At 28.8% G+C, this 115,343-nt stretch carries 105 protein-coding genes, 3 pseudogenes and 1 riboswitch (1 of these 109 only partly in view); of the genes and pseudogenes, 14 read left to right on the forward strand and 94 right to left on the reverse strand.

The features are described 5' to 3' along the window. The 18 genes from CSPA_RS21550 to CSPA_RS21635 all read right to left on the reverse strand — a co-directional run. Nucleotides 1–1,237 carry the 5' portion of an HlyD family secretion protein gene (locus CSPA_RS21550; protein WP_015394502.1) on the reverse strand. It extends 182 nt beyond the left edge of the window, so only the first 1,237 of its 1,419 coding nucleotides appear in the window; it begins with the start codon at nucleotides 1,235–1,237; its stop codon lies off the left edge, out of view. 681 nt (nucleotides 1,238–1,918) lie between these two features. After that, nucleotides 1,919–2,551: a DedA family protein gene (locus CSPA_RS21555; protein WP_015394503.1), complete on the reverse strand. Its 633-nt coding sequence runs from the start codon at nucleotides 2,549–2,551 to the stop codon at nucleotides 1,919–1,921. A gap of 118 nt (nucleotides 2,552–2,669) precedes the next feature. After that, a complete protein-coding gene (locus CSPA_RS21560; protein WP_015394504.1) occupies nucleotides 2,670–3,419 on the reverse strand; it encodes a GGDEF domain-containing protein in 750 nt (249 codons plus the stop codon). 124 nt (nucleotides 3,420–3,543) lie between these two features. Then, a complete protein-coding gene (locus CSPA_RS21565; protein WP_015394505.1) occupies nucleotides 3,544–7,512 on the reverse strand; it encodes a vWA domain-containing protein in 3,969 nt (1,322 codons plus the stop codon). 46 nt (nucleotides 7,513–7,558) lie between these two features. Further along, nucleotides 7,559–8,062, reverse strand: a complete 504-nt coding sequence (locus tag CSPA_RS21570; protein ID WP_015394506.1) for a type II secretion system protein — start codon at nucleotides 8,060–8,062, stop codon at nucleotides 7,559–7,561. A gap of 16 nt (nucleotides 8,063–8,078) precedes the next feature. Next, entirely contained in the window at nucleotides 8,079–10,568 is a 2,490-nt protein-coding gene (locus CSPA_RS21575) for a hypothetical protein (protein WP_015394507.1), read from the reverse strand. Nucleotides 10,569–10,612: 44 nt separating this feature from the next. Further along, the gene (locus CSPA_RS21580; RefSeq protein ID WP_015394508.1) at nucleotides 10,613–11,575 is read right to left on the reverse strand and encodes a prepilin-type N-terminal cleavage/methylation domain-containing protein; all 963 of its coding nucleotides are present in this window, start codon (nucleotides 11,573–11,575) and stop codon (nucleotides 10,613–10,615) included. A 9-nt stretch (nucleotides 11,576–11,584) separates the two neighbouring features. Then, nucleotides 11,585–12,874, reverse strand: coding sequence for a hypothetical protein (locus CSPA_RS21585; protein ID WP_015394509.1), 1,290 nt, complete (start codon nucleotides 12,872–12,874; stop codon nucleotides 11,585–11,587). Between the two features lies 1 nt (nucleotide 12,875). Further along, nucleotides 12,876–13,433 carry a PilN domain-containing protein gene (locus CSPA_RS21590; RefSeq protein WP_015394510.1) on the reverse strand — a complete coding sequence of 186 codons (558 nt, stop codon included), beginning with the start codon at nucleotides 13,431–13,433 and terminating at the stop codon, nucleotides 12,876–12,878. Between the two features lie 11 nt (nucleotides 13,434–13,444). After that, nucleotides 13,445–14,626: a type IV pilus assembly protein PilM gene (pilM, locus tag CSPA_RS21595; RefSeq protein ID WP_015394511.1), complete on the reverse strand. Its 1,182-nt coding sequence runs from the start codon at nucleotides 14,624–14,626 to the stop codon at nucleotides 13,445–13,447. A 233-nt stretch (nucleotides 14,627–14,859) separates the two neighbouring features. Continuing rightward, nucleotides 14,860–15,318: a prepilin-type N-terminal cleavage/methylation domain-containing protein gene (locus tag CSPA_RS21600; RefSeq protein ID WP_015394512.1), complete on the reverse strand. Its 459-nt coding sequence runs from the start codon at nucleotides 15,316–15,318 to the stop codon at nucleotides 14,860–14,862. A gap of 77 nt (nucleotides 15,319–15,395) precedes the next feature. Beyond that, nucleotides 15,396–16,598 carry a type II secretion system F family protein gene (locus tag CSPA_RS21605; RefSeq protein ID WP_015394513.1) on the reverse strand — a complete coding sequence of 401 codons (1,203 nt, stop codon included), beginning with the start codon at nucleotides 16,596–16,598 and terminating at the stop codon, nucleotides 15,396–15,398. A gap of 19 nt (nucleotides 16,599–16,617) precedes the next feature. Next, the gene (locus CSPA_RS21610; protein ID WP_015394514.1) at nucleotides 16,618–18,312 is read right to left on the reverse strand and encodes a GspE/PulE family protein; all 1,695 of its coding nucleotides are present in this window, start codon (nucleotides 18,310–18,312) and stop codon (nucleotides 16,618–16,620) included. Between the two features lie 116 nt (nucleotides 18,313–18,428). Next, nucleotides 18,429–19,181: a prepilin peptidase gene (locus CSPA_RS21615; protein ID WP_015394515.1), complete on the reverse strand. Its 753-nt coding sequence runs from the start codon at nucleotides 19,179–19,181 to the stop codon at nucleotides 18,429–18,431. Nucleotides 19,182–19,276: 95 nt separating this feature from the next. Further along, nucleotides 19,277–19,360, reverse strand: a riboswitch (cyclic di-GMP riboswitch). Nucleotides 19,361–19,466: 106 nt separating this feature from the next. Continuing rightward, nucleotides 19,467–20,504, reverse strand: coding sequence for a type IV pilus twitching motility protein PilT (locus CSPA_RS21620; RefSeq protein ID WP_015394516.1), 1,038 nt, complete (start codon nucleotides 20,502–20,504; stop codon nucleotides 19,467–19,469). A 240-nt stretch (nucleotides 20,505–20,744) separates the two neighbouring features. Next, nucleotides 20,745–21,317: a bacteriohemerythrin gene (locus CSPA_RS21625; protein ID WP_015394517.1), complete on the reverse strand. Its 573-nt coding sequence runs from the start codon at nucleotides 21,315–21,317 to the stop codon at nucleotides 20,745–20,747. Between the two features lie 93 nt (nucleotides 21,318–21,410). Further along, entirely contained in the window at nucleotides 21,411–21,824 is a 414-nt protein-coding gene (locus CSPA_RS21630; protein WP_015394518.1) for a hypothetical protein, read from the reverse strand. 69 nt (nucleotides 21,825–21,893) lie between these two features. Then, nucleotides 21,894–22,310: a bacteriohemerythrin gene (locus CSPA_RS21635; protein WP_015394519.1), complete on the reverse strand. Its 417-nt coding sequence runs from the start codon at nucleotides 22,308–22,310 to the stop codon at nucleotides 21,894–21,896. Between the two features lie 831 nt (nucleotides 22,311–23,141). Between CSPA_RS21635 and CSPA_RS21640 the strand changes: the two genes are divergently transcribed. Continuing rightward, nucleotides 23,142–24,770: a hypothetical protein gene (locus CSPA_RS21640; protein ID WP_015394520.1), complete on the forward strand. Its 1,629-nt coding sequence runs from the start codon at nucleotides 23,142–23,144 to the stop codon at nucleotides 24,768–24,770. Nucleotides 24,771–25,826: 1,056 nt separating this feature from the next. On the opposite strand, the gene CSPA_RS21645 is transcribed toward CSPA_RS21640, so the two are convergent. From CSPA_RS21645 to CSPA_RS30330, 5 genes and pseudogenes are all read right to left on the reverse strand, one after another. After that, on the reverse strand, nucleotides 25,827–26,048 hold the full coding sequence (locus CSPA_RS21645) for a hypothetical protein (RefSeq protein ID WP_015394521.1): 222 nt from the start codon (nucleotides 26,046–26,048) through the stop codon (nucleotides 25,827–25,829). Between the two features lie 280 nt (nucleotides 26,049–26,328). Beyond that, nucleotides 26,329–26,409 (reverse strand): annotated as a pseudogene (locus CSPA_RS29595) (YebC/PmpR family DNA-binding transcriptional regulator); the annotation flags it as partial. A gap of 69 nt (nucleotides 26,410–26,478) precedes the next feature. Beyond that, complete coding sequence (locus tag CSPA_RS21650; protein WP_015394522.1) at nucleotides 26,479–27,378, reverse strand: hypothetical protein; 900 nt, start codon at nucleotides 27,376–27,378, stop codon at nucleotides 26,479–26,481. A 275-nt stretch (nucleotides 27,379–27,653) separates the two neighbouring features. After that, a complete protein-coding gene (locus tag CSPA_RS21655; protein WP_015394523.1) occupies nucleotides 27,654–28,124 on the reverse strand; it encodes a sunset domain-containing protein in 471 nt (156 codons plus the stop codon). A gap of 222 nt (nucleotides 28,125–28,346) precedes the next feature. Further along, nucleotides 28,347–28,487: a hypothetical protein gene (locus tag CSPA_RS30330; protein WP_015394524.1), complete on the reverse strand. Its 141-nt coding sequence runs from the start codon at nucleotides 28,485–28,487 to the stop codon at nucleotides 28,347–28,349. A 303-nt stretch (nucleotides 28,488–28,790) separates the two neighbouring features. Between CSPA_RS30330 and CSPA_RS21660 the strand changes: the two genes are divergently transcribed. From CSPA_RS21660 to CSPA_RS21670, 3 genes are all read left to right on the forward strand, one after another. Continuing rightward, nucleotides 28,791–29,399: a matrixin family metalloprotease gene (locus CSPA_RS21660; protein ID WP_015394525.1), complete on the forward strand. Its 609-nt coding sequence runs from the start codon at nucleotides 28,791–28,793 to the stop codon at nucleotides 29,397–29,399. 13 nt (nucleotides 29,400–29,412) lie between these two features. After that, nucleotides 29,413–30,150, forward strand: a complete 738-nt coding sequence (locus CSPA_RS21665) for a hypothetical protein (protein ID WP_015394526.1) — start codon at nucleotides 29,413–29,415, stop codon at nucleotides 30,148–30,150. Between the two features lie 259 nt (nucleotides 30,151–30,409). Further along, on the forward strand, nucleotides 30,410–31,027 hold the full coding sequence (locus CSPA_RS21670; RefSeq protein WP_015394527.1) for a hypothetical protein: 618 nt from the start codon (nucleotides 30,410–30,412) through the stop codon (nucleotides 31,025–31,027). Nucleotides 31,028–31,477: 450 nt separating this feature from the next. Here the strand turns inward: CSPA_RS21670 and CSPA_RS29830 are convergent, their stop codons facing one another. The 13 genes from CSPA_RS29830 to hflX form a co-directional block, all read right to left on the reverse strand. Then, on the reverse strand, nucleotides 31,478–31,615 hold the full coding sequence (locus CSPA_RS29830) for a hypothetical protein (RefSeq protein ID WP_017810419.1): 138 nt from the start codon (nucleotides 31,613–31,615) through the stop codon (nucleotides 31,478–31,480). Nucleotides 31,616–31,639: 24 nt separating this feature from the next. Next, a complete protein-coding gene (locus CSPA_RS29835) occupies nucleotides 31,640–31,786 on the reverse strand; it encodes a hypothetical protein (RefSeq protein WP_017810418.1) in 147 nt (48 codons plus the stop codon). Nucleotides 31,787–32,117: 331 nt separating this feature from the next. Next, a complete protein-coding gene (locus tag CSPA_RS21675) occupies nucleotides 32,118–33,047 on the reverse strand; it encodes an IS3 family transposase (RefSeq protein WP_200864805.1) in 930 nt (309 codons plus the stop codon). Next, nucleotides 32,969–33,346, reverse strand: a complete 378-nt coding sequence (locus tag CSPA_RS21680) for a transposase (RefSeq protein WP_015394529.1) — start codon at nucleotides 33,344–33,346, stop codon at nucleotides 32,969–32,971. The genes CSPA_RS21675 and CSPA_RS21680 overlap by 79 nt, the downstream gene beginning before the upstream one ends. 566 nt (nucleotides 33,347–33,912) lie before the next feature. Beyond that, complete coding sequence (locus tag CSPA_RS21685) at nucleotides 33,913–34,722, reverse strand: hypothetical protein (RefSeq protein ID WP_015394530.1); 810 nt, start codon at nucleotides 34,720–34,722, stop codon at nucleotides 33,913–33,915. A 953-nt stretch (nucleotides 34,723–35,675) separates the two neighbouring features. After that, a complete protein-coding gene (locus CSPA_RS21690; RefSeq protein WP_015394531.1) occupies nucleotides 35,676–36,593 on the reverse strand; it encodes a tyrosine-type recombinase/integrase in 918 nt (305 codons plus the stop codon). Between the two features lie 156 nt (nucleotides 36,594–36,749). Then, nucleotides 36,750–37,490: a YebC/PmpR family DNA-binding transcriptional regulator gene (locus tag CSPA_RS21695; protein ID WP_015394532.1), complete on the reverse strand. Its 741-nt coding sequence runs from the start codon at nucleotides 37,488–37,490 to the stop codon at nucleotides 36,750–36,752. A gap of 176 nt (nucleotides 37,491–37,666) precedes the next feature. After that, a complete protein-coding gene (locus CSPA_RS21700; protein WP_015394533.1) occupies nucleotides 37,667–39,784 on the reverse strand; it encodes a sensor domain-containing diguanylate cyclase in 2,118 nt (705 codons plus the stop codon). 35 nt (nucleotides 39,785–39,819) lie between these two features. Further along, nucleotides 39,820–40,467: a YigZ family protein gene (locus CSPA_RS21705; protein ID WP_015394534.1), complete on the reverse strand. Its 648-nt coding sequence runs from the start codon at nucleotides 40,465–40,467 to the stop codon at nucleotides 39,820–39,822. 92 nt (nucleotides 40,468–40,559) lie between these two features. Further along, a complete protein-coding gene (locus tag CSPA_RS21710) occupies nucleotides 40,560–41,990 on the reverse strand; it encodes an aminotransferase-like domain-containing protein (RefSeq protein WP_015394535.1) in 1,431 nt (476 codons plus the stop codon). A 116-nt stretch (nucleotides 41,991–42,106) separates the two neighbouring features. Beyond that, entirely contained in the window at nucleotides 42,107–43,012 is a 906-nt protein-coding gene (locus tag CSPA_RS21715; protein WP_015394536.1) for a nucleotidyltransferase domain-containing protein, read from the reverse strand. A gap of 130 nt (nucleotides 43,013–43,142) precedes the next feature. Further along, nucleotides 43,143–43,838 carry a hypothetical protein gene (locus tag CSPA_RS21720; RefSeq protein ID WP_015394537.1) on the reverse strand — a complete coding sequence of 232 codons (696 nt, stop codon included), beginning with the start codon at nucleotides 43,836–43,838 and terminating at the stop codon, nucleotides 43,143–43,145. A 55-nt stretch (nucleotides 43,839–43,893) separates the two neighbouring features. Next, nucleotides 43,894–45,684: a GTPase HflX gene (gene hflX, locus CSPA_RS21725; protein ID WP_015394538.1), complete on the reverse strand. Its 1,791-nt coding sequence runs from the start codon at nucleotides 45,682–45,684 to the stop codon at nucleotides 43,894–43,896. Between the two features lie 391 nt (nucleotides 45,685–46,075). On the opposite strand from hflX, the gene hpt reads away from it, so the two are divergent. After that, nucleotides 46,076–46,597 (forward strand): hypoxanthine phosphoribosyltransferase, encoded by a 522-nt coding sequence (gene hpt, locus CSPA_RS21730; protein ID WP_015394539.1) that lies wholly within the window; start codon nucleotides 46,076–46,078, stop codon nucleotides 46,595–46,597. Between the two features lie 48 nt (nucleotides 46,598–46,645). Here the strand turns inward: hpt and yunB are convergent, their stop codons facing one another. Further along, complete coding sequence (gene yunB / locus CSPA_RS21735; protein WP_015394540.1) at nucleotides 46,646–47,305, reverse strand: sporulation protein YunB; 660 nt, start codon at nucleotides 47,303–47,305, stop codon at nucleotides 46,646–46,648. A 105-nt stretch (nucleotides 47,306–47,410) separates the two neighbouring features. Between yunB and CSPA_RS21740 the strand changes: the two genes are divergently transcribed. Continuing rightward, a complete protein-coding gene (locus tag CSPA_RS21740; RefSeq protein ID WP_015394541.1) occupies nucleotides 47,411–50,002 on the forward strand; it encodes a transglycosylase domain-containing protein in 2,592 nt (863 codons plus the stop codon). A 61-nt stretch (nucleotides 50,003–50,063) separates the two neighbouring features. Here the strand turns inward: CSPA_RS21740 and CSPA_RS21745 are convergent, their stop codons facing one another. Next, the gene (locus CSPA_RS21745) at nucleotides 50,064–50,921 is read right to left on the reverse strand and encodes a PepSY domain-containing protein (protein ID WP_015394542.1); all 858 of its coding nucleotides are present in this window, start codon (nucleotides 50,919–50,921) and stop codon (nucleotides 50,064–50,066) included. Between the two features lie 208 nt (nucleotides 50,922–51,129). Here CSPA_RS21745 and CSPA_RS21750 point away from each other — a divergent pair, with 208 nt between their 5' ends. Next, nucleotides 51,130–51,489 carry a NifB/NifX family molybdenum-iron cluster-binding protein gene (locus CSPA_RS21750; RefSeq protein WP_015394543.1) on the forward strand — a complete coding sequence of 120 codons (360 nt, stop codon included), beginning with the start codon at nucleotides 51,130–51,132 and terminating at the stop codon, nucleotides 51,487–51,489. A 61-nt stretch (nucleotides 51,490–51,550) separates the two neighbouring features. Here CSPA_RS21750 and CSPA_RS21755 read toward each other — a convergent pair whose 3' ends face one another. From CSPA_RS21755 to CSPA_RS21765, 3 genes are all read right to left on the reverse strand, one after another. Further along, entirely contained in the window at nucleotides 51,551–51,994 is a 444-nt protein-coding gene (locus CSPA_RS21755; protein ID WP_015394544.1) for a DUF134 domain-containing protein, read from the reverse strand. A 489-nt stretch (nucleotides 51,995–52,483) separates the two neighbouring features. Further along, nucleotides 52,484–53,344, reverse strand: coding sequence for a 4Fe-4S binding protein (locus CSPA_RS21760; RefSeq protein WP_015394545.1), 861 nt, complete (start codon nucleotides 53,342–53,344; stop codon nucleotides 52,484–52,486). 181 nt (nucleotides 53,345–53,525) lie between these two features. Beyond that, entirely contained in the window at nucleotides 53,526–54,401 is an 876-nt protein-coding gene (locus tag CSPA_RS21765) for a LysR family transcriptional regulator (RefSeq protein WP_015394546.1), read from the reverse strand. A gap of 127 nt (nucleotides 54,402–54,528) precedes the next feature. On the opposite strand from CSPA_RS21765, the gene CSPA_RS21770 reads away from it, so the two are divergent. Continuing rightward, nucleotides 54,529–55,527: a YeiH family protein gene (locus CSPA_RS21770; protein ID WP_015394547.1), complete on the forward strand. Its 999-nt coding sequence runs from the start codon at nucleotides 54,529–54,531 to the stop codon at nucleotides 55,525–55,527. Nucleotides 55,528–56,141: 614 nt separating this feature from the next. On the opposite strand, the gene CSPA_RS21775 is transcribed toward CSPA_RS21770, so the two are convergent. Together CSPA_RS21775 and CSPA_RS21780 are read right to left on the reverse strand one after the other, a co-directional pair. Beyond that, nucleotides 56,142–56,729 (reverse strand): cupin domain-containing protein, encoded by a 588-nt coding sequence (locus CSPA_RS21775; RefSeq protein WP_015394548.1) that lies wholly within the window; start codon nucleotides 56,727–56,729, stop codon nucleotides 56,142–56,144. Between the two features lie 144 nt (nucleotides 56,730–56,873). Continuing rightward, nucleotides 56,874–57,566 carry a L,D-transpeptidase family protein gene (locus CSPA_RS21780; protein ID WP_015394549.1) on the reverse strand — a complete coding sequence of 231 codons (693 nt, stop codon included), beginning with the start codon at nucleotides 57,564–57,566 and terminating at the stop codon, nucleotides 56,874–56,876. Nucleotides 57,567–57,828: 262 nt separating this feature from the next. Here CSPA_RS21780 and CSPA_RS21785 point away from each other — a divergent pair, with 262 nt between their 5' ends. Beyond that, nucleotides 57,829–58,725 carry a cation diffusion facilitator family transporter gene (locus CSPA_RS21785; RefSeq protein ID WP_015394550.1) on the forward strand — a complete coding sequence of 299 codons (897 nt, stop codon included), beginning with the start codon at nucleotides 57,829–57,831 and terminating at the stop codon, nucleotides 58,723–58,725. 432 nt (nucleotides 58,726–59,157) lie between these two features. Next, entirely contained in the window at nucleotides 59,158–59,730 is a 573-nt protein-coding gene (locus tag CSPA_RS21790; RefSeq protein WP_015394551.1) for a class I SAM-dependent methyltransferase, read from the forward strand. Between the two features lie 157 nt (nucleotides 59,731–59,887). Here CSPA_RS21790 and ndk read toward each other — a convergent pair whose 3' ends face one another. Then, the gene (gene ndk / locus CSPA_RS21795; RefSeq protein ID WP_015394552.1) at nucleotides 59,888–60,301 is read right to left on the reverse strand and encodes a nucleoside-diphosphate kinase; all 414 of its coding nucleotides are present in this window, start codon (nucleotides 60,299–60,301) and stop codon (nucleotides 59,888–59,890) included. A gap of 293 nt (nucleotides 60,302–60,594) precedes the next feature. Here ndk and CSPA_RS21800 point away from each other — a divergent pair, with 293 nt between their 5' ends. Next, a complete protein-coding gene (locus CSPA_RS21800) occupies nucleotides 60,595–60,867 on the forward strand; it encodes an acylphosphatase (protein ID WP_015394553.1) in 273 nt (90 codons plus the stop codon). A gap of 79 nt (nucleotides 60,868–60,946) precedes the next feature. Here the strand turns inward: CSPA_RS21800 and CSPA_RS21805 are convergent, their stop codons facing one another. Beyond that, complete coding sequence (locus tag CSPA_RS21805) at nucleotides 60,947–61,678, reverse strand: phosphatase (protein ID WP_015394554.1); 732 nt, start codon at nucleotides 61,676–61,678, stop codon at nucleotides 60,947–60,949. Nucleotides 61,679–61,978: 300 nt separating this feature from the next. On the opposite strand from CSPA_RS21805, the gene CSPA_RS21810 reads away from it, so the two are divergent. After that, entirely contained in the window at nucleotides 61,979–62,767 is a 789-nt protein-coding gene (locus tag CSPA_RS21810; protein ID WP_015394555.1) for a Cof-type HAD-IIB family hydrolase, read from the forward strand. A gap of 55 nt (nucleotides 62,768–62,822) precedes the next feature. Here CSPA_RS21810 and CSPA_RS21815 read toward each other — a convergent pair whose 3' ends face one another. Then, the gene (locus CSPA_RS21815; protein ID WP_015394556.1) at nucleotides 62,823–64,895 is read right to left on the reverse strand and encodes a bifunctional glycosyltransferase/class I SAM-dependent methyltransferase; all 2,073 of its coding nucleotides are present in this window, start codon (nucleotides 64,893–64,895) and stop codon (nucleotides 62,823–62,825) included. 177 nt (nucleotides 64,896–65,072) lie between these two features. Here CSPA_RS21815 and CSPA_RS21820 point away from each other — a divergent pair, with 177 nt between their 5' ends. Then, nucleotides 65,073–66,053, forward strand: coding sequence for a glycosyltransferase family 2 protein (locus tag CSPA_RS21820; RefSeq protein ID WP_015394557.1), 981 nt, complete (start codon nucleotides 65,073–65,075; stop codon nucleotides 66,051–66,053). A 56-nt stretch (nucleotides 66,054–66,109) separates the two neighbouring features. Here the strand turns inward: CSPA_RS21820 and CSPA_RS21825 are convergent, their stop codons facing one another. Further along, a complete protein-coding gene (locus tag CSPA_RS21825; RefSeq protein ID WP_015394558.1) occupies nucleotides 66,110–67,156 on the reverse strand; it encodes a DNA polymerase IV in 1,047 nt (348 codons plus the stop codon). Nucleotides 67,157–67,316: 160 nt separating this feature from the next. Here CSPA_RS21825 and CSPA_RS21830 point away from each other — a divergent pair, with 160 nt between their 5' ends. Further along, complete coding sequence (locus CSPA_RS21830) at nucleotides 67,317–67,748, forward strand: hypothetical protein (RefSeq protein ID WP_015394559.1); 432 nt, start codon at nucleotides 67,317–67,319, stop codon at nucleotides 67,746–67,748. A gap of 80 nt (nucleotides 67,749–67,828) precedes the next feature. On the opposite strand, the gene CSPA_RS21835 is transcribed toward CSPA_RS21830, so the two are convergent. From CSPA_RS21835 to CSPA_RS30340, 47 genes and pseudogenes are all read right to left on the reverse strand, one after another. Continuing rightward, entirely contained in the window at nucleotides 67,829–69,562 is a 1,734-nt protein-coding gene (locus tag CSPA_RS21835) for a flagellinolysin (RefSeq protein WP_015394560.1), read from the reverse strand. Nucleotides 69,563–69,655: 93 nt separating this feature from the next. Next, entirely contained in the window at nucleotides 69,656–72,280 is a 2,625-nt protein-coding gene (locus CSPA_RS21840; RefSeq protein ID WP_015394561.1) for a cation-translocating P-type ATPase, read from the reverse strand. 285 nt (nucleotides 72,281–72,565) lie between these two features. Then, nucleotides 72,566–74,212, reverse strand: coding sequence for a putative manganese-dependent inorganic diphosphatase (locus tag CSPA_RS21845; RefSeq protein ID WP_015394562.1), 1,647 nt, complete (start codon nucleotides 74,210–74,212; stop codon nucleotides 72,566–72,568). 236 nt (nucleotides 74,213–74,448) lie between these two features. Further along, nucleotides 74,449–75,216 (reverse strand): flagellar hook-basal body complex protein, encoded by a 768-nt coding sequence (locus CSPA_RS21850; RefSeq protein WP_015394563.1) that lies wholly within the window; start codon nucleotides 75,214–75,216, stop codon nucleotides 74,449–74,451. 26 nt (nucleotides 75,217–75,242) lie between these two features. After that, nucleotides 75,243–76,013: a flagellar hook-basal body complex protein gene (locus CSPA_RS21855; protein ID WP_015394564.1), complete on the reverse strand. Its 771-nt coding sequence runs from the start codon at nucleotides 76,011–76,013 to the stop codon at nucleotides 75,243–75,245. 1 nt (nucleotide 76,014) lies between these two features. Beyond that, on the reverse strand, nucleotides 76,015–76,188 hold the full coding sequence (locus CSPA_RS30335; RefSeq protein ID WP_015394565.1) for a hypothetical protein: 174 nt from the start codon (nucleotides 76,186–76,188) through the stop codon (nucleotides 76,015–76,017). 20 nt (nucleotides 76,189–76,208) lie between these two features. Further along, the gene (locus CSPA_RS21860; RefSeq protein WP_015394566.1) at nucleotides 76,209–76,763 is read right to left on the reverse strand and encodes a hypothetical protein; all 555 of its coding nucleotides are present in this window, start codon (nucleotides 76,761–76,763) and stop codon (nucleotides 76,209–76,211) included. Between the two features lie 60 nt (nucleotides 76,764–76,823). Beyond that, nucleotides 76,824–77,555: a FliA/WhiG family RNA polymerase sigma factor gene (locus CSPA_RS21865; RefSeq protein WP_015394567.1), complete on the reverse strand. Its 732-nt coding sequence runs from the start codon at nucleotides 77,553–77,555 to the stop codon at nucleotides 76,824–76,826. 50 nt (nucleotides 77,556–77,605) lie between these two features. Next, nucleotides 77,606–78,247: a flagellar brake protein gene (locus CSPA_RS21870; protein ID WP_015394568.1), complete on the reverse strand. Its 642-nt coding sequence runs from the start codon at nucleotides 78,245–78,247 to the stop codon at nucleotides 77,606–77,608. Between the two features lie 12 nt (nucleotides 78,248–78,259). Next, complete coding sequence (locus CSPA_RS21875) at nucleotides 78,260–79,114, reverse strand: MinD/ParA family protein (RefSeq protein WP_015394569.1); 855 nt, start codon at nucleotides 79,112–79,114, stop codon at nucleotides 78,260–78,262. Continuing rightward, nucleotides 79,108–80,433: a flagellar biosynthesis GTPase FlhF gene (gene flhF, locus CSPA_RS21880; protein ID WP_015394570.1), complete on the reverse strand. Its 1,326-nt coding sequence runs from the start codon at nucleotides 80,431–80,433 to the stop codon at nucleotides 79,108–79,110. Before flhF ends, CSPA_RS21875 begins: the two co-directional genes overlap by 7 nt. Beyond that, the gene (gene flhA / locus CSPA_RS21885) at nucleotides 80,434–82,500 is read right to left on the reverse strand and encodes a flagellar biosynthesis protein FlhA (protein ID WP_015394571.1); all 2,067 of its coding nucleotides are present in this window, start codon (nucleotides 82,498–82,500) and stop codon (nucleotides 80,434–80,436) included. Nucleotides 82,501–82,708: 208 nt separating this feature from the next. Further along, on the reverse strand, nucleotides 82,709–84,547 hold the full coding sequence (locus CSPA_RS21890) for a fused FliR family export protein/FlhB family type III secretion system protein (RefSeq protein WP_015394572.1): 1,839 nt from the start codon (nucleotides 84,545–84,547) through the stop codon (nucleotides 82,709–82,711). Between the two features lie 13 nt (nucleotides 84,548–84,560). Further along, the gene (locus CSPA_RS21895; RefSeq protein ID WP_015394573.1) at nucleotides 84,561–84,830 is read right to left on the reverse strand and encodes a flagellar biosynthetic protein FliQ; all 270 of its coding nucleotides are present in this window, start codon (nucleotides 84,828–84,830) and stop codon (nucleotides 84,561–84,563) included. A 10-nt stretch (nucleotides 84,831–84,840) separates the two neighbouring features. Continuing rightward, nucleotides 84,841–85,620 carry a flagellar type III secretion system pore protein FliP gene (gene fliP, locus CSPA_RS21900; protein WP_015394574.1) on the reverse strand — a complete coding sequence of 260 codons (780 nt, stop codon included), beginning with the start codon at nucleotides 85,618–85,620 and terminating at the stop codon, nucleotides 84,841–84,843. After that, the gene (locus CSPA_RS21905; protein ID WP_015394575.1) at nucleotides 85,610–86,008 is read right to left on the reverse strand and encodes a flagellar biosynthetic protein FliO; all 399 of its coding nucleotides are present in this window, start codon (nucleotides 86,006–86,008) and stop codon (nucleotides 85,610–85,612) included. Before CSPA_RS21905 ends, fliP begins: the two co-directional genes overlap by 11 nt. 9 nt (nucleotides 86,009–86,017) lie before the next feature. After that, a complete protein-coding gene (locus tag CSPA_RS21910; RefSeq protein ID WP_015394576.1) occupies nucleotides 86,018–86,515 on the reverse strand; it encodes a flagellar basal body-associated FliL family protein in 498 nt (165 codons plus the stop codon). Nucleotides 86,516–86,576: 61 nt separating this feature from the next. Continuing rightward, entirely contained in the window at nucleotides 86,577–86,768 is a 192-nt protein-coding gene (locus tag CSPA_RS21915; protein ID WP_015394577.1) for a flagellar FlbD family protein, read from the reverse strand. A gap of 223 nt (nucleotides 86,769–86,991) precedes the next feature. Next, complete coding sequence (locus CSPA_RS21920; protein ID WP_015394578.1) at nucleotides 86,992–88,056, reverse strand: flagellar hook-basal body complex protein; 1,065 nt, start codon at nucleotides 88,054–88,056, stop codon at nucleotides 86,992–86,994. Nucleotides 88,057–88,206: 150 nt separating this feature from the next. Beyond that, nucleotides 88,207–88,605, reverse strand: a complete 399-nt coding sequence (locus CSPA_RS21925; RefSeq protein WP_015394579.1) for a flagellar operon protein Flg — start codon at nucleotides 88,603–88,605, stop codon at nucleotides 88,207–88,209. 9 nt (nucleotides 88,606–88,614) lie between these two features. Then, nucleotides 88,615–89,823, reverse strand: a complete 1,209-nt coding sequence (locus CSPA_RS21930) for a flagellar hook capping FlgD N-terminal domain-containing protein (RefSeq protein ID WP_015394580.1) — start codon at nucleotides 89,821–89,823, stop codon at nucleotides 88,615–88,617. A gap of 12 nt (nucleotides 89,824–89,835) precedes the next feature. Next, entirely contained in the window at nucleotides 89,836–91,224 is a 1,389-nt protein-coding gene (locus CSPA_RS21935; RefSeq protein ID WP_015394581.1) for a flagellar hook-length control protein FliK, read from the reverse strand. 89 nt (nucleotides 91,225–91,313) lie between these two features. Further along, nucleotides 91,314–91,757 (reverse strand): flagellar export protein FliJ, encoded by a 444-nt coding sequence (gene fliJ / locus CSPA_RS21940; RefSeq protein WP_015394582.1) that lies wholly within the window; start codon nucleotides 91,755–91,757, stop codon nucleotides 91,314–91,316. Nucleotides 91,758–91,903: 146 nt separating this feature from the next. Beyond that, complete coding sequence (fliI, locus tag CSPA_RS21945; RefSeq protein WP_015394583.1) at nucleotides 91,904–93,220, reverse strand: flagellar protein export ATPase FliI; 1,317 nt, start codon at nucleotides 93,218–93,220, stop codon at nucleotides 91,904–91,906. A 176-nt stretch (nucleotides 93,221–93,396) separates the two neighbouring features. Continuing rightward, nucleotides 93,397–94,182, reverse strand: coding sequence for a FliH/SctL family protein (locus CSPA_RS21950; protein ID WP_015394584.1), 786 nt, complete (start codon nucleotides 94,180–94,182; stop codon nucleotides 93,397–93,399). Then, the gene (fliG, locus tag CSPA_RS21955) at nucleotides 94,166–95,182 is read right to left on the reverse strand and encodes a flagellar motor switch protein FliG (RefSeq protein WP_015394585.1); all 1,017 of its coding nucleotides are present in this window, start codon (nucleotides 95,180–95,182) and stop codon (nucleotides 94,166–94,168) included. Before fliG ends, CSPA_RS21950 begins: the two co-directional genes overlap by 17 nt. Nucleotides 95,183–95,187: 5 nt before the next feature. After that, complete coding sequence (gene fliF, locus CSPA_RS21960; RefSeq protein ID WP_015394586.1) at nucleotides 95,188–96,759, reverse strand: flagellar basal-body MS-ring/collar protein FliF; 1,572 nt, start codon at nucleotides 96,757–96,759, stop codon at nucleotides 95,188–95,190. A 20-nt stretch (nucleotides 96,760–96,779) separates the two neighbouring features. Beyond that, nucleotides 96,780–97,097: a flagellar hook-basal body complex protein FliE gene (fliE, locus tag CSPA_RS21965; RefSeq protein WP_015394587.1), complete on the reverse strand. Its 318-nt coding sequence runs from the start codon at nucleotides 97,095–97,097 to the stop codon at nucleotides 96,780–96,782. 13 nt (nucleotides 97,098–97,110) lie between these two features. Further along, nucleotides 97,111–97,518, reverse strand: a complete 408-nt coding sequence (gene flgC, locus CSPA_RS21970; RefSeq protein ID WP_015394588.1) for a flagellar basal body rod protein FlgC — start codon at nucleotides 97,516–97,518, stop codon at nucleotides 97,111–97,113. A gap of 75 nt (nucleotides 97,519–97,593) precedes the next feature. Further along, nucleotides 97,594–97,992 carry a flagellar basal body rod protein FlgB gene (gene flgB, locus CSPA_RS21975; protein WP_015394589.1) on the reverse strand — a complete coding sequence of 133 codons (399 nt, stop codon included), beginning with the start codon at nucleotides 97,990–97,992 and terminating at the stop codon, nucleotides 97,594–97,596. A gap of 421 nt (nucleotides 97,993–98,413) precedes the next feature. Further along, on the reverse strand, nucleotides 98,414–99,313 hold the full coding sequence (locus tag CSPA_RS21980; RefSeq protein WP_015394590.1) for a flagellin: 900 nt from the start codon (nucleotides 99,311–99,313) through the stop codon (nucleotides 98,414–98,416). Nucleotides 99,314–99,524: 211 nt separating this feature from the next. Then, nucleotides 99,525–100,505, reverse strand: a complete 981-nt coding sequence (locus CSPA_RS21985) for an SGNH/GDSL hydrolase family protein (protein WP_015394592.1) — start codon at nucleotides 100,503–100,505, stop codon at nucleotides 99,525–99,527. A 34-nt stretch (nucleotides 100,506–100,539) separates the two neighbouring features. Next, the gene (locus tag CSPA_RS21990) at nucleotides 100,540–101,769 is read right to left on the reverse strand and encodes a motility associated factor glycosyltransferase family protein (protein WP_015394593.1); all 1,230 of its coding nucleotides are present in this window, start codon (nucleotides 101,767–101,769) and stop codon (nucleotides 100,540–100,542) included. Beyond that, complete coding sequence (gene pseG, locus CSPA_RS21995) at nucleotides 101,756–102,799, reverse strand: UDP-2,4-diacetamido-2,4,6-trideoxy-beta-L-altropyranose hydrolase (protein WP_015394594.1); 1,044 nt, start codon at nucleotides 102,797–102,799, stop codon at nucleotides 101,756–101,758. Before pseG ends, CSPA_RS21990 begins: the two co-directional genes overlap by 14 nt. 33 nt (nucleotides 102,800–102,832) lie before the next feature. Next, nucleotides 102,833–104,809 (reverse strand): glycosyltransferase family protein, encoded by a 1,977-nt coding sequence (locus CSPA_RS22000; protein ID WP_015394595.1) that lies wholly within the window; start codon nucleotides 104,807–104,809, stop codon nucleotides 102,833–102,835. Between the two features lie 35 nt (nucleotides 104,810–104,844). Then, on the reverse strand, nucleotides 104,845–105,897 hold the full coding sequence (gene pseI, locus CSPA_RS22005) for a pseudaminic acid synthase (RefSeq protein ID WP_015394596.1): 1,053 nt from the start codon (nucleotides 105,895–105,897) through the stop codon (nucleotides 104,845–104,847). Between the two features lie 253 nt (nucleotides 105,898–106,150). Beyond that, a pseudogene (locus CSPA_RS22010) lies at nucleotides 106,151–106,537 on the reverse strand (AAA family ATPase); the annotation flags it as partial. A gap of 191 nt (nucleotides 106,538–106,728) precedes the next feature. After that, a complete protein-coding gene (locus CSPA_RS22015) occupies nucleotides 106,729–106,977 on the reverse strand; it encodes a UDP-galactopyranose mutase (protein ID WP_081603997.1) in 249 nt (82 codons plus the stop codon). A gap of 150 nt (nucleotides 106,978–107,127) precedes the next feature. After that, the gene (locus CSPA_RS22020) at nucleotides 107,128–108,054 is read right to left on the reverse strand and encodes a DUF1919 domain-containing protein (protein ID WP_015394599.1); all 927 of its coding nucleotides are present in this window, start codon (nucleotides 108,052–108,054) and stop codon (nucleotides 107,128–107,130) included. A 141-nt stretch (nucleotides 108,055–108,195) separates the two neighbouring features. Further along, the gene (locus tag CSPA_RS22025; protein ID WP_015394600.1) at nucleotides 108,196–108,852 is read right to left on the reverse strand and encodes a cytidylyltransferase domain-containing protein; all 657 of its coding nucleotides are present in this window, start codon (nucleotides 108,850–108,852) and stop codon (nucleotides 108,196–108,198) included. A gap of 79 nt (nucleotides 108,853–108,931) precedes the next feature. Then, entirely contained in the window at nucleotides 108,932–109,606 is a 675-nt protein-coding gene (locus CSPA_RS22030) for an HAD family hydrolase (protein WP_015394601.1), read from the reverse strand. Nucleotides 109,607–109,636: 30 nt separating this feature from the next. Next, entirely contained in the window at nucleotides 109,637–110,251 is a 615-nt protein-coding gene (locus CSPA_RS22035) for an NUDIX hydrolase N-terminal domain-containing protein (RefSeq protein ID WP_015394602.1), read from the reverse strand. Nucleotides 110,252–110,305: 54 nt separating this feature from the next. Next, entirely contained in the window at nucleotides 110,306–111,523 is a 1,218-nt protein-coding gene (locus CSPA_RS22040; RefSeq protein WP_015394603.1) for a class I SAM-dependent methyltransferase, read from the reverse strand. A gap of 146 nt (nucleotides 111,524–111,669) precedes the next feature. Next, the gene (locus CSPA_RS22045) at nucleotides 111,670–112,815 is read right to left on the reverse strand and encodes a class I SAM-dependent methyltransferase (protein WP_015394604.1); all 1,146 of its coding nucleotides are present in this window, start codon (nucleotides 112,813–112,815) and stop codon (nucleotides 111,670–111,672) included. Nucleotides 112,816–112,959: 144 nt separating this feature from the next. Then, nucleotides 112,960–114,093 carry a class I SAM-dependent methyltransferase gene (locus CSPA_RS22050; RefSeq protein WP_015394605.1) on the reverse strand — a complete coding sequence of 378 codons (1,134 nt, stop codon included), beginning with the start codon at nucleotides 114,091–114,093 and terminating at the stop codon, nucleotides 112,960–112,962. 153 nt (nucleotides 114,094–114,246) lie between these two features. Continuing rightward, nucleotides 114,247–114,603 (reverse strand): annotated as a pseudogene (locus CSPA_RS22055) (class I SAM-dependent methyltransferase); the annotation flags it as partial. A gap of 166 nt (nucleotides 114,604–114,769) precedes the next feature. Continuing rightward, complete coding sequence (locus tag CSPA_RS30340) at nucleotides 114,770–114,922, reverse strand: class I SAM-dependent methyltransferase (RefSeq protein WP_015394608.1); 153 nt, start codon at nucleotides 114,920–114,922, stop codon at nucleotides 114,770–114,772. Nucleotides 114,923–115,343 lie beyond the last annotated feature (421 nt).

Here is a 115,343-nt window from a genome sequence, read left to right on the forward strand (position 1 = left end):
AATAATTATTGTCTTTATTTTTTATCATACTTTCAGTAGGCACTTTGTAAACATTATCCTTTTCATCAACAATAATATCGGCTTGTGCTTTCATTCCAATTTTAAGCTTAGAATCTGTATCCTTAGCTCTAATCTTAACTTCAAAGGTAGCTTCCTTATCATTAGAGTCATTATTAAGATTTAATGAACTATTATTTTCAGCCTTTGCAATTGAATTAATACTAACAACCTCACCAGCTATACTCTTATCATACGAAGAATCAGCTTTGATTTGAGCTCTTTGTCCTTCTTTAATTTTTTCAATATCAACATCTTTAACATCAACAGTAATAGTTACATTATTTTCATCTTTTATTTCAAATAATTCGCCACTAACCGGATTACCTACAGAAGCATTTTTTAAACTTACAACTCCATCAACTGGTGAAGTTATTGTAGCATTCTGTAAATCTTTTTTATAATTTTCAAGTGTAATTTTCTTACTATTATCGCTAACTTTAGCTTTAGCTTGATCATAATTATTTTTAGCAACTGTTAGATCCAACTTTACCTTAGCCTTTACATTGTTTAAACTTACAGTGACTTTATCATAAGTGTCTTTTGCATTTTCATAAGAAATTTCATATTGCTTAAATTCTTGATCTGTAATTGCACCGCTATCATGTAAAATTTTATTCTTTTCATATAAATCTTTTTTATTATCATAATCTAACTTTGCTGCATTTACGTCAGTAGCTGCATTTTTAATATTTTCATTATTTTTATCACTACTTAAGGCTAATGCATTATCATAGGTTGCTTTTGCACTTTTTAATTCGGATGCATTAGCAGCATCTGTTGTTGCAATAGTTGTTTCTAATACTTTTATATCACTCTCTAATTTATTAGTATCTAAAGTTGCCAACGTATCTCCAACTTTAACTTTATCACCAATTTCTACCTTAACTTCCTTAATTATTGGATTTGCATCAGAATAAGTACTTGCGTATACACCAGTTGCTTTTTCACTTTTTACTTCACCCTTAACATTAATTTTACTTATATTGACCCCTGCTTCAAGAATTGTATATTTATCTTTATCTAATCCCTGATTAAACACTCCTGATTTAGCAAGTCCGATTCCACCTGCAACTAATAATATAACTATTAATAAAAAGAATATTTTTTTATTAAATTTAATAGACCATTTATTTCTTTTATCAATATCATTAGATGTTTTCCATATCCATTTTCTCATTAAAATTCCTCCAAATATTCTATTGAACAAACTTCTACAATTCATTAATCTACTCAATATTAATTTTTAATATCCCTTGTAATATTTTAAAAATTCATTATTTTTTATATTTAATATATTCGACATCTCTCCCTAATTTCAAGCTTTTTCCTTATATTTAAACATATCCCACGGTATATTATAACCTAAAATTCCTTTCATGTCATTATTTGGAATGTTTGCGTTTTATTTCACATAAGTTTAAATACTTTTCACACCTTCTATACTAGTTAATCCTTAGAAGTAATTTTAGATTTTTTAATATTAGAAAATCGTCGATTCTGGACGAATAAAAAAATCGCAGGCGACTGTGGAGCCGGAGATTTTTAATATTAAGTTCCGTATTGTGCTTCGCACTCTTTTTATAGGTGCGCATCTGCCTTTTCGAACGCATGTGAGAAAAATGTGCACCTTAGAAAAGGCAGCTATGCTGCATATAAAAACATTTTATGCAGGCGAATATGATTTGTTTTTTATTCTTTTCTTATGCATAACTCAGTTAAATAGTCTTTTTCATATATTATCCATAGATTTTACTGTATTATAAATTCTAAAGAATAAAAAAAACTCTACCAAACCTAAGTTTAGTAGAGTTTCTTTATCTACATTTTATATCACTTAAAACTAATAATATATGTTTTCCTATTTTTGAGTTCTACTTCTTAAAACTTCAATTACTGCTGGCATTATTGAAATAAGAACTATTGCAATAACAACTAAAGAAAAATTATTCTTTACAACAGATATGTTGCCAAAGAAATATCCACAAACAGACACTAATACAACCCAAAGAATTCCTCCAACTGCATTAAATGAAATAAACTTTTTATAATTCATTTCTCCTATTCCTGCTACGAATGGAGCTAAGGTTCTTACTATAGGTACAAATCTAGCAAAAATAATTGTCTTTCCACCGTATTTTTCATAAAACTTATGAGTCTTATCAAGATGCTCTTTCTTTATAAACTTACCACTTTTAATCAGCTTATTTCCTAATAGTCTTCCAATCTCATAATTTGATGTATCTCCAAGAATTGCTGCAACCATTAGTACTGTTACCAACACATATATATTAAGCATTCCCATTGCTGCAAAAGCTGCTGCTGCAAATATTAAAGAATCCCCTGGCAAAAATGGTGTTACTACTAAACCTGTTTCCAAAAAAATTATAATAAATAATATTATATATGTTTCAACTCCATAATTATTTATTACAGTTCCTAAATATTTATCAAGATGTAAAAATACATCAATAAAATAAGTAAGTGTATCCATGTGTTTCCTCCCATATGTTAAATCATTAATTTATCGCATATGGTTATTATACATTATTAACTGACTAAGTAAAATTAATATTTCATTAAAATTTCTCTTATCTAAATAAATCTTAATATTATATTTTTCTATTATTCTTATCCATATACATTCTTTTATCAGCAACTTCCAAAAGATCTTTTAAGTTATTTCCTTCTCTTTCACCAAATGAATATCCTATGCTAATTTGAGTTCCTTCCATATTTTTAATATTTGCTACACGTTTTTTTATTAATGTCTTAATTTCATTAATTCCTTCTTCACCTATATTCTTAACGAAGGCTACAAATTCATCTCCACCAGTTCTTCCTACAAAACCATTTATACCTATTTCTTCATTTATTATATTTGCAGCATTAATAATATACTCATCTCCCTTAGAATGTCCCAAAGTATCATTTATCCTCTTAGTCTTATCTAAATCAAAGACCATAATATAAAAAGAATTGTCTTCCATACTCTTCTCTCTAAAGATCAATTCAAATCCAACTCTATTATAAACTCCTGTCATAGAATCATTATGGGCTTTTTTATGAAGTTTAGTAATAATATTTATAATATACCTACTCCATAAAATAATATATGTACCAAATATTATTGCTCCTGCTGTAAAACAAATTGAAATTATATCATTCAATCTAATATCTATTAAAAATGCAATCACATCAAAAAAGGTTCCTGCTGATATCAATCCCAAACCTAAAATTAGTAATGCAGACAATCTTTTTTTATGACCATATTTAGTTAATAAACTAAAATTTATTTTTATCATATAAATAAATATTAACGTTACTACTAAAAAAACAATAATTTTTCTAAGTTCACTCACAATAAAAACTCTCCCACTAAATATTCATACTAACTTAATGATTAATCCATTTAAAATTCACTTTTTTGAAGCAACTCCATTAAAGTTAAATTTAACGAAGTTGCTTTACCTTCAACTAATGTTTCTAAAACAAATCTGGTAGTCCCTTATCTGATATGTTTAATGTAAAATCAGCTTCTGTTCCGTTTATAGTTGCCATATTTTTAAAAGGTCCTGTTGCATTATTTTCTGGAATTTTACATTGATAAATTATAACCAATTTGGTTTCACTATTAATTCCTGCTGGCAAATTAATGCTGTAATTATCATAATCACCACTTTTTCCTTGCAATGTATAGCTAGCACCACTAATTTCTACTAATTGTCCATTTACAATTTTATAAACCTTTATAGGATTACTATCACTTATGGCATCAATCTTACTATTTATCTGTAATTTTATATCCACATTACTTGATGCTATATCACAGCCTACAGCTAACTTAGCTGTTGCTCCTCTAGCTAATTCAGCTTGACCTGAAACAACTGACAATTCACCATCATCAACATTTTGATACAAGCCATGCTTAACATCTTGGTTTATCCCAATACTAAGTGGCGATATTCTATTAAATATTTGTTGCTCTGAGAAATTTTCATAAAATACAGCTCCAGCAAATTTATTATCATATGAATTTTCTCCATCTGAATCTCCAAATTTTAAAGTTCCAGTTACACTTGCTTTTACAGAAAACTTTATATTTGGAACCTTTTCAGGAATATAATCACCATTACCATCCAAATTATAGTTCACTTGAAATACTGGAGTTTCAACATCATACCATGAATCAGATGTCTTATTTAATCCTGATATAGCACTAAATTTTCCATTAGTATGAAACTTTAATTTTGTTGGTATCGAATAAGAGGTTTCTGATTTTGCACTGCTTATTTGATTGAAAATATATTGAATATCTGGTCCAATTTCATTTATACTTTTAATTCGACTTAAATCCAAAATAATTTTATTATATTCTCCAATTGTTTCATTATTTACTGTTGAAGTAGTAAACAAGCCTGTAGTTTCCTTCCAGGAATTTGAAAGCCCTGAAGATATAATAACAACATATTTCTGACTAAAATCATTCTTAAACTCTTGAATAGCAGCATTTTCTCCAACACTTATATGATCAGCAGCATCATTTGTCGTTGCAGTAAGCTTAGTACTAATTGGATATAAACCATTGGTCAACCCATATTTTTCAAAAATTGCATTTCTAGAGTATGTTAATATCCCATAACTAGCATTATTAATTTGAGAATTTTTTAAATTAGCATCTAATGCTTTTTTAACTTCTGCTATCTTTTGTGGTTCATCTTTTGGATTGCCATTTCCTGTTGTTTTTGATATATCTAATGCAAACATAATATTCTTAGCAACAGAACTTTGATTAAACTTTTCAGGTTTAACTTCATACTCAAGAGGTATTTCATTAAGCAACTTTGCCTGACTTGGCGGATTAACTACATTTGCATTAATCATAGGCACTGCTTGGTCAATTATATTTACAACAGGAGTTTCTATATGCCTTTTTATTAAATTATTGCTTAATCCATTATAAGATATATAGTTTTTTAAATTTGCAACAGAATCTCCTTGGCTATCACTTGCAAATTCTAATTTTCCCATTTTTCCAGCTACAGGTTTTATGGTAAATGTAATTTCACAGGATTGTGGATCCTGCTGCCATAAATCTTTTCCACTTTCATCATCATGCTTTAAGGTATACTTAATTTCTGGAATCGTTACGGTTCTTACCTTGCCAGAACCGTCTAATCCACTTACTGCCTCAAAATTTTCTCCCAAATCAAAATTTAATTTAGCTCCAAAAATACTTAAGGTTTTTGTACTCATACCAGCTTTTAACCTATCTGCAACACTTTGCATGTCATTTTGAGTGAAATTGAAATTTCCCCCATCATTTCTGCTTTTAAAATAGTCATCATCGCTTCCTTGTAAAGCTGAATGTATGCTTTTTAAATTTGAACTAGTATTTTGATCCTTATCAGCACTCAAATCAACGCTGATTATTTTATATCCCCTGCTTTTTATCAAATCAATATCCGCTTGTTCATAATTAACATTTCCTGAATTTATTAATACAATTGCTTTATTTTTATTAGGTTGTCCTTTATTTTGTAATAAATTATCAGCTTTTTTCAATGCTAATCCAATATTTCTAGTATCAATATTTTCATTTGGATAAATCGACTCATGGGATGTGCTGTTTGGCTCTTGAAGAAAGGTTCTTAAGGCTTCTCTATCAGTCACCCTGTCAAAAAGCTTATCATAATTCCCATTTTCAATTGGATGCTTAACTGAATCATTATATCCTACTACTCCAAACTTAATATTTTGACCGCTCAAGGTGCTGCCATCAAGAAATATGTTTGTAAACCAATTTTGCATAATCTGCCACTTATTATTATTGTTTCCATCAGGATTTTTCAACATCCCTTTTGATAAATCTACAACAAATACTGCTTCATCAATTGGTCCAGCGCTCAAATTATATTCAAAAGGCTCTGTAGTAATTTGATATTTTACTTCAATAGGCTGTGATGGATAAGATACACTATTAGGTATCGGACTAATTAAACTTGCATTTATATAAGGTAATTGATTATTTACTATACTTACCCTAGTTATAGGCATTATAGCATTTGTTATATTACCATTTATATTTTTATAGGATATAGTACTTGTGTCTCCAACATTTACAACTCCTGGACTTTTTGCTTTTACCTTAAAAGATACATAAAAAGGGTCAGCTATATAAGTAGTTTTATCACTATTCAATTTATATTTTATATTATCAAGAGGTGCAACTTGATAATTTCCATCAAATTTAAATTTTACTTCATCACTTGTGAATTCTAAAAGGTCTGGAAGCTTTAAATTTAAATTAACACTATCAATTGTATATTCTTGCAAGATTTCATCTGCTAAACTATTAAATATATTATCAATTGTATTACTATCCTTTGCTGAATATAACGTTCCACCCATACTGTCATTAACTTGTTTTAAGGAACTTGTTTTTCCTGATACTACTGATGATCCATAAGCAATAGTCGCTTCGTGGAAATTTGGCACTTCATTTTTTAATTTTTGTCCTACAATTTTTCCGTATACTGTTGGTATATCAGCTATTACTGAATTATTAAAATCAATATATTTTAAGTTTGTATCTTCATCAAAGTCAGTTACGCAGTTCACTTCGTAGTTTCCAAGATAACTATTGTAACGCCAAGCATCTATTGTATCTTCTTCACTATTATGGTTATATTGTAAATAATAGTTATTTCTGTTGACTACTCCATTTCTAAAAGTATACACATTAGATGCATACTCATTTAACCCATAGCTTGGTAAACTATCATTTTTAAAAGTAGTTGCAGTTGGCTCCCCATCTGTTAAAAATATTAAATATTTTTGAGCTGCTGCATTTGAATTTCCATCAGATAACATCCTGCCTGCAACTCTTAACCCATCACCTTGGTTTGTAGCCCCATCTGGTTTTATATTATCAATATATGAATTCAACTCATTTACATCATTTTGAGTTGCAACATTCATTAATTCTTTAATTTCATTATTATATCCAGCATAATAAGAATAAGGAACAATTCCTATCTTAATATTATTTTTACCAGTGCATTTAGCAATGAAAGACTTAGCAGCATTTTTTAAAGATGTTATTTTTCTATTTTTATCGCTACTAGTAGAATTTCCATTAAAATCAGCGTTCATGCTTCCTGAAGTATCTAGAACTAATACTACTTCCTTTTGAGTAGGAACATTAACATCTTTAACTGCGATATTTGATGGTGTTACTTTATAATTAAATTGAAGCTCATCATTAACATTCACAGTTACAGCATTATTATTTGCCGCAGGCTGACCATTAACTGTTACTTGATTAATTTCAACATTTAGATCTGGTGTATTTTCACTTACTGTTGCATTAACCTTTATTAACATTCCAGATATCAATCCAACAACAATGAACAAAGTTAAAATAATGCTTGTAGTACTTTTTGTTTTTCTCAAAATTACCCCTCCTTTACAATTATTATTCTTATTGCTCACATTTATATTAACTAACTTTATTTCTCAAATATATTGTAAATTTGATTTCATGATCAACATTACTAAAACCTTGTTTCCTTGTTAATACAATATTAAAGTTTATTGACTTTCCATTATCACTGACTATTGTCTGTAATGTTTTAAGATTCCTTGAAATGATTTGATCATTAGCTTCATCTGAACAGCTTGAATCTATGTCTTGATTTATTATCAAATTACCATTTTTATTTTTTCCTATTTTAAAATACCTTGGAGTCGTATCATTTCCTTTCAGATATGATTTTACTATCAATGGTTCTTCCGAAGTAATTTCTATCCCTTGCATTCCTATATCACTTAATTTCTCTTGGATATCCTGCCCTTCAATTTGTAAAGTAGATTTAACATCTGAATCAGAAAACACTTTATTGCCTGTCATAAGCATACTTCCTGCAATACTTATTATTATCACTGTAATTGCTAAGGTAATTATCATTTCCAATAAAGTAAATGCACTTTTTTTCTTTTTCATAGTTAAACCCACCTCCTTATTTAATAATTTTCCAAAGAGTATTTTCTAAAAACTTCTTGATATCATAACTAAAATTTGAATCTACTGAAAGTCCATTTGTTGCTTCAGATGTATCCGAAGCATTGTCTAACATACCTTCTCCAAATACTTCTTTAAATGTATTATAATTTTCTGCTTGAATTCTATCTATTACGTCCTTATTGTATTCTATATTTATGTTGTTTCCTGAAATATTTAGATTTCCTTTTGCAATAATGCTACCAACCAAATTAATATCATCCTCAATATTAACATTCCCATCTGTTGCAATCACTGCATTAAGCTTGTATCCATCAGAACCCTTAGAGGCTACCTTTATTTCTATGGTATTTCCAGAGTCATCAATTTCATCCTGTGACCCATTGTATTTTGTAATATTAATTGCTTTTGCTTTACCTGTAGTTGAATCTTTAGGATTAAAAATAGCATATTCACCCTTTGCAGCTTGGTTATCTATACCTTCATAATCACTTGGTATCTTAGAAAGGTCCATTATTGAACTAAAACTAATCATATTCGAATTATTATAATCTTCAATTTTAGGAGCTTGACCAAATCTATAAACCTTTCCTGCAAATTCTGCTCTTTTATTATAAATCTCGCCATTAGGAGCTTCTAATTCTGGTTTATAATTAGATCTAAGAACTTTAGTATCATTTCCATTCTTATACACAATAGCACCAATAGACCATACATTAACACTTCCATCTGACTTTGCCGGCCATATAATCCCACCAGTATCAGGTTTTTCAGTTGTCTTCTTTGCTTCTCCATTAGATTGATTAGGATCCCAGTACTTCCCAAAGTGTTCTGCTTTATTAAACACATTAGAATCATCTAATAGTTGAAGAGGTTCGTAGTAATCTAGCTTCTCTGCTTCATTTAATGGTACTGAATAAGCCATGTAATTTTTCTTAACGCCATTATTAACTGCCCCTGACTCGCCTGTTTGATATCCATCTTTATCTCCTATAGTATCAATATGTGCAGTTCCCATAATATAGGCAGACTTTGTAATATTTACACTAGTTGAATCATCTACTCCATTAACTATTATGCTGCTAGAATTTTTCACTTTACTTAAGGAATCTTCTGCTATAAAATTTCCTCCATTAGAATTTATGTTTTTATCATTTATTCCATAAAAATCGCTAATAGTTATATTAGATTCATTTTTTGCCTTAACTGCCAAGTCATTATCTATTATCACACTATTACTTACAGTTAATTTTGATTCCCTTGCAAATCCATTGTCTCCTTCAGCAATGTTTCCCATATATACATTGCCACCGTATAGGTTGTTTTTAACTATAACCTCTGCATTATCAGCCATATTAAAGGTGTTTCTAGTAATAACATCCTTACTTAAAATTACATTACTGCTGTCATTTATACTTATACCGCCACGATATTTTTCATAAGTTCTATTATCTAAATTCAAAGTAGCATGAATTCCATTTTGATCAACTGCTGGATCTACTCCATTTACAAATATATTTCCGTCAACCTTTAAGTTGTTTGAACCATTTACAATCATATTCCCACCAATAGTTAATGCTCTTTCATCATTAATAGCTAAATACTCATGCAAATCCCCACTTTTTTGATTATAAAATATATCTCCATATTCAGGAACTTTCATCATATAATTAGTTTGTATAATTCTTGAATTTTCTCCAACGACACTTGAATTTTCTGTAGATGTCTTAAAATTTGATTTTACTGTTATCTTATATTTTTCATTGCTGGAATCATATACTAATCCATCTGTAGCCTCCTTACTTCCATCTGAATTTTCAGGGTTTGCAGTTCCTGGCTTTGGAATCCACAACTCTGGATGAGTATTGTCATTTAAAAATTTAACAGCAGCTATCTCGTAATCATAATCTCCATTATCATTTTTAGTAACTTTATTCACATATTCACGATTTCCTATGTAATCTCTAAGTGAATTTTCTAGAGGCTTTTCCTTATTAATTTCTTTTGGATCATTGTCAGGTAAAATAAAATTCTTAAATGCCCTTTTAAATTCACTATTAACCAAATCCTCGCATTTTTTGTTGTCTTCTTCTATATTCTTATTAATTTCTTTTTGTGAAACTTTAGAATCTGTATCACTTTTACCATCATTAATATGCTGCCAATGATAAATATCTTGTTTAGCTTGAATATAGGCTGCATTGTTTGGACTTGTTCCATCATCATTACTGTCTTTTGTCAAACTTTTAAGCTTTTCTACTTTTAAATTCCCATACTTCGCTGCTGCATCAAAGGTTTTTCCTATAATGTTATAAGCTACATCTAACCCTGAATCCGTTGCATAAAGATTTTCTACACGTTTGCTTTCTGCAACTCTAGCCTTATAATTTCCAGCTACCATAGACAACATAGCTGCAGAAATAGCTGTTACAAACATACAAGTAATAACAACCATGATTAAACTATTTCCACGCTTTTTTCTTTTCATAACTTCACCTCCAAATATAATTTATTTGAAACCTTGTGAAAAAGCTATTTATCAAAATTTTGATTATAATCTGTTGTAAACAAATTATTTCTATCATCATGAGTCTTATTTTTCTGATCTTCTAGGTACTGTGTATATTCCATCAGCTCAACTTTAATATTATATAAAGTTCCAAGATTTGCTTCCTGCTGATTATCAGCCCTATTATCATATAAATTCATTGTTCCCTTAAAAATTCTTATATTACTTTCTACTTCTTTTGATTTTTGTACATAGACATTTAAGGTTCCACTGGTTATTTTATTATAAACATTAATATTTACTCCCTTTAAAGGTACATTGCCTCTTTTCTTATATTCACTAAAGTTAATTACAACATTAAGCTTTCCGTCATCAACCTTTGCTATTTCTACCGGTAAATCTACAGAACTACCTTTATAATCCTTAATGCTTATCTTTCCTCCATCTTCAACATACAAAGACAATAATATTTCCTTTTGGCTATCTAATTCAGGGATTACTTCTCCATTAATAGAACTTATCACTGAAGTATTTTGAAGTTCATTACTTATGTTAATTTCATAAGGATTCTTAATTTCATCATATTGATAATTTATATTTCCTTCATTATTATTAATTGATGCTTTAGTTGGAACTATAGTAAGTTTTTCAATATATTTTGCTGAATTTTCATTAGTAGCTTCAAAGCTACTATTTAAGAATCTTAAATAAACTCCATCTGTTTCCTGCTTAGTCAAACTTATATCCCCATTTATACTGAAATTGGAACTACTAGCACTAGGCATTTCTACATCTGAAGACTTTATTTCTTCAATAATTTTCTTGCCTTCCAAAGTTGCAGCCTGCTTTACTTGTCCACTCTTAGTATTTTTTATAGCTAAAATATAACCTGTATAAATACTTGCAGAAATTATAGCGATTATTGCCATACTTATTATTACTTCAACTAGTCCAAAGCCTTTACTTTTTTTAGAATTACTTTTCATAATCCTCACCTACTTTTGATTAACACTTATGTTACTTCCATCACCATCTATTTTTACTCTTGGATTTGCAGCATCATCACCAATTGTATTAACTTCAACTAGCTTATCTGTTTTATTAACTAATTGTAATTTAGCACTTGCCTTATCATCACTGCCTTGTCTTGTTTCACTTAAGATATTTATAACAATATTTTTTGAGACTGGTACAAATTCCATTCCTAGCCCATCATATTTAGCTGGAAATGTCAATTTCGAAGTTTTATATTTACAGTAATATTTACCGCCTTCTTCTGTTAGAACCATTTCCACCATTTCCTCCGAATTACTCTTACCGTAAACATAGCTTGTTCTCATCGGATCATTTGCTTTCCCAAGTATAATTGAAGGTAAATCTGAGTTAGTTGGCTTTATGCTTGCTATAAAATCACTATTATCCGTATTTGTGATTCCAGTTGCTGAACTGGCACTAAAAGGTACATCTTTGCCATAAGTATTATTGTAATTCCATTCTAAGTACTTTTCTAATTCATCTGTAACTTTAGGAATTGCATAGAATTCTAAATCAATAGTTCCTTTGCAGGCTTCTAGGGTATCTTGGCTTATTTTTATAGAATTTACTACTATTTTCTTATCCCTCTCGTCAATTTTTTTCAATAGTTTATCTATTCCATCATAATTTCCTTCAAATTTAACTTCACACTTTAAATAATAAAGAGTATTTTTCTTTTCCTTTGTATCATTTGTTTTAGAATTGTTTTGACTGGAATTATTGGTAGGAGACTTATTGCTATTATTTGCGCTGCTTGTACTAGAATTATTTTGATCACCATTAGCTGCATTATTATCAGCATCTTTATTTTTGTCATCTGTTGAAATAACAGTTTTATATTTATTCACAATATCTTGAAAGGAGCTTTCAGCTAAAGTATTTTCATCCTTTTTTGAACTTTCCACACCATCTGAAACTATAGGTTTAAAGGTTATGCCACCTTTTAATCCACTTTCTTTTAATAATCCATCCAATTCAGCTATTATGTGTTCTTCACTGATTGTTGGATAAAAAGGACTTGATTTATCTACTATTTCGGCTTTCAACAATTTAGCATCATTTTTTTTATCTTCCAGAGAATTTATTGTTGTCATTGTAACTTCATATTCTTGTCTTTTTTCATTTTCTTTCTGAATTTTTTCTTCAAGCTGACTTGTTTGCTTTAAATAAATAAAATTATAATATCCAAAACCGACTAAAATGATTCCTAATATCCATAGCATTATCTTTTCTCTATTACTTACTTTCATATTATCCAACATCCTTTAACACGCATTTTATATCAAAGGAGTAGCTTCCTTCTACTGCCCCATTAGTATCTATTGAGTTTACATAAACATCTTTCATTACTTGCAATTTACTCAAATTATGTTTTAATTCAGCAACTGCTGTCCTATCTGTAGAGGTGCCTTTTATTGCTATGGTATTATCAACTATGTCTAAATTTTTAAAAGAAACTTGACTTGGTACTGTTGAACTGATTTCCTTTAATAATTTTTCTGAAACATTATCTCTATTTTTAACAGAAACTGCTACATCTGTTAAAGACGTATCATATTTTTTCAATATCTCTATTTGCTTATTCACATCTTGAGCTTCTTTTAATTGAGTTTGAATTTCTGAAGCAGCCAATTTATTCGTATAATCAGTAATGCCTCTATCTAATAAATATATTCTCACTGTATTAGATACCAAACTAATTAAGATGATGATCCCAACTATTGCAGCTGCTCCATATATATATATTTGTGAATTAATTTTTTCTTTTTGCTTACCTAAATATGGTTTAAAAAAATTTACATCTTTCACTTTATGGCCTCCTATTCATGCCTTATGACTGACCCTATAGCATTTATATAGTCATCAATAGGTTTTCCATCATCATTTGACTTAAAGGCTATCTTAGAAAGTCCTTTTATCTCTGTCATTATTCCAAGCCTATCTGTCATATATTTTTCCATACCTTTTATTTTTGAACTACCGCCAAAAATAATTATGTTATTTATTTCATTGCCTTTATTTCTATTTTTATAGAATTGAATAATTTTTTCTATTTTTTCAATCCATTCATCTACTATTGCTCTTGTTTTAATATTTATTGGTTCAAATTCTTCACTTAAATCTATATTGCTATTTTTAAATTTTTCTACTTCATTACTTTTAAGACCATTTGATTCTCTTAACATTTCATCAATTTCATTACCACAATCTTTGATTATTCTAGTAAAATCCAATTGATTATTTTTATATATATTAACATCGATTGTACTTGCTCCCAAATCAATAAAAGCAACTGCTTCGTTTGTATTATTTTCATATTCTTTAGTTATACCTATTAAATTAATAAATTTATTTACAGCATTATAATTTACATCTAAGGCATAAGGCTTTAACTCTAATTTTAACAACAGATTATAATATCCTCTTGCCACCTTTTCAGGGTAAGCAATAACACGAACATTAAGCTTTTTAACACCATCTACCTCTAATTCTTCTAAAATTGTTCCCTGCAATATATAATCTTCTAAATTTATAGGTAGATATTGTTGAATCTCATATCTAACTACAGTTTCCATTTCTTCTTCTTCAACCTTTGGAATCATTATTTCTCTATTTATTATTAAAGATGAATTAGTTGTACAAATAGCATCCTTAGTTTTGATTCCATTTTCTTTTAATACTTGACTTAATTTTTTATGTAATTCTACTTCTTTTTTGATTTCTCCATCTACAATTGCATCTTTAGGTGTAGGAATTTTAATATATTTATCAATAGTTAAACTATTTTTATAATATAAACCTTCAACTATTTTAATTGTTGAACTCCCCATATCAAAAGCAATGACTTTTCTCTTTTTCAAGGAAAGATTTGTTTGTTTTGTGTTTTTTAAATTTTTAAGTAGTTTTTGCTTTACTATACCCAAATCCATATTCATTATGGCTTTTATATCAATTTTCCTTTTGTTCTTCTTAGGATTTAATTCCTTATTTTTATTCTCCATAATTCCCCCATGTACCCTGCCCTAAATTTGCAGATATAATTTAATTATAACTATATAGATGTGACATCATTTTTTAATATATATACATCAAAAAATATATAACTTGAACTAAAATAATTGTTTAGGATAAAATCAATTTCCATCTTATTACATAAACAGATCATATAATCATAAACATTATCTTAAAATGGAGAATCACAATACAATTCTCCATTTTAATACATTAGCATTTTTTAGTTTGCAGCACTATATGGATTTCCAGCTACATGTGCTACTTGCGGAAGTACTTGTAAAGTTGTAGCTCCATTCACTACATTAACTACTACTTCCCCATTTCCATCAACAATAGCTTGAAATGTGTCTGCTGTATGCCCATCAGCTTTTGGTCTTGGCACAACTCCTCCTGAAAGTACATCTGTAAGATCATTTCCAGCAGCTACTGCTGCGTTTAATGTACTATTAACCGGAATAGTTCCATTAGCTACCCCTGTAGCTACAGCTGTTTGAATGGTTTTAGCTGTTGCTATATCAGCACTTACATTTGAATTTTCTCTTATTTGACCAAATCTAGGCAATGCTATTGCTGCTAACACTCCAATAATTGCAATAACAATAATTAATTCAATTAATGTAAATCCTTTCTTTTTTTTCTTTGTTTGTAGATTGTTTTTTCTTATAGATAATTGGTTCATTCTAAACCCCTCCTGTAATTATTTTTTTATATATTAATGCACTCTGGCTCGCACATTGTGCACTAATTCCTCTTTAATTAAATTTGATTATAACTATCAAACATAGGTATCATTATCGATGCCACCATAAAGCCTATTAAGAGTCCCATTATTACTATTAATAATGGTTCAAGCATAGCCACCGAAGCTTGGATTATTGCTTCTAATTCATCATCATAAAAGTCTGCTGTCTTATTTAAAATATCATCTAAAGAACCTGTTTCTTCACCTATTTTTATCATTGAATAAAGCATTGGAGGAAACATATTACTTTCAACCATTGAAGCATATAAGCTTTCGCCTCTCATCACATTATCTCTTATTCTTAATAGAGCCTTCTCTGCAACTTTATTTCCTGTAACGGTTGAAACTATATTTAAAGCTTCTACAAGAGGTAGGCCACTTGCTATCAAAGTAGATAAAGTTCTTGTAAATCTTGATACAATAAGCATTTGATTAAGCTTTTTAAGAATTGGCAGCTTTAATCTTAGCTTACTAAAAAATAGAATTCCTTCATCAGTTTTTCTAAATATATTTAAGAAAAAGCTAATTATAAATATTACTGCTATTATAATAAACCAATAATTTTGAATTCCTTCACTAATCCCCATAATAAATTTAGTAGTCCAAGGCAGCTCCGTTCCACTTTGTTTAAATATATCTATAAAGGTAGGCATTACATAAACTAAAATAAAGGCAACAGCTGCAATTGAAACAAAACCTAATACTATTGGATAAATTAATGCGCTTGTGACTTTATTATTAATTTTATTTTCCTTTTCATAATGAGTTGACATTCTTAGCATTATGGCTTCCAAACTACCACTTGCTTCCCCTGAAGCTACTAAGGAAACTAAAAGCTCTGGAAATACTTCCTTATGCTTTCTCATGGCTTCCGACAGCACTCCACCTTTTTCAACTTCCTCATTAACTGCTTTTGTTGCTTCTCTTAATTTTTGATTTTCAATTTGATTTGCTAATATATCTAAACACGTTAAAATTGGAACTCCCGCATTTAACATAGTATAAAACTGTCTACAAAAAACTGATAAATCTTTTAGTTTAACTTTCTTACTTAACTTTAGTTCAATATTAGCGCTTTGTACTACTTCTTCCACCATTAAAGGGTAATATCCATTGCTAGAAATAAAGGCTATAACCTCATCTTTAGAGTTAGCTTCATATTGTCCTTCTATTTTTTCTCCTTCTGAATTCATAACTCTATATTTAAACTTTCCCATATGTTATCCCCCCTTTAAATTATGCTTTTTTTATCATAGCAATAGTTGAAAGTTCTTCCATTGTAGTGACTCCACTTAATACTAAGTCTTTACATTCACTTTCTAAGGTTTTCATTCCATTTGCTACTGATATATCTCTAATAACATCTGAATTTCCACCTTTATTTATTGCTTCTCTATGTTCTCTTGTCATTTCCATAATCTCATAAACACCAATTCTACCTATATATCCTGTTTCATTGCAATATCCACAGCCCTTTGCTTTATAAAGCATAAGATGCTTGTCTGCATCTTGTTCTAATATTTCCTTTTCATATAAACTTGCTTCATAGGCTTCTTTGCATTTATTGCAGGTTCTTCTAACCAGCCTTTGTGCCATTACTCCCATAACGGAAGTTGACACTAAATATGGTTTAATTCCCATATCTACAAGTCGAATTATAGATGAAGGTGCATCATTTGTATGAAGAGTACTTAAAACTAGATGCCCTGTTATAGCAGCTCTAGTAGCAATTTCTGCTGTTTCTTCATCTCTTATTTCTCCTATCATGATTATATCTGGATCTTGTCTTAATATGCTTCTAAGTCCACTTGCAAAAGTAAGCCCAGCTTTTTCATTTACACTTACTTGATTTACTCCATCCATAGTGAATTCAACAGGGTCTTCTACTGTAATAATATTTACATCACTATCATTTAATTCTTTAAGTATTGAATACAAGGTTGTAGATTTTCCACTTCCTGTAGGTCCAGTAACTAAAATTATTCCATGAGGATTTGAGATTATTCGCTCTAAGCGCTTTAAATTTTCTTCACTCATACCCAATTGACTTTTTCTTAATACAGAAGCTCCTGTATTTAATACTCTTATAACTACTTTTTCTCCATTAACAACAGGTAAAATTGAAACTCTAAGATCGATATCTTTACCATCAACATTAGTCATAATTCTTCCATCTTGAGGTAGTCTCTTTTCAGCTATATTTAAGCCTGCTAAAATTTTAATTCTTGTAACTAATGGGCCTAAGCTTTCTATTCCAAGAGTATTAACAGTTTTAAGTTTTCCATCTATTCTATATCTGATTCTTATTTCATATTCAAAAGGCTCTATATGTATGTCTGATGCCTTAAGTTCAACTGAGTTTTTGAACATATAATCTATCATTTTAACAGCTGGAGCACTATTTACTTCATTTATATCTTCTACAGCTCTTGTTTTAGAATTTCTATTTAATTTTATACTTTCTTTTTCAAGCTGAAGGGCCGCATTATTAACCTGCTGACTACTATAATATATCCCTATAAATTTTTTAATATCAGCTGTCCTTGCTATAAAGGACTCTATCTCAAAACCTGTAGATATAGCTACATCATCTATTGCAAATATATTTAAAGGATCTGCAAGCGCAACTTTTATTTTATTATTATCAAAGCCAAAAGGAATTAATATATATTTTTCACATAAATTCTCAGGAATTAATGTTATTGCTTTTCTATCAAAATTAATTATATTTAAATCAACCTTTTTAATTCCTGTCTGTTGTTCAATAGCTTCAATTATATCTTCTTCAGTGATTATTTTAGTATCTACCAATATTTCTCCAAGCTTTTTACCCAGAGCCTTTTGTGCCTTTAATGCTTCTTGTAATTGATAACTGGTAATTTTTCCTGCGTTCACCAGTATATTCCCTAATCTTCTTTTCTCTGTAGCCATTTCTCATATCGCACCTTTCTATCTCATATTCTCCCATGCAATATTCTTCATTAGTATAAAATTGTTCTTAAGCTTTTTCAATCATTAGTATGTTAAAAGCTTATTATAATTTGCTCTTACATTAAATAGTTCATATATAATGTTAATATTTCTACTCCAAATAACATAGAAATCAAACTTCCAATTGCTATACATGGTCCAAAGGCCATTTTATCTTTTGCTTTTTTAAGTTCTAGTAGCAAAATTATTATTCCGACTATTCCTCCAAGAATAACTGCTAAAAACAATCCAAGCAAAATTCCTTTAATCCCCAAAAATAATCCACAGATGCCTGCAATTTCAATATCACCTTCACCCATTCCTTTTGTCAAATATACTATTAAGCCTATTATTCCTCCACCGATAATTCCACCTAAAAGCAAATCTATAACTCCATTTTTATTTATAATAGCCTGTAATATTACAAATCCAATTCCAACAACTCCACCAAAAATAATCGTATTTGTAAACACAAATTGTGTATCAAAGTCTATCATCCCAATTACAATTAAAAGAGATGCTAAAACACAATATTTTAAAGTAATAATTGTTAATCCAAATTTTAAATATATTAATAAATATAAAATTCCATTAACAATTTCAATAACTGGATATCTTACAGAAATTTTAGCTTTGCAATACTTACATCTTCCGCCAAGAAATATATAACTTATTATTGGAATAAGCTCAAGCGGTTCCAGTTTATGGTCACAATTTGTACAATGAGATGGTGGAAAAGCAATAGATTGTTCCAACGGTATTCTATAAATACAGACATTTAGAAAACTACCTATGACCAAACCTAAAACCAAAACCAACACAAAATCCATTTCAATTTAAACCTTTCCATTTTTATTCATTTATGTATTTTAAGAGATTAATTTGTAATTTTTTTCTTTAAAAAAGCGCGAAAAACGACCCTAAAAAAATTTAAGGCCGGTTGCACTACTAACTCCTCATGTATCAAGTGCCCATCTACAATACATGATTCATAGTCTTCTTAAACAAATTAAATTATCTTATTTTTAATATAATAATATCATACTACTATTAATTTACAAGTGTATTTTGTAAATTTTCACAAAACACTTTAACATAAATTTAAATATATAGGATTAATTAATTTTATTATTTCTAATCCAGGTATCATATTCTTCTTTTGAAATTATATTATTGTTAACTAATCTTCTTAAATCCATTTCCATTGTTTGCATTCCAAACTTTGACCCCATTTGAATAAAACTATTGATTTGTTCAAAATTTCCTTCTCTTATTAAGTTTTTTATGCTTGAGGTACATACCATTATTTCCATTGCTGCCGACCTTCCAATTCCAGATGCATTTGGCAATAAAACTTGTGAAACAACTCCTCTAAGCAAGGATGATAATTGAATTTTCACTTCATTTTGATGACCAGCTTCAAAGGAATTTATAATCCTATATATACTATTTGCTGCTCCCATATTATGAAGCGTTGAAAAAACCAAATGTCCTGTTTGTGCTGCTCTTAATGCTATTTCGATAGTTTCAGGATCTCTCATTTCTCCAACTAATATAACATCTGGATCTTGTCTAAGTGCTGCCCTAAGACCAGCCGCATAACTTTTAGTATCTTCTCCAACGTCTCTTTGATTTATCACTGACCTATTTGTTTCATGTATATATTCTATTGGTTCTTCTAATGTTATTATGTGCTTTTCCTTATTCTTGTTAATTTCATTTATCATTGCTGCTAAAGTTGTGCTTTTGCCTGAACCAGTTGGTCCAGTAACTAAAACTAAGCCATCCTTTAATTCCGTGAATTCTTTCAAAGCTTCTGCTGTTGATATATCACTAAGTTTAGGAATCTTTTCCTTAATAATTCTCATACATATTGCATAACTTTCTCTGCATTTAAACGCATTTACTCTGAAATTACAAATTCCTTTCCTATTATATTTAAAATCAATTTCTCCTTTTTCGAGAAACTCCTCAAATTTTTCTGGCATTAAATCTTCAATATATTCTCCAACTACATCATGTGAAATAATTTCTTCATTTGCTCTCACTAGATTGCCATCAATTCTTACCATAGGAGTTAATCCAGATGTGATATGAATATCGGATGCACGTTTAATATCAATGGTATCTAGTAATTCATCTATCTTTGCCATAATTTTACGCCCCTTTATATAAATTAAGCTACTGCTTATACTATTAACTTGTAACTACATTAAAAATATCACCATTTTTCTAAATGTGTCAATATCTTCTGAAACTAATATATAATAATAAAAAAACACTAAATTGAAAATAGTATATAAAAGATTATTTAACTAAATAATCTTTTATATATGCATTTCTTAATTTAGTGCTTTAATTTTTCATCTTACAAATAATTTTAGACCTAAAAATTATTTCCTGATTTTTCTCATTAAGAACTCCCCAAAATCTTTATCTAAATTTATAACGTGTCTTCTATAAGATGTAAGCATTTCTTGCTGAATTTCTACTACAAATGTAGTTGATAGCTCATCTTTTTCTATAACTCTTCTCAAATCATTTATTTGATTTTTAAATTCTTCATGCTCTTTATGTACTAATCCATAATTATGATATTGATTTTGCTTTTGAATAGATTCCTCTTCAATAAAGTGTTTAAGCAAACTTTCTTCTAACAAATCTAAAGATTTAATTATTTCTTTTTTTTCCTCTTCCTGCTCCATATCATAAAATAGCTTATTAGCATATTTAAATATTTCCTTATGTTGCTTATCAAGATTATCAATTCCTGTTGATAAAGACTTGTCCCAATTTGTATTATCAAAGAAAATCACAATTTCTCCACTATTATTATCATTTTCATTCTCATCTAATATCGTAGTCTTCACTTTCATATCCTTATGTTGCTTTATATTTTCTTCTATTCTTTTTAATTCAATATCTTTTTTTCTTTCCCCACCTTTTTCGTTTGTAACCATATACATACAACCACTCCTCACATAAATTTTATCAAATACCCGCCTTAATTTTACATTTCTACATATTTATTGTTTTCCCTCTCATTTCTATGCAACAAATTATTCCGAATTAATTTTAATAGATACCTTATTTAAATAAAAATCAAATTTTTCAATTGAATTTATAAACCCATTTATAATTTTACCAACAGCATATTGTTCTTTCGTAATTATCATATTTTCATTCGGCTCAGGAATAAAACATTTACACCCATCAACAAATACACCATAGATTTTTTTTACAATATTATCTCTAAACTTTAATATAAACCTTTTTCTATACGCACGACTTTCAAAAGATTTATTTGCCCAATCATCATAACAACAATCATCACTATTTTCCAACCAACTTATATCATTTTCTATTACAATATCAATATCATATTTATAAAAATAAACCCCTGACTCATCATCATAATTCCAATCACCCATTGTACTATTACATATTTTCTCAAAATATTCATCATATCTCATATTTCTCAACTCCTTTGAAACAATATATACTAAAGCCTCCTCTCATATAATAAAATCCCAATATTACATCTAAATTGTAACTTTACATTTTTCTTTTAAAAACCTTCCAAAATCTTTATCTAATTTCTGTATATGATAATTCCAAAAATCTAGTATTTTTTGTTGCATATAATTAATCACTGCCCCTGTGACACCATACGACTCATATATATATCTTATGTCTTGTAAATGATTTCTAAACACTTGATGTTGTATACATTGCTGATTATACTTCCCATAATTATACTTTCTCTGAATTTCTTCTTCTAATTTACAATGATCATTTGTGTATTTTTCAAGAAAATCTAGTATTCTAATCACTTCTTCCTTTGTCGCCCCACTATTCACTGATTCGAAAAAATAATTAATTCTTTCAAGAAGTTCCTTATGCTGATTATCAATATCCGGATAGCCAATTTCTAAAGATTTTTCCCAAATTAACTTCATAAAATCACACACCCTTTATATTAAAATATTATTTAACTAATTTTATAATATCATAATATTTTAGCTTTTATATAAGCTGTCATAACAATTATTTTGACAATAAATTGTTTTTTTCTTATTTATTCGCAAAAAGTGCAGCCAAATCATTGACTGCACTTTTTGAACCTTTATATAAGGAGAATAAAATAATTGGATTTAAAGTTCTACATATTCCATATATTTTTCTTTGGTTTTCGACACCATATATAACAACCCTTAACTTTTTCTATTTTCACTATAACATATTATCACATTAAATTCCATACTATTTTTTGTGCTTGACTGCATTTTATTTTTCGACAAAGTATGTTTTTTATTAATCTCTAATCATTTTTTCTGTATTATTAATAAATATTTTTTACTGTTTACATTTATGACACAATTTTGTAACATTTTAAGTATATAATATATCTTGTAATTCTTTTTAACATATTATTTATTCCATATAAATAATATGGGATAGAAATGACTTATTTCCCCAAAATTAAGTCATTTCTTTTTTTATGCAAAAAACCATTTTCTATCTATTCCTAGATAAAAAATGGTTTTTAAAAGTTAATCTGTCCTTTAAAAATATCTTATATAATCGGTTTACAATTTATCGTGCATAAACCAAACACTTTGCCATTCCAATATATAATTATTTATCAATATCTATCACTATTTATTAATTTTTTACAATTTTCCCTTGAAATTTCCACCACATAGTTGTATTATAATACTTAATTGAGATTAATTGGAAACAAAATCATTTTTTCTCAGTTTATGTTGTAAAATAAAAGGGGGATTTTTATGTTAAAAAAATTTTTAGGGATTACATTAACTATGCTTTTATGTCTACCATCAAGTGTAGCATTTGCAAATAGTAATGTTAATTCATCAAGTGAGAAATTTACCACTTTCACAAAAACTCTTAGTAATAGTTCTAACCAAAATAGTGACTACAAAAAACTCTTAGCCAACACAAACATAGCAACAGGAAATAAATCATCTGATTTATTAGAATCAGAAAAAGTCGTTGATAGTAACATAAAAATAGGAAAGTTTACTAAAACTGATGTAAATGATGCTTTATTAAGTAATCAACAAAATTCAACTAAAGAGAAAATAAACTTTAAAACAAGTAACAGTATTGCAAGTGTTTCTTCTATAGAAACAACAACTACTACACCTTCTGCTGTAGATGTTAAGCCAATTGCTCAACTCAGATACGCTATTTTGAATCCAGCGTCTTTAAAAAATGGGCAGATTACTACAGATACTCAAATTGCATGGTTATGGTCTTATAATGGACAAAATTATACTTATGATCCTAATGGCTATAAAATCACTAATGTGAATATAGATGGAACTCCAGGTGTAAGCGACTCTATTATAGGAACATTGACAGGTAATATTGGGTTTGCTACTCAATTTAAAACACCAGGGCAATATATATTGAAATTTAAATGCATGAATGATCACAATGTATGGTCTGATGAGTGGAGTATATCTATATCTGTTGAACCAACAGATAATAACACTAGACCTCAATGTGTTCTTAATTATTCTGCGTTAAGCGGAAATACAGATACAGAATTTTTCTTTAGCTGGGCTAACTCAAAAGATAATGATAATAATGATTCACTAAAAAATGTACAAAGTTTAGTAATAGTAGATGGAGAAACTCATCTACTCTATGATTATGCTTTAATTAAAGGTGATAATTCTTGCATAGTAAAATTTAAAAAACCTGGCACTTATCCAATAATGGTTAGGGTAAGTGATTCTCATGGCGCTTGGTCTAATTGGGTTGGTTCTGATGTTGTTGTCACAGCTTCTACACGTACAACACCTCCAAAAAACACACCAACACCTAATAATATTTCTATTGATGAAGTATGGTCAAAAATTAAGCATAACCCTAAAAATAATACTCCGTACACTAACCCATATGATTATGTAGGTACAGAGGCTTATAACCATTCTTCTCCTTCCAGTTCTGAATATCTTACTTCTTGTACAGATAATTTAGGTTATGCTCATAATTATTATAAGTTAACACTTACTCAATTAGGTTCCGATGACGTTTATTTAATATACGACGATGAATTTTTGACTTCTAATGAATATCATAATGGATATTCTGGTACATGGTTTCCAAAAAACTCAATAAATTTTAAAGATGGAGTAATGACAACAGCCAACCTAAACTACCAAATGTTCTCGGGTGACAAGCCTGGCGAGCACAAAAAATTCCATATATTTGATTTTTATACTGCAAAAGACTATACTATTACTTATTTTGATGGTTATGACATTAAACATCCATATCGTATTTGTTCCAATATGACTGATAATACTAGAATCGTATATCAACAAGACGGTTTCAATCGTTATAGCCTAGATAGACAAACTGGTAAAATAACTATAATCTCCTAATGTTATTAATGGCATCAATAGGTGAATTTGTTCCAAAATCTAATTAAGTTATAAATAGAAGACATTTTTAATAAACCTTTATATATTTTAAAAATTTATATTTTCTACTTTTATTAGGAGATGATTTCTGCATTGAACAGGAGTCATCTTTTTTTAATACATAGGTAAAAACTCTTCTAATTCCTTAACTTCAAATTCACTTTTGCAATAATTTATAATTTTAAAACTAGAATTAAAACAAGTTTTTATTGTTCTTTGACTATAATTGTTTTTAGTAATATTCAATATTCGAAAATCTCTTCATTTATATATGTATATATGCCATATTTTCCAACGACAAAAAAGAATCTAGTATAACTTGTACTAAATTCGAAATTATAATATTTATATTATTATTTTAAGCCTTCTACTTTTTATTTCAAGCCTTCAAAATTGTATTTTTTACCATATAATGATATACTTAACATGCCATCTCGAATATTTATACATCACAGGAGGCGGTACACATGAAACGTAGACCTAGCAGAAAACGTTTCGATAAAGAACTACTGAAAGATATATTTGTTTTTCTTGGATCTCTATTTAATTTAGTCTCCGTAATTCTAAAATGCCTTAAATAATAAATTGATATACAAAAGTAAAATTTAAAGGATTAGTATAATTATATTACTTAAAAGCGTGAATGGTACTCACGTGAGATGGTAAATAATATAATCAGAAAGTCCTTTTGTTTAATTAAATTATCAAGTATAACTTATTCTACCCAAAACACAAGTCTTATTATACCATAAACAGAAATACATGTCAATTGTTAATGTGATTCTATAAATAAAATAAATAAAATAAAAATAGGGATAGCAAAACAAGAATTTCCCCTATCTATACTATCCCTATTATGTATTGGCTAGTTGTGCAATTTAGCCTTAAATATTATAACATATTAAATATTTACTATGTAATACGAATTTAAGAACAATTCTCCTATCCATTATCCCTATATATGTACTACCCTAACTTTTCCATTATTCTATCAACTTTCTGTTCTATGTCTTCCATTTAAGTATTTACATTACCCACAAAACTTGCATTAGTTTCTACTAATACTTTATTATTTTCAGTGATTGTACTAAGTGACTTTAAAAGTTCATCCAATATTGGCTTAAAGAATTTATCGCATAATGCTTTAAATCCTCTATATACTCCATAAATAATTATCAATGCAAGCCCAATAGGAAAACCACCACTTCCTATTAAACTGCCCATAGCTGTAAAATCCATATTACTCACCCCTATTCTGTCTTATCAACTTCTTTTGTTTGATTTGCTGTACTGTCTTGTATTTTAACCATCTATTTTAATAATTTCTTATCTCTAATTCAAGTATGAATTCTCTCAATAAATCTTCTAATAACAAAAAACACCCCCTGTTAATAACAGAAAGTGTTTATCATTACATACACCATTAACAAAAACCGTAATGGACGTATACCTTAATTATTTAGTTTTTATAGTTATAACTTTGATACATTCAAAGCTAGTGATACCACAGTCTCTAGATTTATTCATCCCATCCTTCTGGGAATTCAGCGTTGTGATACACCTCTTGAACATCATCATCTTCATCAAGTAAGGATAATGATAAAAAGAACCTAGTAAAACTTAATACTAGATTATTTCAATAAATTCATCATGAAATTTTCAATACTTCTTAATCATATATTTTTTTAAATAATTTATACCAAAATGTTTTTTTCAACCTTTCATTTTGTTCTCTTATTATGGATAATTCATTATCCTTGTGAATTATCCTATTATTTAAATCCATATAATCTAATTTTAATTTATTTATCATTTTATTTTTCTGTTGTAATTCACTATTTTGTTCACCATTCTGCTTTTGTAATATATATATTTGTTTTTTTAGTTTATCAATCATAGTTAAATACTCCTTTGATGAAGGATTTGCTAATAGTTTTGCAAATATCTCCTTCTCATAATATTTAGAAATAAAACTTTTCTTTTCATTTATATCTTCTTCACTTATCTCTCTTGTTTCATCAATATAAAATTTTTTCGAAACATCAATTTCTATTACTGGTATTCCACTGTCAAATAAATCTTTTCTCTTAACTTCTCCAGTCTTATGTGTCACATAAACTTCAACTGCAACAATTCCATTCCATTTTGTTACTAACCACTCTGGTTCTGACTTATCAAACTTTAAAAATAGATCAACAAAATATAATGCGTTCGAAGTTTCAATTTTATACTCAATCTCACAATCTGATACATATATTTTATAGCTGTCATTTCCAATCTTAAATGTCATTACAGATATTTCTGATAAAATTTCTATACATAATTCATGTGTTAATGTTTCATCATGACCCTTATGTGAACCAATATCATCTAATTTCTTATATCTAAAGTGTGGATTTGGTTTTGTATTAACAAATATTAATTCTTTTCTATTTTCTATTCTCTTATGAGTACTAAAAAATTTTATATCTTTCCATTCTCTTGGTTCATTTTTCTTTCCTCTTCGCACTTTCCATACATCTGTCATTGTATATATACCATTTTTACGTTTATATGCAAATCTCTTCACGTGTAAAATCCTACCATTCTTTTCAAACTAGAAACATATTTTTTCATATAACAGTTTTTTTAACTTTATTTTTTAATATCCTAAATTCCTTTAATACTTCATATTTCCACAAATATATTTAAAATCCTTTATTTTAATAAATACAAATAAAAATAAGGTAATGATATTTAAATCACCGCCTTAATGCAAATAAGAACCCTGCAACGCTTGTACGCTTTTACTAAGTTCTTAAAATTTTTATTTTGCCTTTTTCATTTATTATAATTAAATTTATATTATTTCTCTGGTGCACGATAGCCAGCGTTTTCTGCTTCTTCAACAGTTTTAAACCATTGTACAACATTAGTAGTTTTATCATAGTATTTACTATTTGGAACATGATATATCTTTGATTTACTTCCTTTTATTAGACCTTGCCCATTTGAATCTACATATTGCTTACTTGCACTTGAACTACTATTCGAATTATATGATGTTGAGTTTTGAGCTGCAACATTATTTATCCATGCTCCATTACTATTTAAATAGTAACCTTCAATTGTAGTATCATGTGCCATATAACCATCAGCATTAAAATAATACCATTTACCATCTATCTGTCTCCAACCAACTGACCATGAACTTCCCTCTGTGTTCCACCATCCATTAGAATCTTGTCTCCATTCTGCATGTGCAACTATTGGATTGATTGCTAATAATGACATGCACATAACAAAACTAGCTACAAGTTTTTTAAAGTTTTTCATTCCTACATCCCCCTATAGTAGTATTTTTTGTACATATATGCATTATTATACTATATGTGAGATTAAACTACAATTTTATATAATATTTAAATACGGTTTTAAAGTATTAATTCTAAAAAATAAGGCAGGAATATATTTCTATACTCCTGTCTAAATCATTAAATTATTTTAAATTTTTATGGTAAGCTTTTTCTTTTTGTTCTTATTAATCCTTTGATAATATTATTCTTCACATTCATATTGATTATATTGTTTTTCTTCATCTTTTCTAGTCGTTCTTGTATTAGTCTTAGATATATTTCCAATATCATATTTTTTCTTTTCTTTATTATCAATCCAATTTAGACCAGTTAATTTCTTCAATAAAAATTCTCCACCGCTTACTGAAAACATAGTTCATTTGTCAAAAATGCTTGTAAAATTTGATGGCCATTTTTAGAACATGTAAATTTAAGATAATTTCTGTACACTAGATTTTTCATTCCTAATATAAATAATAAAAAGAATAATTTATTCTTTTCCATAAAAAATAAAGTTAAAGGATTAATATGCTTCCGTTTATTCCCTATTTTATACGTTTGATTCTTTATATATTTACAATAATTCTCATATGTGTAATTATACAAATATAATTTAAAAATTATACATTTATGGGGAGGAATTTTGATGAAAAAAAATGTATTGAAAGGAATTATGGGAGCCTGCATAATTACAGGATTGATAATAGTACAGGTTTCTCCTACATTTGCTGATGTAAAAGATTATGTAACAGAGAATAATCATGTGCTAATTGGAGGTGTAACTGGAAGACACTATTATATAACTAAAGCTACTGAATCAAAGTATGTTGCTCCAATTAATAATGCAATTAATGATTGGAAATCAGCAACTGGTAATCTTGTATCGTTTACTCGAACATATGATACATACGAGGTTGAAGCTCAAGCAACTATACGTGCTAAAAGTTATCCAAACTATCCATACAATGATGCTAATGGATACACTGAATTTTATAATAAAAAAATAGATATAGACAAAGTTCAACCTAATTACTGTGATTGGCAATACACTGAAGTACATCTTAATACTTATAGAATCCAAAATTATTCTTCTGATCTTATAAAAGGTGTAGTTGCTCATGAAATGGGACATACATTTGGATTAGATGATAATAATTCAAACCCAGGAACAATTATGTGTCAAACAGGATCTGGTCGTAATGTAACTCAGCCGCAATCTGGTGATGTTGCTGGAATAAATTATTTATATAAATAGGGAGGATAATTTCATGAAAAAAAATTTTGTAACAATATTGTTACTATTATCAATAAGTACCATGTTTATTGGATGTGGTGCTAATAGTAAAATAGAAAACACTGAAGAAAAAAACAATATAGTTGCTACTAACACTGGTTTTAATGATACTAACAATAATAATGATATCATTATTAACACTGAAATGGATTTCGTTAAAGCTTATAATAATGTTAAGGACTTAAAAAAAGATGCCCAAATTATTGTCAAAGGAGAGGTAACTGAAACTAAATCTTATCCTTCTGATTCAATGATAATTACAGAATTTAAATTAAAAGTGGACAAATCATATGATAATAATTCTAAAGTTGGAGATACACTAACAATAGCAACTGCTGGTGGAACAGTTCGCTTTAATGAATATGCGAAATACAATGCTGATGATCCATATGTCATTGAAAGAAAAAAATCTAAAGAAAATTCACAAAATGCTAATGTAACAATGAAATTTCAAGACTCTGACTTAATAGAAAAAGGTAAGGAGTATATAATATTTGCTAATAAACAGCCAGTATTAGAAGGTGAAACGCACAAAAAAATGTATTGTAGTATAAATGTTGGTAAAGGACAATTCGAAGTGATGACTAACAAAGAAACAAATAGCGTATCACTTGCATCTTCCGATGATGTAGAACCTAATAATAGAGTAATAAATAACTCATTAAAATATGACAAAGACATGCAAACATTTGAAAAAGAAATTAATAAGTAGGCAAAATTATAAAGTAATTTATATATGTTATAAGGTTCTTAGTGTTTTATTTTTTTGAAAGTATAAGGATTTAACATTAGTTAATATATGAACTCTGATTAATACTGTACATATCAATTTAAGAAATTCAGAAAAGATTTAATCATTAACTAATGTTAAATTATTGAATAATCGTAGCATATTATTATATAGTCATACTGATAACTAATTTTTATATAATTAAATATACGCTGACTAATATAATAAAGGAGGATTCAAAATGAGATTTAAATTTATACGAGTAGTGACAATTTTATTAACTATAGCTTCAGCAATAACATTAAATCCACTAAAAGCAAATGCAGAATGGAAACAAGATACTAAAGGATGGTGGTATGCTGAAGATACCTCATGGGCTACAGGTTGGAAAAATATTAATGGAGAATGGTATTATTTCGATAGAAATGGATACATGAAGACAGGTTGGATAGAGGATGAACAAAAATGGTACTATCTATATAGTGGCGGTGTTATGGCTAAAAATGTTAATATTAATGGTTATGTATTAGATTCTAATGGAGTATGGATTTCGTCTATACAAAATAATACTTCAAATTTAAAAAATGATGCTATTAATAATAAACAGGATGTTAGGGAAATTGCATTTAATCAGCTAACTTCACAAGAGAAAAATTCAATAAAAGGTAGTTGGCAGAATGGTCAAATTTCTGAAATAACTTTAAGTGAAAGTATGGGAAGGATTACCGATAAATCATATGTTGGGAAGGAAGTATATATTGTTAATTTTCCTACAAATGCTGAATCAAAACCTAATAATATACTTGTATATATAGGAAAGGATAATTATACGATAGTTGGATACGGATATGTAGATTAACTAATTACTTGTAAGTGATATTGTCCGCATATAAAAGGTGAAATGTTATGGGATAGACTCAGAATCCTAACTAAGGAAATAAACTCCACAAAAGTTTATTTTAAGAACTTAAATAAAGGTCTGATGTGTAATCACTTTTTTAGTTCTAAAACTATTACCAAAAACAAAATATCAAAACAATAGTATTTAGAGGCTGTAAATATTTTTGTGTATTCTGATTTTCTTCTTGGAAATAACCGATAACTTGAATATTGAATTAATTTCAAATTTTGTCTACTAATGTATATTTATAGCGAATGATTTATTTAGCTCTTATGTATATTATTCCCAACTAGTGGTAATAATATACATAGGACAAATAATTTTGAAAAGGAACTTTGATATTAGGAATATTCTAATTTAAAGTTCTTTTTTTATGCTATGTTATCAAAGACTTCACTAAATACTATTTTAAGCTGGTCTTGTTGATATTGTTTGAGTAGCAATTATTGCTCCATTTGTAACATCTTTAACAGTAAGAACAAAACTTTTAGCTGTAGTCAAAGTAAGATTTCTTACCTGAATTGTATTGCTAGTTTTCTTAACCAAACTTATAGCCGAACTATTTAAAAGCTACTGACCTACAGAATCCAAACTAAATGATATATCTAATGTATTAGTTAATACTGGATTTGTTACTACAGTTCCATTGTCCTTACATACTACATTACTAATTTGATATGTTGCACTTTCAACAAAACTTGCTGAACTTGAAGACAAAGTAATTTCATATACATGAGGATTATATACTTCTATGAATTTACAAACATATATTATTAAATCTTCTCTTGTAGTATCAATCGAAATAATATTATATAATCCACCATCATAAATAATCTTTGAAAATCCAACATTATTACTTTTATTGTTTGAATCTAAACTTGGAACTATAAATTGATACTGGTCATGTGTATCAACTATTTCTCCAGTATCATTTAGAACTGTACTTTTTTTATCAATTACAGCTTCTATCTTTTTAAATGTAGAACCTAATTCTATAGGTAATGCCTTTTGAAGTTGTCAACTAAAAGTAGACAGAAAAAAGGCATGTTTAACCAAACCCTTGTTCAATCTTAAATTGAACAGGGGTTTTATACTTTAGACTATAAGCTGGTCGTTCAAAATTGTAGTAGTTTATATACTTATCAATAAATTCATAAATATTATCTTCTTCCCAATATCTAAAATCAGTTATCATTTCTGCTTTGATCCAACCGTTAATTGATTCAATAATAGGATTATCAGTAGGCGTTCCTGCTCGCGACATTGAGCGAATTATGTTATAATCTTTATGAGCTTCACGAAATGCTCTTGAGGAATAAACAGTACCCTGATCAGTGTGCAAAATTGTCTGGGTTGTTTGTTTCTCAATTTTTTTCTTTAGTTGTTCCAAGCAATTAAAGTATGGCTTTCTGTCACCAACTTTTTTAGAAATATCATATGCTATAATTTCATTATTAAAAGTATCAAGCATATATGTCCATTCATAATTTTGTCCTCTATGTTTTATACATGTCATATCGGAAACTGCTAATTCAAGCGGCTTAACTGCATTCCATTTTCCATTAATAATATTAGGATAAAAAACATGTTCATCTCCGTGTTTACGATATTTACGACGACGTGCTTTAGATTTGATTCCTGAATATTTACAACATTTGTGCGCAAGATTATCTGAAAATATCAAATCCGTTTCACGGCGAACGATAGTAGCCAACCTATGATATCCATATGATTTATACTTTTCATGAGCTATTTTTAGCAATTCAGTTAATGTCTGTCTAACTTTTTGATGCCTATTTAAGTGATTTTTTCTTGATAACCATTTATAATAACTAGAACGATTCACACTCATTAATTCACATAAAAACTTTATTGGATATTTTTCTCTTAACGAATCAATTATTTCAAACTCACATCTTTTGTAATAACAAATTCCTTGTTTGCACCAGCTCCTTTCACTAAGTAACCTTTTTTTAATCGTTCAATTTCGACCTCCTGTTTAGCTACTATCAAGCGTAGCCGATCAACTTCACTTAACGTTTTACTAGTATGAATTGCAGCATAATGGTTACCTTTTTTCTTATTATTTACTAATCCCTGTTCACCTTCATCTAGATATTTTTGAATCCAAATATACAACATACCACCTGAAATATTTTCTTCCTTTGCTAAAGCTATTCTTCCAATACCTTCATTTAAATAACGTTTCACAATTCTGAGCTTATCTTCTTTGTCCCATTTGCGATTAGACCCACCTTTTGGTCTTCCTATTCCCATTTAATCACATCCTCTTATTTTTTATTATAACAAAAAAGTAGACATACTTTTTTAATGTCTACTTTCATCTTACAACTTCAAAGAAACTTCCTAACCTATAAAAATATTCTTAACTTGTCATAATCCTGTCACAAATAATTATTATAATAAAGCTATAAAGTAGTTAAAGCATTATTATTTACCCCTTAAATAATAAATATAACCCAGTATTCAAGATAAGCTGTTACCCATTAACAGATTATCCTTTTTATTTTATGTGATTGAGATATAAAATCTTCACGTGATTCAATTGGTAAATCAAGTAGTGCAAATATTTTAAACTGTCCCAACGTTGAGACACCTACTATAATATAAAAATAAAGGAATAGTAAGAGAATTTTCTTACTGTTCCTTTATCTAATAATTGCTAATTAGATTTTTGATATAATACTATTATGACAGAAATTTTTTCGCAATAAGTATACTAAATATCCATAAGCAAATAATTATAATAAGTATTAAAAATAATATATATTTTATTACTTTCTTTATTTTATTATTTAATATTCAAATCACCTCTAACATAATTATTGGGGAGTTGTCCAACCTTCAATGTTTTTGTTAACATCTCCCTGTACACCAAGTTCAGCACTTCCATATTTAACTCCTAGCCCTTTCCATATAAGACTAAATGTAACATCGGATGTAGCCCATGCTTTTTGTGAATTATAATCTAAAGATACATCACTCCAATTAGTATCTAAAAGAGGACTGTAATTTTTCCCTGTATATGCGTTACCATCATCTACAGATAAAACTTCATCACCATTATGAGTATATTTTACCCATATTATGGCTTGAAAAACATCAACATCAAAAAGTGTGATAGCATCTTTATATGTTCCTGTTACTTTATGTTCTTGAGCATCTCCATAAGATGATTTACTAATACTATTACTTTTATTTGACTTATCAGTATCTTCAACATTTGAACTTACTGTAACTTTTATATCGTCATTATATTTAAAAACCTTATTAGATGTTGATTGACTTGAACTATTAAGAGAAGCTAAAGATGACTTTTTAACCTCTTGTTTTACAGCATTATTTGCAGTCTTAATAGCATTAGACATAATTTCTGGATTGTTAAGATATTCAATAAATTTATCTTGTTTTTCTTTTGTTAATGCTTTAAATTGACTTAATGCAGTTTTTAAATCAGCTTTTTCACTTCCAGTAGATTTTTTTATTTTTTCGTTAAACCATGAAATATAAGAATCTTTTGTTAGTGTATTGTTTTTAATAGAAGATTTAATTAAAGTCCCATTTGTAGTAGTTGCAAATGCAGGAATAGAAGTTGTCCCAATTACAGTCGTTAAGATTGCTACAACTGCCAATAGTTTTATTTTTGTTTTTTCATATTCTTTTCATTCCTTCCTTTTTATGATTATATTTCCTATTATATACCTATTTTTTATAAAATTCAATATTATGTATTATTATCCATAATGATTCTATAATCAAAATATTAAAATAAGTTTCAAATAACCTTTATAGTACTTAGAGTTTAGATATTGTAGGTTTAATGTGGGGTTTATCAAAAATGTTAGTGACACCACTAACAAAGCCAATAAAAATATAAATAATTAATATTGTATAATATCTAATTATTAAGAATTTTTATGCTTACTTTGCTTATATGTAGCTTATGTAACAAGTGGTTTGTAATCCATAATGCACTAGATAGTTTCTATTTGAGATACTTCTAATAAAAGACTTGAAATTTACTAAATAATTTTAAAAGTTAAGCTTGATTTTAGAATTAAGGCTTGCTATTGTTGAGGAGTTTTTCAGATTTTGGATATAAGAAAGCCGATATTTCACGACTTTATCATTGTTGAGTCTGTTTACGAGTTTCATCAACAAGCCTACATATTGTTACTAGACACTAACAACCCTGTCCATATGTAAGTAGCATCAATTGTTATTCCACCACCCTAATTATAAAGCCTTTGGGCATTGGCTCTAAGGTAATTGCTCCCCATAAACTTTACTGCATCGGCTTTATGTAACCTATGGGATATTTTATACTTGTCCCACCGCATAGCAAGTAAAGTTCACCTTAAAATTTTGCGAACTAAATAAACCATAGCATCTTTATTTTTTGAAAAATTTGTGATATCATAATTTTATCGAGATTATGTTACCATTTGAATAAGATGGTACAGATTATAAACTATATTTAATTGTAGTTTAGGTAGATAGATTACTCTCCAAAGTAACCTATCTATTTTTTATTTAATCTAATGTCTTCTTATCTTGTGGTATAACTATTTCTAACACTATTCCCCTACTTTCTTAGATTCATCAAAGGACTAGTTCTTACACTCATCTCAACGATGTCCCCATCATTTATAGACTGCAAATATCGCTTGGTTATAGATATATTTTCATGTCCTAGTAATCTACTAAGTGAATATACGTCAAGACCATTTCTGAGTTGTGCTTGAGCGAAATAATGTCTGCATGTGTGAGGGCTACACCTCAAGTCTTTCCTAATGTTAGCTTTCTTCCCACATATCTTAACAACTCTTTCAATCCCTTCAACTGTTAATGCTTTAAACCTATAAGATAAAAAGAATGGTGTGCTATCGTCTATAATTCTATCTTTAAACCTATTGTCTCTACATCTTACATATCTTAGAATCAACTTCTTTACATAAGGACTAATTGCAACCATCCTTTGCTTATTTCCCTTACCATTTTTTATAAGTAAATTATTTTCTCTAACATCTGAATTTTTTATTGAACATAACTCCAAACAACGTACTCCAGTGTCTAGCAAGAAAGCCATTATTAACTTGTTTCTAATTATTAGATAGTCACTTCCTGTATAAACTTTCATCATTCTCTCTACTTCTTCATTTGTAAATGCATTTATTAATGTTTTCTTTTCTCTTAACCAGCTTATATTAATCATAGGATTAGTTTCTATGGCATCTTCTTTCACTGCATACTTAAAAAATGCTCTAAAGGACTTTATAACCCCATTAATATAGATAACTTTATTTCCTTTAACTTGTAAAAATTTTATATATGCTTTTATATGAACTGTCTTTATCTTTTCAATATTCTTCAAATCAAATTTCTTCTCTATAAAAGTAAACATTAATAAATTATTATTTCTATAGCTCTTTATAGTTCTTGGACTGTAATTTTGTATTTGTAGTTCTAAAATAAATTCTTCCAATAAATCTTTTAACAGCAAAAAAACCACTCCCTATCTGTTTAGATAGAAAATGGTTTTTAAAACATAACATACATCAATCTATTTTACAAAATTTAATGTACATCGTAATCAATATTAGTCTTTACAATTTTTCACAAACCTTTGAAATCAAGTCGTACCAATTACTTTAACCTACTATTCATCCCATCCTTCTGGGAATTCAGCGTTGTGATACACCTCTTGAACATCATCATCTTCATCAAGTAAGTTTAACATCTTTTGGAATTTCTTTGCTTCATCTTCATTAATTGCTGTATAAGTATCTGGAATCATCTTAACAGCTGCCTCTAGGAATTCAATTCCTTCTGCTTCTAATGCTTCTCTAACTGTCCCAAAATCTTCTGGCAACGTTGTTACTACAAATACTTCTTCTTCATCAGCTGAGAAATCTTCTGCTCCTGCATCTAAAGCCAGCATCATCATTTCTTCTTCATCCCTATCACCTTTTTCAATGATAAGTTCTCCCTTTTCTTGGAACATGAATGCTACACAACCAGATGTTCCCATATTTCCGCCACCTTTAGTAAATGCACTTCTTACATTTCCAGCAGATCTATTTTTATTATCAGTAAGAGTTTCAACTATTACAGCTACCCCACTAGGGCCATAACCTTCATAAACTATATTTTCATAATTAACTGATGACAATTCACCAGATGCTTTTTTAATTGCTTTTGCTATTGTATCATTAGGCATATTCGCAGCCTTTGCTTTTGCAATTACATCTCTTAATTTTGCATTTGTATCTGTACTAGCTCCACCATTTTTAACAGCCACAACAATTTCTTTACCAAGCTTAGTAAATACCTTTCCTCTTGCTGCATCTGTCTTACCTTTTTTTGCTTGAATGTTATGCCACTTTGAGTGTCCTGACATATGCTTTCCTCCTTACTTTATTTCCTGTAATTTGCTTAATTATAGTAGATTTAATCAATCAACTTGAAAATTAAACCATCAAATATTATACCATGTAATCTATGAATTTACAATTTCCATATTATATTCACTCATTAAAAAACATGTGTTACCGGTCACACATGTTCTTTATTTTCTTAATTCCCATCACTTTCTTTACATTCATCAAAACTAACACTTATATTTCTCCCCATATCTTTAGCCTTATAAAGCGCCATATCAGCTTTTTTTAGTCCATCTATCAGCAGCTGATCACTTTCACTGAACTCATACACCCCCAAACTCACAGTCACTTTCCCATAGATTCCATCTTTTATTTCATATTCTGATTTTTCAACTGTTTCTCTTATAAGTTCAGCAATCTTCTTCGCATTTTCTAAATCTAATTTAGGGAGTAAAATCAAAAATTCTTCTCCACCATACCTTCCAACGAATCCAATATCCTTAATTTGTTTTTTAGATATTTTAGCTATTCCTTTAAGTACAATATCACCAACATAGTGTCCATAAGTATCATTAATTTTTTTAAAATAATCTACATCCATCATTATTATCGATAGTTTACTATTGGTTTTAGATCTATTTCTGACTAATTCTTCACCTTGTCTTATAATTTTATTACGATTTAGAATTTTTGTAAGCATATCATTATTGGCAAAATAATTCACTTCATCGAAGAGCTTTCCATTTTCAATTGCAATAGCAATATACGAAGCCAATATTCTCAATGCAAATATATCACTACTTGCATAAACATTTTTTGCATTGCTTTGTACTGTTAAAACTGCTATCGGCTTATCCTCTAATAAAATTGGTAGATATATTATTGAAGCAGGATATTTATCTATTCTTTCTATATCCAAAGGTAATATATCAACATACTTCCAATATTCATTGACAATGTCATTTATCACAACTTCTTTTTTAGTTAAAAAACTATACACACCCAAACTTGCTTTGTTATCAAGAGATAATTCCTTATATTCAACTTCTTCTCCTTTTTCTATAAAAGTCTCATAAACAAGTCTATTTTTTTCCTTATTATATAAACCAACCCCAACCACATCTGCTGCTACAACTTTTCCAATTTCATTATAAATCAATCTTACAAGCTGCTTCATCCCTAAGCTTGCGGTTATTTTTCTACCTACTGTTGATATCAAATCCATTTTTTTATATAAGGATTTATAGGTTTTAGCTTCCTTAGCTGCACTCTTATATCTTAAAATAGAAAGACATAAATTGCTATGATTTGTATTTGCTTCTTTTTTATATTCATCATATTTTTCAAAGGCTTTATATGCTTTTTCAAAGTCACCCATATTACTATAAATATTCTTAAGCATTTCATAAGCTTGAACTCTGAACTTTATATAAGAAGCTAGATTTTCATCATTAATTGCAATAAATAATTTTTCTTTTGCTAATTCATATTGTTTTAAATTAAAATAGCACTTTGCCCATCTTATAGCAGTCTTAATTTTATAAAAAGAATCATTATTTTCTGTAGTAATTTTAATTATTTCTTCAAATTCCTTTATAGCTTCTTCAATATTTCCTACTCGATAATTTATTAATGCTCTTGTGCCCATAAATTCTTCTCTATCTATTATATAATTAATTCCATTCATAATAGTTAATGCTGTATTACAATATTCATAAGCCTCATTATAATCTCCATTATATAGAGCACACTTGGATAAAACACTAAGTATTACAACTTCACTTTCAGGAGCAAGATTATAATTATCATTTTTTAATCTTTCCACTAAATCCAAAGCTTCATCATAGTTTTCGCTTTCAACATAAGTTTCAGCGGTATTCAAAAGTAAAGAAACCAAATTTTTTTCATCTTCTTCTTCAGTAGCTAATTCTATTCCTCTCATTCCATTTCTTATTGCTAGTTCTAATTCTCCTAAATTCAAATAATCTGAAAGCAGAGCATTACAAGATACAATTATTCCTTCTACACATTGCTCTTTTTCAAAGAAATCATTAGCAATCAAATGAGTAGTAGATGCTTTCAAAAAATCATTAGCACAATTTTCACACCAACCAATATAAGTTAAACACCAATGTTCAGCAAATTTATACTTCCACTTTCGGGTTAGTTCAAGAATATATTCAAGGACCTCTTTTACATATTTGAAATCTGACATCATATTCTTTATAGCATAATTTCTAAAATACTGAATATAATTCTCATCTTTTTTCAACTTTTCGATATGTTCATAAAATTCCATATATTTATACATCGTAAGCCCCCATTTATCTTAATTCATTTTAAGCTTCAAAGTTCTTTATATAGCCTATTTCCTTCTTTAAAATAAATCCCTGCCTCACTTTCATGAATTATTATTTTCCCATTAGCAGCCTCAATCATTTCATTTTTAATATCTTCAGAAAGTGTTTTTTCCGATAAAATGTGAACTATTACTTTATCGGTATACTCTGTTTCCTCTATATGCAAGTTCTTTTGAGAACATAAATGTTGAATTTTTCCAAATAAATCATATTCCATTTCAAAACTCAATTTAATACCATCAACTTTTTCTACTATTCCAGCAGCTTTTATTGCTATGCTTGCACCTTTTGTATACGCTCTGGTTAATCCACCAGTTCCTAAAAGTATCCCACCAAAGTATCTGGTAACAACTATTGCGCAATCTGTTACTCTGCTTTTTTTCAACACTTCAAGTATAGGTATTCCTGCGGTACCTTGTGGCTCCCCATCATCAGAATATTTTTGTATATTCATATTTTGTCCAATTATGTAAGCTGAGCAATTATGTCTTGCCTGCTTATGCATATTCTTTATCTCTGCTATAAAAGCCTTTGCCTCTTCCTCAGTCTCCACTCTCTTTGCATAGCCAATAAATTCCGACTTCTTTTCTTCAAACCTATCTTCACCTAAACCTCTTATTGTAATGTAAGACATCTCTATTTACTCCTTTTCATTATTTTACCCATATAAATTTCAAATAGTAGTACTCAATTTTAGATCTTCTAAAAGTGAATTAAAGAAAAATCTTACTTATGAGGTTCTTTTAATAGTAACAACTCCTCTTTTAATATTGTTAATCCTTTTTTAATTTTAGCTTCATTTGTCTGATAAAAGGATATTCTAAAAGAGTCTTGTCCTTGATCTTGTACTGTAAAAAACATAGCTCCAGGTGTAATGTATACTTTTCTTTTCTTTAGGCGAGTGAAAAGTTCTGTTGTATTTATTTTAAAATTTTCCCTTAATGTTATATAAAAATTCAACCCACCTTTAGGTTCTTTGTATACTAATATATCCTTAAAGTCCTTGTTTAGCAAGTCTTTCATACAATTATATCTTTTTATATATTCATCATTTAAATTTTTAATATTATTTTTCCATTTCTCACCTGAAATATATGATTCTAAAGCTCTCTGCATTAGACTTGAAGTAGTTATATCCGTATTATGCTTTGAATTTTGAAGAGTTTCTCTGAAAATTGTAGGTGCTATTAAATAACCTAAGCGTATTCCAGGAAGAAAGATTTTAGAAAAACTTTTTATATATATTACCCTATCTTTTTTATCAAGCCATTTAAATGGAATATATTCTAAAGAACTTTCATATATGAGTTCAGACAAATAATCATCTTCAATTATGTAAAAATCATAAATTTCAGCAAGTTCTAAAATTCTTTTTTTCTTTTCTAAACTATAACTTATTCCTGTAGGATTCTGAAAATAGCTCATTGTATAAAAACATTTTATTTCATTCTTTTGGAGTATTTTTTCGAATTTATCTAAATTCACGCCATCTTCTTCAATTGGAACCTCAAATAAATTAACCTTTCTCCACTTAAAGACTGATAATGCCCCTACATAAGTTGGCTTTTCAACTATTATATTATCATTAATATTTAATATTCCTTTTGATGCTATATCAATTCCTTGCTGAGCTCCTGATACAATTATCACATCTTCATTTTTTAATTTGTCATTCCAAAAAACTTTATTAATTGTAGCTATTAGTCTTTCATATCCATTTCTATTATCTGAAAATAGAGCTTTTGCACCATCTCTTTCTAGTACTTCATTAATAATAGTCTTTAAATCATCAATAGGAAATAATATTTCACCTGTAGTTTCACCTGTAAAATCTATCACTTTTTCTAAATCTTCTGTAGATATCTTTTTTAATGCATTTGAATATTCTTTTCTTAAACTAGAAGCAACTTCTTTTCTTTTAGCATAACTTCCACTTCCAACCTTTTGGTATGCATACCCCTCAAGCTTAAGTTTATTATATGCACTAACTATTGTTACATTGTTAACTCCAAGCTTCTTTGATAAATCCCTTATGGTTGGAAGCTTATCCCCTTCTTTTATTTTCCGCTTGTCAATTAAATTCTTTATATAATTAGCTACCTGAACGTATTTTGGTGTCTCATCTTCTTTAAATTTAAAATTTTTATAGATATCCATAATTTCGCTCCTGTCACAAAACCATTCAAATGATTATATACCAATTGTCAATACTCAATTAACTTTGAAATCCATTAAGAATTTCTCAAATTGAGATGTACAATCTTTATTTCAAATTATATGTAAACTTTATATGAATATACATTTTCACATACTAAATTTTCATTAAATGGCAGTTCCAAATTTTTAGTATCCTTTATTATTAAATTTCTTTTATATAATTCCTTTAAAATATCTTCTATTTTTATATCAAATTCTTTAAAGAGCTGGCTGTTCTTTATTTCATATGAACTTATAAATATCCCTTTATCGTATAGATAATCTAACAAAAGTTTAGCCGCCTCAGCTATATTTTCATCTAAAAAATCATTTATATAATCAATACTATACTGTATATTTTCCTTTGTACATTTATTATTATACAGTTCCTTTATTAATTTATTAAAAGTATTATTCAAATTCATAACCATTTTAACTGCATCCTTAACTACACTATACCCATTTAAGTTTAAGTATAATTTAGCAAAACTATCTAATGCCCTAATTATCACTTCGTAGCAAGTAAATATACTATCATTTTGTAAATACTTTTTAGTAACTCTAATATCCTTAATTATATTCCCCAAATATACTAAATCCCATATTTCTTTATACTTATCAGAACTATATTTTGCTTTATTAAAAATATTTTCTACCTCATCATCTCTTGAAAATATCATTTTAGAGGATATCAATAAATTTCTTATTTTTCCTTTATCTCCATCACAGTTATATAATTCCAAAAATCTTTCTCTACTTAGTACTTTCATATGTACAGGTATATCTAACATTTCTGAATATACATCTCTAACTTCATCAAAAACATCCTTATAGACTACAAATAAATCTATATCAGATTCTTCCCATAAATCTCCGCTAACTATACTTCCAAATGCAAATATAGCTAAAACTTTCATATTATCTTTTAATGTATTTATTAATTTCTCAGAGGATTTTTGATAATCCACTATGGATTTTGACATCTTATCTCCACCTTTTTGTCTAAGTAAATAGTATCTGTTTAAAACTCATTACCATTATAACTGAAACATGTATTTATTTAAAGAATTGTCTACTTAAAAATATTATAAAAAGATTCTTAAATAATTAAATCTAAGAATCTTCTTTATAATTAAATGGTGGACAATTTCTATCCATACTATCTATTTCTGAAACATATAATTTTATTCTTCTAGTTAAAGCTCCTAATAAATCTTCCACTTCGCCATTCATTCTATAACATAATTTAAATGCATTTTTAATTTCTTTTCTATCACCAAAGGTGTTAATATTTATATTTTGTGCAACAGTCGACATATTTGAAGCTGCAAAAGCTATAAGATTTACAGCATCAATCAAAGGCCTTACTTCCCTTGTAAAATATATATTACTTAATACTTCAACCCTAAGAGATGCTATATTATCTCTAGTTAAAGTAATAGATGATATAGCATCATTTAAATTTTTAAGATTATTTAAAAGTTCCTGCTGCTTTGCTTTTATTTCTTCATAGCATTGATTGACATCAGCAGATGTCGCATCTGATATATTAGTAGTTGTATCCTTTGCATCTGTTTCGTTTTTATTAGGCGCATCTTCAGAAGTATTTTCCGCACTACCTTCTGATATATTTTTTGTATTAGCATTTGAATTTTGTTCTTGCTTAGTACCAAAAAAGATCTCGGCAATTTCATCATAACTGTCTTTTTGCTTGCTTTGTTCTTTGGATAAATTAGATTCATTATTCTTTGCTCTATTCTTTTTTGATTTTCCTTTTTTAGAACCACGCTTAGAATGTCTTTTACCCATAACTATGAATTCCTTAATTAATACTTATATATAATATATTAATTAAGCTTAATTTTTATTCTTTAGTCATATATTCAACTGTTTTGTTATAAACTTCATCATCTACTTCTGCAATCATAAAAGTACCATTTTCTTTATACTCTTCTTCAAGCACCCTTGCATTTCTATGCAAATATGATTGAACATCACTCTTATCATATGGTATTAAATACTCAATCTTTCTATAATTGTATGGAACCTTTTCTTCAATTAGGTTTAAAAGTTCTTCTAAATTTATTTTTTCTCTAGCTGAAATTTCAATTATTTCACCTTCGCCTATTTCTTCTTTGATTGCCTTTATTTGCTCCTCTGATGCTTTATCTATTTTATTTAATACAAATATCGTTTCTTTATCAATTGCACCTAATTCATTTAAAACTTCATTTACTGCTTTATATTGATCTAGTGCACTATCTGAAGCTACATCTATTACGTGACATAAAAGATCAGAATAAATAACTTCCTCTAATGTAGATTTAAAAGCTTCTACCAATTCATGAGGCAGCTTTCTTACAAAACCAACTGTATCTGTGAGTGTAACCACGCCCTTCTTACTCAAGGTTATAGCCCTTGTAGTAGTATCTAAGGTTGCAAAAAGCATATTTGCTTCAAATACTTTATCTTTAGTTACATTTTCTTTTTTAGCTGCTAAATCACAAAGAGCATTTCTTAAAGTGGACTTTCCTGCATTTGTATATCCAACCAAGGACACTTTAGGAATATTTTCTTTATTTCTTTTTTCTCTTTGAATATCTCTAGTTTTTTTGATTTTTTTAAGTTCATCTTTAAGATTATATACTGTCTCCATTATATGTCTTCTATCTGTTTCAAGCTTCTTTTCTCCAGGTCCTCTAGTACCTATTCCTCCACCTGTTCTAGATAAAACTGTTCCTAGACCTTGCAATCTGCTCATTCTATATTTTAATTGAGCTAATTCTACTTGAATTTTGGCTTCTTTGGTCTTTGCTCTTGTTGCAAATATTTCTAATATTAATGTAGTTCTATCAATTACCTTTGCTCCTAAGGCAGCTTCAAGATTTCTAACTTGAGAGCCTGAAAGTTCATCATCAAAGATAATTACATTTGCTCTTTCCACCTGTCTCATCGATGCAATTTCTAATACCTTCCCTCTACCTATAAAAAAGGCTGCATCAATTTTATTTCTACTTTGAAAAACTGTCTTTAAAACTGGTATATTACAAGCCTCAGTAAGCTCTTCTAATTCTTCTAAACTTTCCTTAGTATCGGAACCAACTAATATTGCTTTTTCTTCTGTATCTTCTATAACATCATTAGTTTTAATTAAATTTTCAATAAATCTTATTTTATCTAATATATGAATAGTTTTTATCTCTTCTAGTGAAAGATTGCTCTTTTCTTCTGCTTCCAACTTATTATTAAATAAAGAAAGCATTCCTAATGAAAAATCAATTATTTTTCCATCTACTATTGCTACAGATACAATTGCATCTAATTTTAACTTTAGTAGTGCTGTTAAATCTAAGGCTGATAAATTACAGTAACCATTTGGATGTGTATGAATTACCCTAATTCCTGATAATCTCTTTTCTTCTATATCTATTAGAGGTACTTCTACAGATGTAGAATCTCCTATTGCAACAGAAGTTACATTTCCCTTTCTATTTATTCCAACACTTACTTCTCTTTCAATTAAACTTGAACTTCTAGAAATTATATATAAAATTTCTTCATTACATACTTCATCCTTTAAATTTCTAATTGAATAAATACTTTCTAGTTCATCTATTATAGATTTTTTAATTCCTTCAATATTTCCAAATATCATATTAACACCTCACATTAGCTATCTTGACAACTTTCTTATAATTTTATACTATTAATTCATTAAGGTATATTATATAAGCAATAAGTCAATATTTTTTATATATTTGACTTGTTTTTTATTTAGTACCCCTAATTATAACTTATAAAATTCACAATTGACAATGTACAATTGATAAATTTAAGGTAATTTATTATGTTTTGTTGAAATATTTCATAGAAAACCTACAATAATGTGTGCTGAAAAAATTTGATAAAATTATAATATTTTCAAAGAAAATAAGCATTCAATGTTCATCAAGTATTGAGCATTGATAATTTCAATTATCCTATATTTTTCCCCTTGTACTATGTTAGTTGCAAAATAAATAAAAAATAAAAGGAGTTTTTTAAACATGGACGATAAGAAACGTAACATTCTTTTTTCTGAAGAAAAAATTAATTCTAGAATAAAGGAATTAGGAAAAACTATTACTGAAGATTATAAAGGTAAAAATATTTATCTATTATCTTTACTTCGCGGAAGCTTTGTCTATGCCGCTGATTTAGCTAGAGCAATAGACTTAAATGTAAAAATAGGATTTATGACTACTTCAAGTTATGGAGATTCTGAAACTTCTTCTGGATCTGTTAAAGTGGTTAATGATATTTCTGATAACATTGAAGGATGGGAAGTTCTTATCGTTGATGATATTGTTGATACTGGTATTACAATGGATTTTGTTGTTAAGCATGTACAATCTTTAAAGCCTGCAAGCGTTAAGACATGTGTTCTTCTTGACAAGCCATCTAGAAGAAAGGTAGAAATCAAACCAGATTATTGCTGCTTTGAGATTGAAGATTTATTTGTAGTTGGTTATGGATTAAACTATGGTGATTTTTACAGAAATGTACCATATGTATTTAATTGGGAATAAAAAAGAAACCTTTATGGTTTCTTTTTTTATTACACATTTTCATTATCTTTAATTTTTATTCTGATCGTTTGTTGGAATACCAATAGTTGTATTTGGTATTTTTCCTACTATTATTGTATCTGATACAGGAATTTGCGTATTTACCTCAACCTCTTGATCTCTTAGAGGTAATTTCAATTTAACCTTTGCATTGACATCTAAATATATTTTATGTCTAGTTTGGTTAATTCCTGCACTTTCAAATTTAGATTCATAACTTGTAATTATATTTCCTATGGGTTCAATTTCAATTGTCATTTTAGGACCCAAGCTGTAAAAGGCACTTTGTTTACTCATCCATCCTAAAGGAACCTGTATAGCAGAATTTTTCATATCACTTAATTCTTTATTACATTCTGAAGATAATTCGGCTGCTATATAATTTAATTTAACTGTATCAGACTGCATTAATATTATATTTCCTTGATTATCCTTTTCTATCTTTATCATTTCATCATATTTAAAATCTTTTGATAAAATGTTCACACTTTTTTCATTAATAATATTTAAGGTTTGAGTTTTTGCCATTATCATTGCAATTTCAGTTACTGCTGGCATAACTCTTTTATCAAAAAATATTAATAAAATGTTAAATATGACAATAATAAAGATAATAACTATTATAAATGATATGTATTTATGTTTTTTCCGTTTTGTATAATACTCCATTATGAACACCTTTATATTGAGTTATTGATTTAATCATAATATAATTATGCTATAATGTTATAGAATATTATTAATTTACAAACCTTATTATTTTAGGAGGACACAATGGCAATTAACGATAAAGCAAAAAAGACAAATAGTGCTCCCAGAACTAAAAAGCCAGTTAAGCAAAAAAAAGGTAGGAAAATCTTTAAAGGTATATGTTTTGGATTACTATTTTGTTTTATGGCAATTTTTGTAGTTGGTGCTGGATATGCTTTTGCTATAATAAAATCTACGCCTCCTCTTAATGTCAATGAAGTATTATCCCTTAACCAAGCTTCAAGCTTATATGATAGCTCTGGAGAATTTATGGATAATCTCCATTCAGACGAGGAACGTTATGTTATTGATTCAAGCAAAATTCCTGCTAACTTAAAAAATGCTTTTGTATCTATAGAAGATGAGAGATTTTATTCCCATCATGGAATAGACCCTCAAAGAATCGCAGGTGCCGCTTTTCTAGATGTCAAAAGAATGCTAACAGGACAAAAAGGCATGCAAGGTGCTTCTACATTAACTCAACAATTACTTAAAAATACAATTTTAACCAATGATCTTTCTATTGAGCGAAAAATCAAAGAAGCGTATTTAGCGGTCAGCCTAGAAGATAGATTGACTAAAGATCAAATATTAACCGCTTACTTGAATACTATACCTTTAGGCGGTCATGCATATGGAGTTGAAGCAGCATCTTTGTTATATTTTAGTAAAAGTGCTTCTGACTTATCCCTAATTGAATGTGCATACATTGCTGGTATAACTCAAGCACCAACTTCTTACAGCGCATATAATGCAAATAATCAAAAAGATCCAACTCCATATATTAATAGAACTATTACAGTATTAAGTATGATGCATAAACTTCAATATATTAGCGATGCTGATTACGAAAAAGCAGTTAATGATGTTAAAAATGGCGGTTTAGTTTTTAAATCTAGTAAAAAAGACTATAGATTAAATTACGAATGGTTCGTATATCCTACAGTAGCTCAAGTAAAAGAAGATTTAAAAGAGAAATACAACTATACGGACGATGAAGCATCAAAATTAATGGTAAATGGTGGTCTTAAAATTTATACAACCATGAATAGACAACTTCAAGATTTTACTCAAGCAACTTTAGATGACTATAGTAATTTACTAATCAATAATAAGGAAGCTTATGATAAAGATGGAGTTCCTTTATTACAAGCTTCTGCTACAATTATGGATTATAAAACAGGCCAAATTGTTACTATGGTTGGAGGTCGTGGTAAACAAATGCCTCAATCCCTTAATAGAGCTTATAATGACTTAAAGCCTATTGGTTCGTCAACTAAACCATTGACTGTGTATGGACCTGGGATTGATAAAAAAATAATAACAGCCGCTACCCCTATAGATGATGCTCCATTACCTGATGACTTTAGCAATAAATATAAAACTGGTAATGAACCTTATAATCCTTTAAATTCTCCAAATGAATATGCTGGACTTATGACTGCAAGAGAAGCACTTACTCATTCGAAAAATACTGCTGCAGTACTTATGGAGGATAAGATTGGATTAAAAACAGGTGTTTCTTATGGTGAAAAGTTAGGTTTAAAATATAATTCTGCTTCAAAAGCTTCTATTGCCTCTGTAGCATTAGGCCAATTTAATAATAATCCTAATGATCGAGATGGAGGAAATACAAGTATTTTAGCTGCAGCTTATGGTTCTTTTGGTAATGATGGTATATATACAAAACCAGTATTATATACAAAAGTGGTTGATTCTAATGGTAAAGTTTTACTTGATAACACTACTCCTAAACAAACTAAAGTATTTTCACCTCAAGCAGCATATATTTTATACGATATGCTAAAAGGTCCAGTAAATGAATATAATGCTACTGGAGCAAAATGGGGAGATATGCCTGTTGCAGGTAAAACTGGTACTACATCAAATTCAACAGATTTATGGTTTGGTGGACTTTCAGCTTATTATTCAGGTGCTGTTTGGGTTGGTTATGATAAACCTACAAAACTACAAGGTAGTTCTAGTGGTTGTGCCAGCATTTGGGGAAAATTAATGGCTAAAGCTCATGAAAACCTAGAAGTAAAAGATGTTCAAGAACCTAGTGGTATAGTAAATGTTAGTGTTTGTAAGGATTCTGGTTTACTTCCTAGTGATTTATGTGGTCAAGATCCTAGAGGAAGAGTATATGATGAAATGTTTATTGATGGAACAGAGCCTACAACCATATGTGAAACTCACGTTGCTGCAAATATAAATAGATTTACTAATAAAGTTGCTGGTCCTCTTACTCCATCAATTTTAACCAAAAGTAATATATTTATAAAAAAGGATCATCCAAATCCTGTTACAGCAGATTATTATATGGTATTACCTTCATCCTATGATGCAGGTGGAACTGAATCACAAACTAATACAGCTACAGATGGCAGCCAAGGAAACGCTCCTCCTGTAACTAATAATATGGCACCTCCACCTATTGGAGACACTGCCCCTATTCAAAATAATGATAATAAAACAAATTCAAATGCTAGTACTAACGATAATAGCAATCATACAAATACTAATTCAAATAATACTAATAGCAATAATACTCATAATCCTAATGGTCCTGGAAGCACTAATTCAAATAAACCAAGTACTATTATGAGGCCGTAAAATCAAATTAAATTAGATAGAAAAAGAGGATAATCCTTCAGTTGATTATCCTCTTTTTTATCTAATTTGTTACTACTTCCTCTTCTGCTCCATCCTTTAATATATTTAATATAGTCCCATTTTCAGCACTAACAAAAATTTTCCAAGAAATATATGAGCCTTTATCATTTTTGCCATCAGTAGTAAAAACATAACAAACCTCATATATTTGATTTTCCTTCTTGTCCATCCTGTTATTTGCATAAACTAACTCAACGTTATTTCGAGCTTCTCCAGAATTATTATATTTTTCAAAAGTTTCTAATGCTATCTTCTTAGCTTTTTCTTCACTGATATTTATTGTTGGCTCTTTACTTTCTTTCTGCATTGTAGAGTTTGAATATCCATCCAAGAAACCGTTTTCTTTATCTATGTTTACTTTTATTTCATCAAAATAAAACGCATATCCATTTTTCTGTTTAGTATACACAAATGAATAATAGGGTAATGTACTTTCATCCATGTTATCATTAATTGATTTTAATATCACTTCTCCATCATAAATTTTTTTTATATAAGAGTCTGCCAAAATTGTTGCATCTTTTAAACTAATCTTAGTTGTATTTACTGGAATTTCTTTTTTAGTAAATCCTATAACATTATTGTTTTTATCTAGATCTATACCGTAATTTTGAGTAACTATGCTTTTACTAACCATTTTTTTATCATTATTTAATACTCTACCTCTTTCATACTTTATAGATTCTAAACTAAACTCATTACTAATTGCATTTATTGAATACAATTTAGATATAAATTCCTTAGATGCTTTAATATCTTTAGAGCCTGGTCCAATAAAATTATATAGTATTATACCAACTATAACGAGAAGACATAATATAATAAGCAAGACTATAATACTAGCTTTTTTTAACTTCATTAATGACCTCCTTCTGGAAATTTAATTTATTTTTCTTTCATATTATATCACATTTTTTTCTTTAAAGCTTAAATTTTCTTATAAACAATAGTGATATTTCAAATATTATTGACATCTTTTATTTACAAGTTTATTATAATACATAAAGGGCATATGCCAATAATTTTCTTACATATGCTATTTTAATTTAATATTGGAGGTTTATTTTATGAAAATTGCATTACCATCACGTAATAATAATATTGATGATCATTTTGGACATTGTGAGTACTTCACTGTTTTAACTATTGATCAACAAAATAAACAAATAACCGCTTCTGAAACTGTTCAATCACCAGCTGGCTGTGGTTGTAAATCAAATATAGCATCAACTCTTGCCGAAATAGGTGTTAAGGTTATGCTTGCTGGTAATATGGGTGAAGGTGCTGTAAGAGTATTAAACAATGCTGGAATTGACGTAGTACGTGGATGCTCTGGAGAGATTAACACAGTTGCCCTAAATTGGCTTAAAGGCTCTCTTGTAGATTCTGGCGATTCATGTGATCATCATGATTGTCATCATGAATAAATAAAAAAAGATTGACTGGAAATATATGAACTTTCCGGTTAATCTTTTTTAAATTTAATTACTATATTTTATTTCCTCTGCACCAGTTTTTGCAAAATCCTGCTTTTTTACTACACATGACTTTATCAGAACCACAACTAGGGCAAACAGCTCTATCTGAATCATAATTTATCTCATAAATTGTTTCACATTCTGCACATTTAAATTTACAAAGCTTTGTAGTATAATGACCACCACTTATTCTTATTGCTTTTCCTTCTGTTAATGCTGTGGCTACTTTTCTTCTTGCGCTATCAATTATATTCTGAAAAGTCTGTCTAGACACCTGCATTTTTTCAGCACATTCTTCTTGATTTAACTCTTCAATATCTTTTAATCTCATTGCTTCAAGTTCTTCTACTTTTAAAAGTATATCTTCTATTTCACATTTTGGTTTTCCACAGGGCACAAAATAATCGTCTTCTGGAAAAAACTCAACTGTTCTAAATTTTGTTGGTCTTGCCATTTTTTATCCTCCTTGGCTTACTATACATTCAAAATGATATATCTCCTAAATCTATCGTCACTATTTATATATTTAATTATACTCGATTTAATAAAATGCTTCAAATTTGCATATACAGCAACCAAACCACAGTATTACTAACAAAATGTAATTCTAAAGCCTCTGCTTATTCTAATTATAAATTTCACCTAAGCTCCATTTATTTTATTTGACTTTATCAAGTGAAACTTGATTCAGGTGGGGTTTGATCCCCATCTGAATCTTAGTTGAACTTATCCAGGAGCGTGCAGACATTATCTCCCACTTAAAGAAGTGGGAGTGTTAAGGATGCTAGCTATCAGATAAATTCATATATCATTTCTGCTGTATCACTACTAAGCTCAACACAAGGATGTTTTTAAGCAATACATAATAATTTATCTTAAATATAACAAAAGTGAGAATACTCTATATAAAGTTTCCCACAATAAAAATAATTAATCTAATTATTTAGTCAAGCTTTCTTAATACCTCAGATATAAACTTTCCCTTCCCAACTCTATCCATAACTCCTGAAATTCGCTCACCTTTATTTCCTATTTCTCTGTAATGTTCCATTATTTTATCAATAACAAACACTATTTCTTCTTCTTTAAAAATCCTTCCAAGTGAATCTCCAATTCTCATTCCTCTTCCAAATCTTCCACCAACAAATATATCTGCACCTTCTTCTTTAGCAATAGCTCCATTAGTTTTGCATACTCTTACACATTCACCACAGCTTACACACAATTCCTCATTATAAATTATTTTTTTGTCTACTACTTCTAACGCTTTTTGTCTACAACCTTGTATACAAAGTCCACAACCTATACATTTATCTAAGTTAAATTCTGGTATTGTTTTTCCCATTACTCCAATATCATTTATATTTGCTTTTGCACAGTTATTAGCACATCCAACAATACCCATTTTACATTTATGAGGCGTATCTGTTCCAAAATACTTACTTTCCAATTGTCTACAAATTTCTTGAGTATCAATATTTCCATGAAGACAAACAGTCCCTTTACAGGCCACTAGAGGTCTTATTTTTTGACCTGTACCACCATGGTGCAAACCTAATTTTTTTGCTTCTTCAATCACTTTTTCTACATCTTCATCTTTAATCCAAGGAATTTCTATTTGAAGTCTTGTTGTGAGTCCACAATATCCCCTTCCATATTTTTCTGCAAGCTTATTAATATTGTTTAGTTCTCCAACTGTAAAGTTACCTGCTTTACTTAAAAATCTCACTGCAAAATGCTCTTTATCATTTTGTAATAAAAATCCTAATGATTTCATTTCTTTTTGTCTCTTTGCATTAACCATAAAAAATATACATCTCCCTTAAACTTATCATCTTTTAAATAAAAGACACTTAAAAATATTTATTGATCTCAAGTTTTCTATTTTCCTTCATGCTCTTAATATTATATTTTGATAATTTTAAGTATAATTTATATTTATTCATAAGTGAAATAAGTATTTGTTATGCAATCATAAATATAGCTTATTGGAACTCTTTTAATATTTCCAGATACAATTCTTCAAAAGTACTATTTTTTCTCCATATAAAATAAAACTTATGATTTTTTTGTAAATCAGAAACTTCAACTTTTTGTAGAGATCCATTTTCAAGTTCTTCTTTGACTGCTGCCTCATATAAAGCTGTAATTCCGTGATTATTTTTAACTAAATATTTTATTGAATTTATATTTCCTATTTCTATAACTTTACTAAAATCATTTATAGTTAAGTTTTGTTCTTCTAAGTTCTTCTCAAAAATATCTCTTGTACCAGAGCCCTTTTCTCTTACAATCAAGGTTTCTCCTAATAAATCTTCTAATACTTGTGGCTGTTTTTTTAATTTGTAATTCTTACCTGTTACACAAATATAGTTTTCCTTTGAATAAACAACATAGTCATACTCACTCTTAATAAAATATCCTTCAACTAATGCAAAATCAATTTCTCCATGTTCTAATCTATATAGAAGCTCCTTAGTATTTTCTACAATCATAGTAATTTTCATATTCTTATTTTTGTTTAAATAAGAATTAAGTTTAGCTGGCAATATAAATTCCCCAATTGTAAGGGTTGCACCAAATTTAATACTTGTAATTCCTAGTTGCTCCTCTTTAATTTTCCCCTTAAGATATTCCTCATCATGCTTCATAGTAATACTGGTTTGATATAATAATTTTCCTGCTTTTGTTAGCCTTATTTTTTTCCCTTCATATTCAAATAACTTTGAGTTATATACTGTTTCTAAATATTTAATGTGCTGTGATACAGCCGGCTGCGTAATACATAGTATTTCCGCGGCTTTAGTAAAATTCATATATTCACATACAGTTAAAAAAGTATTTATTCTAAAATCTAACATATCTCCACCTCTTCAAATTAATCATAACATATTTTTATCATTATATAAAAATAAATAATTTTATCTTATTATATCGCTATGCTACTATTAAGCCATAAAAGAAAAAATTAAGAAAAGAGGAATAGTTATGAACTTCATAAAAAGAAATTATCAAGGCCTATTACTTTGCCTTATAATGGGTATTTTTGCAACATTACTAGGAGAGAATTTTTCAATCATAGGTGGTCCTGTGTTTGCAATTTTACTAGGCTTAATAATTGCACTTTTTCCGCGTAAAGACTATTTTCAAAGCGGAATATCCTTCACCTCAAAAAAAATCCTTCAATATGCAATTGTTTTACTTGGTTTTGGTATGAACCTTTTTGATATTTTTAAAGTTGGTAGTCAATCATTATTAATAATAATATCAACAATCTCAACTTCACTTATTATTTCATATTTAATAAGCAAAGTTATAAAAATCCCTTCAAATGTTTCTATTTTAGTAGGAGTGGGCTCCTCCATATGTGGGGGAGCGGCAATTGCTGCAACTGCACCAGTAATTGATGCTAGTGATGAAGATATTGCCAAATCAATTTCTGTTATCTTCTTATTTAATGTAATTGCAGCCTTTTTATTTCCATTCCTAGGCAATTTATTAGGCTTTAATGATATAGGCTTTGGTATGTGGGCTGGAACTGCCATAAATGATACCTCTTCAGTGGTGGCTGCTGGACAAACCTGGGCAGGTTCTCATGGAAATGACATTGCCCTTAATTATGCTACTATAGTCAAACTTACACGAACTCTTGCTATAATTCCGATCACATTAGCTTTAGCTTTATATCGTTCTAAAAAAAATGCATCCACTACTGTTAATTTTTCAAAAATATTTCCATGGTTTATTTTATTTTTCCTATTAGCAGCTATTATAAGTACAATTTTCAATCTTAATCCTTACACTACAAAATCTTTATCTGATCTTGGTAAATTTTTCATTACAATGGCTATGGGTGCAATAGGTTTAAATACTAATATAATAAAATTAATAAAAACAAGTGAAAAACCAATTATTATTGGACTTTGCTGCTGGATCTGCATAGCCTTTGTCAGTCTTCTTATGCAGCATTTACTACATATTTGGTAAGAATCTATTGTAAAGTTAGCTTCTTTATATAATACTTATAAGCAAACAGCTCTTTATAGTATAGATATCCAAATTAATAATCAAACTTCTAAATGAAATATACATACATCATTTAGAAATTATAATCGTAACACTACACTAGAAATCAGATACATTTTTCTGGAATCAGGCATGTGAAATTGAGCTGATGATGGTTGTTAAGCAGATAAGTTAAAGCCCAAATCTATGATTTGGTTTCTTGAACTTAGTTAACTCATTCATGAGTTAACCTCCTTTAAAAAACTGATTTGGTGTGAATCGCTTACTCAGCGAACGAACGTGAGTCGAGTTTCCTCTATGGCTTGTTTCATTTCAGCTTGTCATAAATTTACTTTAGTAACACGCTGAAATGACGACAAGCCCACATTTAGAACATTCCAGCGAAAATTTCACTAGTCCTGTGGAAGATAAATGTATCTGATTTCGGTAATTGATGCATAAGTATAATTCTCGCGTTGGATATCTATAATTCTATCTAACTATAAAGACATATACATAATAAAGGATGAATAATTTAAGCTAAATTCATTCACCCTTTATTATTAATAATTCATTATTATATTATCATAATTATCTTATTCAGTAGGCTTAGTTTCCTGTACTACTCCATGAGGATGATGAGGCGGTGCATATATAGAGTATACCTTAAGAGGCTTATTCCCTGTATTGATAATATTGTGCCAAGTACCGGCAGGTATCATAATTGCAAAGTCATCACGAGCATTTGCTTGAAACTCTAAGTTATCTTTACTATTTCCCATTTTAACAACTGCTTGCCCCTCTTCTATACGTATGAACTGATCAGTATCTGGGTGAATTTCTAGGCCTATGTCATCACCTACATTGATACTCATCAACGTAACTTGATAATGTTCTCCTGTCCATAAAGCAATACGAAAATTGTTATTTTGCTTGGTAACTTTATCGATGTTAACTACTACTGGCTGTGGTCCATAATCTTGCAATTTGATTTGATTGGTTGCCATTTCTGAAGTGGAGTAATCAGCTCTTGAATCATTTTCTATTTCATCAAAAAGCGTACTACATGGGACATATCTAAAATTAAAACTCGGATATGTCCAATCATTATTGTATATATTGTCTGAATTATAACTTGAAGTTTCAGACGAGTAATCCGCTGAATATATTTTATTATTATACATGCTTTTCTTCCTTTTTAGTATTTCAAATTATACTATGTTTGAGTTTTCTCAAAGGTTCTATATTAAAGTAGTAAAAAGCATAACTAAACTTTTTTCCATTGACTCCAATTAAATTCAAATCAATCTCCATTTATCTTAAGTTAATTAATCTACCAAAGTAATCCCAAGCTTTTCATAGAATTCTTTATTAATGTCATGGCCTTCCTTAAGATTGTTGTCCTTTCTAAATTTCATCACATATTTTTTCATTTCCTCTCCATATATCCCATCCAGATTTCCTGGGTAATAACCCTTTTCTTTCATTTTTCTTTGCACTTCTAAAACATCAGCACCTCTATCTCCTGGTCTTAAAAGTACTAATCCTTTTTCAAAAGGGCCATATGGGCCAGCATATATACATATTATCATCCCTGGATTTATATACGCATATAATTCTTCTATATCTTCATTTCTCATTCTAATACAACCATGTGAAGCCTCTCCTCCAATTGATCCTGGTTTATTGGTACCATGAATTCCATATATCCCCCAAGGAACATTTATTCCAATCCATCTTGTTCCAAATCCACCACTCCATTTTCCCATACTAACAACTTTCCAAGTTCCAACTGGCGATGGTGTTTCTGCTTTGCCACTGGCTATAATATATTTTTTTAATATTATATTTTTTTCAGAATCTATTAAATAGAGCCTTTCTTCACTAATATCAACTAATATTGATAAATTGCTCTTAGAATAATTTTTTGATTTTGCTTCAACAGTATATCTCAACATATTAAATATAAAAACAAATGTAAGAAATAAAATAAAATTTTTTATTAGAGTTCTTCCTTTCAATTATTGCACCTCATTTCATTTAACTTATCTTTAGTATTTTTATATTTAGATATTTTTTATACATTTATGTCTACATATTAAATATTCTTTATCATTTTCAAATAATACTATGTGATTCTCCTGAAACTATAATAGGCATTATTATCAATTGATAATGCACATCATCATTCACCTATTGACTTATAATGCATATAGATATATTATATTATTAATTCGTTTTATCAAATGATAAAACTTATGTTAAATTATGGAGGATTTTAAAATGAATGCAAAAACTAAAGTTGCAAGATTATCTCTATTGTCAAATAGCACACTGATAATCTTAAAACTAATTGTTGGACTTGCTACTGGATCAGTAAGTATAATTTCTGAAGCGATACATTCAACTATGGATTTATTGGCTGCCATTATAGCTTTTTTTTCTGTAAAAATATCTGATAAACCAGCTGATGATGTACATCCTTATGGACACGGTAAAATAGAAAATGTTTCTGGTGTGATAGAGGCTCTTCTTATTCTTGTTGCTTCCATTTGGATAATAATTGAAGCAGTAAGCAAATTACTAGAACCCGGTGAAGTAGAATCCATTGGTCTTGGTTTTATGGTTATGTTTATTTCTTCAGCTATAAATTTTGTAGTTTCTAAAAAACTATACGCAGTTGCAAAACAAGAGGACTCTATTGCTCTTGAAGCTGATGCCCTACATTTAAAGGCTGATGTTTATACATCCTTAGGTGTTGGAATTGGTTTATTTCTTATATGGATAACTAAATTGAATTTTTTAGATCCAATTGTAGCTATTTTGGTCGCCGTATTTATATTAAAAGAAGCTGTTGAATTATTAATCTCTGCATTCAACCCACTTTTAGATGTTAAATTATCTAATGATGAAATTAATATAATTAAGAACAATATAAATAAATACTCAACTATTTATTGCAACTATCATGACTTTAAAACTAGAAAATCTGGGAGAGTTAGATATATTGAACTACATTTAGTTTTTCCTGAAAACATGAAAATAAAGGATGCTCATGATGTATGTGATGAAATTGAAAATGATATAAAAAAATCACTTGATCACTCTGAGATTATGATTCATTTAGAGTCTCCAGAAAATAGTCGTAATTGTGATCAATGCAAAAATATACACCTATAAAAAGAGCAGCTATGCTGCAATTAGGATCAATTTTAAAAAAAGCAGCTATGCTCCAATAAAGATCATTTTTCTCAAAAAGAAGCAGCTATGCTACAATGAAGATCATTTTTTTAAAAGAGCAGCTATGCTGCAATTATGATTAATTTTAAAATTATCCAATAAAGCTATGGAATTATTCCATAGCTTTATTGGATAATTTATTTACTTAAATCTAATCACAAAATGCTATAATGAGCCTTTATTAAAGCATTCTAAGCAAAAAGTTTTTCTTTAAAATATTCAAATACTTTATTGTTAAAACTTCTCTGTGATAAAATTACATTTATTTTTTCTTCCATGTGTATTAATATATAATATAATTGTAATTAAGGGCTTATAATGCTTAAATTTTATATATTATTAATAAATAATTTCAGGAGGTGCCTTTAAAAGATGACACATAAATTTGACGTAAAGAATAAACATAAACTTGATAATGAAAAGAGAAGAGAACTTTTACCACCAAAACAAACACTTATTAATCTTCATTTGCAAGAAGAAGAGATAATGGCTGATATAGGTTGTGGAATTGGATATTTTAGTATTCCAGCATCAGAAGTTGTTGGAGAAAAAGGTAAAATATTTGCAATGGACATATCAACCGAAATGCTTGAAGAGGTTAAAATTAGAATTAGTGATAATCATATTTCAAATATAGAACCAGTTTTAACAAAAGAAAATGATTTAATACTAGAATCTAACAAAGTTACTTTTGCTTTTATCAGTCTTGTATTACATGAAGCTGATGATATAAAGAACTTTTTAAAGGAAGTAAAAAGAATTATAACTCCTAATGGAAAAATTGCTATTGTTGAATGGGAAAAGGTCTCAAGTGAATTCGGACCACCTATTAATCACAGACTAGATAGAATGTACTTAATGAAGCTTCTAGATGAACTTGGATTTTCAACAATAGAATCTATAGATATTGGTGAGAATTTTTATGGCATTGTAGCACAAAAATAATTTTTAGTTATTATCTTTTCCATATTCAATAGCTAGTTGTACTCTAAATACAGTCAGGTTCACCCGTAGCTGGCAGTATTGCGAATACAATAAGACGCTGCCGCAATTTAATACGACAGCGCCATTTATAATCATTAAATTAGATTTTATTTTTTATTTAATTTTCAACTTCTGGAAACCATAATGCAATCTCTTCTTTTGCACTTTCTACAGTATCTGAAGCATGAACACAATTTTCCGTCTTACTTCTAGCATATCTATGTCTTATTGACCCTTCCTCAGCATCAGTTGGACTAGTTGCTCCATTAATTTTTCTTATCCTAGCTACTGCATCTTCTCCTTTAAGAATTACTGCACATAATGGACTTCTTGTAATAAATGTTATAAGTTCTTCATAAAAATCCTTGCCTTTATGTTGAGAGTAATGCTTTTCAGCTATTTCTCTTGTAGCTCTCATAAGCTTAAGTTCAACTATTTTTAATCCATTAGCTTCATAACAACTTAAAATATTTCCAATTATATTTCTTTCTACTCCATCAGGTTTAATTAATACTACACTTCTTTCAATCATCTTAAAGCCTCCATATCATGTAAATTCTTTGTTATTCTTACCCTTTATATGTATATTATACTAAAAATTCTGAAAATTTAAAACACTTTTATAGTTTTATTTTGTAAGTATTACATTATGTACCCTATATGATATAATCTTTATAAACAATATTCAATTGTCAATCTTCAATTATCATTAGTGATTAATTGTCAATTTTTAATTTACTTTTGAGTAATTTGAAAAACAAAAAGAAAGGAGCAGGTTACTAAATTCTATATAAGTTTTTATAGTTTAGTAACTGGGATGAACATATGATCAGATATTTAATTATTGTAAACGGAAGAGTTCAAGGTGTTGGTTTCAGATATTTTCTTCAACTTACCGCCAGCAAATTAAATTTAACTGGTTGGTGCAAAAATCTTATGAATGGTGATGTAAAAGTTGAGGTACAAGGTTTAGAAAAAAATGTTTTTTCCTTTGTTTCTGAAATAAAAAAGGGAAATGGCTTTGCAAGAGTTGATGATATTGATGTAAAAGATATTTCAGTAGTAGAAGATGAAAAGAAATTTTCTGTAAAATACTAATTTAAAGGTTCAATAATCAATTGTCAATGATCAAATGTCATTGATAATTGATTATTGATGATAATTTGTCATTAACCATTTAGAGTTCGACGTCCTGTAATTTTCCTTTTTTCTTTAATCTAGCTAGTAATTGATCAGGATCTTTATTTATTATAAGTTCCTCTGGAAAATCTATTGATTCCAACATATTAACAGCTTCTGAAAATTCCCCTATTAATGTACAAAAATGTGCATCACTATTCATTATTAGTGTGGCTTCATGTTTTTTACATAACTTTGCTATTTCAGTACAATTTCCTAAACTTCCTATTCTTGATGTAGTAAAGGAACTGTTATTAATTTCAATTAAAACCTCATTTTCCTTTGCACATTTAATTACTTTTTCAAAATCTACTGGCACTCCTGGATTTCCAAGATGACCAATTATATCAACTTTTCCACTCTTTATTACATTTATAAAAGCTCTTGTATTTTCTTCAACACTTCCAACTTTATAAACTTCATCGTGTATGCTTGCAATTACAATATCTAATTTTTCTAAGGTATAGTCTTCCATATCTAGCTTTCCATCATAATCAATAATATTAGCTTCTGTCCCATAAAGCATAGTCACACCATACATTTCTCTTGGTAATACCTTATAATTGTGGAAATACCAAATATGTGGAGAATGTGGCATAGAAACACCATGTTCTGTAGTTCCAAGAACCTTTAAGCCTTTTTCCGATGCAGCCTTTGCATTTTCTATTAATGTTGAATATGCATGCCCACTTGCAATAGTATGCGTATGTACATCTAATGCATATTTCATATAAATCACCTCTTCTTATTTCACTGAAAAATTATCGCATAATAATTCTTCATTACTATGTTATCATATTTAAATTATTAATGAAACTCAAACAATCCCTTGAAATCTTTTACTATAAAATAAAATTTTCATAACTTTATTTGGATAAATAATCTATATGAGGTCTAATTACGATTATACATCTCAATTCAAGAAATCCTAAAGGGCTTTCGCTATTAATTGAACATTGATAATTGCAATCACTATATGCTATCATTAGAAAGGTTAAATTTTAAGAATAAAGCATTGGAAGGAGTTCTTATGATAAAATTAATTGCAACAGATATGGATGGAACATTGTTAGATGAAAATGGTGTTTTACCTATTGAATTTACAGAAATTTTAGATCGTTTAGCAGCAAAGAACATAAAATTAGTCGTAGCTAGCGGAAGGCCTTATTATACTTTACAAGCCAACTTTGGCCCTATTGGAGAAAATTTATCTTATATATGTGAAAATGGTGCTTTAGTCGTTGAAAATGGTAAAATAATATATGAAAGTTCTATTGACAGAAATCTTGTTCATGAGGTCATCGAATGTGCTAAAGAGATAGTTGGTAATGCAGTTATCTTATGTGCAGCTAACTGTGCTTATGTTGAAAAGAATTGTTCTGAAGGTCATTTAAATGAAATAAAAAAATATTATAAAATTATTAATCCTGTAGATGACTTAAAAAATGTTGATGACGATATAGTTAAAATTACCATATGCAATTTAGAAAATTCCTTAGAAAATCTTAATAATGTTTTCAAACCTAAATTTGGAGATATATTAAATGTGGTTGGTTCTGGTGAGGTTTGGATTGATATCTCTAATACAGGTGCAAATAAAGGTGTTGCTTTAAGAAAGCTAATGAATACAGAAAATATTACAAAAGAAGAAACCATGGTATTTGGTGATTATTATAATGACATAGAAATGCTAGCTGAAGCTGAATATAGTTTTGTTATGGAAAATGCTCCAGAAGATATGAAACAATATGGTAAGTACATAGCCGCAAGTAATATAGAACATGGAGTTCTAAAAGCTATTATTGAGTATGCTCTTTAGACAGCAATGATCAATTGTCAGTAGCCATTTATAATTGACAATTGATCATTCATACTTATTGATTTATCTGTTCATTAATAAAATCTTCTAATTCATCTGTATCATTATTACTTGCATACAATGAATTTAGATAATCTAATGCTTGAATATATTCATGTCTTGTTGTTAAAAACGCACTCAAGTTGTAAATAATATCCAGCTCTCTTGGTTCTAATACATTTGCTTTTTCTAAAAGAGGAAGCACATGCTCCTCTAGATTATTATTAAGACATGCAATTGCAATTTTATTTAATATTTTCCCTTGATGTTTAACCTTATTTTCAATCCTCTTAATAATATAACTGCTTGTTATATTTTCAGATTTTATTAATTTTATTAATTCTGACACCATACCATCGTTTTCTAAATTTTTATCTAATTCCTTAATTATAATATTAATATCATTTTTTAGATTTTCTGCTCTTTCTTTTTCATCGTTTGTTATATCTATATTTTGAGCCTTAATATAATACTCAAAATTAATTAATTCTTCTTGAATATTTTCATAATTTGATAATGCACTTATTTTGTTAATAAATTCATTGTCTTCAATAGTTTCAGGCATATTTGCAATTGACGTTATAAAAATATTATTATAGTTTGCTTTTTTTAGCATTGCTAATATATCTTTATAAGTAAAAAATTTCAAACACTCCGCATCTAAAAATCCTTCATTTTCATAATACCAATTTCCATTAATCAAATCTTTTAATATCGTAAAATTCATTACATTAGGTACACTTATTAAAACCTTCCCCTTATATTTTAAATATTTTTTTATATTTTCTAATGTTTTAACTGGATATTTTAAATAATTTAAAACATCGGCAAGAATAATATAATCAAAAAAGTTCTCTTTATAATTTAAATTAGAATTCTCTATATCTCCAATAGCAATATTGGCAAATGTCTTTGCGATCTCTGCAGTATCTTTATCTAATTCAACCCCATAAATATTTGCATTGGGATATAAATTTTTAATTTCCAACAAAGTTGCTCCACAAGCACAACCAATCTCGAGAATATTAAAGGTTGAATTATTTGGTTCATCTATTAGCTCTAATATATCATTTCTTCTTCTAAAAGATTTTTCTGGATCAATTCTCCATTTATCTTGAAATTTTTTATTATTAACATTTAATATATCACTATAACGCTGAATATCTCTTTTAAAACTTTTACCACCATAATGATATATGAAACTATCTTTACAGAGTATGTTTTTATATCCTAACTTAACAATTCTCAAACTTATATCATTATCTTCATAATTTCCTGGTGTAAATATTTCATCTAATAACCCAACTTCATTTAATACTGTTCTTTTGAATAATAATGCAAATCCTATTAATGTTAACCTATATTCATATTTATTATCATTTGGAATATTATTTTTTAATGAATAATTATAATATTGGGATATACTTTCAAATTTATCTTGTATAGTTTGATATGGAGCTTCATTACTTACTGAACTAACTGATCCAACACTTTCATTGGAATACAATCCCATTCTCAAGGTAAAAATTGAATTTGGCATTATTAAAGTATCATTATTCAAAAGAAAAACATCATTATCTTTATTAGCAATACTTATTCCTTGATTACACCCTGCTGGAAAACCGTTGTTTTCGCTATTTAGTATATATTTAATATCTTTTTGAGCTTTTAACCATTCCCTTGTATCATCAATAGAATTATTATCTATTACAATAATTTCATAATTATTTAATGTATTATATTTTCTAATACTTTCTATACATTGTATTGTATATTTCAAGTTATTAAAGGTAAGTATTATTATAGAAAAGTTATTAATTGATATGGCTTTAGATTCCTTTAATTTATTTATTTCAAAAATAATATTATCTTTTTCTTCAATATTTTTAGAATATTGTAATGCATTTTCAAAACACAAATATGCACAGTTATAATTTTTCTTATAATTATATACTAATCCCATATAATAATATAAATCACTATCAAAAAGGTTTATGCTAAGTCCTTCTCTTATTAGCTGAATTGCAGAATCATATGAAAAATCATTAATGTGAGCTAATATTGTACTTTTTAGTTGTTCAAATCTCATAATCTCCTCCTATTTTAGTATTTATTCTACACATAATTTTACCTTAGATAAATCATAAATGCATGAACAATTTACATATTATTAAAATTTAATTTCCTAATATATTAACATAAAGTATTGACTTCTTATAATTTCCTTTATAATATATATATACTATAAAGAGGGACAGTGAGAAAAATGATAAAAGTATCAATAATTGTACCTGTGCATAACAGCGAAATATATTTACATAAATGTTTGGATTCTCTTGTAAATCAATCTTTGGAAGAGATTGAAATAATATTAATTAATGATAATTCTACAGATGAAAGCATTAATATACTTCAAGAATATAAAGATCGTTATCCAAATAAGATAATTTTAATAGATTTAAAGGAAAGACAAGGTCCTGGTGGTGCTAGAAATGAAGGCCTTAACATTGCTAGCGGCCAATACATAGGCTTTGTAGATAGTGATGATTATGTTGAAATCGAAATGTTTGAAGAACTATACAATTTAGCCACATCAGGAGATTACGATATGGTAGATTGTTGTTTTGAAAATAAAAGGGTTGAAAAATTCGCTTTATCAACTACTGAAAATACCTGGGGAAAACTAAATATAGAAAAAAGACGACAACTTATTGCTTATCCAGGATTTTTATGGAGTAAAATTATCAAAAGAAACATATTAATTGACAACCATATAAGATTTAGAGAAAAGGTCACTTATGAAGATATGGATTTTTTACCTGTTGTTATGCTGTATTTAAAGAGTGTTTATGCAACTGATCTTCTTTTGTATTACTATGAAAACAATCTACATTCAATTACAAATAGCTATGAAAAAGATATTCAAATAAAGGATAAAATGGCAGCTTTAAAAGCTTTAGTTGAAAAGTTTAAAGAATTAAACGCTTATGAAGATTATAAAGAAGAAATTACTTTTCAAGTATACAATACATACATGCATATGGTTAAATTCTGTACATTCTATCTAGATGACAATGAAGTAAATTACTCTATTTATAAGGAACTTCAAGAATTTTTCTTTAAATTAGTAAACCACGACTATAAAAATAACGAATATATTGCCAAATTGGACAAGAAGAATAGAATGTATGCAGACCTTAATAATATTGATTATAGAATAATTTTAGATACTTACCACGAACAATAAGTAATGGTCAAAAATCAATTGTCGGTTGAAAATTGACAATTGATTTTTGATCATTGTTAAATTAAGCTTATCTGCTCCATTTCTGTTTCTTTAAAGGAGGATATACTTATTCCAATTAATCTTACCTCTTCATTTAACTCTTCATCTTCTAGCAATTCTTTGGCAACATTAAAAATCTCACTATTATTTCCAATATAATAATTTAAGGTCTTGCTTCGTGTATGATTTTCGAAATTCTTTGTTTTGAATTTTAATGTTATGGTCTTTCCAACAACATTCTTTCTTCTCAAGATCTCTTCAATTTCAAAAGAAAATTCTTTTAAATACTCAGCTAATTCTTCTTTATTTCTTGTATCAAATTTTAGTGTTGTTTCTTTACCAACAGACTTTCTTTCGTGAAGAGTTTCAACTTTTCTATTATCAATGCCTCGAATTCTATTATATATATCAATTCCATTTTTTCCAAAGCAATCTATATAAAAATCTTTTGGCATATTGTATAAATCTTTTACATAATATATTCCTATGTTATTTAGCTTAGCTACTGACACCTTACCTAAACCATGAATTTTAGAGATAGGAAGAGGAAAAAGGATATCTGGAAGCATTTCTTTATTTATTTCCTTTATCCCATTTGGTTTATTCCAATCAGATGCAAGTTTTGCTAAAAATTTATTATAAGATATACCAATAGATAAGGTCAATCCAACTTCTCTAAACACCTTATTCTTAATATATCTTGCTGCTTCCATTCCATCATTAAACTTTCCTTGTGATATATCTAGAAATCCTTCATCGATAGAAACTTGTTCTACTAAAGGAGTCACTTCATTAAATATTTTAAATATCTCTTGAGAAACTTTAGTATATCTGCCATACCTCCCAGGTACAAATATTCCATTTGGACATTTTTCTTTAGCCATAAAGATTGGCATCGCTGAATGAACCCCAAATTTTCTTGCTTCATACGAACAAGTAGATACCACTCCTCTTTCACTTGCACCACCAACAATAACAGGCTTTCCACGAAGTGCTGGATTATCTAGTTGCTCAACTGATGCAAAAAAAGCATCCATATCAATATGTAATATTTTATTTTCCATTAATCTCACCCCATTATTGATACATTATTATAGCATAATTTTTATGTAATGTAATGCCCTATTATTTACTTTCCTGTACTTTAAACATATGGTATAATAATTAAGTATTTTAAGTAACATAGCTTTGTTAGCTATATTTTTATGTAAAGGAGTAATTTTTATGGGTCTTAAAGAAAAACTGAGCAATAAGTTCGGTAACTATTTTCAAAATGCTTATATAGAAAAGTATGGTGACAGAATTACAAGTATTTCTGGAACTGTTTTATCTGTAAAGTTAATTGAAAAGAGTTACATTATCTTCAATAGATTAATGGTTGAACTGGTTATTAAACCTGAAGTTGGTACAAAAATCGTTAAATGCTGGTATAAGAAAAATAGATGGTTTAAAAAACCTGAATTCATCCCTGTTAAGCAAGGTAATAAAGTTATAGTAATGGGTGTTACAGGTGATAAGGAAAGCAAGAAAGAAAATTCACAAGAAGTTCAAATTATGAATTTATTAAATCTTACAACTAAAAAAGATTTAATTCCAATTGACCACAGTCAACTAAAAAAATCGCGTCAACAAGCTTCAAATATGATGAGAAGATAGATTTAAGTTTATCAAAACTTAAAAAGCTGGAAAATTTAAATATTAATTTTCCAGCTTTTATTGATTTTATTCTCCATTGGTTATCCTTGTAGTAGTCCAAGGATTTTGTTTGGCTGCTGATTTGCTTGTGCCAGCATAGTCTGTGCAGCTTGAGTTAATATATTATCCTTAGTGTAAGACATCATTTCCTTAGCAATATCAGCATCCCTTATTCTACTTTCTGCTGCTGTAAGATTTTCAGATGTATTATCTGTAGCTGTAATAGTATGCTCCAATCTATTTTGCGTTGCTCCTAATGTAGCCCTTTGAGTCGATACATTATTAATAGCAGTATCAATTATAGCTAATGCATCAACAGCACCACTTCTTGATGAAATATCCATATTATCTATTCCCAAAGAACCACAAGTAACATTTCCACCTGTCACTGATATTATATCTCCAATATTACCACCAACTTGTATATCCATTCCTTTTCCAGTTATAGGTGTTCCCCATTCTATTGAATAGTTTCCAATTGTAGAAGTTCCCGTTGGCGTCGTTGTATTTAATGCACCTGCTTCTGGTACTATATCTGATGCATCTAACGGAGCTCCTCCACTTGCATCAGAACCTGTTAAAGAACCTGTATCTGCATCAGTTAAATCTATTTTAGCTAAACTCAGCAAATCACTTGTACTGTTAATATCTGATGACAGTTTCGATAAAAATGCACTTGCAGTAGCTGGCGCTGATGATGGATTCGCAGATGCAGCTTTTGCTGCAGTCAAAGCTTGATCAAATGTATAACTTGTATTATTTTTTAACTGATTTAATATATTTTTAATACCATCATTACCTGCTCCAGTTTCATATAATTTATTCATATATCTTGTTGCAATATATGCTGCAGCATATTTATCATTATTACTTGCCCAGCCACTACTTAAAGTGCTTGTAAGTCCTGAAACTGTATTAAGACCATTACTTAAAATACCTTCTACTCTGTCATCACCACCGTGAACACATTCTGCTACGCCTTCTGTAAACCAAGTAGGCTGATTCCACATATCAGTTGTTGCTGCCATGGTTGCATGAGTTAATTCATGAGCGATAACTCTGTCTATATAAATATTTCCTGTTTTTCCATCCTTATCACTAGTTAAATCCAAACCCTTTATAAAAGCAGTACTAACATGCAATTCTAAATTTGGATTAGCAATGTTATTACTATATTGTACAAATGCTGCAAGATTAGATGCCATATTATTATCCATTACAACTTTCATTCCTGTTCCTGATGGTACGTCAAGTCCTGTTGCATTTTTGACTAAATTTTGAGCACTGCTTATCCACCAAGTATTCAAGCCTTGTAATGCTTGATTCTGCTCCTGAGTACTAGCTCCCGCACTACTTAAACTACCATCTAATACATAGTTCCCATTAAATGTAGTATTCTTTGCTATTCTATCAATATCTTTCTTAATTTCTTGTAGTTCTTGATTTGCCATTTCTCTATCTTTATCTTGATAAGTACCATTTGCACACTGTGTTGCCAAGGTCTTACATCTTTGTAGCATGCTATGAACTTCACTCATTGCACCTTCTGTAGTTTGAATTAATGAAATTCCATCTTGAGAATTTACACTCCCCTGTTCCAATCCCCTAATCTGAGATCGCATTTTTTCAGATATTGCAAGACCAGCAGAATCATCTCCTGCTCTATTTATCCTATATCCAGAACTTAATTTTTCGGCCGTTTTACTTTGATTACGTACATTTGTTCCTAACTTGCGTTGTGCATTCATTGCACTTAAATTATGTGTTATAACCATAATTTCTCCTCCTTGAGTTTTTACCTTCATTTATCTTTCGTATAAGAAATTAATTTCTTAATAGTAAAATAATACACTTTGTCTCAATATCTATTATTTGGATTTAATTAGTAAATACACGCTATTTATAAATGCAATTATTCCTGAAAAGAAAATTACAATAAGCCATTGATTTAGCGTTAATGCTACAGTATGAAATATATTTTGTAAAAATGGTACATATAGTACTGAACACATTAGTAATACTGATATTAACACTGCACCTACTAAATATGGATTTGTCAATAATTTTATTTGGAAAATGGAATGTCTTTCAGATCTGCACTCAAATACGTGTATAAGCTGGGACATTACTAAAGTGCACAAAGCTAACGTCCTACATTCCTCTAAATTCATCCTATAAAATCTTCCAACCATAAATGATAACAAGGTACACAATCCTATAAGTGATCCTCTAACTAATATTTTCTCTACTAATCCCCTAGCGAAAATGCTTTCTTTCTTTTCTCTTGGAGGTTGTCTCATTATATCCTGTTCTGGTGGATCAACTCCAAGTGCTATTGCTGGAAGACCATCTGTAGCTAAATTTACAAGTAATATTTGAATTGGGCTTAATGGATTAGGTAAATAAAAAATAGTTGCTAGAAACATAGTTAATACTTCACCAAGATTACAAGATAATAAATATCTGATAAATTTTCTTATGTTATCATATATTATTCTTCCTTCTTCTACAGCTGCTACAATAGTAGAAAAGTTATCGTCCATTAGAATCATTGAAGATGCCTCTTTTGTAACATCTGTCCCAGAAATCCCCATTGCAACCCCTATATCAGATTCCTTAATTGCAGGTGCATCATTTACACCATCACCTGTCATAGCAACAATATTACCTTTTCTCTTAAATGCTCGTACAATTCTTAACTTATGGTTAGGAGATACTCTTGCAAATACTCTTATTTTTTTAATCGTTCCTTCTAATTCTAAGTCACTTATTTCTTCGATCTCTTCTCCTGTCATTACTTGGTCTGATGTATTGCATATATTCAAAGCTTTTGCTATAGCAAGCGCTGTATTTTGATGATCTCCTGTAATCATAACCGGTTTTATTCCTGCAAGTTTACACTTTAGCACTGCATCTGCTGCTTCTTGTCTAGGTGGATCTATACTTCCTGCAACACCTAAAAAAATCAGATTTTGCTCTAATCTCTCTCCTCTTGTTAAATGTTCTTCTTTATAAGCAGCAGCAATACATCTTAAGGCTCTGGAAGACATTGCAGTAATAAATTCCATTACTTGCTTTTTCTTTTGATATGTGAAAGGTTTAAGCTTACCACTTTCCAAAATCAAATCACATTTATCAATCAACCTTTCAGGAGCTCCTTTTACATAACAAGTTTCCTTTCCTTCCTCTTTTACTATTACAGACATCATCTTTCTTGTTGAATCAAAGGGAATATCATATACTCTGTTGGCTCTATTTATAAATCGTTCTAATTCTTTAGAATCGCTAAAAAATACATTAACCAACGCTGTTTCTGTTGGATCTCCATGCATAACTTCACACATTTTATTTTTAGTAAAGTCATAATTGCAATCATTACAATATACTAGTGCCTTCATAAACTTTGTATAGTCATTTAATTTTTCTTTTTCAAGTTCATGAATTCTTCCATTTAAATAAACTTCTTTTACAGTCATCTTATTTTGAGTCAAGGTTCCTGTTTTGTCAGAACATATTACAGATGTACAACCCAAGGTCTCTACTGCTGGAAGTTTTCTAATAAGTGCATTTTTCTTAAGCATTCTAGATACTCCAAGAGCAAGAGATACTGTGACAATAGCAGCTAATCCTTCTGGTATTGCTGCTACTGCTAAACTTACACCAAGTAAAAACATTTCTGTAATATCATTACCTCTTATTATCCCCATTATAGTTACAATAGCACAAATAATAATGCAGATAACAACAAGAATTTTACCTAAGGAATCTAATTTCTTATTTAATGGAGATTTTTCTTCCTCAATATTTTGAATCAAATCCGCTATTTTTCCCATTTCAGTATCCATTCCTATGCAGTCAACCTTAAATAAGCCTCTTCCTTTAACTACTGTTGTTCCCATAAATCCTTCATTATTAAGACCATTTTCTTTTTTGCTTTTTCCTAATTTATTGCTACCATCTTTCCCTTCTTCTGCTTTCTTTGAACTAATTTTATATTTTCCACATTCTTTATTCACTCCAACTGATTCACCAGTTAATAGTGATTCATCTACAACGATTCCTGAACTCTCAATAAAAAAGCCATCAGCTGGTATTCTATCACCAGCCTCTAAAATAACTACATCACCTATAGTTAAATATATTGAGTTAATAATTTTTATACTTGAATCTCTTAAAACTTTGCAAGTTGGTGCAGCTAACTCTTTTAAAGCTTCTAATGATTTCTCTGTTCTAAATTCTTGAACAAATCCTAATATTGCATTAATTACTACTATTATAAGTATAGTAACTGCATCTGCTTTATCTCCTATTATTCCCGAAATTATTGTTGCTGCAATTAATACCCAAACAATAAAATCATTAAATTGCGATAATAATATTTTTATAGCAGATATCTTCTTTTGATGCTTCAATTCATTAAGTCCAAAGTTCCTAATTCTCTTTTCCGCTTCCTTAGTACTAAGACCCGAAGTCAACTCTTTTTCCTGTATCACAACTTTTTCCTCCTAAATAGAAATATATTACTATATATATTTCACTTTAGAAAAGTTATGCACCTTAATATACTTTTCTATCACTTATAGATATAATTCTATCACCAATAAATATTATTCTATCCTATTTAAATGTAATTCCATGACCTTAAAATACTTTTATATCACCTCTAAAAAAATGCTTTCCCATCACAATTGACTATTAAAAATAAAATACAAAAAAGCAGTGTTTTTAAATTATCCCCGATAATTTAAAAACACTGCCGAAACACTTAACTGAATTAACTATTTCATTGAATTAATCACATTTGTAAGTGGTGGTATTACTTGTTTCTTTCTTGATAATACTCCTGGTAAGAAGGCCATTGAATCTACTAATTCAACCTTAAAAGTCTTTTCAATGAAATCAGGTCTATCTCCTGCAACTAATACCTGTGAGCCTTCAGTTAATATATCTGTTAATAATAAAGCAACTACAGCATAACCTTTATTATCTGCTTCACTTTTCATGAAACTTAACATTTCATCTTTTAATGGCATAAAGCCTTCAATATCCATTGTATTAACTTGAGCTACACCTACTTTATAATCTCCCATAGTGAAAGGCTTAAAGTCTTGGTTAAAAATTTGAGATACAGTTTTTCCTTTTAAAGAAGTACCTGCCTTAAACATTTCCTTAGCGAAATCTTCAATACTTGAGATACCAGCTATTTCAGCTAGCTTCTTACAAACTATTTTGTCTTGTTCTGTGCAAGTTGGACTCTTAAATAATAGAGTATCTGAAATAATAGCTCCACATAATAATCCAGCAACTTCCTTTGATGGTGTTAAATCAAGTTCAAAATAGCTTTTAGCAACTATAGTAGATGAACTTCCTAATGGTTCATTTCTAAAGAAAATAGGATTACTTGTTTGAATATCTGCAACTCTGTGGTGATCTATAATCTCAATAACTTCTGCTTCTTCTAGACCATCAACGGATTGACCTCTTTCATTATGGTCTACTTGAATTACCTTTTTCTTGTGATTTGAAATCAAATGATATCTTGAAACAGTTCCTATAACCTTACCATCTTCATCAACTACTGGATAGCTGTTAAATCTAGTCTCAGCCATGATATCTCTAATATCTTCAACTAAATCATCCTTTGAGAATGAAATTAAATCTTTAGTAGCCATAACATAACTTACAGGTATACTTTGAATTAATAATCTTGAAGCTGTAAAGGAATCGTGAGGGGTACTAATAATAGTAACTCCATTTTCCTTAGCTTTAGATAATAAATTTTCTGCAAGTTTATGAGAGCCTGTTATAATAATCAATGATGTTTTTATATCTATTAATGCCTCTTGCACGTCAGGTCTATCCCCTACAATTGCAATATCACCTTCATCAACGATTTCCTTTAGGCTTTCTGGCTGCATTGCTGTAACAGCAATTTTTCCTTTAAATACTTTACATTCTTCATTTATGTATATACTGCTAGCAGAAAGTGTATCTAAAATACTTTCAATTGATGTTTTACTTTTTGCTAATATATCATTATCTCCTATGTCCATATATGATGATGTTAAATTTGAAATAGAAAGAACTCCTATTAAATGTCCTTTAGCATCAGTTACTGGCAATGACTTTATATGATTATCTCTCATAATATTCCAAGCCATTCTTAAAGAATAATCACCTTTGATTGCTTCAATGGTATCAAAATTTAAATCTTCTACTTTAAGCTTAACTGTTTCTAATAATTTTGGAGCTTTAACTCCAAAATAATCTAAGATAAATTGTGTTTCTCTATTTACATTTCCAAGTCTTACTGGTACAGCAGGAAGATCGCTAGTTCTATTTTTAAATTCTGCATAACCATATGCAGCACAAATGGAATCTGAATCGGGATTTTTGTGTCCAGTTACATAAACTACGTTTTCCAAAATAATTCCTCCTATGTCTTTTAATAAAAAATAATACATATTTATTTTACTTTTAAAATTAATTTGTGTAAAGGCTAAATTTACATGCTGCTGAAGTTGAGAAAAATAAAAAAATGACAAGCTCTAGATGATAAGTTATGAACTAAAATACATACAGTTTTATAGATAACCTTTTTATCAAAACCAATATTTTACTTAACTAATAACTTATCAAATTTTACTTGCCACTAAACTAATTATCTCATACTATTAATCATGCCCCACATATCATCTGCAGAGGTTATTGCCTTTGAACTTAGTTGAAAAGCTCTAGTTGTTAATACCATATCTGAAAAAGCTTCAGCTGTATCAACATTCGATGCTTCTAAATAGCCTTGTTCAATATTATAATCATTACTTAAAGTTACTTGTGCATCTGATGCAGGAACAAAATGATTATTTCCAACAGGTACAAAACTTTTATCTCCTATAGATGTAAACACCGGTATATTCCCTATTACTGTCTCCTGACCATCAACTTTCATTGATATTTCACCATTTTGAGCTATAGAAATATTTTGACTATCTAATGCTGGATTACCTTCTGAGGCTCCATTAGCATATTCTACATACACTTTCGTTCCACTTGTATCAACCAAAACTCCATTTGAATCTACTTTAAAATTACCATCTCTAGTATATGCAACAGTTCCATCTGATTGAGTAAGGCCAAAATAACCTTTTCCATCAATAGCTAAGTCAGTCTTTCCACCAGTTGTAATAAGATTTCCCTGCTTATTACTTGCATAATTTGTACCTAACCTAACTCCTGTTCCAGTCACTGCTTTTTCATTTACTAAAGGGGTTCCCTTTCTGTTCAATGTATCAGTTACTAAATCCTTAAAATTTACATCTGTTCTCTTATAACCTGTTGTTTCATTGTTAACCAAGTCATTTGAAATATAATCAATTTTTTCTTGATATGCTGTTAACCCACTTTTTCCGGTTGCGAAAATATTAAACATAATTTTTTACTCCTTTATACCTATTTCTATACACGTCCTAATTCAGTCGCAGCTTTTTGAATTGTTTCGTCCTGCATTTTTACAAACTTTTGATTTGTTTCAAATTGTCTCTTTATTTCCATAAGCTTTACCATTTCTGTCGAAGGATCAACGTTTGAACCTTCAAGGAAATTCTGTCTTATATTAACTTTAGCATCATAAACTGGATTATCTGTTGTACTATAATTATCACCAATAGGCTCTAAATTTTTATAACTTTGAAAATCAGCAGTTAATAATTTATGTGTCTGCCCAATTCCATCTATGTTAATATTATTTTCTGCATCTAAAGAAAATTTATTATTTCCAATATAAATAGGTTCTCTCGCCCCTGTTGCAAGATTAGTACCTAGAACTTGAGATCCATCATTAGTAATCAAATATCCTTGATTGCTAATTTTAAAATTTCCATCTCTCGTATACACTTCTTGATTTCCATTTTGAGCTACAAAGAAGCCTCTTCCATCTATAGCAAAATCAGTTGAACTATCTGTAGCTTTAAGAGTCCCTTGTGTAAATACAGTTTCTACATCATTAACTTTTACTCCTAAGCTTAATTTTCCAATATCGTTTCTAACATATTTATCTCCATCTAGCTTTTGTCTATTTGATATCATAACATCATCAAAACTACTTTTTGTCAAATCACGCTTTTTATATCCTGTATTATTTATATTAGCAATATTATTTGTAGTTACTTCCTGATCATTTTGAAGTGCTATTAATCCTGAAACAGAAGTATACAATCCTCTTATCAATTTAATCCTCTCCTTTTAACAAAGATTTACTCTCATTTGGGTAAATCATACCTAATCCTCTAGCTTTTTGTTCAATTTGACTATCTGACAAGTTTGAAGTATAGTCATATCCCCACATGAATATTACCCCAATAACAAGTCCTATTCCTATCCCTAATAAAATTTTTTTATCCATGAGTTTCAAGATAATGCTTTTTATTTTTTGAATAAACCTTTTACTAATAACACTTCCCCCTTGCTCACAGATAATTCATGACATATTTGTTCTTCAGTTAATCCCTCTTCCAAAAGTTTTTTAATCTTATGAGTCTTATTGCTGTCAGTTTCTTTTGAAAATTTAATTTCAGATATTACATCTTCTTCATCAACCTTAACCAATGAATTTTCATTTATATCATCACTTTCTTTAGAAGCTTCACTATTTTCTATTAATAAATCAGAATTTATAACATTGTCACTTTTTAATTCTTCTTTATTTTCGTATAACTTTTCGTTTTTCTTAAGTATATTTATCTCACTTTTCATTTCTAAAATTTCTTCTTGCAATTCAGTAAGGCTTTCAGCTATATCTCTTCGCAAAATTCCAATTTCTATTTTATAATCTTCCAATTCTTCTTTATTATTGGAAAGTACACGTTCAAAAGGAATATCTAAACCTTCATGTGTATTTTTTGCCTTTTCCTCAATTTTAATAGCTCTATAATTATATATTATCAAACCTATTCCGATTGCTAATAATATTAATGGCATAAAACACCTCAAATATCAATGATCAATGATCAATTGTAAATTCATTTTAATATGTATAATTTAATCCATATAATGCAGTTTTCGCATACATTCTCTTAAACTACTTATGGCTCTGCTATGTAATTGACAAACTCTAGATTCAGATACACTTAATACTGCACCTATTTCTTTTAAGGTCAAACCTTCATAGTAATATAGATTTAATACTGTCTTGTCTTTTTCTTTAAGCAATTCTATTGCCTTAGTTAAGGTCTCCAGCTGCTCCTTATCCTGCAGATAGGAATCAGGACTTGGACTATTTTTATCTTCTATTATTCCAATAAGATTTACATCTTCATCATCCGAAAAAATAACATTTTCCAAGGAGACCATAGAAATGTAGTTGATATAATTTTCAATTTCTGCAACTTCGCTTAAAGATATACCTAAGTGCTTTGCAATTTCATCACAGGATGGCTCTCTGAGCAACTCAGCTTGTAAAGTATCAATTGCTTTATTATATTTATTTAGCTTGTCCATAGCTCCTTTAGAAATTGGTCTATTCTTTCTCAGTTCGTCTATCATTGCACCTTTAATTCTTATGGATGCATAAGATGAAAATTTCATTCCTTTTGTGCTATCAAACTTATTAATAGCATCCATGAGTCCAATCATACCATGACTCACTAAATCTTCATATTCCATATATTTATTTTTACCGAACATAACCCTTGAGGCAATATATTTTACTAATGGAATATATTCTTGTATTATTTGTTCTTTTCCATCAACATCTTTCTTTAATGCCTGCATACCCTCATTACCTCCCCATTTTTTTCTCATCTCTATTTTCCATCTAACATTTATACATTAGATCTTTGTTTTCTAACTATCTGGAAAAGTTCTTTGATAATAATTTCCACTTGTGTAGGCATGATGTCAACAAATCTTAAACCACATAATTTCTCTTTATCATCAGCTATTACACTTCTCACAAATTCACATCTCAATTCAAATTCTATCTTAGGAAGCTTAAGATCAACTAAAATTATGTCACCTTTCCTCAAATCCTCTTTAGTTTTCAGCCTTAAGCCACCAGCGCTTACGTCAACCATTAACCCTTTTTGATAAGGTATACTGTCAATATCATCCTCATCTATATTTGTTATTTTCTTAAATTGTATTTCTTGTACTAATTCAACCCTAAAAAAATTTCTTCTTTGTATCTTGGCCACATTAAAAGGTGTAGATAATCTGTAGTATATAATGTTTCCTTCTTTACCTCTTGAAAGCACCGTGCAAAAGAAATTATAACATCTGCTTTCATCTAAATAAGAATTAATCTCAATTTCTTCCCCTGTATGTAATACTAAATAATCTCCATCATATACCGGTACATTTATTCTCAAAAATTCATCTTCAACGTCTAAGATTAGCGATTTGTATGCTTTTTCATTTGCCACTATCTCTATTCTGTCATTAACTTTTAAGTTAAAATCAATCACCTTTAAATCCTCCTATGAAAATATATTGAATAGTCTTTTAAATAACCCCTTTGCTCCATTTAAAGAATTAACTTCTTGGCCCATAAGCTTCATGGCTATATTATGAATATCATTAGCCGCATCGCAATTTGGGTATAATACCACAAAAGGTTTTTGTTGTCTTACGCTTTGAACTAATTTCCTATCTTCCAGTATACATCCTAAGTATTCAATATTAATCTTCAAGAACTTACTAACTGCCCTGTCAAATTTTTTATAGGTTTCTTCTCCTTCTTCCTTTGTAAAAGCCTTATTTACAACAATTTTTGCTGTAGTCTTAAGCTTAAAATGATCAGTAGCCTTAATTAAACTGTAACCATCAGTTAGAGATGTTGGTTCAGGAGTCGTTAAGATAATTAACTCTTCAGAAGCTGCTATAAAAGATAATACATCCTTATTAACCCCTGCACCTGTATCCATTAAAATGTAATCATACTCGTCTAAAGTTTCAAGTTTCTCCAAAAAAAGTTTTCTTTCTTCTTCCGTTAACTCTTGAGCTTTATTTAATGCAGATCCAGCTGGAATTAAATTTACACCATTAGTTCCTTCTACAATTATATCCTTTATTTCAAGTCCAGTAAATACTATATCAAATATATTATGTTTAGGATATAATCCCATTAAAACATCATCATTTCCCATTCCTAAATCAGCATCAAAAATCAGAACTTTCTTGCCTTGATTTTGAAGAGTTATGGCTAAATTTACAACAAAATTACTTTTTCCAACTCCACCTTTTCCTGATGTCACAGTTATTATTTTAGTTGCAGAATTTTTTTCATCCTCTTCATTAACCAATCTTCTTAAGGCTTCAGCTTGATCTAGCATATAATTTCCTCCCCTAGGATGAAACTTGCAATCTTTTCCTTGGTTGGTACCATTATATCATCTGGTACATTTTGTCCAATAGTAATAAAACTAACTGGTTTATTCGATAATTTTGCTATATTATATAGAGACCCATATACTGTAGTTTCATCAAGTTTTGTAATAATTATATTATCAAAATCAAGTTCTGCATAACCTTTTAATATACTTTTAATATCACTATTTTTAGTAGTTGCACTTATTACCATATCGACATGATCAGGATTCGCCTTTTGTACAAAAGCTCTTAACTCAGAAATCTGCATTGCATTTTTACTGCTTCTTCCTGTTGTATCAATAAGAATGACATCACATTCCTTCATAGCTTCTATTGCTTCTTCCATTTCTTTCATGGTAATTACTACTTTAAATGGAATATTCATGATTTCTGCATATGTCTTAAGCTGTTCAATTGCTCCAATTCTATAGGTGTCAACTGTAATTAATCCAACCTTCTTCTTTTCAACAAGAGCTAATCTTCCTGCAAGCTTTGCTATAGTAGTAGTTTTTCCTACACCAGTAGGTCCAACTAGTACAACTCGTCCAGTTAAATTTTGTCTAGCTACTAATATGTCTCTTTCAAATACATCTCTTAATATTTCTATTTCATCAATATCCTCAGTTTTCATTGTTTCTGCAACACTTAAAATATCCTCTTGAAGCGCTTCATCAATATCTAGATCTTTTAGTCTTTCTTGAAGAAGATTTTCTGAAATTTCTCCATAAGTACCTGTCTTTATTACTTTATTTAATAAATCCTTTAATTCAGTTACTTCTTTATGTATTGATTCCATACTTGAATTTTCTTCATCATTACTTTTTACAGCTTTTATTTTGGTCTTGTCAGCTTTGTTTATTTGAGGTATATTTTCTTCTTTACTCTTAGCTGTTTCTTTTTCAACATTAGTATTATGTTCTAAAATTTTATCAAATAATGTTTCAGCCTTCACTTCTTCTTTGATTATATTATTACTATTAGAGGATAGCATTTCATTCTGCATGAGTTTTTTTATGCTTTCTAAAGAATTCCTAAATTCTTCTTCTTCATCCTTTTGTTTATAGTAATTTTTATCTTGTTTAAAACTCCTATTATCTTTTTCCTGATCTGTAGAATTTTCAACAGCTGCCGTAACTTCTATTAGTTTTTTTGATAATAAACCTATGATTCCGGGTCTTCTAACTTTTCTTTGGCTTATGATAATAGCGTCTTTTCCCAATTCGTATCTAATTCTAGTTAAACCTTCGTTCATGTCTTTCACAAGATATTTTTTAATAATCATCTAAATTCTTATGACTCCTTCACTATTAATTTGAACATCATTTGGTATTTCATTTAATGAAAGTACCATAATATGTGGAAATACCATTTCAATTAATTTTCTAAATACAGGTCTTATATTTGGTGAAACCAATATGATTGGCTGATTATTATAGAAATATACTGATTCTACAGTATTTTTAATACCTGTAAGTATATTAGTTGTCGTTTCTGGGTCAACTGTTGGGAATGAACCTTGAACAGATTTTTGTATATTATTTGATACTATTTCTTCAATGCTAGGATCTAATGTTACAACTGTAATTGTTCTATTCTCATCAACCACTTGATTACAAATAGTTCTTGCCAATGCAAATCTAACATATTCAGTTAATACTTCTAAATCTCTAGTATTTTTAGAGTTATCTGCTAATGATTCCATTATAGTAACTGTATCTTTAATTGGCACTTTTTCTCTAAGTAAATTTTGTAATACTTTTTGAAGCTCACCAATTGATAATAAGTCTGGTATAAGTTCTTCAACAACTGCACTATATTTATCCTTCGCATTGTCCACAATTAGTTTAACTTCTTGTCTGCCAAGTAATTCATAAGAATGACTCTTAATAGTTTCAGTTAAATGAGTTACCATAACAGTTGTTGGATCAACAACTGTTAATCCTTTAATTTCCGCTTCTTCTCTTTGATCCTTATTTATCCAAACTGCTGGAAGACCAAACGTTGGTTCAACAGTCTTTATACCAGGAATATCTGAATTTTCTCCTGTAGGATCCATGCAAAGCAACATGCTTGGCATTAATTCGGAAGAAACAACCATAGTTCCCCTTATTTTTATTATGTACTCATTAGTCCTAAGTTGAAGATTATCTCTAATTCTTATAGGTTGTACAACTATTCCCATTTCAATAGCACATTGTCTTCTAACTGATGCTATTCTTTGAAGTAAATCCCCTCCAGAAGCTTCATCTGCAAGTGGAATAAGACCATATCCAATTTCCACTTCCATTGGCTCTACAGAAATTAAATTCATAACATTTTCTGGTTCTTTACGCTCTGCTTGTATAATTTCTTCCTCTTCTGATACAATTTCCTTCATTTCTTTTACAGCTGCATCTTTATAAAGCAAATATGTCAATGAACCCATTGCTAAAGAAGCTGCAAAAAATGGGATTTTAGGCATACTAGGCACAATTCCCAAAAATAACATTATTGCACTAGCGATTCCTGTTGCTATAGGAAATCCTGTTAATTGACTTGACAATGTATCTCCTAATGTTTCTGTACTTCCTGAACGTGTTACCAAAATACCTGAGGCTGTTGATATTAATAAGGCTGGGAGTTGACTTACAAGACCATCACCAACAGATAAAATAGTATATGTTTGTGCAGCAGTAGCAGCACTCATATTCTTCCCAAGTATTCCAATTATCATTCCACCAACAATATTTATAATCGTAATTATAATTCCGGCTGTAGCGTCACCTTTTACGAACTTAGATGCACCATCCATAGCTCCATAAAAATCAGCCTCTGATTGAAGGTCTTTTCTTTTTCTCTTTGCTGTCTCTTCATCTATTAATCCTGAATTTAAGTCAGCATCAATACTCATTTGCTTACCAGGCATAGCATCAAGAGTAAATCTTGCAGCTACTTCTGAAACTCTACCTGCACCGGCAGTAATAACCATAAATTGAATTACGACTATAATTAAAAATATTACAATACCAACTACATAATTTCCACCTATAACAAAGTTTCCAAAGGCGGTAATAATTGTTCCTGCATCAGCATCGAGCAATATTAACCTTGTAGAAGATATGTTAAGCGCTAACCTAAACAATGTTGTAACCAGCAATAGTGTTGGGAAAACGGATAATTGTAATACACTTGTTGTAAACATCGTAATCAATATTATAATTATAGAAATTGTTATGTTTAAAGCTAAAAGTAAATCTATAAGTTGTTTTGGTAATGGAATTACAATCATTAACACAATAGTAATAATTGCAAATGCTATAATTACATCCAAATTATCCTTTATATTCAGCCTTTTGTTACCAAACTCCAAAATTTAAACCTCCCATTCATATTTTACCACCATAATTAAAATCTAAAGGGCATATTTATTTCAAATTAAATCAAATTGTATTATATATCTATATTCTTGCTTAATTGCGTTTATCCTTCTAAATTATTCAAATTTCAATCATCTAATATAAATATATTAGCGATAAAAAATTGATATTTGAATATTATCAATTAAACATTGACATTTCTTATTTTTTAAGTTTCATTACTACAACTAAAACTTCTGCAACAGCTTGATACATATCCTTAGGTATATCTTCGCCTATTTCCACTCTATCATACATTAATCTTGCCAAAGGTTTATTTTCGATGATCGGAACATTATTTTCTTTAGCAACATTCTTTATCTTAAACGCAACATAATCGGCTCCCTTAGCCACTACTTTCGGAGCTTCCATATCTTTACCTTCCTCATATTTTAAAGCAATTGCTAAATGAGTAGGATTTGTTATTACAACTGTTGCATCTGGAACAGAAGACATCATTCTTCTCATTGCTACTTCTCTTTGCTTCTGCTTAATTTTTCCTTTTATTACCGGATCTCCTTCTGCATTTTTATATTCATCCTTAACTTCCTGCTTACTCATTTTCATATCTTTTTTATACATTTTCTTTTGAATATAATAATCTATAGCTGCAATTACAACAAGTACTATACAAATTTGTTTAAAAACTCCAACCACTAGATTTTTAACTTCATCACTCAAAGAAGGTAGATAAAGATTTGAAATTCCTAATATATTTTGATAATTTCCTGCTAAGTATTTGTATGATATTATCGATACAATTGTTACTACAACAATGTTCTTTAACATACTTACCATGCTTCTTTTCGAAAACATATTCTTAAATCCAGAGAAAATATTCATTTTTCCTAATGAAAATTTCAATGCTACTGGAGTAAAAACAATACCAGTTTGTAACAAACTTGCCACAATTCCCCCTATCATTAAAGGAAAAATAAAGGGAAATAAGTAACTTGCTGTTTTCATTGCTACAGTAGTTACTATATAAGAAAGAGAAATCTCATTAAAGTTTTCCAGCATTGGAAATCTAAAAAAATAAATTATTACATCCTTAAATCCACTAGTTAATACTCCCCACGAAGCAGATATTACTGCCGTACATATTATCATAGTTATTGCAACAGAAACATCTTTACTCCTAGCTATCTGACCTTTCTTCTTAGCCTCACCTTGTTTCTTTGGTGTAGCTTCTTCTGTTTTGTCATCAGCTGCAAAAATAAGCATTAATGGAACTGCAGGAATCAAATTAACTATTTCCCGGAAAATACTTGGTAAATTATATATAGCTGTACCTAGTAATTTAAGCATTAATGGCAACAGTATAGTGTATGTAATTAACCCTAGCAAATTTTTTATTGGAACACCAAAAATCATAATAGGAATAGTTGGTACTGTTCTTGAAATCAGCCCCAAACATACATCCGTCATAACAATTATTAATACTACTGGAATTGCTATTTTTATTCCCAATGTAAAAAATGTTGAAATTGTCTGCATTACTCCCATTAAAGTTTCTTGATATACAATTGTTTTTCCAATAGGAACTATTTTAGTACTCTCCACTAACATATTTATAACTATATGATGCCCATCAATAATAAAGAAAAATGCTACTGCAACAAAGTGTGAAAAGTTTCCCAGTAAAGTTGATGAACTTTGACTTGTTGGATCTATTACTGATATCATTGAAAATCCTGCATGAATATCCATCCATTCTCCTGCTAGCTTAGCAGCATGAAAAACCAAACTTGTAATATATCCCAAGATTAAGCCCGTAGTAATTTCACTTACAGCATATATTATCAATATATAACTACTATTAATAGCATTAACTGTAGAATAATCTATTCCAGACATCATCCCAAAAGCTAAAATTAAAGAAAAAACACCTTTCATAATTTCAGGTGTTCCAGTTGGAAAAAATACTTGAACCGCTATAAAATATGAAGTTAGCCGCAAAACTAATAGAAACAATGCTAGAAAGTAGGCTATATCTACCAAAAGCCTTCCCTCCTTATGTAATTACTTTTGATATTAAATCAAAAATCCTATGTGTAAAAGACATTATCGTTTCAAGCATCCAACTTCCTAAAAATATTCCCACTGCAGCTGCTGCAATTAATTTAGGTACAAAAGTTAAGGTTTGTTCTTGTATTTGAGTTGATGCTTGTAATATACTTATAATCAAACCTAATACAAGTACAACTATCAATATAGGTGCAGCTACTTTTGCTGCTGTTACTATTGTATCTTTAACTACAGCAGTAAGCATTGTCTGCGTCATAATTTTCACCTCACATAAAACTCTGTATTAGTGATTTAGTTAATAAAAGCCATCCATCTACCATAACAAATAGTATTAATTTAAACGGTAAAGATACCATTGTAGGAGGAAGCATAAACATACCCATAGACATTAAAACACTGGCTACTACCATATCAATAACTATAAATGGTAAATAAATCAAAAATCCTATTGTAAATGCTGTTTTTAATTCACTAATAGCAAAAGCTGGAATCAAACTTGTAAATGCTACATTTTCTCTTGTTATATTATTTGCATCCACACCACTAATATCTACAAATAATTTCAAATCATCTTGTCTAGTTTCTTTTAACATAAATTCCTTTAATGGTTTTGATGCCTCTTCATAGGCTTGTTCTTGTGTTATTTTATTATCTAAATAAGGTTGTATTGCATTTGTGTTTATTTGAGTATATACAGGTCTCATAATAAACAAGGTCAAAAATATTGCAAGCCCTGTTAATATTTGATTTGGAACTGCCTGCTGCACTCCCATTGCACTTTTAAGAAACGAAAATACCACGACTATTCTAGTAAAAGATGTCATCATTATAACAATTGAAGGTAGTAATGATACAATTGTTAAAAATATTAATATCTTTATACTAGCAGCATAATCTTGTGGAGTACCATTTTGATTTCCAAGAGAAATATTTAATTGTGGCATATTAGTATTACTCGGAGCAGCATATGCATGTACAGTTGAAAACATTATTATTCCAATAGCCATCATAAAAACAAATGCTATTTTTCTTTTATTATTTTTCATGCTTCTCTTCCTTTGATCCTATATTCTTAATTGTCTTTGAAATCATCCCTTTAAATTTAAGCCCTGCCTGCTTGTAATTTTTAATTATTTCCTCATTGGACTTCTTCTTATTTTCTTCAATGTTTTTAATTTCATCTTCTGATAGTTCTGATAGCTTTTCCATATGTCCTGCTGTACTAGTCATTATGTATCCTTTTTCTCCTATTTTAACTATCAATATGGAATTTTCTTTTGTAATCTGGACTCGATCTATAACTTTTATATATTTATTATTATTAATAACATTATATTTTGAGCCCATAACTTTAAAACTTAAAAACATTAAACCAAAAGTAACTCCCAATGCAAAAATAAGTTGTCCCAATGATTTAAATAATTCAAAATCCATTTTGTCTCCTTACTGAACTAACATACTTTTGAATCTTATATCTGTAATTTTTCCTTTTGTTAAATCTTTATTTATAGCTTCAATTAATTCCTTTTTCATAGTCTCTCTATTTGCCACATTATTTATAAAGTCAGCTTTTTGACTCTTAAAGAAAAATATAATATCATCTCTTATAACTACTTGATTTTCAGTTAATTCTTGTTGAAACTTTGTTTTGGTTTTATCATATCCTAAAGATAATTCACCCTTAAAATATCTTTTACCACCTTCATCAGCCAAATTAACCGTGAATTCTGCTAAATCCATATAAGCATTTTCTACCACAACTTCTTGTGCTTCAACAGTTTTACTTTGCTTCATAAACAAATATACTCCACCGAAGGTTGCAGCACCTAAAACTAATAATCCTAAAATAAATAGAACTACCATTACCCCTCTATTACTTTTACCGCCCTTTTCAACATTTTCAGCAGCATCATTTTCTTTATTCTTTTTTCCAAAAGCCATTATATTCACTCCTTACTATTGCAACTCTCTCTAATAATAATTAATTTATGCATTTTATTTATTATACCTTTAATGTAAATATTTTATTTTTATATACCATAACAGCATTTCTCACTTCATCAATGCTTTCAAGTACTATGTATTTTCTCCCATTCGTTAATGTTATTATTGTTTCAGGTACTTCCTCAATTTTCTCAATATGATCTGCATTCAATACAAACTTTTCATGATTCATTCCCGTTACATTTATCATAACTTTTCACCCCTTTAATATTAACTGTACAGTTCACAATACACAATCATTTTCTGCTGTATATTTACCAAAATATTTTATATTATGTTAATAAATACATCCAATAATTGTGCATTGTGCATTGTGCATTGCAAAATTCACCCTAAATAAATTTTGTAATCCCAATTTTAATTTATTGCAAGTTGAGATAAACTCAACTTGCATTAATTTAATTTTCTCTTAATTATCTAACTAAACCTGTTATTGTTGTAAGAATTTCATCTCCTGTAGATATTAACTTTGACGCAGCTTGGAAACTCTTAGATGCTGTTATCATATCTGTAAATTGTTCTGTTAAATCTACATTTGATCCTTCAAGAGCACCTTGAATTAAAGATCCATATCCAGCTGAATTATCTGGTGTTGTGGCAGTTTTTGTTGTTGCATCAACTTTTCCATTTTTATAAACAGTTGGCCCTGAGTTTGAAGAATTTAAACTCATGTTTCCTCCAAGATCAGTTAAGCCTTCTGGGTTTTTAAAACTTGCCATAGCAATTTGACCTATTGCAGCTCTTTTACCACTTCCAAGTACACAAGTAATAACTCCATCTGATCCTATTTCATATTTTTTTACTGGATCATTTACAGTTCCAACTTTAACACTGTCTGGTATTGCTAAAGGTCTCATTGTATTATCACTTGTTTTTAAATCTTTCATATCTGCATTTACATAAGCAGCTTCTATAACGCCACTAGTAGAATTATATGCTAAACTTGGAGTACTAGCTGTTCCACCAGTATTTGTCGCACTAGTCATATAATATCCCATAACTCTATGTCCATCAGCAGTTAATAAATTTCCTTGGTAATCCAATGTTAGATTTCCATCTCTTGTAAACAAAGTTTCAGAAAGAGTACCAGTAACACTTGTTGGATTCGTTGTAGAAAGTCCATCGGCAGGAGTAATAGTTATACCACCTGTTATATCACCTTTAGCAACTACTAAATATCCGTCACCATCTATACATACATCAAGGCTTCTTCCGGTTGCTAGTGCATTACCTTGTCCCATTAATTTATTAATGCTTGAAACCTGTGCCCCAAGACCTACTTGCTTAGCATTTGTACCTCCAAGAGCTGAAGTTGGTGCAGTTGCTTCTCCAGCATTTTGGTATAGCATGTCCTTAAATCTTACACTTGAAGACTTAAATGCTGTTGTTGATACATTTGTTATATTATTACCAATAACATCTAATTTAGTTTGATTAACCTTCATTCCGCTTATTCCAGAATACATAAATCTTAACATAAACGTTCCTCCCATTTATTATATTTTGCTTGCTTCTGTCATTCTGCAAGCTTAGCCCCCACCGTGTCAGTTCACAGTTTACAAGGTACAGTTTACAGTTTCTTCAACTGTAAATTGTAAACTCATAACTGTAAACTGACTCAAGTCCAGCTATAATATCACAACACTATCTATATTTGTAAATATGTTGTCCTTTGCTCGATCCTTTTCTACAGCTGTTATTAAAGTTTTGTTTTCAACACTAGCTATTAACGCTACATCTTTATATAACATTACTGTATTTTTAGAATTCTTGTCTTTTGCAATTTCAAACCCTTTTTCTATTTCTTTCATATCATCTTCTGTAAAATTAATTTCATTAAGCCTTAAAGCTGCATGTTTTGATACTGTAAATCCAGTATCTTTTGCCTTAGCATTTTCTAAAATGCCCTTAAAACTTGATTCATCATTATTTCGATTATTAACACTTGCTTTACTTTTTTGGATAAAATCTACCTGAGCAAAATTTCCCATAGGATAAGCTTGACCGTTAATTATTCTATAACTCATTGCTATCACCTATCCATTTTGCACGTCTTGTGCTTTTTGTATGTCTTCATTAATAGTATCCGAATTAAAGGTATTACTTGTAGAACCCTTAACATCATTTGTTTGACTTGCTAATTTTGCTTCTGCTGCTGCCTTTTTAGCTGGATCAGTTGTAGTAGATGTATAATCTTCAAGTTTAACATTCATATCTGCATCTGTTAAATTTCCTGATTTCACTATTTCAGAGTATGGATAATCTGTAGTTGTAACTGTTTCTTTTCCATCTGCATCAAAGGTTGCTACACTTACTTTTACAACATTATTTTGAAGGAATGCTTTTTTAACAGTTCCTTTCACTAAAGATTGAATTCCATTGTCATCAGTGTGAACAATAATGACTTTATTGTCAGCATTGTTAGCTAAAGCTTTAGCTGCTGTAAGATCAGAATTTTGAATATAATCTTCAAGTGTTACATTCATATCTTCATCTGTTAAGTTACCAGCTTTTACTATTGAAGAATATGGATAATCGGTAGTCGTAGTTGACTCTTTTCCATCAGAATCATAAGTTGCAACTCTCATTTTTACTACTCCATTATCTAGGAATGTACTCTTAACTGTGCCTTTTACTACTGACTGAGTACCTTTACTATCAGTATTTAAAATAACAACTTTATTATCCTTATTACTAGCCAAACTTGAAGCTGCCATAAAATCAGAATTAACAAGCATACTAGCACTTGTATTTTCTGTAGTTCCCAACACAGATTTTAATGTACTCGCTTCAAATACTTTAGATACAATTTTCCCACTTTCCTTCACATCAACAGATAAATACCAAGTATTATTCATTCTAGATACACCTTTAACAATACCTGTATAATCATACCCATCAGTATCAGCAACACCAACTGTAACCCCTTTTCCAAGCAAAGCTTGATATGAATAAGCACTCATAGTCTTATTTAAATCACTCATTTGTTGCATTGTGGTCATTTGAGCCATTTGAGTAACATATGCAGTATTATCTTGACTTGAAGAAGGATCTATATTCTTCATTTCTGCAACCATTATCTTCAAAAAAGATGAACCATCAAGATCGTTATCCCTTGACCTTTGAATCAAAGTCCCTCTATCTGTAGTTTGTTTTCCATAAGTTTTTGCTCTTTTTGCTGCTGCTGCGTCATCAACAGCTTTTTTACCTGTTATAACATTAGTTGTATTCATTTGAGAATCCAAAATTGTCACCTCCTATGCAAAGAAACTTATATTATTATTCTCTTCAGCTAAATTTTCCTCTGTTTCTTCACCAGCTATACCTTGAGTATTTGATACTCCATCTTGAGCATTGCTGTTCTGTTTGTTTTGTTCTCCTGCAAGTTCTCCTTGAAAACTTTGATCCTTAAAGAAAGTAGTATCATCTTGATAAAGCTCAATATTAACATCAGAGATCTTTATATTTTGTTCACTTAGCTGCTTTTTAATTTCTGTTAAGTTTTGAGAAAGTAACGCTGTTGTTTCTTTTGAGTTAGCTTTTAAATTTGCTTTCATAACTCCATCTTCTTCAACTAATTTAATAGTAATTTCACCCAAGTTTCCTGGGTTAATCTTTACAGTTAATTCTTTTAGTGAATTATTACTCATATACTTAACATCTTTTATTAAGTCATCTGCAAATGTAACCTTGTTAATAGTAAGACCTCTAGCAACAGTATTTGCTCCCTGATTTTGTATTGAAGATGTTCTTGCTGCAAACAAATTAATCTTGTTCGAAGAATCATCCTTATTATCATCAAGTAAAGAATTTAAGAATTTATCTTCCTTTGAAAGTTCCTTATTTTCATTAGAAGTTGACGAATTTTCTTCTTGACTAGAACTATCACTACTACTCTTACTTTGTGAATAACTCTTATTTAAAATATCTTCAAGAGTTAATACTTTATTAGTTTGAGCATGTTTATTTTCTAGTATATTTGATATTTCTGACATTAAATTCTTAATACTGTTCTTGATATCTTTAGTAGCTTCTGATTTATCATCAGCTAAGCTAGTACTTAAATTCCTTAAAATTTTATCTACTAATTTTAAGGAATTAGTATCCAGCTTATCGGATTCACTCTTTAAAACTCCCATAATTTTTTCTAATAAATTATTGGAATTATTGTTTGAATCTTGTTTTTTATTAATTTGCTCAAGTATTGCTTTTAACATATCAGAATCAACTTTACTATTTCCTTTTAAATCTTCTTCTTTTATTCCAAATTGTGCTAACAAGTTCAATAATTCTGCTAATACATCATTAACTTTATCTTTAGAATCAGATTTACTATCTTCTTCTAATTCTTTAAGTTTTTCATTCAATTCATCAACCTTATCATCAGTTTTAGGTGTACTCTCTGTATCAACTTTCTTACTATCATTTGGAACTTCTTTTTGATTATAGTCCTCTACCTTTTCAGCATCTCTTTCTTTTGTAGAAGTTTTTGAATCTAATACATTCTTAAAATCTTCGCTTTTGTAAGTAGATTTATATAATTCAGAATTTGATTTATCTAACGAAGTACTTGTTCTGTAATTCTTTACTGAAGTATCTACAGTATTCATTAATGAATCAGTTGACGTTTTAATAGCCATAACCATATATTCTCACCTCCTTTCAATGATCAAAATCAATTATCAATGAACAAATACTTGTCTCTTCATTAACAATTGAGTATTGAAAATCACTTTTAATTCCCTATCCCACTATTTCTAACATATGCATAAAGAGCTAATTCATCAAGATTAATTTGTTCTATTCTATCTTGTTCCTTAACATATGCAGAGTACTTTTTTTCCTTCAAAGTTTGAACAGTTTTTCTTTCCATCTGCTTAACAGTAAGATCTCTTCTTCTAACATTAATTTCCTGTTCTTTTTTTTCCAAATCTTTCTCTGTTGTTTCTATTCCACTTTGAAGTCCTTGAAGATAATATCTTTTCAATTTTTGATATACAACATCTTCATTTGGAGATATTCCATTATATTTGTGAAAATTCTCATTTAATTCTTCTAGCTTTTCTTCTATCCTCTTTTTTTCTCTTTGACTTTCGGTAAATAATCTTTTGCTTTCCTCTTCCTTAGCTATTCTTATTTCAAGAAGTTTTTCTAACCCAAACTTAAACTTCTCAGCCAAAGTAAATCCCCCTTTATTTTAGTTTACAGTTTATGCCCTTTAGGGTACCCTGTGGGCAATTTACAGTTAACAGTTATGAATTAACTGTTATTATATTAATTTCTATAAATTAATTGTTATTTATAAAATTTAATAAAGATTTTCCATTATTTAAACATCGATACTAAACCATTTTGTGTTTCTTCAAAACTTGATTTTTCTTCAATACCTTGACATAGAAAATCATTTAACATTTCATTATAATTAATGGCCATATCTATTTTTCTATTACTTCCTTTTACATAAGCACCTATATTAATTAAATCTTCAGAATCTTTATAGGTAGCTAAAAGATCTCTAGCTATCGATGCAGATTTTTTATGTTCATCTGGTGCTATTTGACTCATAAGTCTGCTGACACTATTTAGTATATCTATAGCTGGATAGTGATTCTTATGCGCTAAATCTCTAGATAAAACTATATGTCCATCAAGTATACCTCTAACAGCATCTGCTATTGGTTCATTAAAATCATCCCCATCAACTAGAACTGTATAAAACGCTGTAATTGACCCATCTGCTGAAGTACCCGATCTTTCCATAAGCTTAGGAAGCTTAGCAAAAACAGAAGGAGTATATCCTTTAGTTGCTGGAGGTTCCCCTATAGCAAGTCCAACTTCTCTTTGAGCCATAGCAAATCTTGTAACTGAGTCCATCATAAGAATTACTTTTTTACCTTTATCTCTAAAGTACTCTGCTATTGCAGTGGCTGTTAATGCCCCTTTAATTCTTATTAAGGCCGGCTTGTCTGATGTAGCACATACTACAACTGATTTTTTCATACCTTCTGGTCCTAGATCCTTTTCAATAAACTCTAAAACCTCCCTGCCTCTTTCTCCAATAAGTGAAATAACATTAACATCAGCCTTAGCTTCTCTTGCTATCATACCTAAAGTAGTACTCTTACCAACTCCACTACCTGCAAAAATACCAATTCTCTGTCCATCTCCACAAGTTAAAAATCCATCAATTGCTCTAACTCCTGTTGGCATTATTTCTTTTATTCTCTTTCTTTTCAATGGATCTGGAGCTTCATTTTCCAAAGGATACTCTTCTCCATCCATTGATATACTATCACAATCAAGAGGTTTACCAAGACCATCAATTATATGTCCAAGTAATTTATCTGAACACTTTATACTCAGTGGTTTACGCTGTGGTACAACTCTACAGCCTGGTGAAATTCCAATAAGTTCATCTAGAGGCATAAGAATGACAAATTCCTCTTTAAAACCAACAACCTCACAATTTACCGGAAAATTTCTTTCATTATATATGATACAAAGTTCACCAACAAAAGCTTTTATTCCTTGCACTTCAATTGTAAGTCCTATTACCTTTTTTACAACACCTTCACAATATATTGTGGATATATTATTGACCTTTTTAGTCAATTTTTGAAAATCCAAATCTAGCTCTAGCATTCTCCACCCCCACTTGTGCAGTTTACAGTTGTCAATTCACAGTTTACAGTTAATGATGAAATTTCTACGAAATTTCTTTTTTTATCATCTCAGCTTGTGAGTGAAATTTTAATTTTTATTCATTAAAAACTCCATAGGAGTTTTCTCCTAAACTGTAAACTGTAACTTGTAAATTGTTAACTTAATAAAGCCTTTCGTATTTGTTCCATGCCAGTATCTACACCTATTTTTACAATACCACTTGGCTTTTCCAAAATTGCATTTCCTGGATTCATAAAATCATCAGCAACTACAAAAATTTCATTTTTTATACCATAGGTCTTTGTCCATAATACCGATTGTTCTTTCAGTTCTTCAACATGAACTGAGTTAACCTTTAAAATAACATTTTCCTCTCCTTTTGAAAGCTTAAAGGCTTCTTCTATAAGGGAGTTCATAGCATCGTCTTTACTTAAAGTCTTTTGGGTAATTCCTTCTGCTATTTCCAGTGCTAATTTAACTATTTCGACCTTTTTATGTTCTAAATACTGCTCATAATTTTCATTAGCCGATTTTAAAAGTTGCTCAGCCTTAGCTACAATTTCTGCAGCTTCAGCCTTTGCCACTTCAACATTTTCTTCATAAGCCTTTTTATATCCATCATCATATCCATTTTCAAGTCCTTGGGAATAGCCTTTTTCATAAGCCTGCTTTTCTGCTGAATCGGCTTCCATTTGTGCTCTTAGTGCTATAGCCTGCTTTTCCCTTTTAGCATCTTGAATTATTCTTTGACCAATATCTTCATAACGCTTTAAAAGTTCTTCTGGATCAACTTGAGGTACTTTTTCAACCTGCTCTTCTTCTATTTCTTCTAGTTCAAAAGTTGGAAATTCATGTTTTTTACCAGCATATTCTGTTGAAATAACCTTGCTTTCTCCTGATTTAGCAAAGTTTTTCTTTATTAAACTATACGATGATTGCATCTTCTCCACCTCTTGAAATAATGATTTCATTTGCATCATCTAATCTTCTAATAACAGCAACAATCTTTTGTTGTGCCTTTTCAACATCAGTAATTCTAACTGGCCCTAAGAATTCCATATCTTCCTTTAATGCAGCCGAAGCTCTCTTAGATTGATTTCTGTAAATAGAATTAGCAACCTCATCAGAACATCCCTTAAGTGCAAGTGCAAGATCACCAGATTCAACTTCTCTAAGAATTCTTTGGATAGAAACATCATCAAGAGAAATAATGTCCTCAAATACAAACATTGAACTCTTAACTTTATCAGCAAGTTCAGCATCTTCTCTTTCTAAGCCTTCAGTTATATTCTTTTCTGTTGTTCTATCAACTTGATTTAATATTCCAACTAATGCTTCTACTCCACCTAACGAAGTCATTTCAGTTCTTACAACTGAAGATAACTTACCTTCAAGAACAGCTTCTATTTCCTTAATTACCATTGGTGAAGTATTGCTCATAGTAGCAATTCTATATGCAACTTCACTTTGAGTATCTTCTGGCAGCTCAGCCATAACTTGAGCCGCCTTTTCTGGTTGAAGATAACATAAAATCAACGCTATTGTTTGTGGTTGTTCTGATATAATTACATTTAGCAATTGATGCGAATCTGCTTTTCTCGCAATTGAGAACGGTCTGTATTGAGCAGTAGCCTCAGATACTTTTTCTAAGATTTCACTTGCTCTTTGAGATCCTAACGCCTTTGATAATAAAGTTTTAGCGTAATCCATACCGCCTTCAACAATATAATCTCTTGCCTTATTTATTTGTAAAAACTCATTTAATATTTCTTCTCTTTGTTCTGATGTAACAGAAGTAATATTAGCAATTTCATAAGTTATTTTTTGAATTTCATTTTCTGGCAATTTCTTCAGTATACCAGATGAAGCCTCTGGACCAAGTGTTATAAATAATATTGCTGCTTTATGCACTCCAGTCAATTTCATTTCTTCCTTTGGCATACTTATCACCTCTCACTTTCAGTCAACCAAGACTTGATAATTTCAACAACTTGATCTGGTTTTTCCATTGCATATTTCTTAATTTCTTCTTCTAAATGTGACTTCTTAGTCTTAGTCTCAAATTCAATAGGTTCAAATGTTTCTGGTTCTTTAGGTATTATCGAATCATCAATTAATGTATCTAATAATTGAGCTTCTTCTTCTTGTTTCTTTCTTCTCTTTCTCATGAAGACTATAATACCTGCAATAGCTGCTGCTAAAATGATCGTTCCTAAGATTCCAGCAATAACCATCATTCTATTTCTACTTTCACTTGCTACTTGAGCATTCATTGCATCTATATCTTTTTGAGCATCTGCCTGCGCTGTTGTATCAAATGCCATACCAAGGACTGATACTTTATCTCCTCTAAGTGCGTCATATCCAATAACATTTGCAACTGCATTTTCAAGTGCCTGTTGCTGTGTTGCATCTAAATTCCCATCAATAATAACTGATGCTGTAACTCTCTTTATTGCACCTTGTGCACTTATAGTCTTAGATTCACTTTTACCAACTTCATAATTAGTTTTTTGATTTTCTTTGCTTGAAGTTGAATTATTTGCATTATTAGTAATTTGATTAGACATATTATTATCTACAGGGCTTTGACTTGTAGCTCCTGTACTTCCAGTGTTTGCTTCTTTATTATTTTCTTGACTAATAATAACCTTATTAGGATCAACAGTAGTTTTTGTATCCTGCTTTGAATCAAAATCCAAATCAACATTAACACTAGCTTTAACTTTATTTTTACCAATAATAGGCTCTAATTGATTAATAATTGCTTTTTGAAGCTTATCTTCCTGAGCTTTTACTGCTGCCTGCTGCTTTGAAAGAGCTTCAGAACTAATAGAACCATTTTGCTCAGAATTAATATCCTTGGTTAATAAGTTCATTTTTCCATCAACAATATTAACATTTTCTTTAGGAATATTTTGACTTGCTCCAGATACAATTGCCACAATTGCTTTAACCTGATCTTCACTTAAAGTCTGTCCATTCTTTAGCATCAAAGTAACTGATGCTGTACCAGGCTTTTTATCCTTTGCAAATACAGAATCCTGAGCTTCTGTAATATGTACCCTTGCGTCCTGCACTTGAGGAAAACTTTTTATAGTTTTTTCCAGTTCCCCTTCTTGCATTCTAAGTTTCTTAATTTTAAACTCTTCATCTGTCATACCAAAGGAACTTGCGTTATCCATAAGTTCATAACCCTTGCTTCCAGATGTAAGAGTTGGTGCCAACTCTAATCTCAATTTATCTTTTTGATCTTTTGGAACCCAAATAGTATTAGTATTACTGTCTATTTTCGTTTCAATTTTTTGATCGTTCAGCTTCGTTATTACAGTTTGAGCATCAGCTGGATCAAGATTTGCAAACAAAATATCATATTTATTAGATGATGAATAGACAACTCCACTAACTATAGCTATAATCACTGCTAAAATAGATACAATTATAGCTATTTTTATCTTCTTGTTTTGGGATTTAAACTTTTCCAAAAGCCCCTTAACTTTCTCTAAAAGTTTTTTCATTATTTAGCTCTCCTCACCTACTACAATTGCAACCTTGATAATTGATTATAACCTTCCAATAACTTGTCTCTAGTTTGAGTTAAAAACTGTAAACTTAGACTAGCTTCTTGATTTTTAATCATAACGTCATCTACGCTAACATCTTCACCCTTAATAAATCTTGTTGCAGTTGAATCAGCTGTTGAAAGCTTGTTATTTGTATCTTCCAAACACTTTTTCAAAACATCTCCGAAACCAACAACACCTTCATTAGTTTCACTATTTTCATTACCACTAATCTCATTAAATTTACTATTAAATCTCGCTTGATTTATAGCAAAATTATCCTCTATTCTCATAAATCATTTCCCCCTACTTTCCAATTTCCAAAGCTTTTGAAAACATGCTTTTCAAAGCATTAAAAGTGTCAACATTAGCCTCATAAGATCTTGATGCCACCATCATATCTGCCATTTCATTTAAAACATTAACATTTGGCATAGTCACATACCCATTTTTATCTGCATCTGGATGTGTTGGATCATATACTTTTCTCAATGGAGATGAATCCTTTTCAATTTTAACTGCTTTAACTCCAGCCATTTCTTTATTGGCATCTAGCGCCTCTTGAAACACGGCTACTTTTCTAACATATGGTCCACTTCCATCTGCACTCCTTGTTGTATTGGCATTAGCCATATTAGAAGTTATGGTATCCATTCTCAATCTTTCCGCTGAAAGACCAGTTGCACTTATTTGCATAGAACTAAATGCGTTCATTCACAATTCCCCCTTATTAATAAACACTAAATGTATTGTTGTTTTATACCCTATTTTTTGTAATAAAACACCCTATTATTTCATTACAGTTCTTAAGTCATTAAATTTATGATTTATTTCAGTAATCAAAGCATTATACTTCAGCGTATTAGCTGCTTGATTAACTTTTTCAATATCTAAATCCACATTATTCCCATCATTTTTCATACTAGTACTCTTATCTTGTTCAATTGTAACATTGTCACCATTTGAATTGTTACTAGCTAAATGAGCTGAATTTGTTCTCTTTAGTTCAAAATTTGATGAATCAGATTTTTCTAAATTTTCTTCAAAAACCACATTAAATCTCTTATAATCTTTTGTGTTAACATTTGCCATATTATTAGCTATGGCTTTTGCCCTAATATTCGATGCATTAATACCTAATTTTAATAAATCATAGGTACCATCAGTTCCAATAAACCCCGTTCCCATTAATTCACTTCCTCACATTCTCTCTTTAAATTTCAATTAACAAATTCTATAATTCCTTTATATTTAATGATACCCTAAATATAATAATTTGTAAAATTAAATATAATTTTATCTAAGTATGTTTTTTATAAAAATATATATATTTATTATAAAATAAATAGATTTATTTTACCATAAATTTTTGAAAATTTCTCTAGTATTTTTATTTATTCTATAATATATAACAAATTTAGTTAAAACTCTGTTATTAATTCGCATTTTTTGTCTTTATAGCACCCTTAATTAAACAGAATTATTATTTTCTAGAATCTTCTGCACGAAAATAGGTAGTTTTAATTACAATGTACGTAATTAAAACTACCTATTTAAAATCCATGCTCTCATAAGCTATAATAATTCTACATTAATATAAATATTCATTCTATCTAACACTTGCTAATACATTTAAAGCATTTTGTGGTAATTTATTACTTTGAGCCATAAGCGCTATAGACGCTTGATAAATCACCTGTGTTCTTGATAGTTGAAGTGATTCTTCTGCAATATCTGCATCTTCAATACTGCTTTGTGCACTTGTAAGGGATTGATTCATACCTGAAATATCATCTAAAGTATCATTTAATCTTGATTGAATAGCTCCATATTTACTTCTTGCGGAACTAATCAATTTACCAGCATAATCTGTCCAATCAATGTTAGTTTGTAATTTTGTTGTATCTGTAACATCAATATTGGCAATTCCTGTTGCTGTATTTGTCAAATTATAAAAAGGAACATCAATACTCTGATCTGGAAGTGCACCAATTGTTGACTGCCTATTTACCGGAGTTTGATTATCAAGAGGCAACTTAGCAGTTAATGCGGATGGCGATGCTACTAATGTTGGATCTTGTGCTAATGTAGCCCCAGAGTTCGACATAGCAATTCCATTAAACTTAGTATTTTTAGCTAAGTAATCTAAATCTTCTTTAATTTTATCAATTTCAGTTTGAATTATTTGTCTATCCTCTGGTCTAGTAGTTCCTGTCGCAGCTTTAACTGATAATTCTTTAAGTCTCGTTACATTATTATTCATTTCCTGCAATGCTCCATCAAAGGTTTGAAGCATTGAATTTGTGTCTTGAATATTTTGACTTGCCGCATCTCTACTTAATAAACTTATCTTTATATTTCCTGCCTCAGCTATTTTTCCAGGGTTATCTTTAGCAGAATTAAGCTTCAAACCAGAACCAATATTATTCATTGCTTTTGAGTTTTGCACCAAGGTTCTCTTATAATTTTTATATATCCCTTCTGAAAACATATTATGACTTAATCTCAATCATATCACTCCTTAATTCAATGCCGCATTTTTATTATATTTAAAGCATTATCATAATTCTTTATACTAACTTATTTGACTAATTCCAATTAGTTTCTATCTTTTTTTATTATCGTATTTTATATAAAAAACTTAACAATTATTTTTGTAATACTCAGAATCAAAGCTTTCAATTTCTTCAGGCGTACCTAAACTTCTTACATGACAAGTCCTAAACTTCATCAACACAAAAACCACCAATAATAATTTTATTTCCAGTACTAGTACTATTCCTTTTATCACTTACTATCATCGTTAAGGTATGCTCAGCATCTTCTAAATCAATTAAATTAATAGTGTTTGTAAAATATCCATCTGAATCCATATACAAATCAATATTAAAAGTATAATTATCTAGTTTACATTGCAATATTCCTGAATCTCTAGATAATAGATTCATCATACTTAAATATTTCCCTTTAAATCTAAATATAACACCATCACCTATAGATTCAGTTATTGCGGCATTATCAAACTTATTATTTAATTTGAAACTTTCTTCTGCCCAATGCCCATAATATTCTATATTCTTATTATCATAGGAATTTATTTTAGGATTTTTAAAAATATAATTCGAAATTGTATCTTCATTCAATTCCACTCTTACGTCACTTATATTAATTAGTTCCAAATTTTCTTTTATTATTTCAATATACAAATTATGTCCTACATCATTTGGATGTAAATTATCAATCGCTATATCATCCCATTTAATTTCTCTAGAACCAATCTTTTTCCACACTTCATCTTGAATATCTATAATAGGAATATTATAATAATATGCTATTTTTTTATGTATACTTGTGCTGCTATCTGCTAAACCTGTAGGAAAATCAATAATCATGATTTTTTGTGTTATTTTGGCACATTCTCTAATTAAGCCTTCAAAATATTTACTTATATCAACTGAAGTATATATCCTATCATTTACTGCAAATTCAACAAAAATCACGTCTGGTTTAAAATCCCCTAAATCTCTTTTTAATCTAAAAAGTCCAAAATGAGACGCTGTACCTCCACACCCTAAATTTTTAATTTTTATATCTTTATATTTGTCATTCAAATATTGTTCTAGCTTATATACATAAGATTTTTCATATGTACTAGCACCTGCTCCTTCTGTTATGGAACCACCTATTATTGCTATGTTCATTTTTAATTCTCCCATTATTCTAATTAATCTACTTTTAGTCTCCTACTTTTTTGCTTATATAGTCTTTAAAAGACATATGAATTGTCCCTTTAATTTGAGCCCCCATACTGCAATTAATAAATTTTATCTCTTCATTTTCGAAAATTAGAGATTCTATTTTATTTTTAAACATCATATATCCCTGAGTTGTAGGTAACATACTTCCATTAACTCCTCGAACTTCTTTATTTTTATGATCATTTTTCACATTATCTTTGAAACCATATACTTTTTCAAAGGTTTCTGTATGAGATTTCCCATCAATAAAAGCCAAATCTTGTCCTAGAAATATAATTTCCTTTGCATTACATTTTATTGCAATATCAATAGCCGAAACAGCTACTGTTCCTCTAGTTTTTATACTTATTTCATTTTCTTTTCCCGTATTGAATATAAATTTAGGACCATTATAAGAATTAACCGCCCATCTTGAAGCACTTGAAGAAAAGCATAATGGTATATCCTCATTTTCATATCCTGCCAGTTGCATTCTCACAACTTCTTTTCCATCTAATATAACTATAGCATCTGGTTTTATACCATTACTCATTAAGGACTTTAATGAACTTCCAACACTTATTATATTAAATTTTTCTCTATGCTCCTTAACCAGGCATAATTCTAAATCTAATGATGGCCCAGCTGCTGTAACTATATATGTTTTATTACTTTTTAACTCATTTATAAGCTCATCAATTGCGGGATAATTATGATTCATATTTTCTTTAAAATTATCATCTAACAGTTTATTTAAACTTTCATCCTTCATAGATTTTTTAACTTCACAATAATCAAAAATCAAATTATAAAACTTCTCATTTTTCTCCTTAATAGTTTCTAATGAAGCCCTATGAACAATTAGATCTCCAGTTAAATCTACAGCTTCTGAAAAATAATTATAGAAATCTTCAAATTTACTGTTAACTATTTTTACGTTATTACATTGAAAAATTTTCGGATTAAATTCTTCTGCATATTCAACCAATTCATCATTTAAATCAAAAACATATAAAGTTGCTTCATTATTCATATTATTTATGATTTCACTAATATGATAGCCTAAACCTATGCCATATAATAAAATATTAGCTTTGTCCTTAATCAGTTCCATATTTTGTTGAATAAACTGTTTGCTTTCCTTAATAGGATCATATTTACTATGTATATACTTATTATTAAATTTTGCAGTAACTAATCCACTCTTGCTTTTTTCAATATTCATCATAATTCTTTCCTCTTATAATTCCATTAATTTCTTCTACCAAGCTCTCAACACCATATAAATTAACTAATGCTTTTTGCTTTTCAATAACATTCTCTCGTAACATTTCGTCTTCTATAAGTTCATTTAAAAGAACAAGCAAATTAATCTTCTCTATAGCTCGTATTTCAAAACATTCAAAAATCAAGTTCATTTCTTTCATTTTTTCAGCAACAAATTTTTGATTTTCTGCAAGAACTATTCCTATTGTAGGAACAGACATAGCAGCCAATTCATATAATGTTGACCCACATGCGCTTATTGCCACATCACATTTAAGCATTAATTGAGCCATATTTACATTCTCATATATATAAATATTATTATGTCTTTTAGTTATATCTTGTATTTTCTCTATAAGTTCTTTATCAAAGGCACTTCCTATGACAACATGTAATTTTTTATTGATATCTTTGATTTTTTCTAATATCTTTAAAGTGTTATTGTTATTATCCATACCACCTAAGGTCAAAAGAATATCTTGTATTTCTTTTTTTATTACTTTGCTTTTATATGCTTCTCTAAATTCATCTCTTATCATACAATATTGAGTTCCTAAAAATAATTTTGTACTTGAATTTATATTGTCTTCATAATTTAAATCACGAGCATTTATATTTTGGTTTACTATAAAATCCACATCCATCTTACACTTATTAACATCATCAACATAACCAGTAAATCTAAAATATTTTTTTAATTTAATAAAATATTCTTCATCGATATCATAACTATCTGTAATAAGTACATCCGCATTATGTTTGGTTTGCATTTCAATAATTTCTCTAATATAATCTTCTTCACTAATTTCAATTACCTTAAAGCTTTTTTCTTTTATCTTTTTTATACCTGCTTCAAACTTGTCACTAATTGAATTTCTGCATATAAATATAACATCATTTGTCTTTTTTAATTCTTCACCTAAAACAAGCATTCTCATAACATGGCCGAGACCAATATCTTTCCCTCCATCAGCCCTAATAAAAATTTTCATATATTCACCTTATTCTTTTTTGGTATTTTTAAACTATTTAAAAATAGGACTATTTACTATGTCATTATACATGTTCACAAAGTATTTCTTAGTATCCATCATGTCAGCTGCTCTAGCCTTTGCTTTCCTGCTCATTTCTAAATAAAAATCCTTATCTTCTTTACATCTAGTTGCCAAATCAATAAGTTCTTCATAGGTATTACATATAAAAGCTTCATCTACTATTATAGATACATCTCCATGTCTTAGAGATAAAGCTGGCTTTCCTTTAAACATACATTCAACTGCTGAAGTTCCTCCGCCTTGTCTTCTTGGATTAATATACAAATCTACTAGTTCCACACATGCTAATATATCATTTTGAAAGCCAAGTTCCATAAAATTCTTCTGCAAATTCAAATATTTTTTTCTATTTTCTTCACTAAGCTTATAATTTCCAATTGTAACTATAAAACAATCTTTACTTGCTAAATTATCTAAAACACCAAGAAATTCGTCATCGATTTCATCATTTAATCTTCCACCTACGACTGCAATAACAAATTTCTCTCTTGGTATTTTTAATTCTTCTCTCATATATTCATGTCCTTGTGGCTTTAATTCAAATGTAAACGGACATTCTATTATTGCATCCTTAGTATGTCCTTCATTAGCAATATATTCATAATCTGATTCCAAAGGTTTTCTTCCCATAATAAAAAATTGACCTTTATTCTTTGAAATAGAATAATTCCCTGATGTTGAAATTGTTGCCATTGTAATAATCTGTGCAGCTAAATCTGCGGTTATGCTAGAACCACCAATATTTAATAATAAATATGGCTTTTCCTTCTTAATAAAATTTAATATATTAATGCACTCATTTTCATCTGGCATTAAACATTTTGGTTGATAAAAACCAATTTCAATATCCTTATATTGCAAATTATTAAAATCACTATATTCTTCTACTACATTTCCTTTTGCTGATCCAAAAAATGGAACATCTCCTTTTGCCGTAATTAACTCTTTTGTATTGATTAGTATTACCTTTTTATTTAGATATTTACTTAAAATATAGCACCTATCTAAAACAGTTTTTGTTGGACCATGCTCCAGCTTTAATAGTTGACTTATAAAAACAACAATTACATCTTCATTTCTGTCATTCTTAGGAATAAACTCTAATTTTCCAACTGATTTTTTGAATTCATCAAAAATAGAATCATAAATTTTATCTATTTTATATTTTTCTAAACTATTGCTTATTTCAGTATCTGTAAATCCTATTGATATTAGCTGATACATAATATAATATTTTTGATTTTTATCTATATTAGATTTTAACATTTCTTCAAGTAATTTATCCCCATATTCTTTAGCTTTAAAAGTAGTTATTAAAAAAGATCCCATGTAAATTTTAAATAATGTGTTTTGACTTTTAAAAGTATTTTTAAATAACTCTTTGAGTTCTTCTTTTCTATTTTCATCAAGACTAGTTATATATTGATTAGCTTTATCTGATTGATCCCATATATTTGAATAATAATCAAAAAACTCATTCATATTCTCAAATAATTCTTCTGTGGCATTTATAAAATTTTTTACTCCTAAAATTCCAAAATGATTCACATTAGTATCCTTCAAAATTAAATATTCAAACTTAGTATTCCATTCTTTTATTGAATATAAATTGTTTGCATAATTATATATTTTGTATTTTTCAATGGATGTTTCATTAATTTTAGTAAAAATAGAATTATCAAATATAAATGAATTATAATATAAAGTATATTGATTATATAAATTTAATATTAACTCTCCATTATTACTTATTATATTAATACTATACATTCTAATCTTTTCACCTAAAATATTATTTAATATATTTTCTAAATTAAATTCTTTAAAATCTTCTTCTAACAAATTATCAAATACATGTACTTCAAAATCGTCTTTTTCAAATTTTCCCAAATTTGAAATATAGCCTTCAGCTGAACCTTTATAAAATCCTAATAATATTTTTTTCATACTCACTTCTCCAAAATTATTAATAAATTTTTATTTCACCTTACTAAATCCCATTTCATTGGAGTTCCTTTTAATATGTTTTTTGAAGCCTTTTTCCCAATTATATCTTTTATATATTTTGTTTCCAAACCAAAGCCAGGTCTTATACTTCTAATATTCTCATCCGTAAATAATTCACCTTCTTTAACATCTTTAACAACAAAAAGACTTCTCGAATGTTCCCTTGAATTAATTTGCTTTTGAGATAAATCATAAGTTACATTTCCAATTGCCTTTTCTACAATTCTAATGCTATCTACCATTTCTTTAAATTCTTCTGGTTCCATAGAGAATTTTGAATCCGCTCCACCATCTGCTCTTCTTAAAGTCATATGCTTTTCAATAATTTGTGCCCCTATAGCTACACCTCCAACAGAAACAGCATTTCCCATAGTATGATCTGATAAGCCTACAACAACATCAAAAGTTTCTTTCATATTAGGAATTGTTTTTAAATTAATTTCTCCTACTGGTGCAGGATATGATGATGTACATTTTAGTAATGCCACATTTTCATTTCCCATTCTTTTGCAGGCATCAATAGCATCCTGAATATCACTCATTCTAGCAATACCTGTGGAAATTATTATTGGTTTTCCTTTTGATGCTATATATTCAATAAACGGAATATCATTTATTTCAAAGGACGCAATTTTATAAGCAGGCACATCCATTTCCTCTAAAAAATCTACTGATGTAAAATCAAATGGAGATGAAAAACATATCAAACCTTCCTCTTCAGCAATTTTTTTTAATTTAGGCTGCCATTCCCATGGGGTATATGCACCTTGATATAACTTATGTAAAGTAGTTCCATCCCATATAGTTCCTTGTTTAATTTGAAAATACTCATTATCACAATCAATTGTAATTGTATCTGGCGTATAGGTTTGTAACTTTATAGCATCGGCTCCTGCCCACGCCGCTTTTTTTATAAGTTCAACTGCTCTATCAAAATCTTGATTGTGATTTGCTGACATTTCAGCTATTATAAAAGTTTTTTGTCCTTCACCAATTTTTACATTATCTATTTTAAAAGATTTGTTCATGTTGTCCACCTCATCAAATTTATTCTATAATATTTAATATTTTAATTTTTTTTATACATACTTTTATTCACTAATTAATTATCGTTACATTAAATACTTTCTTTATTTTACTCATCTAATAGAATAAAAGTGTCTACGACTCTTTTAATTAATTATTAATTAAAAAGGCTAGTTAATAAAACTAACCTTTTCAATTAAAATCTATAAATTATTTCCTGAACTACTTCATAAATATAGTTATCTAAATTAATTATATAATATTACTTTGAATAGTTTTATAAATTTCCTCATCTATTTTTATACACTCTTCTGATTCGCAATCACTTACTATAAGAGGATTATCTGCATCTATCCCCGCAAAGCTTATTTTCCAAATTAGGAATTTATTTTTCTCTTCTGTGGGATTCTTACCTATATATAATTCTCTAAATATTTCTTCAAATTTATCTTTTTTATTTATATCGTAATAAGTCTCCAACATTGAAATGAACAAACTTTTTCCAAATCTTCTTGGTCTTATAAAAAGCTTATAAGGTGCATATCTATCTAACAATTCTATAAATGATGTCTTATCAACATAAAGATAATTTTTCTTTCTTAAAACTTCAAAATTTAAAATTCCATAAGGTATTCTTTTCATAGCTTCCTTCCATAACTAAAAACATAACTATGGATTATTAATATTCTAGCAATAGATTCCGCCTATTTCATTATAGTCATTCTTATATGTATTCTATCATGTTTACGAGTATTTAAACATACTATATACAAAAATACAATAAGCACCAATGGCTATTTGTGCCACTAATTCTTATTGTAACGTAGTAATTACTATAAGCTTTCACATAACTCTAAAGATTGCATAACTACAGCATCCATATTCATATAACTATAAGTACCAAGTCTTCCTAAGAAGTACACATTTTTAGCTGCATCTGCTCCCTTTTGATATAAGCTATAAAGATCCTTATTTTCAGGTTTTGGTATTGGATAATATGGCTCTCCATCTGCACGTGAAATTTCTTTCATTATAATAGTTTTATCACTTTTTTGTCCTGTAAAATATTTGTATTTAGTTATTCTAGTATAATCCTAATTACTATTATAATTAACTAATTATAATAAACTTCTTCTTGAGATAACAGAAAAGGGAATACTCAAAGCTTTCACTGCTCTAAATATTCCTTAATATTTTTACATAATTATAATATTGTATTTAAATTATTTATATTACTTACATCTAAGAAAATCATTTTCTCCTATTAATAATTTAAAAATATCATACTCTCTTAACCCACCTATTGGAATTTGAGATAGTGCCCTAACATAACTCCCAAAATCACAACTACTTTTAAAATAAATAGATTTATTAAAATTTTTCAAACAAATAATACCATCTAATTTTAACTCTTTATTATAAAATCCCACTTTATTTTTTATAGGTAATTCACTAAATCGTTTAGCATCATCATCATCATATATAGTTTTCTTAACAATATAATTTTTGAAATTAAATCTTTTTACTCTCCTATCCCAAGCTTTTTTTGCTTCCTCAAAATTAGAATAATGATTAAAGTTTAGCCTAACATCACCAATACTTCCCATAGGAAAGTTTGTTCCATTTCCATCAGTAATTACCTTCAATGGTTGACTCAAATAATATTCTAAATTATTTAACAGCTTATAATAATCATCACATATAGTTCCTCTTTCTGAATTATACATAATCGGAAAAAGATTTATAAAAGGAGAATTAAATGGTAAGCTTAATGAGTTATAAGTGCTTCCTCCCCAACAATCATCTGATACTATACTTATATTACTCTTTAATATATGTATATATTTATCAAAGTCAAATAAATCATTTGATAAAGCATTATATCCTATTACTTTTTTATTATCAACTCCTACATTTAATGCATTTTTTCTTATTTCTTCTTCGTAATCCTTATTAGCTATCAATAAATAGTCATACTCATATTCATTAATTTCCATAGGTAATATTATCTTTTTTCCATCTAGATATGATATTGATTCTTTATATGATGAAACTAAAACAACAACTTGTATTTTGCCCTGCGATATATCTGATTTTAAATTTGCCATTACTCTATCATATTCTTTTCCAGTCCCCCAAATAATAACCTTGTAACTCATCTTTTACCACCCCTTCTTTAATACTATGTAAGCGTCAAAGAATCAACGCTTACAACTTAAACACAAAAAACAGATAAGATTTTATTTATTAGTTAATATTATCTGTTATATCTATAAATATCGTGCTCAACAATGCCTTATTTATTTTTCTATAATATCTTTTACTCTTTCGAAATCTTCAATTTTATCAACACTTAAATTAATATTTCTATTTTCATAATACGTACCTTCACCTTCTACATATCCTACTTTAAATTCATCTTGATTATTATATATATATAACGTAACATGCTCTCTATATTGTTGGAATTCTTCATTTCCTATATTTTCTTCTGAGCAAATCAAATTATAGACTTTGTCCAAAGCTTCTTTTGAGAATACTTCAACATCAAATCCTCTTTGAAAGGTGTTAGGAACATCTAAACGCACATAATCATAATCGTACATTAAAAATTTTGTAACTACATGATCTACTATTATAGGATTAATTAGCGGACAATCACCTGTAACTCTTACTATTATATCCCCATTATACTTATCGGATACTAACTTATATCTTTCTAATACATTATCTTCTGAACCTCTATAAACTTCAAATCCATAATTATCTACATATTCTGCTAGAGGGTTATTTATTTCCAATGTTGATGTAGCCAAAATAACTTCATCAATATATCTACTTTCTTTCAGTGAATTTAATGTATATGATATCATAGGTATATTATTTATTTTTTTCATAACCTTGCCTGGTAATCTTTCCGATCCCATTCTAGCTTGTACAATACATAATATTTTCATAGTAGTCCCCCTCTTCCTAAATTTTCAAAACATAAGCAACAGTTAATTAACAATTATACTACTTCAATTAAAACATCTATTAATCATTAAAAATTATTTCTTTAATTTCATTTAAATTATATATAGTAAATTCAGCTTCGTACTTGCTATCTAATTTTGCATTTATATGATCTCCATATTCCCTAATAATCCTTACTGTATTTATCCCAATTTCTTTTGCTCCTATAAAATCTTTAGTTGGATTATCACCAATATATACACATTCCTTAGGATTTACATTAAAGAACTTTATCATGTCAATATATGATCTTTTATTGGGTTTCCCAAATCCTTCTCCATAATCGTCAGTTACTATTATTTTATCTATAATCTTTTCCAATCCTAAAGATTTTATTTTTTCCCATTGCACCTTATTATAACCATCTGTTATAATTCCAGATTTTAATTTGTTTCCTTTTATCCAATTTAATATTTCAATACTATCTTTATATAGTGCTAATTTAGGCTTAGCATCTCTATATATAGATACTAGTTTATTTACATCTTCATCAAACTTATTTTCTTCACATATTATATCAAAAATCTTACCTCTACCGTCTTTCTCGAGTATCTGCAAACATCTATCATATAAAAGTTCTATTGATATATTGTACTTGCTACTTAAATAAGTAGCAACCTCTCTAAATCCACCCAATACATAATTTTTCTCATAATATAATGTATCATCTAAATCAAAAATTAACACCTTAATCATTTATTATTCCTTATCCTACTCAATTTTTATTTAATCAAACAGAACTTTCCAATTTTTATCCTTATATGCCTCAAAGCATATCTCAATTTGTTTTTTTGTGTTACGTTCAACAGATAAAGTTGGTAATTCATCTAAATTAAAAAATTTACTATCACTAGTTTCTATGTTAGCCTCAAACTTCCCACCTATAATATTACATAGAACAAAGATCTTGCATACTCCATAAGCATATGGCGGAACATTATATTTTTTTCTATCTAAAATAGAAATTATTCTATCTGCTTCAACATCTAATCCAGCTTCTTCCTTTACTTCTTTGATCACGTTAGTTCTTATGGATTGATTTACATCTACCCACCCCCCTGGCAATGACCATTCCCCACTTGATGTTTCTTGAACTAAAAGAATTTTTTCTCCGCTAAATATTGCAGCTCTTGTATCAATTTTTGGAGTTTGATATCCAGTTTCGGAGCAAAACAAATCCTTTACTTTTTCAAGTGTTAATTCTGATTTGCTGCTCATTATCTCTGCAGAAATTTCTCTGATTCTTTGAAATCTGTCCCTATCAAAACTATTTTCTGAATAGGTCAAACCTGCTTGTGCGATAAATTGTAGTTCAACTGCCAAATCTAGCAATTTGTCCATTAATTTCATGCCCTCTTTCAAATATAATTTTATATTTGAGTATTTATAATTAACTTAATCACTAATAATCTTTTTATATTCTTCATAATAATTTAAATCACTTTGAATTTTCATTAATTTCTCGATTTGTTTACTTAACCTTAAATTATCATTAATATTAATGATCTCATCTATAATTATTTCCTTTTTCTTTGTAATATTAGCTGTTACATATCCATAAAAATTGTTAGTTACTCCTTCTTTTATAACTTCTATTTCTATATAATCTTTAAGTAGTTTATTTATATTAACAAAGTTCTCTTTATTCCAAAATACTAATTCATTATCACTATTAATATCTATATTCCATTTATGAAGTCCTGTATAATTCTCATTTACAGCTTCCCTTATACTGTGTTTTATTGACACGATACCATAATTAATTTTTGTAACCTTTAAGCATTCTAATAGACTTTTTAAAGGATCAATGCAATGATCCAATGCATTATCAATAAGAATAACGTCTGCAAAATTTTCTTCAAAAAAGTAAGATAAAAACTCAAACATTCCAAATTTAATCTTAATTTTATTGTATATTTCTTCATCCAGAACTTTCTTGTTAATTTTATCATAATAATAGGCCAAAGGATCAACAGGTATTAAATTAATATCAATCCCATTAATCTTATTTCCATATTTAGTACATAACCCACAACCTACATCTAATACAATATCTCCTTCATTAAATTTTTTACTTATTCTATCACATTTGAATTCTTTTACTTGACACCTATCTAAATATTCTAAATTAAATAAACTACCTTTTCGTGCAACTTCGCTATTCCAAAAATAAACTTCACTTAAAAGATTGTTTACCCATGTATCCATTTGTGAATCGAAATCTATTTCATATCTATTCTCCTTTGAATTACAAATAAAATCTGAGTATAACTCTTCAATTATTGTGTATGAATATATCAAACATTTAGAATCAAATTCTACTTGTAGTTGTGATAATATTGGTGCGCAAAAAGATGATGATATAATTACTATATAATCAGAAATGTTTTTCTTTACTTCTAAAACAAAATCTTCATAAGAAAATATATCTACATCATCATTAAGTTTTTGATTCCATTTTCCTGGTGAATTATCAGTAGCTTTGTATACAGGCACATTCATTCTTTTTAAACTTTCAGCACATTCTTTTCCCATTGTAGATGCACCAAACAATATTACTTTTCTATTTGTTAAGTTTTGTTTTACTGTATTTATATTTTTTAAGTCATACATTCTTCTATTTTCTCCCTTTTCGTATATTTAATTATTAATCATCTTAAACTATCCCAAAAATAAACTTAGTATCTAAACTTAATAATACATATAAGATTTAGTTATATCACTACATGAACGCTGATTATAATAATTACTTTAACAGATTACTCCAAGAAAACTGTATTTGGATTAATATTTTCTAATATATCTCTCTTTATTTCTCTTGAATGTACACCTGCCCTTAAAATCACAATTGGGGACTCTTTTACATCTTTAAGAATAATAGGAGAATTAACCTTAAGATTTGTTCCTGATAATCTTCTACCTTGCTTTTGACTATCATTATCTAAAATGCATACAATTTTCTCTATGTTTAGTCCAAAACTTATAATATATTGTGTAAACACATGTGCCCCAAAAATATATATAGGTCTATCAGTTTCATCTATAATTTTATTATAATTAGAAACAATACTTTCATGTTCGGTAATATACTGCTTATAAAGTAATTTGTTTTCAATATATAATTCTTTTCTTAATCTAATTGGTTTTATACAATTATCTTTTATACATGCAAAAAAAATACTATGATCTTCTTCAAAGTATTGATACTCAATCAATTTTAATCTATGTTTATTACATAAATATTCTATATAATCTTTCGTTAAAAAATATGTATGTTCAAAGTTTAATACATTGGTATATTTTCTTTTTAAAATTTCTTTCAAATTAGGAACTGAAAAACACATAATCTTTCCATCATTCAAGCATGATGATATATTAAATATAAATTCATCTGGATCATAAATATGTTCAAGCAAATGTGAATGAACTAAAACATCAAATGAGTGTTCCTCTAAATTATAATTTTTATCGAAGAAATTCTTCACAAAATGCGCTCTACATCCTTCAATAGGGTTAGGCACTGGTTCTAATATTGTCCAAGGAGTAAAAACTTCTGAGTTTTCATTATAGAACTTTTCTAATATCCCCCTTGCCCCTCCTATTTCAAAAACAGCTTTAGGATTAAACTTTCTTATAAATTCAGCAAACTCTTTGTGATGTTTCTCCCACATTTGTCCTATAGAATTATAATGCTCTTCCGTATATAAAAAATCTAGTGGTATTAAATTTTTTAATTGTATCATACCACTGCTTTTACTAATCATAAAAATCATATCACATTTAACATCTTCATACTCAGAATTATCTGTAACCCCCATATGAATTGGGAAATTTTCAAACGTATATAAATGCTCTAAATCTTTCTTCTCTGTAACTATACATCTATCTCTTTGTATTATTTTCACTTTAATCACTCCCAATTGACCATATTTCACTTAACACGTTATGATTATCTTTCTTATAGAATTAAATTCAATAAAAACTAGACTTTTATACACAAATCTCATATCAATCATAATACCTTTAACAAATCATTAACTATTTTACATTTATTCTAAAAATTCTATATTAGAATTAATATTTTCTAATATATCCTTTTTTATTTCACTATTATATATTCCAACTTTTAAAATTACTATAGCTGCTTCTTCATCCTTTAGTATTTTGGGTGATTCTACATACAATTCAGTTCCCGATAGCCTTTTCCCTTGCTTATGAACATCATTGTCCAGTATAGAAATAATTTTAGATGTATCTAATCCAAATTCTATTAGATACTGTGTAAATATATGAGCGCCAAATAAATACACTTTCATATTACTTTCTTTCATTTTTTCGTTAAACTTGGTAATCATATTTCTATGATAATTAATATAATCAATAAAAATCCCTTTATTCACTGAATACAAATTTTTATCAAGTTCCTTTATATCTACATTACCACGCTTTTCCACAGCATAAAAAATACTTCCATCATCCATAAAATATTCTTTATTTAAAATTTCAAACCTAAACTTAGCTAACAAATATTCTATATATTGTTCAGTAGCAAAAAATGTATGCTCAAAATTCAGTGTATTTGTATATTTTCTTTTTAACATTTCCATCATGTTAGGTATTGAAAAGAACATTTTCTTACCTTCTCCCAAGCAATCACTTAAATTCTTAATAAAGATATCAGGTTCGTACATATGTTCTAACACATGAGAATGCACTATTGAATCATATTCATCCAATAAAATATACTTTTCATTAAAAAAATCTTTTATAAATTCTGCTTTACAACCTTCTACTGGAATTGGGTTAGGCTCTATAATTGACCACTTTATATTATTTTTATCCATATAAACTTTTGCTAATATACCAGTTGCCCCACCAATTTCCAATACATTTTTAGGTTGGAATTTTTTTATAAAATCAGCAAATTCATTATGATGTTTCATCCATACAGTACCTACTGAATTATTATGATTTTCACTATACAAATCATCAAGGGCAATTAAACTTTTCATCTGTATCATGCCACTACTTTTACTAATCATAAATGTCATATCACATTTTAAATCCTTATCTTTACAATTTTCAGTAACTCCCATATATACTGGAAAATCCTTAAATGTATATAAATATTCTAAGTCTTTTTCACCTGTGATTACACACTTACTTCTTTCTATAATTTCCACTTCATCCACTCCTAACCTGATGATATATTTCACTTAATTTAACAATAAATTTTTATGTACCAAAAATTGTAACAGCCATCTATTTAATCCAAAAATAAATTTCTATGATTATATATTAATTGCACTAATTAGAAAATTTTCATTATCCTACATCTATTCTAAAAATTCAGTATTAGGATTAATGTTTTCCAATATATCATTTTTTATCTCTTCTAAATATGGAGTCTTACTTATAATAACAATTGGATCTTTGACACTATTTAGAATCTTCGGAGAATTAACTAAAAAATTTGTCCCTAAAACTCTTTTGTTTTGTTTATAGATATCATTATCTAAAATACAAATAATTTTATCAGTTTTCAAACCGAAAGAAATAAGAAATTGTGTCGATATATGTGCAGCAAATAAATATACTGGCTTTTCACTTTGTTCTAAATACTTATTCCATGTCATAACCTTATCCTTATAATAATCAGCATATTGAAAAAATAATTTTCTATATTCAGAATATAAGTCATACCCTAATTTTTTTCTTGTACTTTAGAATCCTTAATAGTAATATAAAAAATACTACTTGTTTCCTCATAAAAAACTTTTTTAACAATAGAAAATTTATTTTTAGCAAGTAAATAATCTATATATTTCTCTGTTATAAGATACGTATGTTCAAAATTCATTATTGATATATATTTTTTTCTAACATATTTTGAAAATCTGGTGCTGCAAAAATCATATACTGTTTTTCTTTCAAAAACTGTGAAATTTCACTTAATAATTCATTAGGTCTGTATATATGCTCTATCACATTTGAATGAACAAAAAACATCATAATTATACTCTGTCTTAAAATCCTGCGGGAAAAAACCTTTTACAAATCTAGCATACATTCATTCAATGGATTAGGATTTGGTTCCATTATAGTCCAATCACAATTATTATTTTGGGTATAATATTTGCATAATACACCATTTGCTCCTCCTATTTCAAAAGCAGTTTTTGACTTTACATTAGATATTAGTCGTGCAAATTCTTTATGGAAATTTACCCATGTTTTTCCAACATCATTAAAATGAGAATCTTTATATAAAATCTCTTCTGGAACAAGCTGTTTTATTTGTATTAATCCACTTTTTTACTTATTTCAAACTCCATATCTAATTTTAAATCTTCTTCATTTATTTTAGTACCCGAAAATTTTCAAATGTATATAAATGCTTCAAATATTCTATCATCACACACTTATATAGTTT

It is taken from the genome of Clostridium saccharoperbutylacetonicum N1-4(HMT) (assembly GCF_000340885.1).
GTDB lineage: Bacteria > Bacillota > Clostridia > Clostridiales > Clostridiaceae > Clostridium > Clostridium saccharoperbutylacetonicum.

Coding starts and splice junctions, on each gene's coding strand:
- CSPA_RS21990 (WP_015394593.1), bottom strand. CDS start 101,769: ATGATGAATATTGAAAAAAGCAAGAGTGGATTAGTTACTGCAAAATTT.
- CSPA_RS21770 (WP_015394547.1), top strand. CDS start 54,529: ATGAACTTCATAAAAAGAAATTATCAAGGCCTATTACTTTGCCTTATA.
- CSPA_RS21910 (WP_015394576.1), bottom strand. CDS start 86,515: ATGGCTTTTGGAAAAAAGAATAAAGAAAATGATGCTGCTGAAAATGTT.
- CSPA_RS21875 (WP_015394569.1), bottom strand. CDS start 79,114: ATGCTAGATCAAGCTGAAGCCTTAAGAAGATTGGTTAATGAAGAGGAT.
- fliF (WP_015394586.1), bottom strand. CDS start 96,759: ATGAAAAAACTTTTAGAGAAAGTTAAGGGGCTTTTGGAAAAGTTTAAA.
- CSPA_RS21580 (WP_015394508.1), bottom strand. CDS start 11,575: ATGAAAAGTAATTCTAAAAAAAGTAAAGGCTTTGGACTAGTTGAAGTA.
- CSPA_RS21755 (WP_015394544.1), bottom strand. CDS start 51,994: ATGGCAAGACCAACAAAATTTAGAACAGTTGAGTTTTTTCCAGAAGAC.
- CSPA_RS21625 (WP_015394517.1), bottom strand. CDS start 21,317: ATGTATATGGTTACAAACGAAAAAGGTGGGGAAAGAAAAAAAGATATT.
- CSPA_RS21935 (WP_015394581.1), bottom strand. CDS start 91,224: ATGGTTATGGCTATTAAAACGTCAACTGATTCATTAATGAATACTGTA.
- ndk (WP_015394552.1), bottom strand. CDS start 60,301: ATGATTGAAAGAAGTGTAGTATTAATTAAACCTGATGGAGTAGAAAGA.
- CSPA_RS22025 (WP_015394600.1), bottom strand. CDS start 108,852: ATGAAAATATTATGTATTGTACAAGCTAGAATGGGATCGGAAAGATTA.
- CSPA_RS30340 (WP_015394608.1), bottom strand. CDS start 114,922: ATGATGTTTTTTGTTCATTCAAATGTGATAGAGCATATATACAGACCT.
- CSPA_RS21610 (WP_015394514.1), bottom strand. CDS start 18,312: ATGGCTACAGAGAAAAGAAGATTAGGGAATATACTGGTGAACGCAGGA.
- CSPA_RS21700 (WP_015394533.1), bottom strand. CDS start 39,784: ATGTATAAATATATGGAATTTTATGAACATATCGAAAAGTTGAAAAAA.
- CSPA_RS22020 (WP_015394599.1), bottom strand. CDS start 108,054: ATGAGTTACAAGGTTATTATTTGGGGGACTGGAAAAGAATATGATAGA.
- CSPA_RS21720 (WP_015394537.1), bottom strand. CDS start 43,838: ATGGGTAAAAGACATTCTAAGCGTGGTTCTAAAAAAGGAAAATCAAAA.
- pilM (WP_015394511.1), bottom strand. CDS start 14,626: ATGGAGAATAAAAATAAGGAATTAAATCCTAAGAAGAACAAAAGGAAA.
- CSPA_RS21810 (WP_015394555.1), top strand. CDS start 61,979: ATGATAAAATTAATTGCAACAGATATGGATGGAACATTGTTAGATGAA.
- CSPA_RS21670 (WP_015394527.1), top strand. CDS start 30,410: ATGAGATTTAAATTTATACGAGTAGTGACAATTTTATTAACTATAGCT.
- CSPA_RS21785 (WP_015394550.1), top strand. CDS start 57,829: ATGAATGCAAAAACTAAAGTTGCAAGATTATCTCTATTGTCAAATAGC.
- CSPA_RS21790 (WP_015394551.1), top strand. CDS start 59,158: ATGACACATAAATTTGACGTAAAGAATAAACATAAACTTGATAATGAA.
- fliG (WP_015394585.1), bottom strand. CDS start 95,182: ATGCCAAAGGAAGAAATGAAATTGACTGGAGTGCATAAAGCAGCAATA.
- CSPA_RS21600 (WP_015394512.1), bottom strand. CDS start 15,318: ATGAACCAATTATCTATAAGAAAAAACAATCTACAAACAAAGAAAAAA.
- CSPA_RS21800 (WP_015394553.1), top strand. CDS start 60,595: ATGATCAGATATTTAATTATTGTAAACGGAAGAGTTCAAGGTGTTGGT.
- CSPA_RS21715 (WP_015394536.1), bottom strand. CDS start 43,012: ATGTCAAAATCCATAGTGGATTATCAAAAATCCTCTGAGAAATTAATA.
- fliI (WP_015394583.1), bottom strand. CDS start 93,220: ATGCTAGAGCTAGATTTGGATTTTCAAAAATTGACTAAAAAGGTCAAT.
- CSPA_RS21860 (WP_015394566.1), bottom strand. CDS start 76,763: ATGCCATTAATATTATTAGCAATCGGAATAGGTTTGATAATATATAAT.
- CSPA_RS22000 (WP_015394595.1), bottom strand. CDS start 104,809: ATGAAAAAAATATTATTAGGATTTTATAAAGGTTCAGCTGAAGGCTAT.
- CSPA_RS21680 (WP_015394529.1), bottom strand. CDS start 33,346: ATGGGAATAGGAAGACCAAAAGGTGGGTCTAATCGCAAATGGGACAAA.
- CSPA_RS21745 (WP_015394542.1), bottom strand. CDS start 50,921: ATGAAGTTAAAAAAAGCTAGTATTATAGTCTTGCTTATTATATTATGT.
- CSPA_RS30335 (WP_015394565.1), bottom strand. CDS start 76,188: ATGGATAAAAAAATTTTATTAGGGATAGGAATAGGACTTGTTATTGGG.
- CSPA_RS21695 (WP_015394532.1), bottom strand. CDS start 37,490: ATGTCAGGACACTCAAAGTGGCATAACATTCAAGCAAAAAAAGGTAAG.
- CSPA_RS21615 (WP_015394515.1), bottom strand. CDS start 19,181: ATGGATTTTGTGTTGGTTTTGGTTTTAGGTTTGGTCATAGGTAGTTTT.
- CSPA_RS21830 (WP_015394559.1), top strand. CDS start 67,317: ATGGGTCTTAAAGAAAAACTGAGCAATAAGTTCGGTAACTATTTTCAA.
- fliP (WP_015394574.1), bottom strand. CDS start 85,620: ATGAAAAATAATAAAAGAAAAATAGCATTTGTTTTTATGATGGCTATT.
- CSPA_RS21760 (WP_015394545.1), bottom strand. CDS start 53,344: ATGGTTAATGCAAAGAGACAAAAAGAAATGAAATCATTAGGATTTTTA.
- CSPA_RS21620 (WP_015394516.1), bottom strand. CDS start 20,504: ATGGCAAAGATAGATGAATTACTAGATACCATTGATATTAAACGTGCA.
- flgC (WP_015394588.1), bottom strand. CDS start 97,518: ATGAACGCATTTAGTTCTATGCAAATAAGTGCAACTGGTCTTTCAGCG.
- CSPA_RS22035 (WP_015394602.1), bottom strand. CDS start 110,251: ATGGACAAATTGCTAGATTTGGCAGTTGAACTACAATTTATCGCACAA.
- CSPA_RS21635 (WP_015394519.1), bottom strand. CDS start 22,310: ATGAAGTTAATTTGGGAAAAATCTTTAGAAATTGGCTATCCGGATATT.
- CSPA_RS21915 (WP_015394577.1), bottom strand. CDS start 86,768: ATGATAAATGTAACGGGAATGAATCATGAAAAGTTTGTATTGAATGCA.
- CSPA_RS21835 (WP_015394560.1), bottom strand. CDS start 69,562: ATGGTTATAACACATAATTTAAGTGCAATGAATGCACAACGCAAGTTA.
- CSPA_RS21775 (WP_015394548.1), bottom strand. CDS start 56,729: ATGTATAATAATAAAATATATTCAGCGGATTACTCGTCTGAAACTTCA.
- CSPA_RS21985 (WP_015394592.1), bottom strand. CDS start 100,505: ATGAACATAGCAATAATAGGTGGTTCCATAACAGAAGGAGCAGGTGCT.
- CSPA_RS21825 (WP_015394558.1), bottom strand. CDS start 67,156: ATGGAAAATAAAATATTACATATTGATATGGATGCTTTTTTTGCATCA.
- CSPA_RS21705 (WP_015394534.1), bottom strand. CDS start 40,467: ATGTCTTACATTACAATAAGAGGTTTAGGTGAAGATAGGTTTGAAGAA.
- CSPA_RS21555 (WP_015394503.1), bottom strand. CDS start 2,551: ATGGATACACTTACTTATTTTATTGATGTATTTTTACATCTTGATAAA.
- CSPA_RS21950 (WP_015394584.1), bottom strand. CDS start 94,182: ATGCAATCATCGTATAGTTTAATAAAGAAAAACTTTGCTAAATCAGGA.
- CSPA_RS21865 (WP_015394567.1), bottom strand. CDS start 77,555: ATGCAGGCATTAAAGAAAGATGTTGATGGAAAAGAACAAATAATACAA.
- CSPA_RS21605 (WP_015394513.1), bottom strand. CDS start 16,598: ATGGGAAAGTTTAAATATAGAGTTATGAATTCAGAAGGAGAAAAAATA.
- hflX (WP_015394538.1), bottom strand. CDS start 45,684: ATGATATTTGGAAATATTGAAGGAATTAAAAAATCTATAATAGATGAA.
- CSPA_RS21740 (WP_015394541.1), top strand. CDS start 47,411: ATGGCAATTAACGATAAAGCAAAAAAGACAAATAGTGCTCCCAGAACT.
- CSPA_RS21575 (WP_015394507.1), bottom strand. CDS start 10,568: ATGAAAAGAAAAAAGCGTGGAAATAGTTTAATCATGGTTGTTATTACT.
- pseG (WP_015394594.1), bottom strand. CDS start 102,799: ATGAAAATTTTTATTAGGGCTGATGGAGGGAAAGATATTGGTCTCGGC.
- CSPA_RS21750 (WP_015394543.1), top strand. CDS start 51,130: ATGAAAATTGCATTACCATCACGTAATAATAATATTGATGATCATTTT.
- CSPA_RS21925 (WP_015394579.1), bottom strand. CDS start 88,605: ATGAGTTATAGAATAATTAACGGTCAAGCTTATCCTATGGGAAATTTT.
- CSPA_RS21665 (WP_015394526.1), top strand. CDS start 29,413: ATGAAAAAAAATTTTGTAACAATATTGTTACTATTATCAATAAGTACC.
- CSPA_RS21920 (WP_015394578.1), bottom strand. CDS start 88,056: ATGTTAAGATTTATGTATTCTGGAATAAGCGGAATGAAGGTTAATCAA.
- CSPA_RS21905 (WP_015394575.1), bottom strand. CDS start 86,008: ATGGATTTTGAATTATTTAAATCATTGGGACAACTTATTTTTGCATTG.
- CSPA_RS22030 (WP_015394601.1), bottom strand. CDS start 109,606: ATGATTAAGGTGTTAATTTTTGATTTAGATGATACATTATATTATGAG.
- CSPA_RS22040 (WP_015394603.1), bottom strand. CDS start 111,523: ATGTATGACTTAAAAAATATAAATACAGTAAAACAAAACTTAACAAAT.
- CSPA_RS21815 (WP_015394556.1), bottom strand. CDS start 64,895: ATGAGATTTGAACAACTAAAAAGTACAATATTAGCTCACATTAATGAT.
- yunB (WP_015394540.1), bottom strand. CDS start 47,305: ATGGAGTATTATACAAAACGGAAAAAACATAAATACATATCATTTATA.
- flhF (WP_015394570.1), bottom strand. CDS start 80,433: ATGATTATTAAAAAATATCTTGTGAAAGACATGAACGAAGGTTTAACT.
- CSPA_RS21820 (WP_015394557.1), top strand. CDS start 65,073: ATGATAAAAGTATCAATAATTGTACCTGTGCATAACAGCGAAATATAT.
- CSPA_RS21895 (WP_015394573.1), bottom strand. CDS start 84,830: ATGACGCAGACAATGCTTACTGCTGTAGTTAAAGATACAATAGTAACA.
- CSPA_RS21805 (WP_015394554.1), bottom strand. CDS start 61,678: ATGAAATATGCATTAGATGTACATACGCATACTATTGCAAGTGGGCAT.
- CSPA_RS21850 (WP_015394563.1), bottom strand. CDS start 75,216: ATGTTTAATATTTTCGCAACCGGAAAAAGTGGGTTAACAGCATATCAA.
- CSPA_RS21655 (WP_015394523.1), bottom strand. CDS start 28,124: ATGAAAAACTTTAAAAAACTTGTAGCTAGTTTTGTTATGTGCATGTCA.
- CSPA_RS21645 (WP_015394521.1), bottom strand. CDS start 26,048: ATGGATTTTACAGCTATGGGCAGTTTAATAGGAAGTGGTGGTTTTCCT.
- pseI (WP_015394596.1), bottom strand. CDS start 105,897: ATGAACAAATCTTTTAAAATAGATAATGTAAAAATTGGTGAAGGACAA.
- fliE (WP_015394587.1), bottom strand. CDS start 97,097: ATGAGAATAGAGGATAATTTTGCTATAAATCAAGCGAGATTTAATAGT.
- CSPA_RS21630 (WP_015394518.1), bottom strand. CDS start 21,824: ATGAGATATGATGAATATTTTGAGAAAATATGTAATAGTACAATGGGT.
- CSPA_RS21585 (WP_015394509.1), bottom strand. CDS start 12,874: ATGAAAGTAAGTAATAGAGAAAAGATAATGCTATGGATATTAGGAATC.
- flgB (WP_015394589.1), bottom strand. CDS start 97,992: ATGGGAACGGGGTTTATTGGAACTGATGGTACCTATGATTTATTAAAA.
- hpt (WP_015394539.1), top strand. CDS start 46,076: ATGGACGATAAGAAACGTAACATTCTTTTTTCTGAAGAAAAAATTAAT.
- CSPA_RS21640 (WP_015394520.1), top strand. CDS start 23,142: ATGTTAAAAAAATTTTTAGGGATTACATTAACTATGCTTTTATGTCTA.
- CSPA_RS21570 (WP_015394506.1), bottom strand. CDS start 8,062: ATGAAAAAGAAAAAAAGTGCATTTACTTTATTGGAAATGATAATTACC.
- CSPA_RS21660 (WP_015394525.1), top strand. CDS start 28,791: ATGAAAAAAAATGTATTGAAAGGAATTATGGGAGCCTGCATAATTACA.
- CSPA_RS21765 (WP_015394546.1), bottom strand. CDS start 54,401: ATGTTAGATTTTAGAATAAATACTTTTTTAACTGTATGTGAATATATG.
- CSPA_RS21710 (WP_015394535.1), bottom strand. CDS start 41,990: ATGGATATCTATAAAAATTTTAAATTTAAAGAAGATGAGACACCAAAA.